General features: G+C 63.4%; 90 protein-coding genes. 20 read left to right on the top strand and 70 right to left on the bottom strand.

All coding sequences use genetic code 11. The features are described from left to right. Positions 1 to 131 precede the first annotated feature (131 nt). The 3 genes from tyrS to LN996_RS05510 form a co-directional block, all read right to left on the bottom strand. Positions 132 to 1442: a tyrosine--tRNA ligase gene (gene tyrS, locus LN996_RS05520; protein ID WP_231339231.1), complete on the bottom strand. Its 1311-nt coding sequence runs from the start codon at positions 1440 to 1442 to the stop codon at positions 132 to 134. Between the two features lie 37 nt (positions 1443 to 1479). Further along, on the bottom strand, positions 1480 to 3708 hold the full coding sequence (locus LN996_RS05515; protein WP_231339230.1) for an ATP-binding domain-containing protein: 2229 nt from the start codon (positions 3706 to 3708) through the stop codon (positions 1480 to 1482). A gap of 132 nt (positions 3709 to 3840) precedes the next feature. Beyond that, on the bottom strand, positions 3841 to 4497 hold the full coding sequence (locus LN996_RS05510; RefSeq protein WP_231339249.1) for a DNA-3-methyladenine glycosylase: 657 nt from the start codon (positions 4495 to 4497) through the stop codon (positions 3841 to 3843). A gap of 95 nt (positions 4498 to 4592) precedes the next feature. Between LN996_RS05510 and LN996_RS05505 the strand changes: the two genes are divergently transcribed. Further along, positions 4593 to 6083 carry a DNA-3-methyladenine glycosylase 2 family protein gene (locus LN996_RS05505; protein ID WP_231339224.1) on the top strand — a complete coding sequence of 497 codons (1491 nt, stop codon included), beginning with the start codon at positions 4593 to 4595 and terminating at the stop codon, positions 6081 to 6083. A gap of 139 nt (positions 6084 to 6222) precedes the next feature. Here LN996_RS05505 and LN996_RS05500 read toward each other — a convergent pair whose 3' ends face one another. The 9 genes from LN996_RS05500 to argC form a co-directional block, all read right to left on the bottom strand. Further along, complete coding sequence (locus LN996_RS05500) at positions 6223 to 6960, bottom strand: maleylpyruvate isomerase family mycothiol-dependent enzyme (protein WP_231339222.1); 738 nt, start codon at positions 6958 to 6960, stop codon at positions 6223 to 6225. An 86-nt stretch (positions 6961 to 7046) separates the two neighbouring features. Beyond that, positions 7047 to 8462 carry an argininosuccinate lyase gene (argH, locus tag LN996_RS05495; RefSeq protein WP_231339220.1) on the bottom strand — a complete coding sequence of 472 codons (1416 nt, stop codon included), beginning with the start codon at positions 8460 to 8462 and terminating at the stop codon, positions 7047 to 7049. After that, a complete protein-coding gene (locus LN996_RS05490) occupies positions 8462 to 9667 on the bottom strand; it encodes an argininosuccinate synthase (protein ID WP_159734867.1) in 1206 nt (401 codons plus the stop codon). The genes argH and LN996_RS05490 overlap by 1 nt, the downstream gene beginning before the upstream one ends. Before the next feature lie 67 nt (positions 9668 to 9734). After that, the gene (locus LN996_RS05485; protein WP_159707225.1) at positions 9735 to 10274 is read right to left on the bottom strand and encodes an arginine repressor; all 540 of its coding nucleotides are present in this window, start codon (positions 10272 to 10274) and stop codon (positions 9735 to 9737) included. Continuing rightward, positions 10274 to 11278 (bottom strand): ornithine carbamoyltransferase, encoded by a 1005-nt coding sequence (argF, locus tag LN996_RS05480; RefSeq protein ID WP_231339218.1) that lies wholly within the window; start codon positions 11276 to 11278, stop codon positions 10274 to 10276. The genes LN996_RS05485 and argF overlap by 1 nt, the downstream gene beginning before the upstream one ends. Then, positions 11275 to 12666: an acetylornithine transaminase gene (locus LN996_RS05475; protein ID WP_231339210.1), complete on the bottom strand. Its 1392-nt coding sequence runs from the start codon at positions 12664 to 12666 to the stop codon at positions 11275 to 11277. The genes argF and LN996_RS05475 overlap by 4 nt, the downstream gene beginning before the upstream one ends. Further along, positions 12663 to 13607, bottom strand: coding sequence for an acetylglutamate kinase (gene argB, locus LN996_RS05470; protein WP_231339208.1), 945 nt, complete (start codon positions 13605 to 13607; stop codon positions 12663 to 12665). The genes LN996_RS05475 and argB overlap by 4 nt, the downstream gene beginning before the upstream one ends. A 10-nt stretch (positions 13608 to 13617) precedes the next feature. Beyond that, positions 13618 to 14784 (bottom strand): bifunctional glutamate N-acetyltransferase/amino-acid acetyltransferase ArgJ, encoded by a 1167-nt coding sequence (argJ, locus tag LN996_RS05465; protein WP_231339207.1) that lies wholly within the window; start codon positions 14782 to 14784, stop codon positions 13618 to 13620. After that, on the bottom strand, positions 14781 to 15812 hold the full coding sequence (gene argC, locus LN996_RS05460; RefSeq protein WP_231339201.1) for an N-acetyl-gamma-glutamyl-phosphate reductase: 1032 nt from the start codon (positions 15810 to 15812) through the stop codon (positions 14781 to 14783). The genes argJ and argC overlap by 4 nt, the downstream gene beginning before the upstream one ends. Positions 15813 to 15979: 167 nt before the next feature. Here argC and LN996_RS05455 point away from each other — a divergent pair, with 167 nt between their 5' ends. From LN996_RS05455 to LN996_RS05440, 4 genes are all read left to right on the top strand, one after another. Beyond that, positions 15980 to 17068, top strand: a complete 1089-nt coding sequence (locus LN996_RS05455) for an acyl-CoA desaturase (RefSeq protein ID WP_231339198.1) — start codon at positions 15980 to 15982, stop codon at positions 17066 to 17068. An 86-nt stretch (positions 17069 to 17154) separates the two neighbouring features. Next, the gene (locus tag LN996_RS05450; protein WP_231339196.1) at positions 17155 to 18120 is read left to right on the top strand and encodes a quinone oxidoreductase; all 966 of its coding nucleotides are present in this window, start codon (positions 17155 to 17157) and stop codon (positions 18118 to 18120) included. A gap of 118 nt (positions 18121 to 18238) precedes the next feature. After that, positions 18239 to 22195 (top strand): Pls/PosA family non-ribosomal peptide synthetase, encoded by a 3957-nt coding sequence (locus tag LN996_RS05445; protein WP_231339195.1) that lies wholly within the window; start codon positions 18239 to 18241, stop codon positions 22193 to 22195. A gap of 12 nt (positions 22196 to 22207) precedes the next feature. Beyond that, on the top strand, positions 22208 to 23551 hold the full coding sequence (locus tag LN996_RS05440) for a M1 family metallopeptidase (RefSeq protein WP_231339194.1): 1344 nt from the start codon (positions 22208 to 22210) through the stop codon (positions 23549 to 23551). Here the strand turns inward: LN996_RS05440 and LN996_RS05435 are convergent. Beyond that, a complete protein-coding gene (locus tag LN996_RS05435) occupies positions 23548 to 24189 on the bottom strand; it encodes a 4'-phosphopantetheinyl transferase superfamily protein (protein WP_231339193.1) in 642 nt (213 codons plus the stop codon). The genes LN996_RS05440 and LN996_RS05435 overlap by 4 nt on opposite strands. A 660-nt stretch (positions 24190 to 24849) precedes the next feature. Between LN996_RS05435 and LN996_RS05430 the strand changes: the two genes are divergently transcribed. Then, the gene (locus tag LN996_RS05430; RefSeq protein ID WP_231339192.1) at positions 24850 to 25590 is read left to right on the top strand and encodes a matrixin family metalloprotease; all 741 of its coding nucleotides are present in this window, start codon (positions 24850 to 24852) and stop codon (positions 25588 to 25590) included. 87 nt (positions 25591 to 25677) lie between these two features. Beyond that, entirely contained in the window at positions 25678 to 26409 is a 732-nt protein-coding gene (locus LN996_RS05425; protein WP_231339191.1) for a hypothetical protein, read from the top strand. A 412-nt stretch (positions 26410 to 26821) separates the two neighbouring features. On the opposite strand, the gene LN996_RS05420 is transcribed toward LN996_RS05425, so the two are convergent. The 4 genes from LN996_RS05420 to LN996_RS05405 form a co-directional block, all read right to left on the bottom strand. After that, on the bottom strand, positions 26822 to 27688 hold the full coding sequence (locus LN996_RS05420; RefSeq protein ID WP_231339190.1) for a serine protease: 867 nt from the start codon (positions 27686 to 27688) through the stop codon (positions 26822 to 26824). Positions 27689 to 27871: 183 nt separating this feature from the next. Next, entirely contained in the window at positions 27872 to 30415 is a 2544-nt protein-coding gene (gene pheT, locus LN996_RS05415; protein WP_231339189.1) for a phenylalanine--tRNA ligase subunit beta, read from the bottom strand. A 2-nt stretch (positions 30416 to 30417) separates the two neighbouring features. Beyond that, positions 30418 to 31479, bottom strand: a complete 1062-nt coding sequence (pheS, locus tag LN996_RS05410) for a phenylalanine--tRNA ligase subunit alpha (RefSeq protein WP_231339188.1) — start codon at positions 31477 to 31479, stop codon at positions 30418 to 30420. A gap of 174 nt (positions 31480 to 31653) precedes the next feature. Continuing rightward, complete coding sequence (locus tag LN996_RS05405) at positions 31654 to 32583, bottom strand: hypothetical protein (RefSeq protein WP_231339187.1); 930 nt, start codon at positions 32581 to 32583, stop codon at positions 31654 to 31656. Positions 32584 to 32686: 103 nt separating this feature from the next. Between LN996_RS05405 and LN996_RS05400 the strand changes: the two genes are divergently transcribed. Beyond that, positions 32687 to 33136, top strand: a complete 450-nt coding sequence (locus LN996_RS05400; protein WP_231339186.1) for a hypothetical protein — start codon at positions 32687 to 32689, stop codon at positions 33134 to 33136. Next, positions 33133 to 33762 carry an SIMPL domain-containing protein gene (locus LN996_RS05395; RefSeq protein WP_231339185.1) on the top strand — a complete coding sequence of 210 codons (630 nt, stop codon included), beginning with the start codon at positions 33133 to 33135 and terminating at the stop codon, positions 33760 to 33762. The genes LN996_RS05400 and LN996_RS05395 overlap by 4 nt, the downstream gene beginning before the upstream one ends. Here LN996_RS05395 and pcp read toward each other — a convergent pair. Continuing rightward, positions 33759 to 34400: a pyroglutamyl-peptidase I gene (pcp, locus tag LN996_RS05390; RefSeq protein WP_231339184.1), complete on the bottom strand. Its 642-nt coding sequence runs from the start codon at positions 34398 to 34400 to the stop codon at positions 33759 to 33761. The two genes, LN996_RS05395 and pcp, sit on opposite strands and share 4 nt — an antisense overlap. Positions 34401 to 34492: 92 nt before the next feature. Here pcp and LN996_RS05385 point away from each other — a divergent pair, with 92 nt between their 5' ends. After that, positions 34493 to 35584 carry an Rv2578c family radical SAM protein gene (locus LN996_RS05385; protein ID WP_231339183.1) on the top strand — a complete coding sequence of 364 codons (1092 nt, stop codon included), beginning with the start codon at positions 34493 to 34495 and terminating at the stop codon, positions 35582 to 35584. 75 nt (positions 35585 to 35659) lie between these two features. Here LN996_RS05385 and LN996_RS05380 read toward each other — a convergent pair whose 3' ends face one another. Continuing rightward, positions 35660 to 36094: a (deoxy)nucleoside triphosphate pyrophosphohydrolase gene (locus LN996_RS05380; RefSeq protein WP_308102699.1), complete on the bottom strand. Its 435-nt coding sequence runs from the start codon at positions 36092 to 36094 to the stop codon at positions 35660 to 35662. Positions 36095 to 36230: 136 nt separating this feature from the next. Between LN996_RS05380 and LN996_RS05375 the strand changes: the two genes are divergently transcribed. Further along, positions 36231 to 37439 (top strand): MFS transporter, encoded by a 1209-nt coding sequence (locus LN996_RS05375; RefSeq protein WP_231339182.1) that lies wholly within the window; start codon positions 36231 to 36233, stop codon positions 37437 to 37439. Between the two features lie 94 nt (positions 37440 to 37533). On the opposite strand, the gene LN996_RS05370 is transcribed toward LN996_RS05375, so the two are convergent. From LN996_RS05370 to infC, 5 genes are all read right to left on the bottom strand, one after another. Continuing rightward, positions 37534 to 38460, bottom strand: a complete 927-nt coding sequence (locus LN996_RS05370) for a cation diffusion facilitator family transporter (protein WP_231339181.1) — start codon at positions 38458 to 38460, stop codon at positions 37534 to 37536. Positions 38461 to 38560: 100 nt separating this feature from the next. After that, positions 38561 to 39472 carry an RNA methyltransferase gene (locus LN996_RS05365; protein ID WP_231339180.1) on the bottom strand — a complete coding sequence of 304 codons (912 nt, stop codon included), beginning with the start codon at positions 39470 to 39472 and terminating at the stop codon, positions 38561 to 38563. Positions 39473 to 39498: 26 nt separating this feature from the next. Beyond that, positions 39499 to 40173, bottom strand: coding sequence for a 50S ribosomal protein L20 (rplT, locus tag LN996_RS05360; RefSeq protein ID WP_026547339.1), 675 nt, complete (start codon positions 40171 to 40173; stop codon positions 39499 to 39501). A 119-nt stretch (positions 40174 to 40292) separates the two neighbouring features. Beyond that, positions 40293 to 40487, bottom strand: a complete 195-nt coding sequence (gene rpmI / locus LN996_RS05355) for a 50S ribosomal protein L35 (protein WP_011774324.1) — start codon at positions 40485 to 40487, stop codon at positions 40293 to 40295. A 14-nt stretch (positions 40488 to 40501) separates the two neighbouring features. Beyond that, complete coding sequence (infC, locus tag LN996_RS05350; RefSeq protein WP_374202212.1) at positions 40502 to 41752, bottom strand: translation initiation factor IF-3; 1251 nt, start codon at positions 41750 to 41752, stop codon at positions 40502 to 40504. Positions 41753 to 42163: 411 nt separating this feature from the next. Between infC and LN996_RS05345 the strand changes: the two genes are divergently transcribed. After that, entirely contained in the window at positions 42164 to 42562 is a 399-nt protein-coding gene (locus LN996_RS05345; protein WP_231339178.1) for a DUF1844 domain-containing protein, read from the top strand. Between the two features lie 152 nt (positions 42563 to 42714). Here LN996_RS05345 and LN996_RS05340 read toward each other — a convergent pair whose 3' ends face one another. The 8 genes from LN996_RS05340 to LN996_RS05305 all read right to left on the bottom strand — a co-directional run bounded on the left by LN996_RS05340 (position 42715) and on the right by LN996_RS05305 (position 48918). Continuing rightward, positions 42715 to 44019, bottom strand: a complete 1305-nt coding sequence (locus tag LN996_RS05340; RefSeq protein WP_231339177.1) for an MFS transporter — start codon at positions 44017 to 44019, stop codon at positions 42715 to 42717. Positions 44020 to 44069: 50 nt separating this feature from the next. Continuing rightward, a complete protein-coding gene (locus LN996_RS05335) occupies positions 44070 to 44990 on the bottom strand; it encodes an SseB family protein (protein ID WP_231339176.1) in 921 nt (306 codons plus the stop codon). Continuing rightward, on the bottom strand, positions 44990 to 45733 hold the full coding sequence (gene priA, locus LN996_RS05330) for a bifunctional 1-(5-phosphoribosyl)-5-((5-phosphoribosylamino)methylideneamino)imidazole-4-carboxamide isomerase/phosphoribosylanthranilate isomerase PriA (protein ID WP_231339175.1): 744 nt from the start codon (positions 45731 to 45733) through the stop codon (positions 44990 to 44992). The genes LN996_RS05335 and priA overlap by 1 nt, the downstream gene beginning before the upstream one ends. A gap of 47 nt (positions 45734 to 45780) precedes the next feature. Continuing rightward, a complete protein-coding gene (locus tag LN996_RS05325) occupies positions 45781 to 45939 on the bottom strand; it encodes a hypothetical protein (protein WP_231339174.1) in 159 nt (52 codons plus the stop codon). Continuing rightward, positions 45940 to 46692 carry an imidazole glycerol phosphate synthase subunit HisH gene (gene hisH / locus LN996_RS05320; protein WP_231339173.1) on the bottom strand — a complete coding sequence of 251 codons (753 nt, stop codon included), beginning with the start codon at positions 46690 to 46692 and terminating at the stop codon, positions 45940 to 45942. Next, positions 46689 to 47315 (bottom strand): imidazoleglycerol-phosphate dehydratase HisB, encoded by a 627-nt coding sequence (hisB, locus tag LN996_RS05315; RefSeq protein WP_089594411.1) that lies wholly within the window; start codon positions 47313 to 47315, stop codon positions 46689 to 46691. The genes hisH and hisB overlap by 4 nt, the downstream gene beginning before the upstream one ends. A gap of 46 nt (positions 47316 to 47361) precedes the next feature. After that, positions 47362 to 48480 carry a histidinol-phosphate transaminase gene (locus tag LN996_RS05310; protein WP_231339172.1) on the bottom strand — a complete coding sequence of 373 codons (1119 nt, stop codon included), beginning with the start codon at positions 48478 to 48480 and terminating at the stop codon, positions 47362 to 47364. 78 nt (positions 48481 to 48558) lie between these two features. Continuing rightward, the gene (locus tag LN996_RS05305) at positions 48559 to 48918 is read right to left on the bottom strand and encodes a LysM peptidoglycan-binding domain-containing protein (protein WP_231339171.1); all 360 of its coding nucleotides are present in this window, start codon (positions 48916 to 48918) and stop codon (positions 48559 to 48561) included. 345 nt (positions 48919 to 49263) lie between these two features. On the opposite strand from LN996_RS05305, the gene lexA reads away from it, so the two are divergent. Beyond that, on the top strand, positions 49264 to 50007 hold the full coding sequence (lexA, locus tag LN996_RS05300) for a transcriptional repressor LexA (RefSeq protein WP_231339170.1): 744 nt from the start codon (positions 49264 to 49266) through the stop codon (positions 50005 to 50007). 87 nt (positions 50008 to 50094) lie between these two features. Here the strand turns inward: lexA and LN996_RS05295 are convergent, their stop codons facing one another. Further along, complete coding sequence (locus tag LN996_RS05295; RefSeq protein WP_231339169.1) at positions 50095 to 52155, bottom strand: ATP-dependent DNA helicase; 2061 nt, start codon at positions 52153 to 52155, stop codon at positions 50095 to 50097. After that, positions 52148 to 53710: a GTPase HflX gene (gene hflX, locus LN996_RS05290; protein ID WP_231339168.1), complete on the bottom strand. Its 1563-nt coding sequence runs from the start codon at positions 53708 to 53710 to the stop codon at positions 52148 to 52150. Before hflX ends, LN996_RS05295 begins: the two co-directional genes overlap by 8 nt. A 516-nt stretch (positions 53711 to 54226) precedes the next feature. Here hflX and LN996_RS05285 point away from each other — a divergent pair. After that, positions 54227 to 54841 (top strand): class I SAM-dependent methyltransferase, encoded by a 615-nt coding sequence (locus LN996_RS05285; RefSeq protein WP_231339167.1) that lies wholly within the window; start codon positions 54227 to 54229, stop codon positions 54839 to 54841. On the opposite strand, the gene dapF is transcribed toward LN996_RS05285, so the two are convergent. From dapF to LN996_RS05255, 6 genes are all read right to left on the bottom strand, one after another. After that, positions 54822 to 55790 (bottom strand): diaminopimelate epimerase, encoded by a 969-nt coding sequence (gene dapF / locus LN996_RS05280; protein ID WP_231339166.1) that lies wholly within the window; start codon positions 55788 to 55790, stop codon positions 54822 to 54824. The genes LN996_RS05285 and dapF overlap by 20 nt on opposite strands. 46 nt (positions 55791 to 55836) lie before the next feature. Further along, entirely contained in the window at positions 55837 to 56754 is a 918-nt protein-coding gene (gene miaA / locus LN996_RS05275) for a tRNA (adenosine(37)-N6)-dimethylallyltransferase MiaA (protein ID WP_231339165.1), read from the bottom strand. 19 nt (positions 56755 to 56773) lie between these two features. Continuing rightward, positions 56774 to 58303, bottom strand: a complete 1530-nt coding sequence (miaB, locus tag LN996_RS05270) for a tRNA (N6-isopentenyl adenosine(37)-C2)-methylthiotransferase MiaB (RefSeq protein WP_231339164.1) — start codon at positions 58301 to 58303, stop codon at positions 56774 to 56776. Continuing rightward, the gene (locus tag LN996_RS05265) at positions 58303 to 58845 is read right to left on the bottom strand and encodes a regulatory protein RecX (protein ID WP_231339163.1); all 543 of its coding nucleotides are present in this window, start codon (positions 58843 to 58845) and stop codon (positions 58303 to 58305) included. The genes miaB and LN996_RS05265 overlap by 1 nt, the downstream gene beginning before the upstream one ends. Then, complete coding sequence (gene recA, locus LN996_RS05260; RefSeq protein ID WP_090822488.1) at positions 58835 to 59875, bottom strand: recombinase RecA; 1041 nt, start codon at positions 59873 to 59875, stop codon at positions 58835 to 58837. The genes LN996_RS05265 and recA overlap by 11 nt, the downstream gene beginning before the upstream one ends. Positions 59876 to 60122: 247 nt before the next feature. Then, positions 60123 to 60320, bottom strand: a complete 198-nt coding sequence (locus LN996_RS05255) for a DUF3046 domain-containing protein (RefSeq protein WP_231339247.1) — start codon at positions 60318 to 60320, stop codon at positions 60123 to 60125. 68 nt (positions 60321 to 60388) lie between these two features. Here LN996_RS05255 and LN996_RS05250 point away from each other — a divergent pair, with 68 nt between their 5' ends. Further along, positions 60389 to 60958 (top strand): MarR family winged helix-turn-helix transcriptional regulator, encoded by a 570-nt coding sequence (locus tag LN996_RS05250; protein ID WP_231339162.1) that lies wholly within the window; start codon positions 60389 to 60391, stop codon positions 60956 to 60958. Between the two features lie 64 nt (positions 60959 to 61022). Here LN996_RS05250 and LN996_RS05245 read toward each other — a convergent pair whose 3' ends face one another. The 9 genes from LN996_RS05245 to LN996_RS05205 all read right to left on the bottom strand — a co-directional run bounded on the left by LN996_RS05245 (position 61023) and on the right by LN996_RS05205 (position 70716). After that, on the bottom strand, positions 61023 to 61457 hold the full coding sequence (locus LN996_RS05245; RefSeq protein WP_014921288.1) for a helix-turn-helix domain-containing protein: 435 nt from the start codon (positions 61455 to 61457) through the stop codon (positions 61023 to 61025). A 137-nt stretch (positions 61458 to 61594) separates the two neighbouring features. Continuing rightward, a complete protein-coding gene (locus LN996_RS05240) occupies positions 61595 to 62098 on the bottom strand; it encodes a CinA family protein (protein ID WP_231339161.1) in 504 nt (167 codons plus the stop codon). Beyond that, positions 62095 to 62697, bottom strand: coding sequence for a CDP-diacylglycerol--glycerol-3-phosphate 3-phosphatidyltransferase (gene pgsA, locus LN996_RS05235; RefSeq protein ID WP_231339160.1), 603 nt, complete (start codon positions 62695 to 62697; stop codon positions 62095 to 62097). The genes LN996_RS05240 and pgsA overlap by 4 nt, the downstream gene beginning before the upstream one ends. A 39-nt stretch (positions 62698 to 62736) precedes the next feature. Continuing rightward, positions 62737 to 65622, bottom strand: a complete 2886-nt coding sequence (locus LN996_RS05230; RefSeq protein ID WP_231339159.1) for a DNA translocase FtsK — start codon at positions 65620 to 65622, stop codon at positions 62737 to 62739. Positions 65623 to 65697: 75 nt separating this feature from the next. After that, complete coding sequence (locus LN996_RS05225; RefSeq protein WP_231339158.1) at positions 65698 to 67389, bottom strand: ribonuclease J; 1692 nt, start codon at positions 67387 to 67389, stop codon at positions 65698 to 65700. 27 nt (positions 67390 to 67416) lie between these two features. Further along, positions 67417 to 68328 (bottom strand): 4-hydroxy-tetrahydrodipicolinate synthase, encoded by a 912-nt coding sequence (gene dapA, locus LN996_RS05220; protein WP_231339157.1) that lies wholly within the window; start codon positions 68326 to 68328, stop codon positions 67417 to 67419. A 58-nt stretch (positions 68329 to 68386) separates the two neighbouring features. Continuing rightward, positions 68387 to 69286: a carbon-nitrogen hydrolase family protein gene (locus tag LN996_RS05215; protein ID WP_231339245.1), complete on the bottom strand. Its 900-nt coding sequence runs from the start codon at positions 69284 to 69286 to the stop codon at positions 68387 to 68389. An 18-nt stretch (positions 69287 to 69304) separates the two neighbouring features. After that, positions 69305 to 69670: a hypothetical protein gene (locus tag LN996_RS05210; RefSeq protein ID WP_231339156.1), complete on the bottom strand. Its 366-nt coding sequence runs from the start codon at positions 69668 to 69670 to the stop codon at positions 69305 to 69307. Positions 69671 to 69726: 56 nt separating this feature from the next. After that, the gene (locus LN996_RS05205; RefSeq protein WP_231339155.1) at positions 69727 to 70716 is read right to left on the bottom strand and encodes a GDSL-type esterase/lipase family protein; all 990 of its coding nucleotides are present in this window, start codon (positions 70714 to 70716) and stop codon (positions 69727 to 69729) included. Positions 70717 to 70771: 55 nt separating this feature from the next. On the opposite strand from LN996_RS05205, the gene LN996_RS05200 reads away from it, so the two are divergent. Continuing rightward, positions 70772 to 72007 carry a heparan-alpha-glucosaminide N-acetyltransferase domain-containing protein gene (locus tag LN996_RS05200; RefSeq protein WP_231339154.1) on the top strand — a complete coding sequence of 412 codons (1236 nt, stop codon included), beginning with the start codon at positions 70772 to 70774 and terminating at the stop codon, positions 72005 to 72007. Here the strand turns inward: LN996_RS05200 and LN996_RS05195 are convergent. The 9 genes from LN996_RS05195 to LN996_RS05155 all read right to left on the bottom strand — a co-directional run bounded on the left by LN996_RS05195 (position 71983) and on the right by LN996_RS05155 (position 79702). Then, the gene (locus LN996_RS05195) at positions 71983 to 72471 is read right to left on the bottom strand and encodes a hypothetical protein (protein WP_231339153.1); all 489 of its coding nucleotides are present in this window, start codon (positions 72469 to 72471) and stop codon (positions 71983 to 71985) included. The two genes, LN996_RS05200 and LN996_RS05195, sit on opposite strands and share 25 nt — an antisense overlap. Before the next feature lie 4 nt (positions 72472 to 72475). Further along, positions 72476 to 73234: a 4-hydroxy-tetrahydrodipicolinate reductase gene (dapB, locus tag LN996_RS05190; protein WP_231339152.1), complete on the bottom strand. Its 759-nt coding sequence runs from the start codon at positions 73232 to 73234 to the stop codon at positions 72476 to 72478. Positions 73235 to 73285: 51 nt separating this feature from the next. Further along, complete coding sequence (locus LN996_RS05185) at positions 73286 to 73741, bottom strand: molybdenum cofactor biosynthesis protein MoaE (protein ID WP_159707334.1); 456 nt, start codon at positions 73739 to 73741, stop codon at positions 73286 to 73288. Beyond that, entirely contained in the window at positions 73731 to 74234 is a 504-nt protein-coding gene (locus tag LN996_RS05180) for a MogA/MoaB family molybdenum cofactor biosynthesis protein (protein WP_231339151.1), read from the bottom strand. The genes LN996_RS05185 and LN996_RS05180 overlap by 11 nt, the downstream gene beginning before the upstream one ends. Next, positions 74231 to 74770, bottom strand: coding sequence for a cyclic pyranopterin monophosphate synthase MoaC (gene moaC / locus LN996_RS05175; RefSeq protein WP_231339150.1), 540 nt, complete (start codon positions 74768 to 74770; stop codon positions 74231 to 74233). The genes LN996_RS05180 and moaC overlap by 4 nt, the downstream gene beginning before the upstream one ends. Continuing rightward, complete coding sequence (gene glp / locus LN996_RS05170; protein ID WP_231339149.1) at positions 74758 to 75984, bottom strand: gephyrin-like molybdotransferase Glp; 1227 nt, start codon at positions 75982 to 75984, stop codon at positions 74758 to 74760. The genes moaC and glp overlap by 13 nt, the downstream gene beginning before the upstream one ends. Before the next feature lie 58 nt (positions 75985 to 76042). Continuing rightward, positions 76043 to 77554, bottom strand: a complete 1512-nt coding sequence (locus LN996_RS05165) for a molybdopterin-dependent oxidoreductase (RefSeq protein WP_231339239.1) — start codon at positions 77552 to 77554, stop codon at positions 76043 to 76045. Between the two features lie 113 nt (positions 77555 to 77667). Further along, positions 77668 to 78948: a cell wall metabolism sensor histidine kinase WalK gene (locus tag LN996_RS05160; RefSeq protein WP_231339148.1), complete on the bottom strand. Its 1281-nt coding sequence runs from the start codon at positions 78946 to 78948 to the stop codon at positions 77668 to 77670. Beyond that, positions 78935 to 79702: a response regulator transcription factor gene (locus tag LN996_RS05155; protein ID WP_231339147.1), complete on the bottom strand. Its 768-nt coding sequence runs from the start codon at positions 79700 to 79702 to the stop codon at positions 78935 to 78937. Before LN996_RS05155 ends, LN996_RS05160 begins: the two co-directional genes overlap by 14 nt. Before the next feature lie 134 nt (positions 79703 to 79836). Between LN996_RS05155 and moaA the strand changes: the two genes are divergently transcribed. Beyond that, positions 79837 to 80976, top strand: a complete 1140-nt coding sequence (gene moaA / locus LN996_RS05150; protein ID WP_231339146.1) for a GTP 3',8-cyclase MoaA — start codon at positions 79837 to 79839, stop codon at positions 80974 to 80976. 4 nt (positions 80977 to 80980) lie between these two features. Beyond that, entirely contained in the window at positions 80981 to 81247 is a 267-nt protein-coding gene (locus LN996_RS05145) for a MoaD/ThiS family protein (RefSeq protein WP_231339145.1), read from the top strand. A 3-nt stretch (positions 81248 to 81250) separates the two neighbouring features. On the opposite strand, the gene LN996_RS05140 is transcribed toward LN996_RS05145, so the two are convergent. The 8 genes from LN996_RS05140 to truB all read right to left on the bottom strand — a co-directional run bounded on the left by LN996_RS05140 (position 81251) and on the right by truB (position 88978). Further along, positions 81251 to 81712, bottom strand: coding sequence for a DUF1579 family protein (locus LN996_RS05140; protein WP_231339144.1), 462 nt, complete (start codon positions 81710 to 81712; stop codon positions 81251 to 81253). 78 nt (positions 81713 to 81790) lie between these two features. Then, complete coding sequence (locus tag LN996_RS05135; RefSeq protein ID WP_231339143.1) at positions 81791 to 83134, bottom strand: pitrilysin family protein; 1344 nt, start codon at positions 83132 to 83134, stop codon at positions 81791 to 81793. An 89-nt stretch (positions 83135 to 83223) separates the two neighbouring features. Next, complete coding sequence (locus LN996_RS05130; RefSeq protein ID WP_231339142.1) at positions 83224 to 85476, bottom strand: polyribonucleotide nucleotidyltransferase; 2253 nt, start codon at positions 85474 to 85476, stop codon at positions 83224 to 83226. A 241-nt stretch (positions 85477 to 85717) separates the two neighbouring features. Further along, a complete protein-coding gene (rpsO, locus tag LN996_RS05125) occupies positions 85718 to 85987 on the bottom strand; it encodes a 30S ribosomal protein S15 (protein ID WP_104137311.1) in 270 nt (89 codons plus the stop codon). Positions 85988 to 86147: 160 nt separating this feature from the next. Further along, the gene (locus tag LN996_RS05120; protein ID WP_231339141.1) at positions 86148 to 87131 is read right to left on the bottom strand and encodes a bifunctional riboflavin kinase/FAD synthetase; all 984 of its coding nucleotides are present in this window, start codon (positions 87129 to 87131) and stop codon (positions 86148 to 86150) included. Positions 87132 to 87219: 88 nt separating this feature from the next. After that, positions 87220 to 87654: a hypothetical protein gene (locus LN996_RS05115; RefSeq protein ID WP_231339139.1), complete on the bottom strand. Its 435-nt coding sequence runs from the start codon at positions 87652 to 87654 to the stop codon at positions 87220 to 87222. A gap of 20 nt (positions 87655 to 87674) precedes the next feature. Next, positions 87675 to 88028 carry a hypothetical protein gene (locus LN996_RS05110; RefSeq protein ID WP_231339137.1) on the bottom strand — a complete coding sequence of 118 codons (354 nt, stop codon included), beginning with the start codon at positions 88026 to 88028 and terminating at the stop codon, positions 87675 to 87677. Between the two features lie 2 nt (positions 88029 to 88030). Next, the gene (truB, locus tag LN996_RS05105; protein WP_231339135.1) at positions 88031 to 88978 is read right to left on the bottom strand and encodes a tRNA pseudouridine(55) synthase TruB; all 948 of its coding nucleotides are present in this window, start codon (positions 88976 to 88978) and stop codon (positions 88031 to 88033) included. Positions 88979 to 89012: 34 nt separating this feature from the next. On the opposite strand from truB, the gene LN996_RS05100 reads away from it, so the two are divergent. Further along, positions 89013 to 90167, top strand: coding sequence for a pyridoxal phosphate-dependent aminotransferase (locus LN996_RS05100; RefSeq protein WP_231339133.1), 1155 nt, complete (start codon positions 89013 to 89015; stop codon positions 90165 to 90167). Positions 90168 to 90193: 26 nt separating this feature from the next. On the opposite strand, the gene LN996_RS05095 is transcribed toward LN996_RS05100, so the two are convergent. The 4 genes from LN996_RS05095 to LN996_RS05080 form a co-directional block, all read right to left on the bottom strand. Next, the gene (locus LN996_RS05095) at positions 90194 to 90676 is read right to left on the bottom strand and encodes a nucleoside deaminase (RefSeq protein WP_231339131.1); all 483 of its coding nucleotides are present in this window, start codon (positions 90674 to 90676) and stop codon (positions 90194 to 90196) included. 85 nt (positions 90677 to 90761) lie between these two features. Continuing rightward, positions 90762 to 91265: a 30S ribosome-binding factor RbfA gene (gene rbfA / locus LN996_RS05090; RefSeq protein WP_231339130.1), complete on the bottom strand. Its 504-nt coding sequence runs from the start codon at positions 91263 to 91265 to the stop codon at positions 90762 to 90764. A gap of 77 nt (positions 91266 to 91342) precedes the next feature. Continuing rightward, positions 91343 to 94201, bottom strand: coding sequence for a translation initiation factor IF-2 (infB, locus tag LN996_RS05085; protein ID WP_231339129.1), 2859 nt, complete (start codon positions 94199 to 94201; stop codon positions 91343 to 91345). A gap of 152 nt (positions 94202 to 94353) precedes the next feature. After that, on the bottom strand, positions 94354 to 94608 hold the full coding sequence (locus tag LN996_RS05080; RefSeq protein WP_308102701.1) for a YlxR family protein: 255 nt from the start codon (positions 94606 to 94608) through the stop codon (positions 94354 to 94356). On the opposite strand from LN996_RS05080, the gene LN996_RS23775 reads away from it, so the two are divergent. Beyond that, complete coding sequence (locus LN996_RS23775) at positions 94528 to 94791, top strand: hypothetical protein (protein WP_308102704.1); 264 nt, start codon at positions 94528 to 94530, stop codon at positions 94789 to 94791. The genes LN996_RS05080 and LN996_RS23775 overlap by 81 nt on opposite strands. Positions 94792 to 95015 lie beyond the last annotated feature (224 nt).

The raw sequence follows: 95015 nt of genomic DNA, 5'->3' as shown, positions 1-95015 counted from the left end.
TCCCCCATCGTTGGCGCCGTTGGCGGGGCGGGTGCTTTGTTTTTTATAACACCCCCCCCCAAACATCCCCGCCCCCCCCCCCCCGCCCCCAAAAACCCGCGGGCGCCCCCCCCCTGACTACTTCAGGATTCCTAGGCCGAAACCTCAATGGTGGCCAGATTTTTCTTGCCACGTCGAAGGAGCAGGTAGCGGCCATGCAGCAGTTGATCCTGGGCAATGACGGCGTCGGGATCGGAGACCTTGGTGTTGTTCACGTACGCGCCGCCCTCCCCCACAGTCCGACGGGCAGCGGACTTGCTGTCGGACAGACCCGAGGCAACCAGGAGGTCGATGATCCCCAGTCCGTCGGTGCCGATCTTTGCCGAAGGAAGTTCCGCCGTAGCGGCTTCGAGTGTGCGTTCGTCCAGAACCGTAAGATCGCCGTTTCCGAAGAGCGCGGCTGAAGCGGCAATGACCTTCTCGGTAGCGTCGACGCCGTGGACCAGGGAAGTCACTTCGAAAGCGAGCTTCTTCTGGCCTTCACGGGCAAATGGACGTTCCGACACGGCTTGTCCAAGCGCCTCAATTTCAGCGCGCGAGAGGAACGTGAAGACCTTGAGTCGGTCCACCACGTCCGCGTCAGCAGTGTTCAGCCAGAATTGGTAGAACGTGTACGGGCTGCACATGTCCGGGTCCAGCCAGATGGCGTTGCCCTCGCTCTTACCGAACTTGGTGCCGTCGGAGTTGGTGATGAGCGGCGTACCCATGGCGTGCACGCTCTTGCCCTCCACCTTGCGGATGAGTTCAGTGCCGCTGGTGAGGTTGCCCCACTGGTCCGAGCCGCCCGTCTGCAAGGCGCAGCCGTAGTCGCGGAAGAGCTGGAGGTAGTCCATTCCCTGCAGGATCTGGTAGCTGAACTCGGTGTAGCTGATGCCTTCGTCCGAGCTCAGGCGCGAGGCGACGGCATCCTTGCGGAGCATCGTGCCCACGCGGAAGTGCTTACCGATTTCACGCAGGAAGTCGATTGCGCTCAGCGGCGCCGTCCAGTCCAGGTTGTTGACCATGCGGGCGGAATTTTCGCCGTCGAAACTAAGGAAGCGACGCACCTGGCCCTGAAGGTAGCCGACCCACTCCGCAACGGTGTCCTTAGTGTTCAAGGTGCGTTCCGCCGTCGGACGCGGGTCGCCGATGAGGCCGGTGGATCCACCCACCAGGCCCAAAGGTTTGTGACCGGCCAACTGCAGGCGGCGCATCACCAGCAACTGCACAAGGTTGCCCAGATGCAGCGAGGGCGCGGTGGGATCGAAGCCACAGTAATACGTGATCGGGTCCCCGGCGAGCAGCTTTTCCAGTTCCGTTTCATCAGTGGAAACGTGGACAAGGCCGCGCCATTTGAGCTCCTGCCAGACGTTGGCAAAGGCGGGATCGTTGTGCTGGGACTCGAGGTTGTTTACGTGTGACACGAGATCTAAGTTAGCAGGATTGCAGGGCCCGTTTTTCCTAGCGCTCGATGCCGGCAGGTACGGGCGCGGCAGCAATGAGGCGCAGCCGCTGCGTTGCCCGGGTCATGGCAACGTAGAGATCGCCCACCTTGCCATGGTCGTGGTTCAACATTGCCGCCGGTTCCAGGACCACAACGCCATCGAATTCCAAGCCCTTGGCTTCCTTGGGGCTGATCACCACGATGTCTTGCTCGTAGCTGCCGGCCCCGGCGCCGATCCGGCGGCCGTAGACCTCCCGCAGTGCCGCTGTGGCCTGGGGCAGCAACGGTCCGTCGGCGATGACAGCCAGCAGGCCGCCGTCGATCGCTTCGACTTCCTCCGGCAGGATTTCAACCAGGCGCTTCACAATGCCATCTGCCTCCACGTGGTCCACGATGGGTGACCATTTACCTTCGCGTACGGCCTTGGGCGCCGAGACAACGAGGCCGGCACGGTTGGCCATGCGGACCGCGGCCTCTGCGATCTGGGACGGCGTGCGGTAGTTGACGGTGAGTTCTTCGAGCGTCCAGCGGTCACCGAACGACGGCGCCAAGGCGCTTTGCCACGAATTAGCACCAGCGGCGGCACTGGTTTGGGCAATGTCACCCACGATGGTGAAGGACTTCAGCGGGCAGCGCCGCACCAGGAGCCGCCACTGCATGGGTGATAGTTCCTGGGCCTCGTCAACCACGATGTGGCCAAAGGCCCATGAACGGTCGCTGGTGGCACGCTCGGCCGCCGTCAGGCGTCCTTCACGTTCCTGATTCTGGTCGGCGAGCTCCTCAGCCGACACAAGAACGTCGACGCCCATTGCTTCCATGTTCGCCAAAGTCTGCTTTGCATTGGCGACGTCGCGGGCGCGATCCGCTTCCTGCTGGGCCAGTCCCCTGCCCGCAGCCGGATCCAGCTCACCCAGCAGTTCGGCAGCCTCATCCAACAGCGGGACGTCGGCTTCCGTCCACGGAGCGTCTACAGGGCGCTGCAGCAGCGCACGTTGTCCGGGCGTGAGGTGCGGCGTGCAAGCTTCAAGGATGGCCGGCTTGCTGAAGAGCTCGGAGATGAGCTTTTCCGGGGTCATCGGCATCCAGCAAAGATTAAGCATGATGCGCACGTCCCGTGCAGACCTGACATCTTCGGCCAAGTAGGCGCGATCGGCGTTGTTGCCGATGTTCGATTCCTCCACAAGGTCCGTCAGCTGTTCCGTGAGTTCTCGCAACAGGATCTTGACGAACGTCAGGCGGGCTTCGTTGTGCGGCTTGCCGGTAGCGCGGGCCTTCTCACGGGCACGGCGAACCTGACGGACGGTCAGTGTCAGCTTGCGGGAATCAACTTCGAGGATGCGGTCCTCGGCCGGTGTCCGCTGGCGGTTCGCGACGGCGTTGGCCACCACCTTGGCCATATCCAGCTTGCCCTTGAGAGCGGCGACGTCGGCGTCTTCCTCCGGTACGGCGTGGATTCCGGGCATGAGGCGCCCCAGGCTTGCCATGACCACGCCTGTTTCACCGAGCGAGGGCAGCACACGTTCGATGTAGTGCATGAAGGACGACGACGGTCCAACGAGGAGAACGCCGGCACTCTTGAGGCGATCGCGGTGGGTATACAGCAGGTAGGCCGCACGGTGCAGGGCCACAGCGGTCTTGCCGGTTCCGGGACCGCCCTGGACCACGAGCGCACCCGAGATGGAGGAACGGATGATCCGGTCCTGCTCGGATTGGATGGTTCCGACGATGTCGGACATACGACCGGTGCGCTTGGAGTTCAGCGCAGCCAGCAACGCGCCTTCGCCCTGAAGGGAGTCGTTGTCGGCGAGCATCCCGGCGTCCAGGACGTCGTCCTCAATGGCTTTGACGTCGCGTCCCTGCAGGATCAGGTGACGACGGCGGCGCACGCCTTGTCGGTCGAACGCGGTGGCCTGGTAGAAGTGGCCGGCCTCGGGCGCACGCCAGTCAACCATCAGCCGCTGGAGGTCGGCCGTGGACAGGCCTATGCGGCCGATGTACTGGGCTTCCCCGGAATCAAGGTCCAGACGGCCAAAGACCAAGCGATCGTCGACGGCGTCGAGTTGGGCCAGGCGGTCTTCGTACAGTGCCGCGAATGCGTCACGTTCTGAGACGTTCTGCATGGTTCCCACCGCGCCGGCCCTGCGCACCTGCGCCAGCTGGGCGCGCTTTTCTGCGCGCAGCTCATCGAGCCGGGCGTACAGCCCAGCTACATATTCCTGCTCGTGGACCAAATCAGCATCGTGCATCGAACCGTAACCCCTATCGCAAAAGACAGACCTACCATTCTACAGCGATTTTGGTAAACGTGCGGGGTACAAGTCATCAAGCGGACTGCGTCACATAAAGTTCGTTGCCGGCTGCGTTGCTTTCGCGGCAAATCACCCTGAGGCGGTGCGGTTTCGCGGCCGGGCCGCCTTGTACCGGGACACCGTTGGGTCGTCTTCAATCCAAAATCTCCACGGATATTCAGTGGTGCCGCCCGGCCCGGCCACCCCAACCCGTGGTCCGCTGGCCACGGCCGCCGCCGGCGTCTTGGGTAACCACAGACTGAACGGTTCCGCGAGGGCGTCGCGGCCGGTGTCCGCCGTCGTGAGTCCCAGTGCGGAGGCGAGCCTGGCAGGGCCGCTGGCGAGGTCTTTGTGCGTTTTGGAGGCCGGCCTGCGAACGGCGGCAAGCTGCTCCCCCTCCACAATTTCTCCAGCCCTCAGCAGCAGCGCAGACGGGAAGCCCTCCGGTCCGCACACGATGTTGGCACAATAGTGCATCCCATACGTGAAGTAGACGTAAAGGTAACCGGGCGGGCCGAACATAGGCGCGTTCCGGGCGGTGGGACCCCCGAATGTATGGGATCCGGGGTCGGGATGCTCCGAACCACGCGGACCCATGTAGGCCTCGACCTCGGTGAGTCTGACCGAGACCGGACCGGCATCGGAGTGGTATGTCAGGACGGAGCCCAGGATCAGCGGAGCGATGACGCGCGCGTCGCTTGTGAGGAAACTGCGTACTTCATCGGGGTGGCTGATTCCGTCTTCCATGAACGAACCCATGCCCAGACCCTAGCAAGACCCACTCCACGGCCATGTCCGATTCCCGCTAGCAGGGGTCACTGGCGGGCTGGCAGGATGAAGCCATGGACTTCTGGCAGCGCTACAGGGCAATCGACGCCCGCGACACCCGGTTCGATGGCCAGTTCTTTACGGCCGTGAGCTCCACCGGAATCTACTGCAGGCCCTCATGCCCTGCCCGGACGCCCAAAGCTGAGAACGTCACTTTTTACGAAACCTCCGCCGCTGCCCATGAAGCCGGGTATCGGGCCTGCAAGAGGTGCCTCCCCGAAGCTGTCCCCGGAACGCCCGCCTGGAACATCCGCTCGGACATCGCCGGCCGGGCAATGCGGCTGATCAACGACGGCGTCATCACCCGTGAAGGCGTTGACGGACTGGCCCACAGATTGGGCTACTCCGCACGGCAGCTCAACCGCATCCTCAGCACCGAGTTGGGTGCCGGTCCCCTCTCCTTGGCCCGTGCAAGCAGGGCACAGACGGCCAGGACCCTTTTGGTCTCCACCACCATGCTCTTGGCGGATGTAGCCTTCGCATCAGGGTTCAACAGCGTGCGGCAATTCAATGACACCATCGGCGAGGTGTTCGCGATGACCCCGACGGCGTTGCGCGCCACCGGGGTGAAATCCGGAGTTCGCCGGGGTTCTGCGGCTCCCTGCGAGTCGGCTCCCGCGGCCCTGACGCTGACCCTGCCCTACAGGGAACCGTTCGATCCGGGAATCTTCGACTTCCTGGCAGTTCGCGCGGTCCCGGGAGTCGAACTGGCAGGAACAGGGGCCGACGGCAGCCGGACCTACGCCCGGACCATCCGGCTCGCGGGGGGCAGTGCTTCGTTCTCGGTGAAGTACAGCCCCTCGGCAGTGGGTAAACCATTGCAGCTCACGGCCACGGCTGTGGACCTGCACGATCTCCCCGCGCTGCTGAGTCGGGTGCGCCGACTGTTCGACCTCGACGCCGATCCGCAGGCCATTGACGACGCATTGGCCTCAGACCCCCGGCTGGCTATCAGTGTGGAGGCCATCCCCGGAATTCGTGTCCCGGGAGCCATGGATCCCCAGGAACTGCTAATGAGGGCCATGATCGGCCAGCAGATCACCGTGGCGGCGGCGCGAACAGCACTCACGCAATTGTCCGCCGCAGGTTCCCCGGCCGGGGCCGGCGCCCCAGGCTTGGAGACTTTGTTTCCGACGGCGGTTGAGATCGCCGAGCACGGCCGGGCACTACTCAGGGGACCACAACGCAGGATCGATTCCATAGTGGCTGCGGCCGAAGCGATGGCCACAGGAGCACTGGACTTCGGTTACGGCGACGACCCTGCCGGCCTTGAACGCAAGCTGCTCCCGTTGCCCGGCATTGGGCCCTGGACAGTGGGCTACGTGGCAATGCGGGTCCTCGGCTCTCCGGATGTTTTCCTGGCCAATGATGCCGCGGTGCGAAACGGATTGAAGGTCCTGCCCGCCGGGGCCGGTCTCAGCGCGGATTTCCGGGAAGTCAGCCCGTGGCGCTCGTACGCGACCATGCACTTATGGCGGGCAGCGGCACGGCCCAAAATCTCGTAGGGGCCGCCCCTGTCACCAACCGCCCCCTTCCGGCCGTCCCTCTCTCCAAGGGGCCGTGAGAGAGGGCCGCCCCAAAAAGGGAAATCCGTGAGAGGGGGCCGCCCCAAAGAGGGAAATCCGTGAGACAGCGTCTGGGTGCTTAGCGGTTGGCGGGCAGGGCAGCCGGCCACGGGAGAAGATCCGGAAGCTCGACTCCGTCGGCAGCGGCCGTAGCCCTGAGGCTTCCCAGGCTGGGCTCGCGGCCTGCAAGCCACGCGGCGATGTCCGTGAGCATGCCCGTGATGGCAACCGAAGTGCCGCCGCTGCCGATGCTCCGCGGGGGCAGGCCGGTGGGCTGCAGGACGAACTTGCGCGACTCGGGAACGCGTGCCGCGAGGAACCCGATGAGGTGTTCGCAGAACGGTCGGCTCCAGGTCTCCGGACCGAACCCCAGGCCCAGGTCCGAGGCGTGGATCGTGAGTTCGCGCCACAAGGCGAGGCCGCCGTCGAACACTGTTCCGTCCCTGTAGGCGATGCGCGCTTGCCAATCGTCAGGTCCCAAAGCGTCAAATGCGGAAACAGCAGACCCCAACGCAGAGGTGAGGGACTCTGTGTGCTGCGCGAGGCTGTGTCCAGCGGCAAGTTCAATTGCTTTGGTACGCCCGTCCATGCCGCCGTCGTACAGTTCCACTGTCTCGCCGCGGCGCGCGTACTCAAGTTGACGGCCCATCGCGTTGGAGATTCCGGCAAGGTGGGCAAGGACGTGGCCCCGGGTCCAGCCAGGAAGCTCCGACGGTTCAGCGACGGACGAGTCGTCCAGTTTGGCGAGCAGGCGGGTGACGGTGCCGGCGGCTTTGTGAAGCTCTGCGGGCAGCGCGTCGGGGGTGATCTGAGTCATAGCGCCATGTTAACGCACAGCGGGACGGCACCTGGCAATGCTCTGCCCAAAAGGCATCGCTGCGAAATGCCGCCCCGCCTGGCGTTCTAGCTGACGTAGGAGCGCGCTTCGTCCAGTTCCGCTTCCAAGGCCGCCAGTTGGCGTTCGACGGCGGCCGGCGCCGTTCCGCCCTGCGAATTACGGCTGTTGAGCGAACCTTCCGTGCTCAGTACGCTGCGGACCTCGGGAGTCAGGTGCTCCGAGATTGCTGCGTATTCCTCGTCCGTCAGGTCCCACAACTCCACGCCTCGGCCTTCGGCCTGCTTGACCGCAGCACCGGAGAGCTCGTGGGCCTCGCGGAAGGGGACGCCCTGGCGGACAAGCCATTCCGCGATGTCCGTGGCCAGTGCGAAGCCCTGCGGGGCCAGTGATTCCATGCGCTCGGTGTTGAATTTGAGCGTGGCAATCATGCCGGACACGGCCGGAAGCAGCAACTCCAAGGTGTCGGCAGCATCGAAGACCGGTTCCTTGTCCTCCTGCAGGTCGCGGTTATACGCGAGCGGCAGGCCCTTGAGCGTCGCCAGGAGGCCTGTCAGGTTGCCGATGAGGCGCCCTGCCTTGCCACGGGCGAGCTCCGCAACGTCCGGGTTCTTCTTCTGAGGCATGATCGAGGACCCCGTGGAGTACGAATCATGCAGCGTGACGAAGGAGAATTCCTTGGTTGCCCAGAAGATGACTTCCTCGGAGATCCGGGACAGGTCCACGCCAATCATGGAACACACCCAGGCGAACTCGGCGAAGACATCGCGGGAGGCGGTGCCATCGATCGAGTTGTGGACGGCCGAGAAGAAGCCCAGGTCCGCGGCAACGGCCTCGGGGTCCAGGCCCAGGGATGACCCCGCCAACGCACCCGAACCATACGGCGAAACGCCGGCACGCTTGTCCCAGTCCTGGAGACGCTGCACGTCGCGAAGCAAAGCCCAGGCATGCGCCAAAAGATGGTGGCTCAGCAACACCGGCTGGGCATGCTGCAGGTGCGTGCGGCCGGGCATGGCTACGCCATGGTGGGCCTTGGCCTGCTCAACGAGGGCGTCGATGGTGGCAAGGACACCGCCTGCAATGATCCGGGCATGGTCACGCAGGAACATGCGGCCAAGGGTGGCCACCTGGTCGTTGCGGGAACGGCCCGCACGGAGCTTGCCGCCCAACTGGGTTCCGGCGCGCTCAATGAGGCCGCGTTCCAGCGAACCATGCACGTCCTCGTCGCTCTCGGCCGGAAGGTACGCGCCGCTGGCGACGTCCTCGTCCAGCTGGGTGAGGGCGGCGAGCATACCTTCAAGTTCGGCGTTGTCCAGCAGTCCGGCCTTGGCCAGCACGCGGGCGTGCGCCTTGGAACCGGCGATGTCATAGCGGGCAAGCCGCCAGTCAAAGTGGGTGGACTTGCTCAGTGCGGCCAGCGCATCCGCGGGACCGCCGGCAAACCGGCCGCCCCACAGTGCGCCTTCGTTTGTTGCGGACGTCATTACTCGCCTGCGACGCGCAGGTCGCGGCCGGAGGCAACCTTGGAGGACATGCCCCACAGCTCGATGAAGCCGCGTGCCATGGACTGGTCGAAGGTATCGCCGGTGTCGTAGGTGGCGAGGTCGAAGTCGTACAGCGAGGTCTCGGAGCGACGACCGTTGACGATCGCCTGGCCACCGTGGAGGACCATGCGGATGTCACCGGAAACGTACTGCTGGGTGTCCTCAATGAAGGCGTCCAAGGAGCGCTTGAGCGGGGAGAACCACTGGCCGTCGTAGACCAGCTCGGACCAGCGCTGGCCAACGGTGGCCTTGAAGCGGGCCTGCTCGCGTTCGATGGTGATGTCCTCGAGGTGCTTGTGCGCGGTAATCAGCGCCATGGCACCCGGAGCTTCGTAGATTTCACGGGACTTGATGCCGACCAGGCGGTCCTCGACGACGTCGATGCGGCCAACGCCCTGGGCGCCTGCACGGCGGTTCAGTTCCTGGATGGCCTGCAGCGGGGTGACTTTGACGCCGTCGATCGCTACCGGCACGCCGGCCTGGAAGGAAATGGTGACCTCGTCCGGTGCCGGCGGGAATTCCGGCGTAGCGGTGTAGTCGTAGATGTCCTTGGTGGGTGCGTTCCAGATGTCCTCAAGGTAGCCGGTTTCGACGGCGCGTCCCCAGACGTTCTGGTCGATCGAGTACGGGTTCTTCTTGGTGGTCTCGATCGGCAGTCCCTTTTCCTCGGCGAAGGCAATGGCCTTGTCACGGGTCAGGGCGAGGTCGCGGACGGGTGCGATGCACTTCAGGTCCGGGCCGAGGGTCTGGATGCCAACTTCGAAGCGGACCTGGTCGTTGCCCTTGCCGGTGCAGCCGTGAGCGACTGTGGTGGCGCCGAATTCGCGGGCAGCCTTGACGAGGTGCTTGACGATGACGGGACGGGAGATGGCCGAAACCAGCGGGTAGTGGCCCTGGTAGAGGGCGTTGGCCTTCAGTGTGGGCATCGCGTACTCGTTGGCGAACTCGTCGCGGGCGTCGGCCACATAAGCCTCGACGGCGCCGCAGCCAAGGGCGCGCTGGCGGATGGTCTCCAGGGACTCGCCGCCCTGTCCGACGTCGACGGCCACAGCGATGACCTCGGCACCGGTGGCTTCACCGATCCAGCCGATGGCTACGGACGTATCAAGGCCACCGGAGTAGGCCAGAACAATGCGCTCAGTCACGAGAGTGCTCCTTTGTTGTTGCTTGGTTCATTCGAATCAATGCTGGTGTGAATCAATGCTGGAAGATCTATTGGTTGGCCGGCCCGGCTTCTTCGGCCATGCGCAGAAAACGGGCCGCCAGTTCCGCCCCGCCATCGGGATCCCGGGCGACCAACAGCAAAGTGTCGTCGCCTGCGATCGTACCTAATACAGAGGGCATCACCGAGTGGTCCACGGCCAGCGCCAGGAAGTTGGCGGCTCCAGGCGGGGTGCGGAGGACAACGATGTTGCCCGACGCCTCCGCGGTGACCAGAAGTTCGCCGCAAAGCCTGGTCAACCGTGCGTCCAGGATTTCCTGCGTGACCCCGCTCTTGGCGTTGCGGTCCCCGCCCTCCCCCGGAACGGCATAAACCAACGCGCCTTCCTTGCCACGGACCCGGACTGCGCCGAGTTCCACAAGGTCGCGGGACAGGGTGGCTTGGGTGACCTGAACGCCGTCGTCCGCCAGCAGGGCTGCAAGCTCTGCCTGGGAGCGCACGGACTCACCCGTCAGGATCGCGGTGATGCGCGCCTGCCGGGCAGTCTTGGTGGCAGGGCTGGCGCCCGGCACGGACGGATTGGCGGACACTAGAACGTGCTCTCCCCAGTGCCCTCAACGGGGGAAAGCCCGTCTACGAAGGCCAGCCCGGAACGGTGCATCAGCCATGCCATGAGTGCCTTCTGGGCGTGGAGCCGGTTCTCTGCCTCATCCCACACGATTGACTGCGGGCCATCAATGACGCCGGCCGAAATCTCGTAGCCGCGGTACGCGGGAAGGCAGTGAAGCACGACCGCGTCCGGCGCAGCCTGCGCCATGGCGGCCTCGTCCACGGAGTACTCGCGGAAGAGTTGCATCCTGGCTTCCTTTTCGGATTCCTGGCCCATGGAGACCCACGTGTCGGTGGCCACGACGTCCGCACCTTTGAGGGCCGCGGCGGCATCGCTGGTGATCAGCACCGAGCCGCCGGTCTCTGCAGCGCGTTCCTGTGCAGCGGCAACAATCTCCGCGGAAGGCAGGTAGCCCTCCGGCCCGGAGATGCGAACGTGCATACCCGCAGTGACACCGGCCAACAGGTAGGAGTTGGCCATGTTGTTCGCCGCATCGCCCAAGTAAGCCATGCTCAATCCAGCCAAGGCACCCTTATGTTCCTTGACGGCCAGGAGGTCGGCCAACAGCTGGCACGGGTGGTAATCGTCGCACAAGGCATTGATCACGGGGACCTTGGAATTTTCCGCCATGGCCACCAGCCCGGAGTGCGCACCGGTCCGCCACACAATGGTGGACACCATGCGCTCCAGGACCTTGGCCGTGTCCTCCACGGATTCCTTGTGGCCGATCTGCGCTTCACCCGGGTTGATGATCAGTGCGTTGCCGCCCATGTCCGCGATGCCGGTGGCAAAGGAAACACGCGTGCGGGTGGAGGTCTTGTCAAAGATCACTGCTACGGTCTTGCGGCCGTTGCCCTCTGCGGCGAAGGGTTGCACGCTGTATGGCGCTGCCTTCATCCGGACCGCGAGTTCCAGGACCTCAGCCTGCTCGGCTGGGCTCAGGTCCGTGTCCTTGAGGAAGTGGCGGGTGGTTGACGTGCTCACTGTGCGTCCTTAGCGGTTTGGGCGGTAGCCGTGGCGATCAAGGCGGGCAGGGCTGACAGGAATCGGTCGGCCTGTTCGGTGGTCAGGATCAGCGGAGGGGCGAGGCGGATGGTCCGCGGGCCCGGACTGTTGATGATGAAGCCTGCATCCAAAGCTGCGGTCACCATGGCCGGCGCGACGTCGGCGTTCACATCGAAGCCAATCAGCAGGCCCTCGCCGCGGACTTCAGTGACAGCATCGACGGCAGACAGTCCCTCGCGCAGATGCGCTCCGAGGTTCAGCACGTTCTGCAGGACACCTTGGCTTTCGATGGCGTGCAGCGTGGCCAGCGCGGCGGCCGTAGCTACCGGGTTTCCGCCGAAGGTGGTGCCGTGCTGCCCTGCGGTGAGGAGGGCCGACGTCGTACTTCCGAAGGTGACCAGCGCACCCACGGGGAAGCCGCCGCCCAGGCCCTTGGCGAGCGTGACGGCATCGGGCACAATTCCTGCGTCTTCGCTGGCCAGCCACTTTCCGGTGCGGCCGATGCCGGTCTGGACTTCGTCGAGGATCAACAGCGCACCGGCCTTGGTGGTTGCCTCGCGAGCGGCCTGCAGGTACTCGGTGCTCAGGGGCCGGACGCCTGCTTCGCCCTGGATCGGCTCCAGGAAAACGGCTGCTGTGGAATCGTCGACGGCGGCACGCAGGGCATCGATGTCACCGAACGGAATGTGGACCACACCACCGGGCAACGGCTCGAATGGCGCACGGTATGCTTCCTTCGCCGTCAGTGCCAAGGCGCCCATGGTGCGGCCATGGAAGGCGCCCTCGAGGGCGATGATCTTGGTCCGCTTCCCGTCCGGGTTGTTCCTGCGGGCCAGCTTGAAGGCTGCCTCGTTCGCCTCGGTGCCGGAGTTGGCAAAGAAGACCTTGGAACCGGCCGGTGCATTGCTGATGGCCAGAAGTTTCTCGGCCAGTGCGATCTGCGTGGGGCTGGTGAAGAAGTTCGAAACATGCCCGAGCGTAGCCAACTGGCTGGAAATCACCGAGGTGACGAAAGGGTGGGCGTGGCCCAGGGCGTTCACTGCGATGCCGCCGAGAAGGTCCAAGTACTCCTTGCCATCGGCATCCCACACGAGGCACCCAGCACCACGGACCAGGACACGCTGCGGGGTACCAAAAACACCCATCAGCGAGGACGAGTATCGGGCCAGCCAGTCGGCGCCATTACTCACTCCAGTAATGACGGAAGCTTTGGCATCCGATGCGGCGATGGACCCCCGGGTGTGGTCGGGCACCGCGATGGGCCCACTGCCGCCGGGGTCCCCGTCCGAGCTTGCGAGGACGGGGAGCGGGTGGGGACGGGCGGGGGGTCCATCGCCGGTCGGGTTGCGGCCAACAGTTTCGCTCATGCGTTCACTTCCTCATCGGGTACTACTTGCGTGCCAATGCCCGCGGTCGTAAAGGTTTCCAGGAGCATCGAGTGCGGGAGGCGTCCGTCGACGATATGTGCGCGTTCTACGCCTTCATCGATGGCTTTGAGGCACGCAGCCATTTTGGGGATCATGCCCGATTCGAGCTTGGGCAGCATGTCGCGGAGTTCCGAGGCTGTCAGCGATGAGATCAGCGACGATTTGTCCGGCCAGTTGGCGTAGAGGCCCTCGACGTCGGTCAGGATGACCAGCTTGGTGGCACCCAATGCCGAAGCTACTGCTGCGGCCGCCGTGTCTGCGTTGACGTTCAGGACCTGCCCAGTGGTTTGGCCGGTGCCATTTCCGCCGTCCACGATCTCCGGGGCGACGGTCGAAATCACGGGGATACGACCGGCGTCGAGAATGTCCTTGATACCGGCAGGGTCGACGCCAACTACCTCGCCCACCAGGCCGAGGTCCACTTCTTCGCCGTCAACAACAGTGCCCGTCCGAACGGCGCGCAGCAGCCCGCCATCCTCACCGGACATGCCCACGGCGTAGGGACCATGTGAGTTGATCAGCCCCACCAGTTCACGGCCCACCTGGCCCGTGAGGACCATGCGGACTACGTCCATGGCCTCGGGAGTGGTGACACGGAGACCACCCTTGAACTCGGACTCGATGCCGAGCCGGCCGAGCATGGAGTTGATCTGGGGGCCACCGCCGTGGACCACCACGGGGTGGATGCCCACGTGGTGGAGGAACACGATGTCTTCGGCGAAGGCGCGACGAAGGTCATCGTTAACCATGGCGTTGCCGCCGTACTTGATCACCATGGTGGTGCCGGCAAAACGCTGGATCCAAGGCAACGCCTCGATCAGCGTGCCGGCTTTGTCCTGGGCGTCGCTCATGGACGTGGTTTCGCGGGTATGCGCAGTCATTGTCATAAGCTCAGCTCGAGTAGGCGCTGTTCTCATGCACGTAGTCGTGCGTGAGGTCGTTGGTCCAGATGGTCGCCTCGGCGTCGCCGGCCTGAAGGTCGATTTCAACCAACACTTCGCGAGGCTCCAGGTCCACCAGGTTGCGGTCATCACCGATAGCGCCGTTGCGGCAGATCTGCACACCGTTCATGGCGACGTTGAGTTGGTCCGCCTCGAACACTGCATCAGTGGTTCCCACAGCTGAGAGCACGCGGCCCCAGTTGGGATCCTTACCGAAGATGGCAGCTTTGAAGAGGTTGGACCGGGCAACACTGCGGCTGACGATTTCGGCGTCGCGTTCGCTGGCTGCGTTGAAGGTACGGATCGCAATGTCGTGGCTGGCGCCCTCGGCGTCTCCGATCAACTTGCGAGCCAGTTCAGCACAGACCTGCGTCACGGCTGCGCCCAACTGCTCGGTGGACGGCAAGGCCTCAGAGGCTCCCGATGACAGCAGCACAACGGTGTCATTGGTGGACATGCAACCGTCAGAGTCTGCGCGGTCAAAGGTGACCCGGGTGGCGTCGCGAAGGACGACGTCGAGCTCATCTGCCGGCACCTGGGCATCCGTCGTCAAGACCACCAGCATGGTTGCCAGGCCCGGAGCCAGCATGCCTGCGCCCTTGGCGATGCCACCCACGGTGAACTGTTTTCCTTCGGCGTCCAAACCTGTGAAGACTGCTTCTTTGGACACGCTGTCCGTGGTCATGATGGCGGTGGCGGCTGCCGAACCACCGTCCTCAGACAGTTCAGCGAAAGCGGCATCCACGCCCGGAAGGATCTTGTCCATCGGCAGCTGCTCGCCGATCAGGCCGGTGGAACAAACCACGACGTCGGAAGCTGAGACACCCAGCACTTCGGCCACTTTCTCAGCCGTGGCGTGCGTGTTCTGGAACCCTTGCGGCCCGGTGCAGGCGTTGGCGCCACCGGAGTTCAGGACCACTGCGTCTACACGGCCATCACTGACCACTTGGCGGGACCAATGAACCGGGGCAGCGGCTACCCGGTTGGAGGTGAAGACTGCGGCGGCGGCCTTGGACGGACCGTCGTTGACCACGAGGGCAAAATCCGGGTTGCCGGAGGCCTTGATGCCGGCCTTGATGCCTGCGGCGCGGAATCCCTTGGGTGCGGTAATGGTCACGGTGCAACTCCCTGCAGGTTCAGGCCGGCGGTTTCGTCCAGGCCGAGGGCAATGTTCATGGACTGCACGGCTCCGCCTGCGGTCCCCTTGGTGAGGTTGTCGATAGCGCAGGTCACGATCACGCGGCCCGTGTGCTGGTCGAAGGCCAACTGCATCACGGCGTGGTTGGAAGCCTGCACCGATTTGGTGGTGGGCCACTGGCCTTCTGGAAGAAGGTGCACGAACGGTTCGTCGTCGTAAGCATCTGCCCAGGCCTGGCGAAGCTCGGCTTCAGTGACGCCGTGGCCAACTTTCGCTGTGGCCGTAGTGAGGATGCCCCGGCTCATGGGAACCAGGGTAGGCGTGAAGGACACCGTCACCGGCTCGCCAGCAGCGTTGGACAGCCCTTGTTCGATTTCAGGAGTGTGGCGGTGTCCGCCACCTACGCCGTAGGGACTCATGGAACCCATGACTTCAGCCCCAATAAGGTTGACCTTGGCTGCTTTGCCGGCACCGGAGGTACCCGAGGCGGAGACAATCACGACGTCGTCCGTCAGGAGGAGGTTGTTGGCGAACCCGGGCGTCAAGGCCAGCAGGGCCGACGTCGGGTAGCAGCCGGGGACGGCGATGCGGGTGGCACCCTTGAGGGCCTCGCGCTGGCCTGGCAATTCCGGCAGGCCGTAAGGCCACGTTCCCGCGTGTGCCGAACCGTAGAACTTTTCCCACGCCGCGGCATCCTGGAGGCGGTGGTCCGCGCCGGCGTCGATGACTACCGTGCCTTCCGGCAGCTGGGCCGCGATCTCAGCGGAAGCTCCGTGCGGCAGGGCCAGGAACACGACATCGTGGCCGGACAGGTTTTCCACGGTGGTGTCTTCAAGAATCCTGCTGGCCAAACCATGGAGATGCGGCTGCAACTCCCCTAGTCTTGAACCGGCATTGCTGTGCGCAGTGATCGCACCGATGGTGACGTTCGGATGGCCCGCAAGCAAGCGCAGCACTTCTCCTCCGGCATAGCCGCTGGCACCGGAGACGGCAACAGAAATAGTCATAGCTCCACTGTACAGCAAGAATATTCATGCTGTCCGATATTTATGCATGCATTTGTGATGCGTCTCATTATTTAGACCATTGCGCGTATGCTTAGTGGAGGGTGATCCAGACCGTGCAGTCCGAACGTCGGCTGCAGCGTTGCCCGTTAGCGATACGGGGCACATTCATGTCACCCACGTCCACCGCTGAGCGCCCCAAAGCTCGCGCTATTCAACCCAATCCCGTCGTCCAAAGCTATTCAGAGCTCCTCAAGAGCGTTAAAGCCGCAGGACTCCTCGAACGCCGGAGCGGCTTCTACATCTGGGTCTTCGTGGCCCTGGCACTCCTCATGGCCGGCACTTGGCTCGGCTTCGCCTTGATCGGCGAATCCTGGTACCAACTCCTGATCGCCGCAGCTGTGGGCATTCTCTGCACACAACTGAGCTTCCTGGCGCACGAGGCCGGGCACAAGCAGATCTTCGCCTCACGCCGCGCCAACGACTGGTCAGCCCGCCTCCTGGCCACCGGCGTCGCCGGGATCAGCTACTCCTGGTGGGAGCAAAAGCATGGCGCCCACCACAACCACCCCAATGTCATTTCCAAAGACCCGGATATCCGGAACAACGCCCTGGTGTTCTACGAGGACGCGGCTGCCGAGCGCAAGGGACGCCTGGCGTTCCTCACCAAGAAGCAGGGCTGGTTCTTCTTCCCGCTCCTGACGCTGCTGGGCCTGAGCCTGCAGTTCGATTCGCTTCGCTTTGTCTTCGGCAAGCAGAAGGTACGCCACCGCTGGGTGGAGACGCCCATCCTCGTGGCAAGGCTCGCGGCTCTTCCAGTGCTCGCCTTCACCTTCCTCCCCATCGGAATGGCATTCGCGTTCCTTGGCGTGCAAATCATGGTCTATGGCTTCTACATGGGAGCCTCGTTCGCGCCCAATCACAAGGGCATGCCGGTCCTCCCCAAGGACAGCCGTGTTGACTTCCTCAACCGCCAGATCCTGACCTCGCGCAATATCTCCGGTGGCATCTTCATGGACTTCCTCCTCGGTGGGCTCAACCGTCAGGTGGAGCACCACTTGTTCCCGGACATGGCCCGCCCCCATTTGTACAAGGCCACGAAAATCGTGCGTGAATTCTGCGCCAAGCACTCAATCCCCTACACGGAAACGACGCTGATGCAGTCCTACGGGATCGTGGTCAGCTACCTCAACGAAGTGGGCCTCGCCGCCGGACGCGGCTTCGACTGCCCGGTGGCGTCGACGCACGGACGCTTCTAGGCGTTCGACACGGGAGGCCCCAACCTCCCTAGGATGGAATCTGAAACCGGGCACCGGAAACCACCGCCCCGGAGTGAGGAGCCACCATGACGCACGCCATCGTTGCACGGCAGCCCGGAGGACCTGACGTCCTTGAGTATGCATCCGTGGAACCACCAACACCTGGCCCCGGCCAGCTGCTGATCAAGGTCGCAGCTGCCGGGGTCAACTTCATTGAGACTTATCAACGCAGCGGGGCCTACAAGGTGGAATACCCCTTCACCCCGGGCGCCGAAGCAGCCGGCACCGTCGAGGCCGTTGGCGACGGGGTGGAGGACATTTCCGTTGGCGATCGGATTGCCACCGCCGAGGGGTCCCGGACCTACGCCGAGTACGCCATCGTGGACGCAAGCAAGGCACTCCCGGTTCCCGCCGGCGTCGACGATCACACAGCCGCAGCCTTGCCGCTGCAGGGAATTACAGCCCACTATCTGATGAACTCCTCCTTCCGCGTGGAGCACGGCCACACCGTTCTGCTTCACGCAGGCGCAGGTGGCGTTGGTCTGCTGTTGACGCAACTACTGAAGGCCCGCGGAGCCCGTGTGATCACCACCGTGTCCTCGGACGAAAAAGCCCATCTGTCCACCCTGGCCGGCGCCGACGAGGTACTCCGCTACGACGGATTTGCTGACAAGGTCCGCGAACTTACCGACGGTGACGGCGTCAACGTGGTGTACGACGGCGTCGGCAAGGACACCTTTGACGATTCCCTGAAGAGCCTGCGCATCCGTGGCGCCATGGTGCTCTTCGGCGCAGCCTCCGGACCGGTGCCACCCTTCGATCCCCAGCGCCTGAACGCCGCGGGTTCCCTCACTCTCACCAGGCCCACGATGGCCCATTTCGTGCAAAACACCCACGAGCGCCGCTGGCGCTCAGCGGAGATTTTCGACGCCGCCGCCAACGGCACTCTCGCTGTCAGGGTCGGAGCGACGTACCCCCTGGCAGAGGCAGCCCAGGCCCACCGGGACTTGGAAGGCCGCCTCACCACGGGCAAAGTCCTGCTGGTGCCGTAGCAGCCATGCCCGGCTCCCCAACATCCGGCGACCTTCAGGCGAACAGCAACGCAACAAAATGTGAAGTACAGGAAACGTCCGACACCTTTTGTTCACCTTTCTGCGAAAAGCTGGGCCCGTGAGCACAGAACATCCCGTGGGGGCCGGGCAGACGCCTGCCTTGACCACCCACCGCCCCCAGTTGCCGGGCGGCGCCGCAGCACCCGCCGAGCGGACCCTCGTAGACATCCTGGAAGAGACCAGCGCCTCATTCCCCGAGGCTTCGGCGTTGGATGATGGCCACAAGTCCTTGAGCTACACCGAACTGCTCAAGGCTGTCCGTAAGTTTGCGGCGACGTTGAACGCCGCAGGCCTGGGCCGCGGTGACAAAATCGGCGTCCGCATCCCGTCCGGGACCAACGAGCTCTACATTGCCATCCTGGGCATCCTCATGGCCGGGGCGGCCTATGTTCCGGTGGATGCCGACGATCCCGACGAGCGGGCGCGCCTGGTGTTCGGCGAAGCCAACGTTGGCGCTGTCATCGGTGCGGGCCTGGACGTCAAACCATTCGGTGCAGCACGGGAGCCTGTTTCCACCCCCACCAAGCCCGGGCTGGATGATGACTCCTGGATCATCTTCACTTCCGGATCTACCGGGACTCCCAAGGGCGTTGCCGTCAAACACCGCTCCTCTGCGGCATTTGTTGATGCAGAAGCCCGGATCTTCCTCCAGGCTGAACCCATCGGCCCCCAGGACCGTGTTTTGGCAGGCCTCTCGGTGGCCTTCGATGCTTCCTGCGAAGAAATGTGGCTGGCCTGGCGCCACGGTGCCTGCCTGGTCCCGGCACCACGAGCGTTGGTTCGAACCGGTATGGACCTCGGGCCTTGGTTGATCAACCACGGCATCACTGTGGTGTCCACCGTGCCCACCCTTGCTGCCCTATGGCCGGCCGAGGCATTGGAAAACGTCCGCCTGCTGATCTTCGGCGGCGAAGCATGCCCGCCCGAATTGGCCGAGCGGCTCGCCGTAGACGATCGCGAAGTGTGGAACACGTACGGACCCACGGAGGCCACTGTCGTGGCCTGCGCCGCTCCGCTGGGCGGACCCGGCCCCGTGCGGATCGGGCTGCCGCTGGACGGCTGGGACCTCGCCGTCGTCGATTCGCAAGGGGTTCCGGTCGCCGAAGGCGGGATCGGCGAATTGATCATCGGCGGTGTGGGGCTGGCCCGCTACCTCGATCCGGCCAAGGATGCCGAGAAGTACGCGTCCATGACAACCCTCGGATGGGACCGCGCCTACCGCTCGGGTGACCTGGTGCGCTTCGAAGCCGAAGGCCTGATTTTCATGGGCCGCGCCGACGAACAGGTCAAACTCGGTGGACGCCGGATCGAACTGGGCGAGGTGGATGCGGCACTGCAGTCTTTGCCTGGTGTCGCCGGCGCGGCAGCGGCCGTGCAGACCACAGCCGCCGGCAACCAGATCCTTGTTGGATACCTGGCCCCCGTTGACGGCCATGACTTGTCCATGGACGAGGCCCGCCGTCTGCTGGGCGAAAGCCTCCCGGCAGCCTTGATTCCGTTGCTGACCGTCGTGGATTCGCTCCCCACCAAGACCAGCGGAAAAGTGGACCGCCATGCCTTGCCCTGGCCATTGGCCGGTGCCGGCGCAACCGAGGCCGGGAGCGCCCCGCTGAACCTGCCCGATGACGCCCGTTGGGTGGTGGAGCAATGGGAGTCCGTGCTGGGGAGCCCTGTGAGCTCCCTCGACGCCGATTTCTTCGCTTACGGCGGCGGATCCTTGGCGGCGGCCCAACTCGTTTCTGCCCTTCGTGTCCGTTACCCCACCATCACCGTGGCGGACATCTATGCCACGCCGCGCGTCGGCGCCTTGATCGATACCGCCCGGCAATCACTCCCCGACGGCGGCGCGCCGGGTCCGGCTGCTGAGCGGACCGTCCGTCCTACCGCCTTGAAGTCGCAGATCTTCCAAGTCCTGATGGGCGTGCCCTTGCACATCCTGGTGGGCATGCGCTGGCTCACCTACCTTATGGCCGCCAACAGGCTGCTGGCAGACTTCGCCGGCTTTGCCGCCGCACCCGTCGTCTCGTGGTGGTGGATCGCCGCCTCCTGGCTGATTTTCGTCAGTCCCCTCGGCCGGATGGCGATCTCAGTGGTTGCAGCCAAGGTGCTGCTGGGCAGGATCCAACCCGGCACCTACCCGCGTTCAGGGAAGACCCATCTGCGACTGTGGCTGGCCGAACAAATACAAGACCTGTCGGGCGCCATCGGCCTGGCCAGCGCGCCTTTCGTCCCTTACTACGCACGGGCCCTCGGGGCCAAGATCGGCAAGGACGTCCACCTGCACTCGCTTCCCCCGGTCGCCGGCCTCCTGTCCTTGGGCAGCGGAGCGAACATCGAGCCCGAAGTGGACCTTTCGGGCTGGTGGGTTGACGGTGACTCCGTTCACATCGGCCAGATCCATGTGGGAGCCGGTGCAGTCGTCGGTGCTCGAAGCACGTTGATGCCGGGGGCCACCATCGGCGCGGGTGCCCACGTCGATGCAGGATCGGCAGTACTGGGCAAAGTGAAAGCAGGACACCTTGTGGCCGGCTCCCCTGCTGAGCGCCGCGGAAAAGCCAAGCACGAATGGCCGGAAACAATCACCCGGCGGCCAGTGGTTGACCGGCTCTGGTTCTCCGCCTTTGCCAGCGCTTCGGCTTTGCTGGCCCTGATCCCCTACATCTCCGCATTCGCGGGTGTCCTGGTGGTCCTGGCGTTCATCCAGGGACACGAATCCCTGGAAACTGCGCTTCCGCAGATTGCGCTGGCCGTCCCGCTTGCCGCCTTGGTGTGGTTCTTCGGCAACCTGGTACTCATCCTGGTCGTGGCCCGCCTCCTCGGTTTGGGCCTCAAGGAGGGCTACTACCGGGTTCGCAGCCGAATCGGGTGGCAGGTTTGGGCCACCGAACGCCTCCTGGACATGGCACGGGACCTGCTCTTCCCCGTCTATGCCAGTCTGTTCACACCCATGTGGCTGCGCCTCCTCGGAGCCAAGGTTGGCAAGAACGTAGAGGCCTCCACGGTGCTGCTCGTTCCCAAGATGACCACCATCGGCGACGGGGCTTTCCTGGCCGACGACACCATGGTGGCCTCCTACGAGCTCGGTGGCGGTTGGATGAAAATCGGCCCGGCCAAGATCGGAAAACGCTCTTTCCTGGGCAACTCGGGCATGACAGCGGCGGGACGCAACGTTCCCAAGAACTCCCTCGTCGCCGTGCTGTCCGCCACCCCCGCCAAGGCAAAATCCGGAACCTCGTGGCTTGGTAGCCCGCCGGTCAGGTTGCGCCGCACCGCCGTCGACGCGGACCAAACCCGGACCTTCCGGCCGCCCCTCAAACTCAAGGTTGCACGGGCTTTGTGGGAACTGTGCCGCTTGGTGCCGGTCATCCTCACCGTCACCATCGCCGTCTGGGTGATGTTGGTCCTGGACTGGATTGCGCGAGGGTGGGGCTACTGGATTGCGGCGGTGCTTGGTGGCGTGGTGATGCTGGCAGCAGGAGCAGTAGCAGCGCTCAGCGCCATTGTTGCCAAATGGGTCCTGGTGGGAACCATCCGTTCAGGCGAACACCCCCTATGGAGCTCGTTCATTTGGCGCAATGAGGTAGTGGACACCTTTATCGAGATGGTCAGCGCCCCGTGGTTCGCCCGCTCTGCCGCCGGTACTCCCGCTCTCGTGTGGTGGTTGCGCGGTCTCGGCGCCAAGATCGGCCGCGGAACGTGGTGCGAAAGCTATTGGCTGCCCGAAGCCGACCTCGTGACCCTCGGCGAGAACTCCACCGTCAACCGCGGCTGCGTAGTGCAAACGCACCTGTTCCACGACCGTGTGATGAGCCTGGACACCGTGACGCTGGGTAACGGAGCCACCATGGGTCCGCACGGCGTCATCCTCCCCGCAGCCAGCATCGGCAACGGCGGAACTGTTGGGCCGGCGTCGTTGGTCATGCGCGGTGAGACAGTCCCGGCCGGAACGTACTGGATGGGTAACCCGGTGAGCCCGTGGGTGGGCCCGTCTGCACAAGCGCCGCGCCTCAAGTAGATTGGACGGATCATGACCGTACCAATCCCCACCCCCATGACCGAAGCCGACCCCTACACGTTGGACCACGGCAGCACCAGCTACCGCGTGGACCGGTACGAGTTGGACCTCGACGTCAGGCTGGGCAGCAACAGGCTGGTCGGCAGGGCGGTCCTGCGATGCACAGCCTTGGAACCTCTGGCGGAGGTTGTCCTTGACTTGGTGGGCCTGCGGGCCAGCAAAGTTCAACTGGACGGCAAGAAGCTCCAGAAGTTCAGCCACAGGGCAGAACACCTGGTTCTCACTCCGGCGTCCCCGTTGAAGCCTGGCCAGCAGTTCTCGCTTGAGATCCGCTACGACGGCAACCCCCAGCCCCGCCGCGGCCTCTGGGGCGATGTCGGTTGGGAAGAATTGAACGACGGCGTATTGGTCGCCGGCCAGCCCAACGGCGCGGCCTCATGGTTCCCCTGCAATGACCATCCCCGCTACAAGTCCAGCTTCCTCATCTCCGTCACCACAGACGACAACTACCGTCCTGTGTGCAATGGCACGTTGGTGTCCCACTCCCGCAAGTCGAGCCGTGAGACGTGGGTTTACGAACAGGCTGAACCCATGGCCACCTACCTCGCTACGGTGCAGATCGGCCGCTACGCCAAGGTTCCCCTGCACGTGGACGACACCCATCACCGGGTGCCGCAGTTCGTCGCGGTCACCCCCGAAATGGCGGTGGATGCTCTTCAAGGCCTGCGACGCCAGCCGGATATGATGCGGACCTTCGAGGACTGCTTCGGCCCCTACCCGTTCACCGACTACACATCGGTTGTCACGGAGGACGAGTTGGAAATCCCCCTGGAAGCCCAGACCGTCTCCATCTTTGGCCGAAACCATATGCGCGACTCCTGGGATTCCCAGCGCCTGATCGCCCACGAACTGTCCCACCAGTGGTTTGGGAACTCGCTGACCGTGAGCAGCTGGAAAGATATCTGGCTCCACGAAGGTTTCGCCTGCTACGCGGAGTGGCTGTGGTCCGAAGAATCCCGGACCATGACTGTTGCTGCGCGGGCAACGGCTGCATGGAAGAGGCTCGACGCCGGGCCGCAGGATCTGCTGGTGGGCGATCCCGGCCCGGAGCTGATGTTCGATGACCGTGTCTACAAGCGCGGTGCGCTGGCCGTTCATGCGGTGCGAATGGCAGCTGGGGACGAGGCCTTCTTTGGTTTCCTTCAGCACTGGACGGCCACCAACCGGCACAGCTCGGTGTCCACGGACGCGTTCATTGAGGCCGCGGATTCGTTCATTCCAGGCTTTGATGCTGCGTCGATTCTCCGGCCATGGCTCTACGAGGCTGCGCTTCCGCCGCTGCCTTCAGCGCGCTAACCAACGGCCAGAGCGGCGACTAATCCTTCAGGCAGCTCCGCATCGGTGACATCCCGCAGGCCGGGCAGGTCCAACACGTCCAGCTCAGCCGGGTTACGCCGCAGGCCCTCGCCGGTCATCTTCAGCCATGCTTCCTTACGCGCCCAGAGCCGGGCGCGCTGCATGACTCGATCCTGCTCCGGGATGGAGACCAGGAATTCCTTCTCGGCTGCGGTCAAGGCGACGTCGTCGAAGCCGTCGAAGCCAACCCGGCTGACCACTTCAAGGTCCACACCCAGCCGCAGACCCTTCGCTGGACGTACGACGCCGGCCAGCAGCAGCCAGCCCGACGCCCGGGACGCGCTGAGCGCCAGTGGCGCGGGACCGCCGTCGAGCAGGAAACCGGGGCGGCCGTGGTCCTGGCCGGGGCCGCACTGCGGGCAGTGATAGTCCGGGACGAGCCGGGCAGGATCCACGTCGAGCAGCGAGGCGGCGAAGTGCTGCAAGGCCACGCGGCCAGCGACGAATTCTTCACGGTCCTTGGCACTGGTGAAACGGAGTGCGCGTTCCTGGGCAGGTTCCCCGAGCTTTTTGAGGTCGATGCCCGCACCAGGCACATCATCGAGCCTGCGCAGATCAATCACTGGGCTTTGCATCATGCCCCCTCTCACGGCTATGTTCCCAGCGACATGTTACAACAGCTATGGGTGGATTTTCCCCGTCAGCCAAGCTTCAAACGACTCTGCCATCTCCCCGTGTCTATGCCCAAATCGGGCTCCCTCACGAAACGTTGCAGGGCATTCTGCGACGAGGAATTCGAAATGCCGAACACGTGCGATGCCCAGCCTTCGGAACCAGCGACCCGACGACCTGCTGAACAGTCAGCAGCCTTCCGTGCTAGTCATCTCCCCTGAGCGATCGCTCATGCAGGCGCCGTCATAAATTCCCGGACATGCTCGATCGTTAGCCCTAAAGCCGGCCCTGGTCATACTCATCGCGATTTTGCTTAAGTGACATCGAACCTAGAATCGTGACGCGAGAATAGGAATGTTTCTGCACTATCTATTTTGAGTCTTAAAACACCCCTTGATTTATATGCCTTTTTGAAGTTTCCGTTTGAATCTGGACTTTATTCCTGACAAGGAGGTTCGCCCCCTGTACTCTGCAGCTAAACGAAACTAAATGGGCTGGTTGGCTCTACATTCTCAGCCTAAAAGATGAAGCGACTATCTTCCGGAGCTTGTAGCTTCGGATTGCATAAGGGATGACCCTTGTGCGCAACATGGAACAATGATGTTCTAAATGTACAGGGGGACCCGATGATGAAAAACCGCCCTACCGCTGCCAATAAAGATTCCCAATACGATCTTGGCCAAATGCACCAAATCCCGCAGAATCTCAATCAAAAGTCACGCTTAGCCCTGGATGAACTTTTCCACTTAGGCAAATTGGAATTCACCCGAAGATTTGTAAGAGCTGGAAATTCCTTGCTGGCAATTTTGGTCGTAATGATCATGATCATGCTGCCGGCCACCAGCGCCCACGCAGCAACACCAACATTCGGCCACCGCTATCAAAACGGTGTTGGCAACGTCACGGCGTGGCTCAACTACTCCTCCGGAGTCGGCAATTGGGAACACCTCATCAAAGGTGCAGCAAATAACTGGATGTATCCCGGGTGGAGTAATCCCATCTACATCAGCTTCGTCGGTAGCAATATTGGCTCCACCATGGACTTTCATCAACACAATGATGCCTACTTTGGTGGAGGTATGAACGTCTTAGCCTGGACCTCCTTTTTCTCCGCCACCGGCGGCACAATCTACCCCGAGTCGTCCAATTGGACGTATGCAGAGGTACACATAAACAACTCCGTGTATAGCTTGGCCAGCACCAGCAACGAATCAGCTCTCGGGACTACCATCCACGAAATGGGTCACGCTTTCGGACTTGCCCACTACAACAACATTCCTTTCAGCATCATGTGCCAGACAGCCTATGGACGTGTCGCCCAACGAGTGACAGGGGTAGATAACGATGCCATCAACATCCTGTACTGATTCCACTCCAGGACCAACGCTTCGCCCCTGGCGGGCCAGCAGCTCACGCCTCTCCAGCTACAGAATGCAAGGGGGAACACCTACACCATGAACAAACTAAAAGCACCCATCATGATCCTGGCAGTGCTGCTGCTAGGTAACCTGCCGGCATGCGCAGCGGGCATGCCCAACTCCACAAACACGGAGTCCGGTCAGCTCGGTCAGCAGTCGGTTCCACAAAGCTCCAACGACGCCTATGCCAATATTCCAGCCGACCAGATTCGACTTGCCGGGACCGATGTTGATTTTATTTGGGAACCAACGGACCCCCTCTACGGGTTCAACAAGTATCCTATCGTCGCGCGAATTCACGTCGAGTCAATCAGCGATGGACGTACATTCAGCCCCATCACCAATCAGTATGTGTTTCCTCAGACCGTGGGGAAAATGACTGTCCGAGAGGCCTACAAGGGCGACATTGTCCCGGGCGCGCAGGTGAACTATTCGCGGGTTGGCGGAACTGTAACTTACGACGAATACTGGAACAGTCTCAACAAGGCCCAGCAGGAAAAGATCCTGAAACTAAACGGCGGCACGAAGCCTACCGATGCAAAGTTCATCAGGGCAAAGATCACCGACGACGTCGACGTCGAGGCCGGTAAAGAGTATGTCGCCCTACTCATGCCACAAACGGGCCAGGATGGCCAATTGTCAGAATATTCAGTGCAGGGTTACCAGTACGGGCTCAGGGAGGTTAGAGGCAACGGCGCCCAAACCACCGTACTGAACAACGAAACCCATGAATGGGAGCGCCTCGACAGTTTCGTGAAACTTCCGTAGGTGAGGAGGCTGTCGAAGGCCGTTCTTCCATAAAGAGATACCCTCAGACACACAAAGGCTGGGGGTATCTCCATTGCCGTAGCCCCAACGAGCAGTCAATCCTGTCCGTGGCTACGCTGACGAATGCAGTGCCAGCGCCGCCGGCCTTGTATGCTTCACTCCGTCGTTCTCTGTTGCGGGCCAACCTTTATGGATTCCCTGTCTGGGCTTTATGCAGGGCCCTCAGGAACGGCTCCCCCAGTAACTTCCAATCCTCCTCGGACGCTTTCTCGTCGGCGATGTACTCCAGGCATTCATCCACCTCTGTAACTTTCGCCCCAGCAAGCTGCAGCCTTGGCAAACTTTGACAAGTGTTCCCCGCAGCCCTGAAGACGCTGTGGGGAACACTTGTTGGTGGGTTAACTCAACTGGGCTACTTCACCGACGTCAGGTAGTTCGCCAGCGTGGGTGTGATGCGGGTACCCGAGTTGGAGCTGCCGCCGTTGGTGTGGATGGCCATGATGGTGTTGGAGCTGTTGTAGACGGGGGCACCACTCTGGCCACCATAGGTATCCATCTTGTAGTAGACCTTCTCGGTGGTGGTGCTCTCAATGGGGCCGGTCATGGACCACATGGTGCCGAACGCTTTGTCCCCCGGGTAGCCGCGCACCGTTGTGCTGGTGCCATTCAGGCTGGCGGTGGTACCGGTGTAGTTAAGCCAGCCCGTGGTGTTGCCGATGGTGCAGTCGAGTTTGATGACGCCCCAGTCGGCGTTGGTGTTCGCCGAGTCGATCCAGCGCTGGTCCGTCAGGAGTTGTGTGGCGCCGCACGTACCGTAGGGATCGGTTGATCCATTGCGCCCCGGCGCCACTTTGACGCCCCAGGAGTAGTCAGCTGTCGATCCCGTGCCACCCTCATGCACGCAGTGCCCGGCAGTCAGCACGGTGTCATCGGAAATCAGGGCACCGGAGCAGATGTAGCCGCCGTTGAACTCAATCTGCACGATGGAGCGGTTGGGGGCAGCGGTGGTGTTAGTGATGCGGACGCGACCATCCGCACCGATGACTGAGTCCGTGGAGGCGCCGCCGTTCTTGGACGGTGCGGCAATCGTGTATCTGTCTGCCAATGCTGACGCGGCGGAACCGGACGTCTGCGACGGGTCCACTGTGTGCGATACAGGTTGGACCTCGGCGGAGGCTACTTGCGGCGTCGGCTCTGACGCTGTTGCGGCTCCACCAAGCGAGGACGTCAAAGCCATAACTGCAGCCCCGACAAGCAAAGCAACGTTCTGCTTCTTCATGGGTACCTTTCAAGGGACGGCTCTCAATGAACCGTGCGAGGGATGTGATACACATGCTTCACATGTGCATGACAAAACTGTCATACACACGTGAATAGTCTGTCAAGATGCTGGGAGCTCAATCTCAATAAAAAGAAAATCCCCGGAACCATCAGGTCCCGGGGATTTACTCGAACAGGGCGCTTAGCGCTGGACTGCTCCGAAGCGCTCAGCCGCAACAGCAACAGCTGCGGCACGGGCTTCAGAAGCCTCATCCGCCGTCAGCGTGCGGTCGTCAGCACGGAAGCGAAGGCCGAACGCCAATGACTTCTTGCCTTCGTCGATGCCGGGACCCGCGTAGACATCGAACAACGCGACGTCTTCGAGGAGTTCGCCGGCACCTTCACGCAGTGCCGAGAGGACCTGGTCTGCCGGCACGTCCTGCGGGACAACCAAGGCAACGTCCTGCGTCGCTACGGGGAATCCGGAGATGTGCTTGGCCACGATCACGTCAGCGGCAGCTTCGAACAGTGCCTCCACGTTGACCTCAAGTGCCACGGAGCGTGCCGGCATGTCGTGCGCAGCCAGGAGCTTGGGGTGAAGCTCTCCGGCGTAGCCGACGACATCGCCGTTGCGCAGCGCGAGTTGCGCTGCACGACCAGGGTGGAACGCTTGGTGGCTGCCCTGGCTGACAACCAGCTCAACACCCAGGACGTCGGCCATCAGACGGGCAACATCCAAAGCGTCTGCCCAGTCCCAGGCCCGCGGCGCGTGCGTCGCTGCGGCCGGTGAATCATGTCCGGTCAGAACAGCGGCGATGTGCAGCGGCTGGTGCGGGACGCCGTCGTACAGTGCGTCAAGAACCTCATCCGAGGGCTTCACGCCAAGCGGCGGAATGGAATCCGTGCCCAGCGTCTCGCCCGGAAGGAAGACCGAGCCGGCCTCATATAGTGCCAGGTCACGGAAACCGCGCGAGTGGTTGCGGCGGGCGACCTCGATCAGGCCCGGCAGGATGGACGTGCGGAGGAATCCTTGTTCCTCGCTGATGGGGTTAGCCAGCTTCAACGCCGGACGGGCCGCACCTTCAGCGGCCACACCGAAGGTGTCGTTGGCTGCCTTGGAGACGAACGGGTAGGACAGCACCTCGGTGAGCCCCGCATCCGCCAGAGCTTGGACGACGCGGCGCTTCTGCTGCTGGTTGCGGCTCAAGCCACGGCCCGGAGGGGCCACCGGAAGAGTCGAGGGGATGTTGTCGTAACCGACGAGGCGCGCGATTTCCTCGGACAGGTCTTCCTTGGTTTCGAGGTCATTGCGCCAGCTGGGAGCCGTGACCCTGTAACCGGCGGCGGTTTTTTCAACCACAGCGCCAAGGTCCCCAAGGGAAGTGGTGATCTGCTCTTCGGTGAAATCGATGCCGATACGGGCTGCGGCGAACTCTGCCAGCAGGTCAATGGTGACGGCGTCAGGAGCGGTTCCGACGTCGGTCCCGGCCTCATCTGCAGTGCCACCGGCGAGCTCCACCAAGAGATCCACGACGCGCTGGGCAGCAATGTTGGCTACGTGCCAGTCCACCCCGCGCTCGAAGCGCTTGGATGCCTCGGATGGCAGCTTGTGACGACGGCGCGAGCGGGCAATCGACACTTCATCGAAGTGCGCGGCTTCCACCAGGATGTTCGTGGTGGCGTCGGACACCTCAGTGTGCGCACCGCCCATCACCCCGGCGATGCCGATAGCGCCGGAGTCATCGGTGATCAGCAGGTCCTCGACGTCGAGCGTGCGCTCTTTGTCATCAAGGGTGGTGATCTTCTCCCCCGCCACTGCACGGCGTACCACGATGTCGCCCGCGAGCTTGTCGAGGTCGTAGCAGTGGTTCGGCTGGCCGAGCTCAAGCATCACGTAGTTGGAGATGTCCACGGGCAGCGAGATGGAGCGAACGCCGGCCAGGCGAAGGCGGGCTGACATCCACGGCGGCGTGGGACGTGAAGCATCCACGCCCCGGACCGTGCGGGCCACGAAACGGTCGCAGCCGGGCTTGCCGTAGATGGGGGCGTCGTCGTTGAGCTTGACGCCGTAGCCGCCGTGAAGGGAGTCCGGCGCGTTGACCTTCGACGCCGGATCCACGAACGAGGTTCCGGTGGCGTGGGCGTACTCGCGGGCTACACCGCGGATGGAGAACGCGTACCCGCGGTCTGGCGTGACGTTGATTTCGGCTGCCTGGTCATAGAGACCCAGGAGCTCCATCGCGTCAGTGCCGATCTCCGGGTCCAGGCCGATGCGGGACAGGACAAGGATGCCATCGTGGTCATCGCCGATGCCCAGTTCACGGACCGAAGCGATCATGCCCGCGGAAAGGTGACCGTAGGTCTTGCGCGCCGAGATCTGGAAGTTACCGGGCAGGACAGCTCCCGGCAGGGTGACAACCACTTTGTCGCCCTCAACAAAATTGTGGGCACCGCAGATGATGCCCTGCACGCCTGAAGGATCAATGCCCTCGCCTGTGAGCATCTGCTCCTGGCCTTCAGGGACAACGCGGACCTGGCACCAGTTGATGGTCTTGCCGTTGGTCTGCGGTTCCTTGACCAGGCTCAGAACCTGGCCCACCACAACAGGACCCGTCAATTCGTCCGTGGGACGGTGGACATCTTCTTCTTCAAAGCCAACCTTGACCAGGTCAGCCATGACGTCTTCGGCCGTTGCATCGGCCGGTACCTGCGCGAATTCACGCAGCCAGGAAAGTGGGATACGCACTGTTAGATCTCCATCCCGAAGTGCTCGCTGAAACGTACGTCGCCTTCGATCATGTCGCGCATATCGCCGACCTCGTTGCGGAACATGAGCGTGCGCTCAATACCCATACCGAAGGCAAAACCTGAATAGATGTCCGGATCGATACCGGCTGCCCGGAGGACGTTGGGGTTGACCATGCCGCAGCCGCCCCACTCGATCCAGCGCGGACCACCCTTGGCACCGGGGTGCCAGATGTCCAGTTCGGCGGAAGGCTCCGTGAACGGGAAGTAGTTGGGGCGCAGGCGGATGGAGGCTTCGTCGCCGAACATCTGCCGGGCGAAGTGCTCCAGCGTGCCGCGGAGATCCGCCATGCTCAGGTCCTTGTCGATCGCCAGTCCCTCGAACTGGTGGAAGACAGGCGTGTGCGTGGCATCGAGTTCATCGGTGCGGAACACCTTGCCCGGGCACAGCACATAGATGGGAACTTCACGTTCCAGCATGGAGCGGACCTGCACGGGCGAGGTGTGGGTACGCATGAGCAGGTGCGCCTCGGGGGGCTCCACGAAGAACGTGTCCTGCATTTCGCGGGCCGGGTGGTCCGGCTTGAAGTTCAAAGCATCGAAGTTGAACCACTCGGACTCAACTTCGGGCCCTTCGGCAATTTCCCAGCCCATGCCAACAAAGATGTCCGAAACCCGGTCCTGCAAAGTCGACAGCGGGTGGCGGGCGCCTGCACGGCGACGACGCGGCCCGGCCGTCACATCCACGGTTTCTTCCACCAGGATACGGGCGTCATTCTCGGCCTCGAGGACCTCGGTGCGGGCTGCGAGCGCCTGGTTGAGGCGGCCACGGGAGGATCCCATGAGCTTGCCGGCCGCAGCCTTGTGCTCCTTGGCGAGCCCACCGATTTCACGGTTGGCCAGGCTCAGCGGCGACTTCTCGCCGGTGTGGGCGAGGCGGACAGCCTTGAGTTCTTCGAGGGAGGATGCAGCCGAAATTGCGGCAATGGCGTCCTCGACGGCGGCGTTGATGGCGGCTTCATCCAGCGGATTCGGGATGGCAGCGCCTGGCAAAGTGTCAGTCATCTACTGTTCTTAGCTACGAGTAGGGAGCGGCCGGCAAGGCAGGCCTGCAAAACGAAAGGGCAGTGCTCGCCGCGGACGGCAGGCACTACCCTTCAGTCTAGTTGAACGGCACGGACGGGATTTAACCCACCGGAACACGTCCCGCTATGTGAAACTTTCGACGGCGGCAATCCCCTAGGCGCCCGACGGCGGTGCGGTGGGCGGCGGCGGCGACTGGCCGTCGTCGTGGTCCTGAACGGGCTGCTGGGGCGGCTGCGGCCCTTGCGCTGGCGGCGCGCCCGGCGTGTAACCCTGCCCGGCCCAATCTTGCCGGGGTGCCTGGGAGGGCGGCTGGGGGTAGGAATCCTGTTGAACTGGATGCTGGTAAGTTTCCTGCCCCGGTTGGGGTGCATTGCTCTGCTGTCCATACGGTGCTGCGCCGGCGAGCGCCGGTTGCGCGGACTTCCTGCGCAACAGCACGAACAGCAGCACTAATGCTGCTGCGATGACCAGCAAAGCCACCAGCGTCCAGATGATCCACATCGGCACGCCCGCGTTGGCTTCAGCTTTGGCCTGGACCACCGTCTCGTTAATGGAGAGCATGTCGAACGTTGCCGTGTTGCCATCGACGGTGGCGCCCTTTGCCTCCACTACCTTGCCCGGGAACGTGAACTTGACGGAGGCTTCGTCAAACATGGACTTGGCCATGCTGGAAGCCTGGGGGTCGCTGCTGTCGGCGCCGGTCACTCCGCCCATGGAGAGGACATAGAAGTCCCCTTCCTTCTTCAGCTCGAAGGGGTTCTCCGAACTGGAAGACTCAGCGAGCTTGGACGGGTCAAGGTTGGCCGCGGTGATCCGCTTGCCTTTGTATTTTTCGTCTTCGTAGTCCACCACCGTGGCACCGTCGGGGATATCCATCTGCTGGCTGCCACTGCCATTGGACTCCATGAACTCGTCGAAGGACTTCTCGCCCAGCACGGATTTCTGGATGGCGTAGACAACCTCGTAGTCCACGCTCTTTTCATTGTTGACCTTCACGGACATGTTGAGCTTGACGCAACCGGTCAGTGCAACCATCACCGCAAGCAGGACACCGACGACGCCCAAGGCGCGTTTCGCGTTCATTGATCCTCTTCCCCCATATTCATTCCCCTGCACCGGCGGGTGCCCGATCAGCGTATCCTCGCCGCCCGCGCCGTGCCATAGGCGAGGGGTCTAGCATTGCTTCATGACTCCCGCGCAACGCCTACGGCAGGTCGCAAACGTCCTGAACCTGTCCACGCTGCTGGGGCTCGGTGTCGCCACCGCCGCCCGGACTACGGTGTCCCGAGGGCCCCGCGGACTTCTGATCGCCGCCGGGTACGACTGGAAACTCCCCCACGCAGGAGCTTTCACGCTGGGGAACGTCGTCATCTACCGCGCACCCCACGGGGTAGCTGGCAGCAACGCTGTACTGCTGGGGCACGAGGAACGCCACAGCACCCAATACGCGTACTGCCTGGGCTTGCCGTTCCTTGCCCTCTATGGAGTCGCCGCTGGCTGGTCAATGCTCCGCAGCGGCAATCCGGCGTCGGGCAACTTCTTTGAGCGCCAGGCAGGGCTCGCGGCAGGCGGATACATTGACATTGACCACCATCGGCGGGACCGACCTGCCGGCAACGGAATCGAGGCCTCATGAAACGAACCATCACTGTTACCGGGACTGCGAGCGCCAAGGCTGTTCCGGACCTGGTCACGTTGATGCTCGGCGTGGAGACGCGCCGGGACACAGCAGCGAAAGCCTACGACGACGCCGGAAAGGCGGCCGGCGCTGTCGCTGCCAGTCTGCGATTGGCAGGCGTCACCGACGTCGACCTGAGGACCAGCGGCCTGAACCTGCGCGCCGATCTGGTCTGGGTGGAAGGGCAGGGCCAAAAGGTGACGGCCTATGTGGCCTCGACCACCCTGCACGTGGGAATTCGTTCGCATGCGGATGCTCCAGCGGCTATAGCGGCCGCAGTTGCGGCCGGTGGAGACGACATCAGGATCAACAGCATCGAGCAAGGCTTCGCCGATGCAACGCAGGTCACGGCCCAGGCGCAGGAAGGGGCGTGGCAGGACGCCCTTGCGCGTGCCGAACAGTACGCATCACTGGCCTCTGCGCGGTTGGGGCAGGTGAAGTCCATTTCCCAGGAGCCTGTGCATGGCACCCCCATCCCCCTGGGCGGGATGGTCAGGGCGTCCTTCTCCGCTGAAGCCCTGCCCGTTGAGGCAGGAGAGTCCTCCGTATCGGCCAGCGTCACGGTGGAATGGGAACTTCTCTAGTGGATGGCGCCGGCACTCAATTTAGCGTCAGCCTGGGTCCGTAGGGCTGTCCGGACGACGACGGCGAGACCCTCCGCCATGGATTCCAACGGCATGGATGGCGTGTCACCTTCCGTTGACACCTGCTCTGGCAGGTACGGAACATGCACGAACCCGCCGCGAACCGATGGCCGTGACGCGAGGAAATGCATCAAGGCGTAGAAGATGTGGTTGCACACGTACGTTCCGGCAGACTGCGAGACCTCGGCCTTGATTCCCGCGATCCGGAGGTCCCGCAGTGCAGCCTTAATGGGCAGTGTCGCGAAGTACGCTACCGGGCCGCCGGGGACCACTTCCTCATCAACAGGTTTCCGGCCTTTGTTGTCGGGGATCCGCGCGTCATCGATGTTGATGGCCACACGTTCCAGGGATATCCGTGAACGGCCGCCGGCCAAGCCTGCACAGATCACAAGGTCCGGGTTGAAGGTGCCTATGGCCTGGCTAAGGGTAGCGGCCGACTCACCAAAGACGCACGGCAACTCCAGGGCTTCGACGTCGAGGCCTTCGGCCCTGAGGATGTCCCGCGCACGGCGCACGGCGAGCCAGGAAGGATTGATGTCCTCATTCCCGAACGGTTCAAAGCCAGTCAGCAGGATCATGGGCCCAACCTTAGCAACGCCCGACTGCACGCTTCGGCAATCTTCCCATGGGGTCCTTGACAATCATTCGAACATACATTCGAATGGAGTTCATGAGATGGGACGCACAAGCACTTTCACCAACGCGTGGACCGGCGTCCGGAACCAGCAGCAATCCGGCTCCCGGCCCTGCCCCGGCCGTGGACGCCCTGTTGCCGCTGTCCGGGCTTGTGCGTTCCATCTCGACACCCGAATTCTCCGGAGTCACCTTCCATGAGGTCACCGCAAAGTCAGTGCTCAACAAGGTGCCTTCGGGCTCCACCATGCCTTTCGAATGGACCGTAAATCCGTACCGCGGATGCAGCCATGCCTGCGTCTACTGCTTCGCCCGCAAGAGCCACACGTACTTGGAGTTCGACGCCGGGCGGGACTTCGACTCGCAAGTGGTGGTCAAGATCAACGCAGCCGAAGTGCTCCGCAAGGAACTTGCCAAACCGTCCTGGGAACGGCATCAGGTGGCGCTGGGAACCAATACAGACCCGTACCAACGGGCCGAGGGCCGCTACGCGCTCATGCCCGGAATCATCCAGGCACTGGCCGATTCCGGCACCCCGTTCTCCATCCTGACCAAGGGGACCCTTCTGGCCCGGGACATTCCCCTGCTCAAGCACGCTGCGACCATGGTCCCTGTGGACCTCGGAATCTCGCTGGCCATGACCAATGAGGAGCTTGCCGAACTGGTCGAACCCGGCACCCCTTCTCCGAGGGCCCGGCTCAAACTCATCTCCCGGCTCCGGGATGCCGGCCTCGGCTGCGGCGTCATGGCGATGCCCATCCTGCCGTGGCTGACAGACTCGGATGAGGCCCTTGATTCGTTGTTCAGCGAACTTGCGAAAGCCGGCGCTACGGGCGTCACGGCCGGCGCACTGTACCTCAAGCCAGGGACGCGGGAGTGGTACATGCAGTGGCTGGCAACCCAGCACCCCGAACTCGTGGGCAAGTACCGCCGCCTCTACGGCCAAGGCTCCTACGTCTCCAAGGAATACAGCACCTGGCTGACCAGCCGTATCAGTCACTTCAAAGCGAAGTACGGCTACACCAGGACCTCAGGATTCAGCCACCGCAATGCCCGCCCTGCCCAGGCATCCGCAGCCACCCCTGCGGTCGGCAGTGCTCCCCTGCCTGGACAGCAGCCGCTCTTCTGAGGGCCGCGGCCGCGCAGAGTCGACCCGGACAAGACGAACCCGGACAAGACAGGGCAGCACTTGCCTGCTCCGCTCTTAGGCGGGCGCGACTACCCGTTCCAACAAAGCCCGGACAATCGGGAAGTCCGCCGGAATCCAGGGAAGCCTGAGAGCTTCATCACTGTCCAATACTGAGACCCACCGCAGTTCGTCGTGATCTTCCAACGGAGCGGGCTCGCCAGCGGTGGTTTCGGCGAACCAAACACGCATGGCTGCACGGTCGTTAAGGACCCACCCGCCCGGGTGGCCAGACTCCAACTCAGGCCCCAGCCGAACTTCTATACCCAGTTCTTCTGCGAGTTCGCGGTGCAGGGCCGCCTCCGCAGTCTCCCCGGCTTCCACCTTGCCGCCAGGGAATTCCCACATACCGGCAAATTGGGGCGGTGCTGAGCGGCGCGCAGCCAAAAGGCGAGTGGGGGCTTCAAGGGAGTCGACGACAGCAGCGCCAACGACATTTATCAATGCAGTCACCGGACCAGTCTATTGGCGCCCGGAATGATGGGCATCGTCACACTGCGACGCCAATGACGAGCCGCGGGACTAAACTTGTTATCGGATTTTTCTCCGCATTCCCCAAGCTCACAAGGCACCCTCAAGAAGCAGGCTTATGACTACCACCGTGTCCCCACCCGCCACCGCCACAACAGGAAAGCGCCACCTTGGCCTGGCCATCCTGGCATTGGCCATGGGTGGGTTTGCCATTGGTACCACCGAGTTCGCCATGATGGGGCTGCTGAAGGAAATCGAGGACGGGCTCGGCATCAGCACTCCCGAGGCCGGAAACCTCATCTCGGCCTACGCCCTCGGCGTGGTCATCGGCGCGCCGATCTTCGCCGCTTTCGGGGCGAAGCTCCCCAAGAAGCACCTTGCGTTGGGTCTCATGCTGTTCCTCTCGCTGGCCAACCTGACATCCTTCATCGCCCCCGACTACGGCTTCATGCTGCTCTCCCGCTTCGCATCGGGCCTTCCGCACGGAGCCTTCTTCGGGGTAGCAGCCGTGATCGCGGCCGGCCTTGTGGCCCCAACCAAGCGGGGTTGGGCGATCTCCATGGTGATGGCAGGACTGACCGTCTCCAACGTCATTGGCGTGCCCTTGGCCACCTGGGTTGGGCAGACATTCGGGTGGCGGCTGCTCTTCATCATTGTCGGCGCCATCGGGCTGCTGACCGTTGCCATGGTGTGGAAGTTCGTTCCCTTCCAAGCGGCCCACCCCGATGCCAGCATCCGGCGGGAACTCGGAGCGCTTAAGCGTCTTCAGGTATGGCTTGCCTTGCTGATCGGCATCATCGGATTCGGCGGGTTCTTTGCCGTCTACACCTACATCGCCCACACCATGACGTCCGTGGCGGGTATTCCCGAAAGCCTCATCCCTGCAGTGGTGGCCCTCTACGGACTCGGCATGGTGGTGGGCAACATCATCGGCGGGCGCATCGCCGACAGATCCGTCATGGGCACCATCTACTGGGTCATGCCGGGAATCGCCGTCGCCCTGGTGGTCTACGCCATAGCTGCGCATTGGGCCTGGGCGGCTTTCATCATGGCCTTCGTTGTTGGAGGAGTCGGTTCGATGCTGACCCCTGCGTTGCAAACCCGCCTCTTGGACGCTGCCCCGGGTGCCGCCTCCCTCGCGTCTTCACTGAACCACTCAGCCCTGAACATCGCCAACGCCCTCGGCGCCTTCCTGGGTGGCACTGTCATCGCCTGGGGCTGGGGTTACGTGGCTCCTGCCCTCGTGGGCGCGGTGCTGGCCATCCTGGGCCTTGGAGTGGCCCTGTTGAGCGGCCTGCTGGAACGCAAACGACCACTTGCCACCTGATAAGGACATCAGCAGCGGCTCGAACCAATTGTTAACGCAGATGGGCTCCGCGAAAGCGGAGCCCATCTGCGTTTAACTCTGTAAAGCGGTCAGCCTAAACCTGCGGGGCCTGGACCCGTTCGATGTCCGGTTCGAGGTAGATGACCCGCGCTATCGGAACAGCTACCCGGATCCTCTGCTCGGCGTCGTCGATTCCCTTGGCGATCTCCTCGCCCGTTTCGGAAGCCTCCATTGAGATCTTCGCAGCCACCAGCAGCTCCTCCGGCCCAAGGTGCAGGGTCTTGAGGTGGATGATCCGGGTGCCGTCGGCCTCCAAGGCGGTGGTGATGCTCTGGACATCCTCCTTGGTGGCGGACTCCCCCAGCAGCAACGACTTGGTTTCCAGGGCAAGAACCACAGCGATGGCAACCAGCAGGAGGCCGATCATGGCGGTGCCGAGGGCATCCCACATGCCGTCGCCGGTGATAAGAGTCATGCTGACGCCGAAGAGGGCGAACACCAGGCCGAGGAGCGCACCAAAGTCTTCCAGGAGGATCACCGGAAGTTCGGGCTGCTTGGCGTTACGGATGAACTTTACCCATGACTGCTGGCCACGGACATGGTTCGACTCGATGATCGCCGTGCGGAACGAGAAGGACTCGGCAATAATGGCGCCGACCAGGACCGCCAGGGGGACCCACCAGAAGGCACCTTCAATGCCGTGCGGGTGCTGGAACTTTTCCCAGGCCTCGTACAGCGCGAACAGGCCACCAACGCTGAAAAGCACGATCGAGACGATGAACGCGTAGATATACCGCTCGCGGCCATAGCCGAACGGGTGCTCCGGGCTGGCGGCGCGCTTGGCGCGTTTGCCGCCTACCAGCAGCAGGATCTGGTTGCCGGAGTCGGCCACCGAGTGGATGGCTTCAGCAAGCATGGACGATGACGCCGTCAGGAAGAATGCAATGAACTTCAATACAGCGATGGTCAAATTCGCGGCGAGGGCCGCCACAATCGCTTTGGTACCGCCACCTGCAGCCACGAAAGCTTCACCTCTTCGGGTTTGGGAAAGTATGGAATGGGCCAAGAAGAGTCGTCATCGTCTGATCTTGCAAGCAATACCGTACCCGGCGGCGCGCTGTTTACGCATTCCCCACTCTGGCGCCCTGCTGGGAACGGGCACTGGCGTAGAGGCACACAGTGGCCGCCGTGCCCAGATTCAGGCTCTCAGCCGCTCCGTAGACCGGAACAGCGACACGATGATCAGCAAGTGACAGTTCGGCGTCGGACAACCCCTGGGCCTCATTGCCGAACAGCCACACTGTGGGCGCCTCCAGCGCGTACTCAGAGGCCACGGAATCATTCCCGAGCCTACGGGCAGCATTCTCGTCCTGGAGCCTGTCCAGGTTGACCGTCCCATAACCGTCCGCGGCCAGAACGCCGATACCGCGCTGCCTGCAGCGCTCCACCAAGTCCTCAACGTCGGCACCAAGTACTACCGGGAGGTGGAAGAGGGACCCAGCGGTCGAACGAACTGCCTTCGGGTTGTAGATGTCTACGCTCGAGCCGGTCAAGACCACGGCATCGGCTCCGGCAGCGTCAGCTGCGCGCAGGACGGTGCCGGCGTTGCCGGGGTCCCGCACCTGGCACATGACCGCGATCAAGCGCGGAGCGGCGTCGAGCACTGACTCCAGGCTCACGTCCACAAAACTGCACACGGCCACAATCCCCTGCGGATTGACCGTGTCCGCCATGGCGGCCAGCACTTCGTCGCTGGCCAGACGGAGCGGCGTTCCCTGCGCGAGGTCGGCAAGTTCGGGAAGACGGTCAAGGCAAGCTTCGCTGGCAAAGACTTCATGCACGACGGCGGGACCACCCGCCGCGGTGCGCTCACGGTGCAGGCTCAACGCCTCGCGCACCGCCTGCGGACCCTCCGCCAGGAAGCGTCCGCGCTTTAAACGCGCCGGGCGCCCGGCAAGCTTGGCGACGTCCCTCACCCGATCAGCTCGGGGGTTGGTCATCGGAAAGTCTTGCGGGCGCCCGGTTTCGTTCATATAAAGAACTTTAGTGGCAGTTGCGACTAGTTCTTGATCTGCTGGCGGGCTTCGCCGCCGGCCGGCTCGAAACCGGCAGCCTTTGCAGCCTCAACGGTGGAGAACCAGTATTCAGCAGCGGTGGTGTTGTACCAGGTGGAACCCGGAACGTGGTACTTCTTGGACTCGGCGTTGCCCTTGATGGCGTAGCCTTCCGGAGCCTCGTCGCCATCGGCAGCAACTGCGCCGTCGATTGCCGGCTTCTCGGAAACGACAGCCTTGACAGCCGTTGCCGTAGCGGCTGCCGGAGCAACCTTTGCAGCCTTCGGAGCAGCCTCAGCCTTGGCGGCCGGAGCGGACGTGTCAGCCGGGAGTGCAGCCTTGGCAACGTTCACCAGAGCGGCGAAAGCGTTGGCGTCAGAGACAGCCAGCTCTGCCAGCATGCGGCGGTCAACCTCAACCTCAGCGGCCTTCAGGCCCTGGATCAGACGGTTGTAGGTGAGGCCGTTGGCGCGGGATGCAGCGTTGATTCGCTGGATCCAGAGGCGACGGAAGTCGCCCTTCTTCTTGCGGCGGTCGCCGTAGCTGTACACAAACGAGTGCAGCAGCTGCTCTTTGGCCTTGCGGTACAGGCGCGAACGCTGACCGCGGTAACCCTTGGCGCGTTCGAGGACAACCCGGCGCTTCTTGTGGGCGTTTACCGCCCGCTTCACACGTGCCACGTGCGTACTCCTTCAGAAATCTTTATCCCAAGCTGCTACTGCCGGGAACCCGGCCGGCCTGAGAAGGCTTTTGGTGTAGTCGGCCACTGCCGGATGGCAGCAACCAAAGAACTTGGAACTTAGACGCCGAGCATCTTCTTGATGACCTTGGCATCGCCCTTGAAGACGAGCTTGTCGCCGGCGAGGCGACGGGTCAGCCTGGAGGACTTGTGCTCCAGGTAGTGACGGCGGTTGGCCTGCTGACGCTTCAGCTTGCCGGTACCGGTCAGCTTGAAGCGCTTCTTAGCACCGCTGTGGGTCTTCATCTTCGGCATGGGAACCGATCTCCTTACGTATCCACGGACGAGTCCGCGATTCTTTCGCGCAGCCGGCCTACGAGGGCCGGCGTGCTGGTTGCTTGCCGGTGGAGGCGGGGCCTCCGCGGCGTTGAACTAGTTGGTCTTGCGTGATGCAGGCTTCGGGGGGGGGGGGGGGGGGGGGGGGGGGGGGGCGCCGGGGGGGCTCTTCCTTGGGGGGCGGGGGGCCGGCCGGGGCGCGGGGGGGCGGGGGCCCCCCCGGGCCGGGCTGCCGGCTTGGGAGCTGCCGGCTTGGCTACGGGCCTCGGAGCCGCAGGAACTGCGGGCTTCGGAGTTGCCGGAACCACAGGCTTCGGAGTCTCGGCCGGGGCAGCCTTGGCAACCGGAGCCTCAGCAGCCTTGACCGGTGCAGCCTTGGGAGCAGCCGGGACCTCAGCGGCCTTGGCCGGTGCAGCCTTGGGAGCCGGGGCTTCCTTGACTACGGGCGCTTCTTCGACAACAGGAGCTTCTTCGACGACAGGCGCCGGAGCTTCTTCTGCAACAGCAGCCTCTTCGACCGCCGCTTCCTCTTCAGCTGCCGGGGTTTCTTCAACAACCGGAGCTTCATCAGCCACGGCTGCTTCAACCTCGGGGGCCTCCACAGTTTCCTGCTTGGTCTCTTCTTCGCCAGCCAGCAGGCCGGCCGGAAGAAGGTCACCCAGGGTCTGCGTCAAGGGAGCCTGGTCACCAGTGGTGTCCACCCGTCCCGATGCCTTGGCTTCATTCTGGGCCTTGGCTTCGGCACGCTGGGCCGCACGGCGGGCTTCAGCCTTCGCTTCAGCCTTGTTCTTCAAAGGACCGATCACCATGACCATGTTGCGGCCATCGATGCGCGGGCTGGACTCGACGATGCCAACCTCGGCAACGTCTTCAGCAAACTTCTGGAGCAGGCGGATGCCCATTTCGGGACGCTGCTGCTCACGGCCGCGGAACTGGATCATGGCTTTGACCTTGTCACCGGCACCGAGGAAGCGAAGTGCGTGGCCGCGCTTGGTTTCGTAGTCGTGCTTGTCGATCTTGAGGCGGAAGCGAATTTCCTTCAGAACCGTGTTGGTCTGGTTCTTGCGGGCTTCGCGGGCCTTGACTGCGGCTTCGTACTTGTACTTGCCGAAGTCCATCAACTTGCAAACAGGAGGCTTAGCCTGCGGGGCAACTTCAACGAGATCGAGATCGGATTCGGCAGCAAGACGCAGTGCGTCCTCGATGCGGACAATTCCTACCTGTTCGCCGGCAGGGCCGACCAACCGCACCTCGGGGACGCGGATACGCTCATTGATTCTTGGCTCGCTAATGTTAAAGCTCCTGTGGTTGTGGTAATTTCACCGGCAAATAGAGAAGGCCCCCAATTGCTGGTGCAATCGAAGGCCTCAACGGTCGGCTGACTCCCCTTGCGGGAAGTACGCACTCTGCGTGGCTGTGCCACCCAAGTGTCCGACCAGGTACCCGGCAACCTCTTGTCCCGAAAGGGATCACGTCCCTGAAGGGAAACGGCTGACGCGGGTGGGAGAGAACTCCGCTTGCAAACTGAAAGACAATTCTACAGAAACAACCCGCCAAGCGCACATTGCACGCGGCGGGAGCATTACTGCTGATGTTCACTGTGATTGATCACTGTGAATAACGACTTCCAGTCGGTCTGTGACAAGCTTACCAGTATGAGCACTGAAGACAGCAATTCCCGCAACTCCTACAGCGAAGACGCCGATCCTGCCGCCGACACGGGGGTTTCCCAGCAGATCCGCGACATCGCTGAAGTTCCCGCCGTGGAAGTCATCACCACCGGCGCCGTTCACCTGATGAGTGCTGCTGCCGTCAAGGTAGGCCTGGCGGATGATCCCAACGCCGAGGACCTCAAAGACCTCGACGAAGCCCGCAAGTTGATCACGGCCCTCGCCGGCCTGGTCTCCGCTGCCGCCCCGGAAATCGGCTCCCAGCACGCCGGTCCATTGCGCGACGGCCTCCGCTCACTGCAGCTCGCCTTCCGCGAAGCCTCGCTCATTCCGGATGCACCAGGCAAGGGCCCGGGCGAAAAGTTCACCGGTCCGGTGAACTAGCGCCAACTGCCGAAAGAATCAAACGACGGGGGGGGGGGGGGCCCCCACCGCGCCCCCCCCCCCCCACCACCCCACCCCCCCCCCCCCCCCCCCCCCCCCCCCCCCCCCCCCCCCCCCCCCCCCCCCGTCGTGTTTTCCACCAGTTTGCCGAGTCAGACGCGGGCGGCCCGTCGACGCATGGACGTAAGTACCAGGCCCGCGATACAGAGGACGACGCCAGCTGAGCCGATGGCCGCGAAGCCAGCGGAAGGACCCACGGCGTCGATGAAAACACCTGCCAAGGGGGCGCCCAGCGCGACGCCGGCCGTCAGGGCCGAGCCATACCAGCCCATGGCTTCGCCTCGGCGTTCCTCGTCCACGAGGTCGGCAACCTTCTCCGACGATGCGGACAAGACGGGTGCGCACAACAGGCCCGGCAGAAGCGACAGGAAAGCCAAGGTCCAGGTATCTTGTGCGAAGCCCATGGGAATAGTCAGTGCGGCCATGCCCAACAGCAACAGCATGGGCGAAATCGAACGCTTCATGGATCCGTAGATGAGTCCGCCCACCACGGACGCGGCACACCAGAAGAAGAACACGATGCCAATTTCATTCTCGTGCCCACCACGCTCCAGCAGCCCAACGATGCTCACGTCCGACCCACTGAGCACCATGCCCGATCCCGCGGCCACCGCGAACAATGCGGCCACGGATACTGTGAACCAGGTGAAATTCCTCGCGACGCGGTCACGGAGCGCTGAACCGCGCGAGGTATTCGAGGCCATCTCCGAGGCCGCCTCCTGGACATGGGCCGGCGCGGAAGCCACCATCGCCGCTTCAGCCGCAACCAGGTCTGCCGCAGCCCGCTCAGCGGACTCTTGCGGCGTGCAGGCCACGTCACTTCGCGTGGGCGGGTTGAACCACATCAGGAACAGCCCCGCCACGGAGACCGAAATGCCCACCGCTGTCAGGCCGATCGCAGAGAAACCGCTGGTGGCAACGATCGCACCAACAGCCGGGCCAATCATGAACACAAGTTCCGTTGCGATGGAATCGAGGGCGAACGCCGAACGCCGCTGCTCCCCCTCCACCATGACACCCAACGACTGACGCACAACACTGAAGATCGGCAAGGTGAAGAGCCCGCCGACGAAGACCAGCGGCAGCAGCCACTCATACGAGACGTGCGGAACGATGGACCAGATCACGGTTTCAGAGACGACCGACGGGATCAGGGCCTTCCTCAGGCCTACCGTGTCCACTCGTCGACCACGCCATGGCGCGCCCAGGGCGATGCCGATCGTCATCACAGCTGCCGCTGCACCAGCGGCGGCGTAGCCCTGGCCCAGGGTTAGAACGATGTGCAACGTCAGGAGCACGCCCGCCGCGGAATGCGGGATGCGCGCGATCATGCCCACCACCAACAGGCGCCTGACAGGGCGGATGGACAGCATCTCTTTGTAGAGAGCGAAGTTCACTGGCAAATCCTCTTGTTCCCCCGGGGCAGACCGGGGAACCGGAACTGCCGTTAGTGCTGCCCAGGCTCCTGCGCCGCACGCTGCAATTTAACTTCAATGGAGTCAACGCCTTCAGCGAAGGAATCCATCCGAGCCCACGCCTCGTTGAGTTGGCCAACCAACGATTGCACAGCCACGGCATCCAGTCCGTCTTCGAGGAAGAGCACCACCCGCAGCTCCGGGCCAGACCCACCACCGGAGACCGTGCGGCCGTCAGCCGTCAAGGACGCAACGCCGGCGCCCGGTTGGGTCTCCAGCCGACGGACAGTCCGGAAGGCTGACACCGTGGAAGCGAGAGCAGCCTCCAGTTGATCATCAAGGTATGACGGCGTCCAGTCCCGCTGTTGGGCGAGTGCCCACATTGCCGGGCGACGAACCACGAAGGTGAAGTCCGAGCCGGGATCCAGAACCAACAACTGCGCGCCTTCGGAGACAGCTGAAAGGGCCGCACGGGCCGCGTAAACGGCCACGGGACGGGCATCGCTGTGCCACGCTTCGAGGGCTGCGGCCGAGGTGAAGACAGGCATGGCCTTACGGCCGTCGGGCGCCGTGAGTGTGACCAAAGCCATATCGGCCTGCTTGTCAGCATGCAGTCCGTCAACGCCGTCGGCTTCCTCGGCGAGCTGGGCGACAACCGGAACAAAAACCCGCGCCGTGGCGAGTGAGGCTACTACTTCGGCCTCGCCTCCGGTCCCGTTGACCAGCCCGGCAATGGCGGCGAGGTAACCGGCGTCCGCCGTCCCGTCGTCGTCCTCGAAGTTATGGATCTTTGCGTCGTCTCCCGTCAGGCTCCGGCCTGCCCACGGTTGCCCGGCAGAGTCAGTCGCTCCCCCGGCACCGGCCAACGCTGCGGCGATGTGGCCCGGCAGGTTCCGGCTGCCGGCGCCATAGTGGCCGTGGCTTCCGTGCGGGTGTCCGGCGTCGTGGGACATCAGCGGCGACCGGCAACGTCCAGGGCTTCGGGCAGGGTGAAGGCACCGGCATAAAGAGCCTTGCCCACGATCGCGCCCTCCACGCCCATTGGGACAAGTTCACGCAGGACCCGGAGATCCTCAAGGCTTGAAATTCCCCCCGAGGCCACAACAGGCTTTCCGGTCTTCTCCACCATCTGGCGCAGCAGTTCCACGTTCGGTCCCTGCAAGGTGCCGTCCTTAGTGACGTCAGTGACGACGTAGCGGGCGCAGCCGGCATCCTCAAGGCGGGCCAGGACCTCCCAGAGGTCCCCGCCTTCCTTCGTCCAGCCACGACCGGCGAGCGTAGTACCGCGGACATCAAGACCAACGGCGATCTTGTCACCGAAGCGGTCGATGGCCCTGCGGGTCCATTCGGGGTTCTCCAACGCTGCCGTGCCGAGATTCACGCGTGCAACGCCAAGGTCCAGGGCACGCTCCAGTGATTCGTCATCGCGCAAACCGCCGGACAGTTCCACCTTCACGTTCAACTGTGAGACAACCTCACTGATGAGGTCGGCATTGTTGCCACGACCGAAAGCGGCGTCAAGGTCCACCATATGAACCCATTCGGCGCCTGCGTTCTGCCAGTTCAGCGCTGCTTCCAGCGGTGTTCCATAGCTGGTTTCCGAGCCGGCTTCTCCTTGCAGGAGGCGGACTGCCTGGCCATCAACAATATCGACGGCGGGCAGGAGTTCCAGAACGGACTGGGAGGAGGTGGTCATGTGGGTCCTTGGAGTTCGAGGGTGGCGCGGTTATTCGAGTGACCGGTTCAGGTACCGGGCAGCGTCAAGAGATAGGCGGCCAGCAGGGACATGCCCGCCAGCACGTAGAAGGAGATGGAAACCCAGCGGGGCTTCTTCTGCTGATGGAAGGAAATGCCGCCACCCACCAGCACACCGGCGAGGCCCATGAGGACAACAGACCACATCTAGGCGGCACCGCTTCCGGATGCTGCCACACCTGGCGTGCCGGACTTTTTCAGCCCGTCCACCCAGTTCCGCAGCAGCCGCGCCCCGGCGTCCCCTGATTTCTCGGGGTGGAACTGCGTTGCGCACAGCGGGCCGTTTTCGACTGCAGCAATGAAGCGTGCACCGTGCTCGGACCACGTCACCTGGGGCGGGGCCATGCGGGGCTGCACAACATCGAAGTTCCATTCCTGGACACCGTAGGAGTGCACAAAATAGAAGCGCTCCTGCTCCACCCCGGCGAAAAGCTTGGAACCTTCGGGAACGTCCACGGTGTTCCAACCCATGTGCGGGACAACCGGAGCAGGCAGCAACTCCACTTTGCCTGGCCACTCTGCCATGCCTTCAGATTCAGTGCCGTGCTCAACCCCGGCCTCGAAAAGGACCTGCAAGCCGACACAGATGGCCAGCACAGGGCGCCCGCCGGCCACCCGGCGACCGATCATGCGGATCGCATCCACGGCCTTAAGTTCCTTCATGACGGTCTCGAACGCGCCCACCCCGGGAACGACGAGTCCGTCGGCGTTGAGGACGTCTTCCGGCTTGGAACTCAGCACTACGTGGGCACCGGCACGCTCAAGTGCCCGGACAGCGGACCGAACATTGCCCGAACCGTAATCGAGCACGGTGACAGTTGGCTTGCCTTCCGGCGACTCGGGCCTCACCGAAGCGATGGTGTCGGCCACCGCGCCGTCCTTGAGGACCTGGCCGCTCACAGTGCCCCCTTTGTGGAGGGGATGCCCTCGACCCGGGGGTCGGATTCCACCGCTGCACGGAGTGCCCGCGCAAAAGCCTTGAACTGTGCTTCCACAATGTGGTGCGGATCGCGGCCCGCCAGCACGTTCATGTGCAGGCAGATTCCGGCGTGCAAGGTGATGGCTTCAAAAACGTGGCGCGTCAAAGACCCAGTGAAGTGGCCACCAATGAGGTGGTATTCCTGGCCCGCGGGCTCGCCGCCGTGCACCAGGTAGGGCCGACCGGAAACATCCACGACGGCGTGGGCCAGGGCCTCATCCAAGGGAACCGTAGCTTCGCCAAAGCGGCGAATGCCGGCCTTGTTGCCCAAAGCAGTGCGCAGGACTTCGCCGAACGTAATGGCCACGTCTTCCACCGTGTGGTGGGCATCGATGTGGGTATCGCCAGTGGCCTTGACGGTCATGTCAATCAACGAGTGCTTGCACAGCGCGGTCAACATGTGGTCATAGAAAGGCACAGAGGTGCTGATGTCCGAGACACCGGACCCGTCCAGGTTGATCTCCACCAGGACGGAGGATTCACTGGTGGTGCGCTCCATGCGCGCGGTGCGGGCAGCGGACGGCGTGGCGCCGGTTTCGCTCATTGGGACGTCCTTATACACGAAGAGTGGGTTGGGTCTATGGACAAGTTTAGGCGCGCTGTGGCGGCTGGCCGTCCAGCAGCGCTTCCAGCGCCTCAAGGAAGGCCGTGGTTTCCGGCTCGGTCCCTGCGGTGACCCGCAAGTGTCCGGGAATGCCGACGTCGCGAACCAGCACACCCGCGTCAAGCAGGCCTTGCCAGATGGCGTGCGGGTTCTCGAGCCCGCCGAAGAACACATAGTTGGAGTCTGAGGCTGAAGGCTTGAGACCCATGCGCAGGAGTTCGGTCACGATGCGGTCGCGTTGGACCTTGATGTCCTCGACGTCGGCCATGAGGGCCTCGCGGTGGTTGAGGGCCGCCAGGGCAGTTGCCTGAGTAACAGCCGACAGGTGATACGGGAGGCGGACCAACCTGATGGCGTCTGTAACCTCGGGTGCTGCGGCCATATAGCCCAGCCGGGCGCCCGCGAGGGCGAAGGCCTTGCTCATGGTGCGGGAAACGATCAGGCGCTCGCGCCCGGGCAGCAAGGTCAGGGCACTTGGCGTGTTGTCGTGGGCGAACTCGTGATAGGCCTCGTCGACGATCACGATGGCCTGGCTGGCTTCCCCGGCCTCGTAAACGGCCTCAACAACTTCCAGGCCCAGGCCTGTTCCGGTGGGGTTGTTGGGCGAGCACAGGAACACAATGTTGGCTCCTGTTTCACGAACCTGCGCTGCCGCCGACGCCGCATCCAAGCCGTAATCCTCTGCCCGGACTCCGCGTACGTATTCGGTATCCGTGCCACTGGCCAGCAGGGGGTACATCGAATACGTGGGCGGGAATCCGAGTGCCTTCCGACCGGGTCCGCCGAATGCTTGGAGGATCTGCTGCAGGACCTCATTTGAACCATTGGCGGCCCAAATGTTGTCCGGGGTGAGATCGTGGCCAAGGTATTCGGCCAAGGACTCGCGCAGTTCAGTGAACTCCCGGTCCGGGTAGCGGTTCAGCCCCGTGGCCGCGGCGGCAACGGCTTCCGTGATGGCCGCCTGGACGTCCGCGGGAACGCCATGAGTGTTCTCGTTGACATTGAGCAGGATAGGAACGTCAAGCTGCGGTGCGCCATAGGGGCTCAGTCCACGCAGGTTGGTCCGGAGGGGTAGTCGGTCTAGTCGCTCAAGCTGGTCACTCACCAAGACAGTTTAAGGGGCTACCGGGACTGCCGAGTAACTGTGACGCCGCGCCACCGGATCCAGCCACGGTGGAACGCGCTAGCTTGCCGGGACGAACAAACGCTGCCCGGGCTGGATCCGGCCACCATGGAGGTCGTTGAGCTGAATGATCTCGGAGATGACATCCCTGGGATCGCGCTCCGGAGCAGCTGCGCCGGCGATACCCCACAGCGACTGCCCGGGCTGGACCGTCACGGTCACCGCGACCGGCGGCTGGAGCTGCGCCTGCGAGTCCGAGGCCTTGGCAGGGGACGTAATGAAACCGGCCAGGCTCAGCAGCGCAGCCACCAGCAGCATTGCGGGGATGCCAAAGAAGACCATCCGACCCCGGCGGGTAAGACGCAGGCGCGTCGGCGCCTGGGTAGTGCGGAAATCAGCGAACGTAGTGATTGCGGACATGAGCTGAGCCCTTCTGAGCTATTGCCTTGCGCCGGATTCCGGTACATGGCTGCCAATTCTTTGTGTTCCCCTCCCCCGATCCCGGATGTTCGAACACTCTGTTCGAACATCCGTCATCCGGTTCGGGTTTATAGAACACATATTCGAACCTTGCTATGACATTTTTAGCACTTATCAACGAACGGTGTCGAGACTCGCTAGAACAAATGTTTGATAAACGCCTGTGCCTGCCCTACGTTTGAGTGAAGAAACAGCACTGTTTCAGTGGAACAGGAGGGTCTGACATTTTTTGCAGACCCGACACCCCTGGATCGTTCCGGGGCGAATGGAAAGGCACTGGCGAACATGGCAGCGAAAGCCACAGGCGGCGGGGCACCCCTGCGGAGCCAACAGCCTCAAAAGAGTCCCAAGAGCCTGACTGTCCGGCAGAAAAAAATTCTGGAGACCATCCAACGCTCGGTGAATGACAATGGGTATCCGCCAAGCATGCGTGAGATCGGTGACACCGTCGGCCTGGCAAGTTTGTCGAGTGTCACGCATCAGCTTTCCCAGCTCGAGAAGCTCGGCTATCTGCGCAGGGACCCCAAGCGTCCCCGTGCCATGGAAGTCCTGATGCCGTTGACGTTGGATGGCGGACCAATTCCCGGCGTCGAAGCCCCTGCGACGCTGCGCAGCGCGGGTGGCCTTGCCGTCACGGAGCTGGCCAGCGCCAGCGATACTGCCATGGTTCCCCTGGTGGGCCGGATCGCTGCAGGCGGCCCCATCCTGGCTGACCAGGCAGTGGAAGACGTCTTGCCCCTTCCCAGGCAACTTGTGGGCCACGGCGAACTGTTCATGCTGAAGGTGGCAGGCGACTCAATGATTGATGCCGCCATCTGCGACGGTGACTGGGTTGTTGTGCGCCGCCAGAACGACGCCATCAACGGCGACATCGTGGCCGCACTGCTGGATGACGAGGCTACCGTCAAGACGTTCCGTCAGCGCGATGGCCACACGTGGTTGCTGCCCCAGAACACCCAATACGAGCCAATCCTTGGCGACCAAGCCACCATCATGGGCAAGGTTGTCTCTGTTCTGCGTTCCCTGTAGGTGCCCACTAGGTAGGTACCCCAAGCCTCCTGGGCGGCTTTTGCCGCACCCAGGAGGCTTTGTTGGCCCCACGAGGCATTGTTGGACCTAGGAGGCCTTGGCGGAGCCCAGGCGTTCCAGCACGCCGCGCACAACCGCCCTGTCCGTCGTCGCCCAGAACGGCGGAAGCGCAGCCCTCAGAAAACCGCCGTAGCGTTCCGTCGACAGCCGTGAGTCAAGCACGGCCACGACTCCCTTGTCTCCCGTTGAACGGATAAGGCGCCCAGCGCCTTGTGCCAAGCGGATGGCGGCATGCGTTGCTGACACGGCCATGAAGCCATTCCCGCCCGACTGGGCGACTGCCCGGGAGCGGGCAGTCATCAGGGGATCGTCGGGGCGCGGGAAGGGAATGCGGTCAATCACCACCAGGCGGCACGAACCACCCGGCACGTCGACGCCCTGCCAGAGTGACATGGTGCCAAACAGGCAAGTGTCCGGCTCATCTGCGAATTGCTTCACAAGGGCAGCCATGGTGGATTCGCCCTGGCAGAGAATGTCCATGTCAAGGCGCAGCCGCATGGCGTCGGCGGCTTCTTCGGCAGCTCGCCGCGAAGAGAAGAGACAAAGCGCTCCCCCGCCGGATGCCCGGATGAGGTCTTCGAGCTCATCGAGAGCCTCGGGCGAGGTCCCACGCCCCGGCTTGGGCAAGTGCTTCGCAACATACAGCACCCCCTGTTTGGGGTAATCAAAGGGCGATCCAACATCAATCCCGGTCCAGCTCGGGGCGCCGTCGCCGATGAGGCCCAGACCTCCAGCCGCCGGTTCGAAGGCAGAGCCAATCGCCAGCGTGGCGGAGGTGAGCACCACGGTGTGGCCCGCGAAGAGGCCTTCGCGCAGCCGTCCCGCGACGCTGAGTGGCGCGATGTTGATCAGTGCCGGTGCCGTTTCGTCAGGCTGCGAGTAACCCTGTTGGGGGTCGAAGGTGCTGTTGCGGGAAAACCAGACCACTTCCCGGTTCTCCTTGGCGGCCAGCATCCGCTCGCACAATTCAAGAATGAGCATGAGCCGTGAGCGAGCGAGCTGCCTGCCGCCGTCGACCGCGTTGGAAGAGTCGGTCTTGGAATCTGAGAGCGCCGCGCGGGTCGCATCGCGTAACTGGTCAAGGCAGTCAAGCTGTTCGTCGTTGAGCCCACTGGCCAGCAACCCGTTGGGCACCCCTGCGATGGCCATGTCCAGGCGCTCCGCCGCAGCGTTGACGGCATCCACCGTGATGGCGGTGTGCTTGCGTGCGCTTGAGGCCGCGGCATGAACCATGGCCACAGACAACTGGCCCGAGACCGCGCCGGTCACGCGATCCTGCAGCTCGTGTGCTTCGTCCACCACCACGACGTCATACTCAGGCAACACAGCCAGCCCTTCAAAGGCGCTGACGGCAAGCATGGCGTGGTTGGTGACGACGACGTCGGCCTCACCCGCGCGGGACCGCGCCAACTCACTGAAGCACTCTTCAGCCACCGGACACTTCTGCGCGCCGAGGCACTCCATGGAGGTCACAGAGACTTGCCGCCAGGCACGGTCCGTGACGCCGGGCATCAGTTCGTCACGGTCGCCGGTGGTCGTCTTTTCGGCCCACTCGCGAAGGCGGACCACTTCCTTGCCGAGCTGTGACTGCGGTCCGCCCATGGATGCCGCGAAGTGCGGCACGCTGGTGTCCTCGCCTAAGGAAAACAGCTGCCCCTCGGACGGCTCTTCGCTGGGGAACCCACCTTCCAGCTTCTGGCGGCAGACGTAGTTGGCCCTGCCCTTCACGAGCGCCACGTTGACGGGTCGTTCAAGGGCAGGGCTGATGGTCTCCAACAGCCGGGGAAGGTCCCGGCCAACAATCTGGGTTTGCAGTGCCAAGGTGGCGGTGGACACGAGCGTCGGTTTGTTGCTGTCCATGGAATGCGCGATCAACGGAATCAGGTACGCCAAAGACTTACCTGTTCCCGTTCCTGCCTGGACCAGCAGGTGCTCCCCGGTTTCAATCGCCCGGGTGACATGTTTGGCCATTTCGTGCTGGCCGGCACGGCTTTGACCGCCCATGCCGGCGACAGCACGATCCAACAGCTCGAGGGTGGCTTTCTCTCCCACCGATTCGACGGCGTCCGCCGCCACCTTCTCAACCATTGCTGACGAAAGACTCCAGTTCGGCTGCCAGGCCCTCGCGGACCATGACCACCACGCGGGTGCCGTCTTCCTCATGCTCCAGGTTCAGGATCTCCGAATCAGAACTGTGCAGCTTGCTGATCATGTCTCCCCGGTCGTAGGGAATAAGCAGCTCAAGCCGTACGCCCGGCCGCGGAATGGACTGGCTGATGTCTTCCAACAGCTCAGCGATGCCCTGGCCTGTACGAGTGGAAACCACCGCATGGCGGGGCTCCTTCTGCTTGAGGCGCTCCACGACGAAAGGATCCGCCACATCGACTTTGTTCAGGACGATGATCTCAGGAACCTTGCGGGCGTCCACTTCAGTGAAAACAGCCCGTACGGCAGCGATTTGACCTTCTGGGTCCGGGTGCGAGGCATCCACGACATGCAGGATCAGATCCGCGTCAGCAACTTCCTCCAGCGTCGACCGGAAGGCCTCAATCAGCTGCGTTGGCAGAGACCGGACGAACCCAACAGTGTCGGCCAGCGTGTAGCCAATGCCATCCGGAGTCTGGGCTTTGCGAACGGTGGGATCCAAGGTAGCGAACAGGGCGTTTTCCACCAGGACACCGGCGTCGGTCAAGCGGTTCAGGAGCGACGACTTGCCGGCGTTGGTATAACCGGCGATAGCGACAGAAGGAACAGCATTGCGACGACGGTTGGCACGCTTGGTCTCGCGGGCCGGCTTCATCGCGGCGATTTCCCGACGCAGTTTGGCCATCCGCGTGCGAATGCGACGCCGGTCCAGTTCGATCTTTGTTTCACCAGGACCACGCGAGCCCATGCCTGCGCCGGCTCCACCCACTTGGCCACCGGCCTGGCGGGACATGGAGTCGCCCCAGCCACGGAGGCGCGGGAGCAGATATTCGAGCTGTGCAAGCTCAACCTGGGCCTTGCCTTCCCGGCTCTTGGCATGCTGGGCGAAGATGTCCAGGATCAGGGTGGTCCTGTCCACGACCTTGACCTTGACAATGTCTTCAAGGCCGCGGCGCTGGGACGGTGCCAGCTCAGTGTCCACCACTACGGTGTCCGCACCGGTGGCGGCAACGATGTCCTTGAGCTCCTGGGCCTTGCCCGATCCCAGGAAGGTGCCCGGGTCCGGCTTCGTGCGGCGCTGGACCAAACCGTCAAGGACCTCGGAGCCGGCAGTTTCTGCCAGCGCAGCAAGTTCGCGAAGCGAATTCTCGGCATCGGCCAGGGTGCCTTCGGTCCACAGTCCGGCGAGGACAACGCGCTCAAGGCGCAGCTGCCGGTATTCGACCTCGGTGACGTCTTCGAGTTCAGTGGACAGACCTGCGGTGCGGCGCAGTGCGCGGCGTTCAGCCAGGTCTTCCTGGTCGCCGTCGTAAATGCTGTGTTCCTGGTCAAGCGTCGAAATCGCCTGCGCCTTGCCGAACACACCATTGGCTTCGTTGTCATCGGATGACGGCGCAGGTACATCCTTGGAAAGTATCCGGTCGATGACGGCCTGGATTTGTTCAGGACTCATGTCCTGGGCGTCGGAATCGGATCCGGAGTGCTTCTGGGTGGTCATGGTCTCCTTAGACTGTTCGGCAATTCCAGAATAGTGCTGTTTGTTGCTCAATGGGGCGCTATTCGCGCTGGGCTGACGGGCTTGGGGCAAAAGGGCCTCCTGTGCTGAACGGCCACCCGTGGCATGGGCAGCGGTTGCTGTGTTCCGGCGTGGTTGGATCCGCGCAGAGGTTCCTGGCGACCTGGAGACTGCACACTGCCCGCCTCGACCGTGCAACCGCAATGGTTGGCGGATCAGGAAGCTGACTGGATAGTGGGATCTTCAAGGAGTCCGTGACGGGAAAAAGCCAACGGATTGTGCCGGTAGGACCTGCCTGGCGGAAAGACCCGTGCTTGGCTGATGGCCAAGGCGGGCCTGCATCGCGGGCGGTGCCGTGCTCCGCCTGATGAACCAGGCGGGTTTCGGCTATTTACTCGAAGATCAAGAACATGCGTTCCACATTATCACCCGGTGTCAAACCACCCCTTGGCCGGGGCAGTTTCCCATGGCGCCGTTAGCCAACTAATCTGGCAAATTATGGAGTCTGCACACTATTTCACCGCCCAACCAGCCGGACCTTTCACCAGAAAGCCCCTCACGGTGGAACTCGCTGGAGCCACGCGCCAGTTGCAGACCTCCTCCGGCATCTTCAGCCCCGACGGCGTCGACAAAGGTACCGCGATACTCTTCTCGGAAGTTCCGCCGCCTTCGCCGCAGGGAAACCTCTTGGACATCGGCTGTGGCTGGGGTCCCATCGCCTTGACGTTGGGCTTGATGGCACCCCATGCCAAGGTGCACGCGGTGGACGTCAACGAACGGTGCGTCACGCTGACCAACGAGAACGCCGCGGCCCTGGGCTTGACCAACGTGACGGCGAGCCTCCCCGACGAGGTGGACGCCGGCGTCGAATTCGACACGATCTGGTCCAACCCGCCCATCCGAATCGGCAAAGATGAACTTCACTCGCTCTTGCTGAAGTGGATTCCCCGCCTTGCCCCAGGAGGCAATGCATGGCTGGTGGTTCAAAAGAACCTTGGCTCCGATTCCCTCCAGCGGTGGCTCGCCGGTGAACTGGACAGCACTTACACGGTTTCGCGCGAGAGTACGTCCAAGTCTTTCAGGATTATTCGGGTCAGGAAAGCGTCCCAGTAGCCACGATGACGGCAGGGCCGCTGAGCTCTACGTGCTCGCGACCGCCCGCGCCGGGGAAGAACTTAACGTCAACGACGCCGCCGGGAACCTTGACGTGCCAATCGTTCGGCGCCGTATTGCCGGCCCAGTGACGGATGGCGACCGCGGCGGCACAGGCACCGGTACCGCATGACTGGGTCTCCCCCACGCCACGCTCATGGACTCGCATGGTGATGGTGCCCACGCCCTCTTCAACCAGCGGCTCTGCAGGAACAACAAACTCGACGTTCGTTCCGTTGGCCGGCTTGGGATCAACCACCGGCGCTTTGAACAGTTGCGTGGCCGAAAGCTCGCTGATCTCCGCAAGGGCAACCACGGTATGTGGATTGCCCATGCTGACTGAGAGGCCTGGCCTTGCCACTTCCAGCCCTTCAGCGCTGACCAGGGCATCCATGGCCTTGCTGGTGGCTTCCTGCGGGAAGATGAACTCCCACGGGCCCATATCCACGGCATAGCCGTTGGCGGTGCGAACCACTTTCTTGATGCCGCCGCGTGTTCCGATGGTCAAAGTTTCGCCCGGACCCAGGTCCACCAATTTCTCGGCAATGAGGAAGTGGACAAAGACACGAACGCCGTTACCGCACATCTCCGAGAGGGAACCGTCGCCGTTTCGGTAATCCATGAACCATTCGGCGTCCGGATCCTTCTCAAGCAGGTCCCGGCCCTCAGGGAGAAAACGTGACGGGACGGCGCGGATAAGGCCGTCTCCACCAATCCCCACATGCCGATCGCACAGCTGTGCAACCTGCTCGGGAGTGATCTCGTGCGCGTCTCCGGGGTCGGCAATCAGGACGAAGTCGTTGCCCGTTCCGTGGCCCTTGGAAAACCCAAGACCGGTAAGGCTGGAAGCGGTTACGGGAGCACCGGCAGTATCGGACTGCGGGGCGGGAACTGCGACGGTTTCATCCATGGGACTAGGCTACCTTCCACGCATGTTCGGCCAGAAATTGCCCAGGCTACTGCGTGGCAGCTGCCACAGCCTTGGCCACCAAGCCGGGATCCTGCCAGTCGATCCAGGTGATGCGGGGATCTGCCCGGAACCACGTCAACTGGCGTCTGGCGAACTGCCTGGTGGCCACGATGGTTTCCTCCGCCGCAGCCGTGACGTCACTTTCGCCATCCAGAACCCTCAGGAACTGCGCGTAACCCAAAGCACGGGAGGCGGTCTTGCCCATCCGCAGTCCGGCAGCATCGAGGCGTTCAACCTCATCCAGGAGGCCGGCCTCCACCATCCGATGAACCCGCGTGGCCAGCCGCTCCCGGAGTACGTCCCTGTCCACGGCCAGGCCGATCTGCAGGGCAGGCTGGAAATACTCCCGCTGCGGCATGAACGAACTGAAGGGACGCCCAGTGAACTGGTGCACTTCCAATGCACGGATCACTCGACGGGCGTCTCCAAGGCGGGCCGCGGACACGGGATCGACGTCTTCCAGGCGGGCGCGCAGCGGTGCGAGCCCGCGCACTTCACACTCCTCTTCAAGCGCCCTTCGAATCATCGGATCAGTGCCGGGAAACTCCAGGACGTCCAAGGCTGCCCGGACATACAGTCCAGAGCCCCCCACCACGATGGCGCGTTTCCCCCGCGAGTGGATGTCCTCGATGGCAGCGCGGCATTCCTCTTGGAAGCCGGCCACGCTGGCTTCCTGTGTGACGTCCATGGTGTCCAGCAAATGGTGAGGTACGCCCTTGCGCTCCGCCACGGTGATCTTGGCCGTGCCAATATCCATGCCCCGGTAGAACTGCAAGGCATCGGCGTTGATGACTTCACCGTCCAGGGCCAACGCGAGGTTGACGCCCAGATCTGATTTGCCGGAACCGGTGGGTCCTATGACAGCAATGACAGGCTGGGGTGTTTCCTGAGGGAAATCCGACATGTGATCCGGAGGTCCGCAGCTAGGCTCGGCGAACCGGCAGCGCCGGCATGCCCAAGGACACCCCGGCCTTGCCGGAGGGCGATCCCGGGGTTGGGACCCCACAGGAATCAGCCTGGGAACGATCCCACGCATCACCAGCGCGGGAACGCCGCAAAAGATATTCCTCTGTACTGGCAGGATCCGCGACAAGGTGGAAGGCGGCTGCCTCTGTGACGGTGACTGTGACGAAGTCGCCCGGACGGGGAGCCTCAGCCCCGGCCGGCACGGAGAAGTGGACCAGTCGCTGGTCCTTGGACCGACCGGACAGCCGATGGGTTTCCCCGGCTTTTCGCCCCGATTGGGCGGTCACAAGGATTTCAACCGTACGCCCCAGCTGCTTGGCGTTCTCCTCTGCGGCGATACGGTCCTGGAGCGCAGTCAACCGTTCAAAGCGCTCTTGTACGACGGCTTTGGGGAGCTGCTCAGGCAGGTCCGCGGCCGGCGTTCCGGGACGTTTGGAGTACTGGAACGTGAAGGCCGAGGCGAAACGGGACTTCTCCACGACATCAAGGGTCGCTTGGAAATCCTCCTCTGTTTCACCGGGGAACCCGACAATGATGTCCGTGGTGATGGCTGCGTTCGGAATCCGCTCACGGACCTTGTCCAGGATCCCGAGGAACCGGCTGGACCGGTAAGAACGCCGCATGTCCTTGAGGACCTTGTCCGAACCGGACTGCAACGGCATATGCAGCTGCGGCATCACGTTGGACGTCTCAGCCATGGCATCGATAACGTCGTCGGTGAATGCGGCCGGGTGCGGGCTGGTGAAGCGGACGCGCTCCAGACCTTCGATCGCACCGCAGGCGCGCAGGAGTTTCGAGAACGCCTCACGGTCGCCGAATTCCACGCCATAGGAGTTCACGTTCTGACCCAGCAGGGTCACTTCCACAGCCCCGTCGTCCACCAGGGCCTGTATTTCGGCGAGGATCTCCCCTGGACGGCGGTCCTTTTCCTTGCCGCGGAGAGAGGGCACTATGCAGAACGTGCAGGTGTTGTTGCAACCCACGGAGATGGAAACCCACCCCGAGTAAACGGAGTCGCGCTTCGTGGGAAGGGTTGAGGGGAAGACATCCAGTGACTCGAGGATCTCAAGTTGTGCCTCGTTGTTGTGGCGGGCACGCTTCAGCAAGGCCGGCAGCGCGCCGACGTTGTGGGTTCCGAACACGGCGTCAACCCACGGCGCCTTCTTGACTATGGTTTCCCTGTCCTTTTGGGCCAGGCAACCACCGACAGCGATCTGCATGCCCGGGTTTTCCGCTTTGACCTGCCTCAGTTGGCCGAGGTTTCCGTAGAGTTTATTGTCCGCGTTTTCCCGAACAGCGCAGGTGTTGAAAACCACCACGTCAGCGGGCTCACCCTCGGCGGGCACGTAGCCCGCGTCCTCCAGGAGTCCCGCCATGCGCTCTGAATCATGGACGTTCATTTGGCAGCCGAAAGTGCGGACCTGATAGGTCCTGGGCTTATCCGAAGGAGTGGTGGCAGCTGCTGGGGAGGGAATGGTCAAACTCACTACTCAAGGGTACCGGCTTCTGCCAGCACCTCACCGACGATTCTGAAGGCCACGGACGGGGCGTAGCCCTTGCGTGCCAACATGGATGCCAGCCGGCGCGTGTATTTGTCCCGCTCCGCACGATCCGCCAGGTCGACGCCTGGCCGCAGCTTGCGCTCAACAAGCTCGCGTGCGGCCAGTTCCTCGTCTTGATCGCTGAGCTGCGACAGGGCCTCTTCGGCCGCATCCAGTTCAATACCCTTATCAGCCAACTCGCGACGAAGTGCGCCCTTGGCAAGTTTCTTGCTTTGCGAACGACTCCGGACCCACATCCTGGCGAACTCTGCATCATCGATCAGCTGGACCTCTTCGAACCGGTCCAAGACCGCTTCGGCAACATCCTGGGGAACATTTCGTTCTGCGAGTTTGCGGGCCAGCTGCAGCCGGCTCCGCGGCGCCATCGTCAATTGCCTCAGGACGATGGCACGCGCCACGGATTCGGGGTCAGGCTCGGGATCGGCGGATACGGACGAATCCGGATCCGGCCCTCTCCTAACCGTCAACGGCCTTCAGCTTCGGGGAGTCTTCCTCCGGCTTGACCCCAACGCCAAGCTTTTCCTTGATCAGGCGCTCCAGCTCCTGGGCAAGCTCAGGGTTGTCCCGCAGGAACCGCCGCGAGTTCTCCATGCCCTGGCCCAGCTGATCGCCGTCGTACGTGAACCACGAGCCGGACTTCTTGATGATGCCATGCTCGACACCCATGTCAATGATGCCGCCCTCACGGGAGATGCCCTGGCCGTAGATGATATCGAACTCGGCGATTTTGAACGGCGGAGCCATTTTGTTTTTGACGATCTTTGCCTTGGTGCGGTTACCGACGGAATCCGCACCTTCCTTCAATGTCTGGATGCGGCGAACGTCGATGCGCACGGAGGCGTAGAACTTCAGCGCCTTACCACCCGTGGTGGTTTCCGGGGATCCGAAGAAGACACCGATCTTTTCACGCAGCTGGTTGATAAAGATTGCGGTGGTCTTGGTCTGGCTCAGGCGGCCCGTGATCTTACGCAAGGCCTGGCTCATGAGACGGGCTTGGAGACCAACGTGGGAGTCGCCCATTTCGCCTTCGATTTCGGCGCGGGGAACCAATGCTGCCACGGAGTCAATGACCACGATGTCTAGCGAGCCTGAGCCCACCAGCATGTCCATGATTTCCAGCGCCTGCTCACCGGTATCCGGCTGGGAGACCAGGAGTGCGTCGGTGTCCACGCCAAGCTTGGCAGCGTAGTCCGGGTCAAGGGCGTGTTCGGCGTCAATGAAGGCCGCGATGCCACCGGCTCGCTGGGCGTTGGCTACAGCGTGCAGCGCAACAGTGGTCTTACCCGATGATTCCGGGCCATAGATTTCCACGACGCGGCCGCGAGGCAGGCCGCCAATGCCAAGGGCGACATCCAGTGCAATGGAGCCGGTAGGGATGACCTCGATAGGAGCGCGGGTGTCATCACCCAGGCGCATGATGGAGCCTTTGCCGAACTGCTTGTCGATCTGGGCAAGCGCTGCTTCGAGCGCCTTCTCACGATCCGGGGTTGCCGCCATGGTTCACACCTCTGATGCTTTCTCGCTGTGGAGTGGCCCGAAGGGCCGCTTTCCTGTCTTGTCAGACGCTATTACGCTGCACTGACATTTTTCCAAGCCGACTCCGGCTATGTGGACAACCGGGCATTCCGGATGCCCGGATAAGCGGCCTTCAGGATCAATTTTCCTCTCACAGGAGCATATCCCCATCCGAACAGATATTCGAACAACGGCCCGGCGTGTCCCCACCGCCGCGGGGGTTCCGATCTCAGCTCGAGGCCGGCTTGATGTCCCGACCCAACCTGCGCTCCGGAGGTACGTCCTGGACTTCGCATACGGCCAACCACACCTCGCGGGGGTGGAAACCGGAGGCCAGCGCCTCCACGGCAGTACGTCCACCAACGCCGGCGAGTACCAGGGAGCCAGCCAGGACACGGGAATAGCCTGCCCCGAATTCATCGTCCATCAAACGCCAAAAGTCACTTGCCCTCACGGATAGAGTCTCTCACGGAGCCGGACTCTAGAATGGTTGCCATGAGCAATCCTCTCCCGAGCACGCCCGATCAGGCCGTGCCAGGCGACGCCGTGGATGACGCCCTCCAGCAGGTGGAACACCAGCTGAGCCTGCTCTGGCGCCGCGCCCGATCGATATCCCATCAGTTGTCGCGCCAGGTCCACCCTGACATGGAACCGGCCGCCTACGGGCTGCTTACCGTCATCCGACGGGAAGGCCCCATCCGGCTTACGGACCTCGCCACGTGCATTGGCGTAGGCAAGCCGTCCGTGAGCCGCCAGATCGCCTTCCTGGAAAGCATCGGCCTCGTGTACAAGGAAGCGGACCCGCAGGACGGCAGGGCCCAGTCCATCCGCCTGACGGACAAGGGCGAGGAAAAGATGCACCAGGTCCAGGATGCCCGCAGGCAGGTCTTCCGCGAACGGCTGGGCGAATGGCCCCTGGAGGATGTTCAGACGCTTGCCGACTACATGGGCAGGCTCAACGCCATCTACGGCGACGGCGTGCTCAATGTCAAGGAACCGGAAACAGACGCCCACGACAAACCAGCAGGCGATTGCCGGTACCCTGCGCCAACCGCCCCCTCATAAAATCCAAACCACCACGGTCCCCAGCAATTGGCGGGGGACCTTCGTCGTAATTCTGGTGGAGCGGCTACCGGGCCCCGGAGAGCATTCCCTGCGGGAAGTCGTCCGTAAGGTCCAGGTCGCGACCGTAGCGCTGGGAGAATTCCTGCGGAACGGTGTCCGGTACGGCCACGCCTTCGGCAACGGCCACGCGGTCGCTGACTTCGCGGAGCATGTGGGACAACGGAACATCCAGGGCTGTGCAGATAGAAGACAGGAGCTCGGAAGAAGCCTCCTTCTGGCCGCGTTCAACTTCACTCAAGTATCCAAGTGAGACGCGGGCGCTGTGCGAAACCTCGCGGAGGGTACGGCCCTGACGCTGGCGGACATCGCGCAGTACATCACCGATCTCGTGGCGTAGTACAACCATTTTGCGCTCCTTCTGTTCGCTCTGTGCCTGATCAGCCAAGCCCACATCCTTCCAGCGGACAACGCCGTTTACGGATACGGGCTGCTTTACCATCTGTATCGCCTTGCTCCCTCGTTCATCCGGTTCGCTGGCTGGCGGACCGGGTTGGTTTCTACATCCTAGGCGCCCCGGCTCTTCCGAAGCGACACAATGACACAACTATTGGCAATCAGTTTTTGTTCCCGGCTACTTTACGAACGGTAACCAACGTCGGTCAGCGCGGCAAGAAGGCGCGCCAAGGCAGCGTCCCGGGCCTGCTCCCGGATGGACTGCCGGTCACCTGAAAACCCATATTCGAAAGCTTCGGTTCCAGAGTCGGTGGCTATCCCAACAAAGACCGTTCCCACCGCTTTGCCATCGTGGGACTCTGGACCTGCGACGCCGGTAGTGGATATCCCCACGTTGGCAGCGCAGGCTCGACGGGCGCCGTCGGCCATGGCCTTCGCAACGGCACCGTCAACGGAACCGACGACCGCAAGCAACTCCTCCGGGACACCCAGGACGCCTGCTTTGACGGAGTTTTGATACGCGACTACGCCGCCCTGAAGCATTCCTGAAGCGCCCGGCGTGCTGGCCAGTGCAGCGGCCACCATTCCAGCGGTCAGCGACTCAGCAGTGGCCACCGTCACGTTCTTCGCGATCGCGGCGCCGACGACCGCCGTCGCGGTTTCGCCCCCACCGTCACGGGACGTCACGCGCGACGTCCCGCCGCGCGGAGCTTGAGTGCCTGGATGACATATTCGACGCCGGTCCACAGAGTGATGCCAAGGGCCAGCATCATGACCCAGAAGGCGACGTCACCCAGCCAGGGGGCGATCGCCTTCAGCGGAAGGATGTACAGGAAAATTGCAACGGTCTGGACCACGGTCTTCAGTTTCCCGCCACGGGAGGCCGGCATAACGCCGTACCGGATGACAACGAACCGAAGTGCGGTAATCCCCCACTCCCGCACCAGGATGAGGATGGTCACCCACCAGGGCAGCTCCCCGAGGATGGACAACAGCACCAGGGCGGAACCAATGAGCAGCTTGTCCGCTATGGGATCGGCGATTTTGCCGAAGTTCGTGATGAGGCCACGCGCCCGGGCGATGTCGCCGTCGAGCTTGTCCGTGTAGATGGCTACCGCAAAGGCCACCACGGCGGCCCAGCGCCAGAGCCCGTACTCGCCGTTGTCCGCCAGCAGGAACCAGACGAAAAAGGGGACCAGGGCGATGCGGAGCATCGTGAGGATGTTGGGCAGGTTCCAGACATCGGAGCTGCTGGAAGTCGCGTTATCACCCTCGGCTGTAGTCACTCCTCTAGGCTACCGTCTTTGGGGCGTCCGCCTTTTGAGTTACCGCCCCGTGAGCGACCAGGCGTCTTCGCCGCCTTCATCGTCGTCATCGGGGCCGTCAGCGCCGTCGTAGTACTCAACGGCCTGCGTCCGGTTGTCCAGGTCCGCCTGGACCAAATCCTCAGCGTAACCGCCGACGGCGATGTTCGAGTTCGCGTTGTCGCTCAAGGCCGCTGTGTGGGCGTCAGGCGCAGCTGGTGACTCCTGGCCCTTCATCGCTGCCAGAACGGCCGCGAGGTCGTCGGGTTTGACCAGAACGTCGCGGGCCTTGGATCCTTCGGAGGGGCCCACGACGCCACGGGATTCGAGGAGGTCCATGAGGCGTCCGGCCTTCGCGAAGCCCACACGGAGCTTGCGCTGGAGCATCGACGTTGATCCGAACTGCGTGGTGACCACAAGCTCGGTCGCCTGCAGCAGGACCTCAAGGTCGTCTCCGATGTCGTCGTCGATCTGCTTCTTCGGGGCTTCGGCAGCGACGTCGTCCCGGTACACAGCTTGAAGCTGTCCCTTGACGTGTTCCACAACTTTATGGATCTCTGATTCCGTGACCCAGGCACCCTGGACACGCATTGCCTTCGAGGCGCCCATCGGCAGGAACAACGCGTCACCCTGGCCGATGAGCTTCTCTGCGCCCGGCTGGTCCAGCACGACGCGGGAGTCTGTCACGGACGAGGTCGCAAAGGCCATACGGGACGGCACATTCGCCTTGATCAGGCCCGTGACAACATCCACGGACGGGCGCTGGGTTGCCAGGACGAGGTGGATACCGGCGGCACGGGCAAGCTGGGTAATGCGGACGATCGAGTCTTCGACGTCGCGCGGGGCCACCATCATAAGGTCGGCGAGCTCGTCCACGATCACCAGCAGGTACGGGTAGGGCTTGATGATCCGCTTGGAGTCCACTGGCGGCACCACCTTGCCCGCACGGACTGCCTTGTTGAAATCGTCGATGTGCTTGTAACCGTAGTTGGCGAGGTCGTCGTAGCGGGCATCCATCTCACGAACCACCCATTGCAAGGCCTCCGCGGCCTTCTTGGGGTTGGTGATGATGGGCGTGATCAAGTGCGGGACACCCTCGTAGGCCGTGAGTTCCACGCGCTTGGGGTCCACCATGACCATGCGCACCTCGTCCGGGGTGGCGCGCATCAGGATGGAGGTAATCATGGAGTTCACGAAGCTCGACTTACCAGCGCCGGTGGCACCGGCCACGAGCAAGTGGGGCATCTTGGCAAGGTTGGCCACCACGTAGCCGCCCTCGACGTCCTTGCCGACTCCCATGACCATGGGGTGGTCCGTCCGGCGGGCATTCTGGCTGCGCAGAACATCGCCCAACGAGACCGTTTCGCGGTCCGTGTTGGGAATCTCGATACCGATGGCGGACTTGCCGGGAATGGGGCTCAGGATACGGACATCACTCGAGGCGACAGCGTAGGAAATGTTCTTGGACAGAGCAGTAACACGCTCCACTTTGGTGCCCGGAGACAGCTCGATCTCATAGCGGGTCACCGTAGGACCACGGCTGAAGCCAGTCACTGCGGCATCCACGTTGAACTGGGTGAGAGTGTCCGTCAGGGCGGCGACGACGGCGTCATTCGCTTCCGTGCGCTCCTTCGGAATGGAGCCGGGCGTCAGATAATCAGAGGCCGGAAGGGTGTACGTGACATCCCCGGCGAGTGACAGCTGCTCCGTGCGCTGCGGAATCGGAGCCTGCGGGAGCGGCGCGCCGGCCGGCTTCGCGGGGACCTGGGCGATAGTGGGCGCAGGTGCCATCATTTCCGGAGTGATGACAGGGATAGCCTCGGTGGGGTTGTCGATGCCGGGGGCAGCTCCAAGGCCCTGGGCAGCTCCAAGGCCTTGGGCGGCCTTGATTTTCCCGACGGCGATCTCCGCCTGGGTAGGGCGCCGTACGCCCGGCGGAACCCGCGGCGCGGACGCGCCGGTATCTTCGTCGTCGTCGACTATTGCATGCTCGAAAGCCTCGTCGCCGACGTAGCCTTCCAGGCCGGCGTCGGGTTCCTCGTCCTTGCCGAAGAGGCGCATGCGCTTCTTCTTCTTGGGCTTGGCGGTCCCGTCATTCTCGTAGAGGTAGCTCCGGTCATGGGCGTCCTTGCCGGACTCGTCCAAAAGATCAACGCCCATGAGGTGCTCATACGCGCCCCGGATCCGGGCGGGAATGGCGCCGAACGGGGTGGCAGTGACGATGAGGAAGGAGACAAATGCCAACAGGCTGTAGAGGACCACCGGAACAGCGACGTGGATTGCAGCCAAGGGCGCTGCGGCGAGGAAGCCCAGCATGCCGCCTGCCCGGCGGAGGCCGTCGAATCCATCCGCCACTGTGGGCAGGCCACCAATGACGTGGGCCAGGCCGGAACCGGCCAGGGTCATGATCATGAAGCCGATGCCTACGCGGTTATTTCCCCGGCCATCCTGGGGCTTCCGGAACAAGCGGAAGGCGCAGACAAAAAGCATGAACGGCAGAATCAGGGACATCCAGCCAAACGTTCCGTTGACCACACTGAAGACGATGTCCGGGAGCCAGCCCGTGAGGCCCCACCAGGCGAAGGTGGCGATCGTGATCCCAAGTACCAGGTTGAAAAGGGCTGCGCCGTCGCGGCGATCCGCTGGGTCGAGGTCGCTCACGTCGTAACCGATGCGCCGCACCCCGGCACCGACCACGTGGCCTATGCCCTGCCAGAAACCCGAAAGCATGCGCAATGGCAGCGGAGCCTGGGGTTCGACGGCGGCTGCTTGCTTGGCGCGGGCAGTGCTTCCCCGGCCGTTCCTGGCTGCGGCTGCGCTGCTTTTGGATGCAGCTCCGCCCCGGCCTGTGCCGCCGGATTTACTGCTGGAGCTGCCTCGTGGCGTGGAGGTAGTACGGGTCGCCATACGTGCCACGGTACCGCAAGGGGGCCTGAAATCCGCGGATTTCAGGCCCCCTTGGGAATGCATGTTGCTTGCGGGCTACGCCTCCAGGACCACCGGGATGATCATGGGGCGGCGGCGGAGCTTGCGGTTGACCCACGTGCCGATGATCCGGCGCACCACCTGCTGCAACTGATGGTTGGTGTGGTCTGCGTGATTCAGCACGGCTTCTTCCAGCGCGGCGTTGATCTTGGGAATGATCTCATCGAAGACAGAGTCGTCCTCCGCCACGCCACGGGCATGGATTTCCGGTCCGGACACGATCTTGCCGGTGGTGCGGTTGATGACCGTGATGATGGAAATGAAGCCCTCATCGCCCAGGATGCGGCGGTCCTTGAGGTCGGCGTCGGTGATTTCGCCCACGCTTGAACCGTCGACGTACACGAATCCAACCTCCACCTGCCCAACAATGTTGGCCTTGTGGTCCTTGAGGTCGATTACTGTGCCGTTGTCGCTGAGGATGATGCCATCGGACGGCACACCGGATTCCAGCGCGATGTTGCCGTTGGCGATCAGGTGGCGGGTTTCGCCATGCACAGGCATCGCGTTCAGGGGCTCGAGGATGTTGTAGCAGTACAGCAGCTCGCCAGCCGCTGCGTGTCCGGACACGTGAACCTTCGCAGTGCCCTTGTGAATCACGTCTGCGCCCAGCTTGAGGAGGCCGTTGATGATGCGGAATACGGCGTTCTCGTTGCCGGGGATCAAGCTGGAGGCCAGGATGACGGTGTCACCCTGTCCAACTACCACCCGGTGGTCGCCGTTGGCCATCCGCGAAAGGGCAGCCATGGGCTCGCCCTGGGAACCAGTGGACATGAGGACCACACGGTCGTCCGGCATGTTGTCGATGTTCTTGATGTCCACCAGGATGCCGTCCGGCACGTCGAGGTACCCCAGCTTGGCCGCGATGGCCATGTTGCGCACCATGGACCGGCCCACGAAGGCAACCTTGCGGCCGTGCTTGGCTGCGGCGTCAAGGACTTGCTGGACCCGGTGAACGTGGGAGGAGAAGGAAGCCACGATGATGCGCTTCTTGGCCTGCCCAAACAGCCGGTCCAATGTTGGACCGATTTCCCTCTCTGCCGTGGTGAAACCTGGAACATCAGCGTTGGTGGAATCGGCCATGAAAAGGTCCACGCCCTCTTCACCCAGTCGCGCGAAGTGCCGGAGGTCCGTGATGCGGCCATCCAGCGGCAACTGGTCCATCTTGAAGTCGCCAGTGTGGAGTACCGTGCCGCCCTCCGTCCGGATGAAGACTGCCAACGCATCCGGGATGGAGTGGTTGACGGCTATGAATTCGCACTCGAACGGGCCAAACTGCTCCACCTGGCCCTCAGTAACGGTCAGGGTATACGGCTTGATCCGGTGTTCCTGGAGCTTTGCTTCCACCAAGGCCAGGGTGAGCTGTGATCCGATCAGGGGAATATCGGCTTTGAGACGCAACAGGTAAGGAACGGCACCGATGTGGTCCTCGTGACCGTGTGTCAGCACGACGCCTACTACATCCTGGAGGCGGTCCTCGATGTACGAGAAATCGGGCAGGATCAGGTCGACGCCCGGCTGGGTCTCTTCGGGGAAGAGTACGCCACAGTCAACGACCAGCAATTTGCCGTCGATTTCAAAGACCGCCATGTTGCGGCCGATCTCTCCCAGGCCACCGAGCGGAACAATCCGCAGTGTGCCTTTCGGCAGTTTCGGCGGCGTAACCAGTCCGGGAAGGGCGGTTTGGGTCATATTGTGCTACTTTCCGGCGGTACCGGCCTAGACGTTGAAGTCCATTCCGGCTTCCGCCAAATCCCCGCGGATGATTTCGATCTCGGCCGCGTCCGGCTCCACGAGGGGCAAACGGACAACCGAGTTGGGCAGGACTCCCTGCCACTTGAGAATCTGTTTGGCGGCTACTGCGCCCTGGACCCGCGTCATGGTTCCACGAACCACCGGTTCCAGTTCAAAGTTGATGGTCCTCGCCGTAGCGAGGTCGCTGGCGTTCACGGCGTCGATCAGGTCACGGAAGCGACGCGTGGCCACGTGGGTAGTGACGCCCACCAGGCCGACGGCGCCCAGCGCCATCCACTGAAGGGTCAATCCGTCATCGCCGGAGTAGAAGAGCAGGTCCGTCTCAGCCATGACACGTGTCGCGGCGGCGAAATCTGCCTTGGCGTCCTTAACTGCCACGATGTTCTGGTGCTTGGCCAGGCCGATCATGGTTTCGGGAGCAATCGCAATGGAGGAACGGCCCGGGATGTCGTACACCATGACGGGCAGGTCCGTTGAGGAGGCAATCGTCTCGAAGTGCGCGCGGACGCCGGCCTGGCTTGGTTTGTTGTAGTAAGGGGTGACGATCAGGAGGCCGTCGACACCTACCTCTGCTGCGCGCTGGGACAGGTGGACGGAGTGGGCAGTGTCATTGGTGCCCGTTCCGGCAATAATGGCAGCCTTGCCGCCGACGGCTTCTTTGACCGCCCGGAACATGCCAAGGTTCTCATCGTCCGTGAGCGTTGAGGTCTCGCCAGTGGTCCCCGTGACCACGAGTCCGTCGCAACCGTCCTGGACGAGCTTCTCTGCCAGTGCGGCTGCTTGCTCATAGTCAACCTTGCCGTCCTCGGTGAACGGGGTGACCATGGCGGTCAGGAGGGTACCAAGGGCGGGACTGTGGGCGCGCGAGTCAGACATAAGAAAAACGTTACCCTGTCACGGGCTTGTTACAAGAATGGGTTCCGCGTGATGGTCCTCATGCTTCGCCGCCGGACCTGTAGGCGTGGAGGCGGGACCGGTCCAATGCCACCACGGCGACCTCCGTTCCAGTGCCGGCCGCCTGGGCCAGGGCCGCACCGTCCGGACCCCACGCCCCGCTGAGCCCACAAGAGGTACCCAACGGGGTTTGCCCGCCAAGGTTGGCCAGCAAACCGAACATCCTGTGGTCCATGGAACGGGCGCCCATATGGAGGCCGAGACGAAGTTCATCACCGCTCGAGTACAGGGCAGACACTGCATACACGTCCGCCTTCGCCTCAGCTGCGGCCCCGGCGTGGGTCGGATAAGCCGCATCGGCGCAAACAGCGAGCGCCACCCGCCACCCGTCAATATCGACAATTCCCGGGCCGCTTCCCCGCACAAACAGCTCACGCTCTGCCCCATGCAAGTGCGTCTTGAAGACGGCTTTGACGGTACCGTCCGGGCCAATGATGAGCGAAGCCAGCCGGGGAGTCTGGTCGGCGTCCCGCCAGGCTGCTCCGATAATGGCAGTGGTTTGCGTGCGGGCACAGACGTCCCGGAGGGGCTGGAGCCTCGTATCACCGTCGCTCAGCCACGGTGATGGCCGACCAGAGGGACCTGTCCCCTCCAACACGCCCAGCTCATAACCCGTCAGTGAGAGTTCGGGAAAGAGAACCAACCGCGCGCCGCGGGCATGGGCTTGCTCCACTAGCGCCACGTGGGCGGCAACGTTTGCCTCCACCGCTTCTCCCCCGACACCCGGCAGCAACGCCTCATATTGAACGACGGCGGCCCGTAATGTTGCCGCTGCCGAGGGCTCTTCGCCTGGACGGGGCTTGGTCTCAACTGGCATGGCTTCAGATGGCGAACTATCCAGGTGCTGGGCCGGCAGGTGCATGGGGGCTTGCGGGGGCATCAGGGTCACCCGGCCAGCTTATTCCGCTGCAGCCCGATTTCCATCAGGCAAGGGGATCCCGGGCGTCCGCGCAGGCTGCTCTGAGCAATACGTTGCGACGGCCCGATCCTTGAGTTGCTCTGCCCAGGCCACCAAACGCTGCGAAGCGCGGACATATTCGAACAGCTCCAGCGGCGTCAGTGAATCCACGTCAGCCTCCGATAGCCTGCGGGCCAACTCAGGCCCCGGCGGTTGCTCGGCCAGGACTGTTCCTTCACGGCGCCACTGGGTGTCTTCGGGAGGTTCTCCCGCCACGAGTTGCCTGAACAGGAAGTCGACCACGCCGGGGCTCATCGCTTTCATGGGGCCGGCAAGGCCTTCGGGTGGCTTGGGAACATCGTTCATCCTGCCATGTTATTCGAACATATATTCGAAGACAAGGCCTTGGACGCCGGGCGCGGTCAGTTGTTCGCGTTGGCGACGGCCGCCAACTGTGGACCCAACCTGCTGGCCATGAGTCGGTATCCGTCGTTGTTCGGGTGCAATGTGTCGGGCATCAGTGCGGCAGCCTCCTCCGGAGTGAACACTTCCTCGCCATTCACCAGATGGATGCGGATGTCGCCGCGTTCGCGGATTGCCCGGACCACGCCTGTAAGTGCCCTCCTGTAGTCGGCGAGCGTCCACCCGGCCGCATTGGGCATGTCCTCCCGTGGAAGGGACAAAACGGGAGAGATAACAGCGATGGGAACGCCGGGGTGTGCCCGTCGGATGTTGCTGAGGAAACCCAGGACCTGGCTGGCGAAAGTCCGTCCCGAAAATGCGGCTACGTTGTAGGTGTTGATGCCCAGGCACAAGGAAATGAAGTCAGCGGGAAGTTGGCCGATGGTGCTCTCAGCTGCTGGGTCCAGTTGGCATTCGCCGCCAAATCCGAGTGACTGCAACTGCCAGCCGTACTGTCTTGCAACCAGCGCTGGCCATGCTTCGGAGGGCCCGTCGGCCTGCCTGCATTGGGTGATGGAACTGCCATAGGCGATCCACCGTTTGCCGGTTTCCGCGGTAACCTTCACGTCCTCGCCTTTCAGCGAAACCTCCAGCACCCTCAGGAAACCGTACTGTGGCAACCACAGTTGAACAGTTGATTGCGGAGGCAGGGCACCCAGATCGAGATCGTGGCTGACGCGGCCCGCGCTGGGCACGCGGTGGCGAAGGACGCCGTTCACCAGGACGTCGAACGGGGACCCATCTTCCGGACCTTCGGCTTCTATCACCAGATGCCCGGACGTCGCCGTCCATGTCGCATATATTCCGGCGCACATCCTGGCCCGCTCTTCCAAGCCATCCGTGGCCGGGGGCATGAACAGGGCACCGTCAAGGCGCCGGAACTGGTGCCAGCCGTCGGCGTCGTGGACGATCGTGAAGGCTCCAGCCCATTGGGCGTTGACGGATTCCATGCCATAGGACTCTACCGCTGCCCCGGCTCACAGTTGGCTATGAGACCATCGCAGCATGACTTCGCAAGAGACGGCGCCTCCGCGGAAAGCAGGCGGTGGCGGCACGATCTCCTCCCGGCTCACGGGGATAGACGCCGCCCGGGGTGCAGCGTTGCTTGGCATGATGTCCACGCACCTGGTACCAACGTTCGGGCCCTCCCCGCTGTGGGAGCCGACGATCGTGGGATTGGTGTTTTCGGGGCGGTCTGCAGCACTGTTTGCCGTCCTTGCCGGCATCGGCCTGGCACTGAGTACCGGTAAGCAGGAGCCACGGAAAGGCAGCGAACTGTGGGCCGCCAGGGGTGGCGTCGCCATGCGCGCCCTGGTGATTGCCGTCGTCGGCCTCACCTTGGGAGGCCTGGACGTCAACATCGCCGTCATCCTGGTGCACTACGCCGTACTTTTCCTGTGTATTCTTCCGTTCCTTGGCCTGCGGCTAAGGGCACTGTGTTTCTGGGCGCTGGGGTGGATCCTTGTCTCCCCTGTGCTGGCGTACCTGGTCCGGCCCCTTCTGTTGGACGCCACCCCTCCGCTGCAGCTGGGCCACAACCCGAACAGCGAGGACCTGGGGACGCCCGGGCGCCTTCTCGCCGACCTGTTCTTCACGGGCTACTACCCGGTGTTCCAGTGGATCTCGTATCTCCTGATCGGACTGGTGATCGGCCGTTTGGCGCTGACAACCGCGAAGGTCCAGTTGCGGTTGTTGACCACCGGAATCGTCGTGGCCACCGCCGCGAAGCTCGTCGGATTCCTTGCCATGGAGGCTTGGGGCGGCCGGGCCGCGCTGGAGGCGCTCCCCGGAACCAGAGGCTACCCGCTGGAGAGCATGCTTCAGGTCAACCTGACCGGGCTGGAGCAGACAGGCTCCTGGTGGTGGTTGGCCACCGCGTCCCCGCATGCAGGGACCACCCTGGACCTGCTGCACAGCGGTGGCACGGCGGCCGCTGTGGTGGGTTTCTTCCTGCTGCTCGGCACCGTGGCCGAACGCATCAAGTTCAACGTCCTCTTGGTGCTCAGCGGGCCGGGTGCCATGACGCTGAGCCTCTATTCAGCCCACGTGTGGGTAGTGTCCGGATTCACCAACCAGCCGCTGCCTGCAGGGTGGACCGACGAAGGCATGTATTGGACCCAAGCGCTCTGCGCCGTCGCCATTGGCGTGTGCTTTGCCTTGCTCCGGCGCCGCGGGCCTCTGGAATGGGCGGCCCACACGGCGTCGAGGCTGGGCAGCTACCGGCCCGCTGCGGTGGGCTGAGAGCGGAAGAGCTTCACGGCGTCGCGCATTGACGCCCGGGCGCGCTTACGGTCCCCTGAGGCATCGTAGGCGCAGCTCAGCCTGAACCAGGAGCGCCAATCGTCCGGCGCGGCTTCGGCTTCGGCCCGGTACTTCTCAAACTCGGCATCCGCGGCAGCACGGACAATCCGCCCACCCGGCGTACGCGGCAAAGTGTCCTCGGGCAAGCCGCCTTCAGCTTCCAGCACCTTGGCCATCTGCTCCGTGCGGGCGCCAAAGAGGAGCTCACGGATGAGGGCCCACGCACCAACTACGGGCAGGACCAGATAGGCCGCCCCAATGCCCTTGGCCACCAGGTTGGGGTCGCCGAGCAGGAGGAACGAACGCTGCACGGAGACCACCAGGTACAGCACCAACAGCAAGGTGATGGCGCCGACCCAGATTTTGGTGCGGTTCTTCTTCAACGACGTCCAAAAATTTCCCATGGACCTAGAGCCCCAGGTCCAGGTAGCCGTCAAGGCCCACCGTGAGGCCGGGGTGCGCAGCGACCTTGCGCAGTCCAAGCAGGACGCCTGGCATGAAAGAGGCACGGTCAAAGGAATCGTGGCGCAACGTCAACTGCTCGCCGGGCCCGCCAAAGAGGACTTCCTGGTGGGCGACCAAACCGCGAAGCCGGACGCTGTGGACCCGGACACCATCCACGTCACAGCCCCTGGCGCCATCCATCGACGTTTCGGTGGCATCCGGGCTGGCCGGAACCCCGGCTTCCTGCCGCGCCGTGGCGATCAGCTGTGCGGTGCGTACTGCTGTGCCGGAGGGTGCATCCACCTTGTTGGGGTGGTGCAGCTCGATGATTTCAACGGATTCGAAGTACTGGCTGGCCTTGGCTGCGAAAGCAGATGCCAGCACGGACCCGAGGGCGAAGTTCGGGGCGATGAGGACGCCAGTGTCTTGCTTCTGCTCCAACAGGGAACGGAGGGATTCCAGCTTGTCGGCGTTCCAACCAGTGGTTCCCACGACAGCGTGGATCCCGTGCTCGACGGCGAACCGGACGTTGGTCTCGGTGGTGTCCGGAACGGTGAGGTCAACAACATACTGTGCGCCGGCGGTCAGCAGTGTTTCCAAGGAATCGCCGCGGCCCAGGGCGGCTACGAGCTTCATGTCATCGGCTGCTTCCACAGCCTTCACGGCTTCGATTCCCATGCGCCCGTGGGCGCCCAGCACTGCAACAGCAAGTTGTTCGGTCATGCCATTAACCCTACCGCCGGGCCGGAGCCCGGCAGGAACCGTTACTCCTACCTACTCGCCTGCGCCAACCCACTCGACAGTGCCGTCGGTGAAGAACTGTTCCTTCCAGATGGGAACCTGCGCTTTGACCCTGTCCACCAGCTCGGAGCACACGGCGAACGCCTGCCCGCGGTGGGCTGCTGCTACCGCGCAAACCAGCGCGGGGTCACCGATCTCCAACATGCCGATCCGGTGGGCGGCCCAAATGCGGACGGGCTGGTCGGCTTCGCCTGAATGCTCTGCCACCAATTGCGCAACGACGTCCGACATGACCTGATGCGCTGTGGGGTGGGCGCTGTAGCTGAGCCGGTCGACGGCCTTGCCGGCGTCGTGGTTCCGCACCACGCCGCTGAAGCTGACCACTGCACCGGCCGTGTCCGATTCAACCGCAGCGATGGCTTGGTCGACGGAAATGGGCTCGGCGCTGAGGACAGCGCTGACTACTTCGAAGTCTGTTTCAGTGCCCATGGCTACCTTCCAGTTGTTCGCACAGGTGCCCGATGACCGGGTCCAGGACAGCCAATCCATCCATGACGCCCTTGGGAGACCCCGGCAGGTTGATGATGAACGTCTTCCCCGCAGCTCCGGCGTGGCCACGGCTCAGCATGGCCATGGGAGTTTTCGCGGTGCCCGCGCGCCGGATCCCTTCCATGATTCCGGGTATTTCCCGGTCCAGGAGCGGAAGCGTCATCTCCGGGGTCCGGTCATCCGGGCTGAGGCCAGTACCGCCGCTCGTGATGACAACGGCAGGGTTTTGCGTCAGGAGGGCCCTGAGGGCAGCTCCCACAGGCTCGCCGTCCGGCACCACCATGGTGGGAAAAGTCTCGAAGCCGTGCTCAATGAGCCAATCGAGGATGATGGGGCCTGTCTCATCGGCGTAGATTCCGGCCGCCGCCCTGGTGGAGGCGATGACGACGCCAGCCTTCCGCGGCCCGTGTGCGTTCGGCTCGCAAGCGCTCATGCGCCGGACTCCCCGTGGGTTGCTTCCCCGGTCAGCGCCCAGTCGCCACTTTTGCCGCCGCTCTTGGCGAGCACGCGGATGTCGGTCAGCACGGCATGCTTGTCCACGGCCTTGATCATGTCGTAAACGCTCAGGGCCGCGACCGATGCTGCAGTCAACGCTTCCATTTCGACGCCGGTCACGCCCCTGGTCTTGACGGTGGCCAGGATTTCCACCGAGTCGGCGCCCAGGTCAAAATCCACTGTGACCTTGGAGATCGGCAAAGGATGGCACAACGGGATCAGCTCGGGAGTCTTCTTTGCCGCCATGATCCCTGCCACGCGTGCCACGGCGAGCGCATCGCCCTTGGGCAGCTCACCGGCGCCCAACAGGACCAGTACTTCGGGGGTGGTGCGGACGGTTGCCGTGGCGGTGGCTTCACGCGTGGTGACGGCCTTCGCGGAGACGTCCACCATCTGCGCGGTGCCGTCTTGCCTGAGGTGCGTCAGGCCGCCGGCGTGTTCTGTGGTCGCGGGAGTTTCATTCACAGCATCCATACTTCCACTTCGGCTCCTGCGGCGAGTTCCGTGACGCCGATGGGGATCTGGACCAGGGCATTGGCGCGGGCCAAGGCGTGGACCAGGTGGGACCCGGCGCCCCCTTCCATGCGGAGGACACCGTCCCCTCCCACGGTGCCGCGACGCACCTGGTGCTTGCCGTCCGGCGAGGTCAGCGGTTCGGCCAGGACTGCCTTGCGAACCAGTCGCGGCGCCGGGTGTCCCACGACCTGTGACAGCGCGGGTCGGAGGAACATTTCGAAGGAGACAAGGCAGCTGACGGGATTTCCGGGAAAACCAAGGAATGGAACGTCGTTGAATGACCCCAGACCCTGCGGTCCGCCTGGCTGCATGGCCACAGGCAGGAAGTCGACGGCGTGTCCGGACATGGCCTGGCGGACTACTTCGTAGGCACCTTTGCTCACTCCCCCGGTGGTCACGATGAGGTCAACGGGGCTGTCCGTCTTCCGGGTGTAGCGATGAAGGACAGTCAACAGGCTTGCAGGATCGTCGTCGGAAATTCCGGCACGAACCACGTCCAGGCCGGCCTGCCGCATGGAGGCTTCCAGCAGGGTTCCGTTGGAATCATAGATTTTGCCGGCGGTGAGTTCCTCCCCGGGCTCCACCACTTCATCTCCAGTGGTGACCAGGAGGACGCGCAACGACTCACGAACCTCAACGGTCGCCAGGCCCAGGGCGGCCAACAAGCCAAGTTGCGCCGGCCCCAGCAGGCTGCCGGCGGCCAGGGCCAACGCCCCCTTCTCGATGTCACTGCCAGCGTTTCGGACATAGGTACCGGGAGCGACGGCAGGGACGTCTACAACGGCATCCTTGGCTGTTGCCTCAGGAAATGAGTTCGGCGTCGCCTTTTCGATAGGCACGACGGCGTCAGCTCCGTCAGGGATCATGGCTCCGGTCATGATGGGGGCGGCAAAGCCGGCCTTCAGAGGTGCCGGCGCGGCACCTGCCGGAACGGGCGCAGCCACCCAAAGCTCCGCACCGTCGTCGGGAATGTCCTCGGACCGGACGGCAAAGCCGTCCATCTGGGAATTAGCGAACGGCGGCAGCGAAAGTGGCGCGTAGACATCGACGGCGAGCGCCTTTCCGAGCGCTTCCAGCAACGGCAGGCGACGGTGACCGTTGTTGTTGGTCGCGCCGGTCAGCAGTTCCGCCACTGCTTGACGGTGGTCTGCAACTGATCTGGGCACGGTCATCCTCCTGTGTGGAAACGCTGGCTTCCGGGAAATCTCCGGACGTACCCAGACTAGGGCCTCAGCCCACCTTCACGCTGATGGTGTGATAGCCCGTGGCGCCGTCGGGAGCCACCGCGGCCTTGTCTTCGGGCTGCGGCTGGCCCGTGGAGTCGGTAGCCCGCACTTGGATCTCGTAATCGCCTGGCGTGAGGTCGATGCCAAGCTGCCACTGGTACCAAGTATCCGTGGAAATAGCGCTGGCGAGGGTGGCCTGCTGCCATGGTCCGCGGTTGACGCGGAGCTCTACGCGGTTGATGCCCCGGTGCTGAGCCCACGCCACACCGCCGAATTGCACTTGGCCGGCTTGGACTGTCCTGCCGCTGCGGGGTACATCGATGCGGGACTGCGTCTTGATCGGGCCGTGATCGCTCCAGCCGCGGGGCGTCCAATAGGCGGTGTCGTCTGCGAAACGTGTGACTTTGAGTTCCGTGAGCCATTTGGTGGCCGAGACAAAGCCATAAAGTCCCGGCACAATCATGCGCACGGGGAAGCCGTGTTCGAGCGGGAGGGGCTCACCGTTCATTCCCACGGCCAACAGTGCGTCGCGCTCGTCGGTGAGGGCCTCCAAGGGCGTGCTTGCCGTCCAACCGTCGTTGCTGGTGGAGAGCACCATGTCGGCGCCGGCTTTGGGACCGGCCATGGCCAGAAGTTCGCGGACGGGCCACCCCAGCCAGAGGGCATTGCCGATAAGGTCGCCACCGACGTTATTGGACACGCAGGCAATGGTGATGTGACGCTCGGTCATGGGTTTGGCAAGCAGCGTGGCGAAATCCAGTTCGATCTCCCGCTCCACCATTCCAGTGACCTTCAGCTTCCAGGCAGGCGGATCGATGGCAGGCACCGTCAGGGCCGTGTCGATCCTGTAGAAATCGGCATTCGGGGTCACCAAAGGGCTGATGCCATCCACAGGGAGGGTTGCGCCTGCGGGGATGGCCTGTGGTGCTGTGGCGGGCTCGGGGAGTGTCATGGAGCCCCGGAAACCTGAAGCCACCGCCGTCGCCCTGGTCAGGACGGCGGTAACTGTCCCCGCCACGACCGCGGCGATGGATGTTCCGGCGAGCGCGTTCAGGAAGCTCCGTCTGGCCAAGGGCGCAGGATCGTGGCCCTGACCGGCCGGCGTTGTGGTGGACGGAGCCCACGTCGTCAGTCGGCGTATGAGCGTTCGCAACAGCAGCATCGTGACAACCGCCGCGACGATCGGGGCCAGCGCCGCCTGCGGGCTTGCCTGTGCACGCGTCACGACGGCGGTCAGGCCAGCCGCTCCGGCCAACCCGGCCAGTACCAGGCCCCAGCCAGCGCGGCGACGCTCCAGGACTCCCGCGAGCGCTGCCAGCAACCCTGCGACGATCCCGATGGAAGCAATCAACACGACCTTGTCCGCCGTACCGAACAGCTGCACAGCCAGGTCCTTCACAGCCGGAGGCACTGCATCGATCACGGCTCCGCCCAGAGCCGTGACCGGGGAAACCAGGGGGCTCAGGAGGCCGGCGGTCAGTTCACCTGCGGCGATCCCCGCACCTCCCGAAGCCATGCCGGCCGCAGCTGCCCACAAGCGGGGGTGGAGGTGGCCTCGTGGTGTCGGCGGTGCGGCAGGTTCGGCTGCGACCACGCGCGGGTCCGGATTGTCAACGCTGTTGGGCGTGCTCATGATGCGCCTCCTGGGCGTTCGTCATGTGAGGTCCCGGATGTGGCCGGGACGGAAGATGGCGGGTGGGTCTCCGCCGAAAGGGGCACAGCCGGATGGGACACGGCCGGACGTGATCCTGCCGGAAGTGACAGGGTAAAGCGGCAGCCGCCGTCGACGTTGTCCACGGTGACTGATCCGCCGTGTGCCTTGACGATCCCCGCAACCATGCTCAGTCCGATGCCGGCGCCGTTGTAGCTGCCCTGCAGTCCTTCGGCGGTACCGCGGGCGGGGTCTTTCTGCCAGCCTGTTTCAAACAAATGCGGGAGGTCCTCATCCGGAATGCCACCGCACTGGTCCTGCACGGCAATCACTGCGTTGCCGCCCCGTACGTTGCCGTCCCGTCCTACGCTGACGTGGACATCGGTGTCGGGCCGGCTGTAGATGACGGCGTTCAACAGGATGTTCCGCACGGCCCTGGCTAGGCTGGGTCCGTCAGCGACGGCCATGCATTCACGGTCTCCGCCGCCGTCGAGCCTGATGCCGCGTTTGGCAGCCAGCGGCGCCAGGTCAGACAAAGCATCACTGACGAGGTCATAGAGGTCCAGGGGTTCGGCGCGCATGCGGAGGCTGCCGGCCTGGATCTTGGATAGTTCCAGGAGGTCATTGACCATGGCGGTCATCTGCTCGGTCTGCCCGATAATTTTCCGGTAGTAGCCCGGGACATCCGATGCCATGCCGTCCTCAAGTGCTTCTGTCATGGCGCGCATGCTGGCCAGGGGCGTTCGGAGGTCATGCGAAATCCACGAGACAAGCTCCCGCCGGGCAGTTTCGATAGCGGCTTCCCGCTCCCGGGACTCTGCAAGGCTGCGGCTGCTGGCCTCAAGTTCCTGTGCCAGTTCGGCAAGTTCGGACGACATGGCCGGAGCCGTCCCCCGCCCCTCTCCGGCGGTGCTGGCCAAGGTTTCACCGCGACCGAGTCGCCGGGCAGCGTCCACCAGTTGGGCCGCGTCGCGGGAAACACCGGCACCGAGCATGAGTGACAACGCAACGGCTACAGCGGAGGCCATCGCCAGGATGTACCACATGACCTCAAGGTCCCTCGCTGAGATAAACATTGCGTTGAAGGCACTGACCATGCCCGCCACGAGCACCGCAACAGTTGCCACCACCACCAGGCAGATCCGGGCGAGCACCGAGGCGCGGCGAAGCAATCGCAGGAGCATCAAGGTGGTGGCGCCGATGAGCACCGCCCAGAACAGAACCCAGGCGAGGATGGTCCACAGTTCACTGCCCTCCACGGGCACGCTCCTTCGAATCCGGCTGCTCTTCGTGGGCGCCAGCGGAGGAATCGAACCGGTAACCGACGCCCCAGACCGTCTTGAGCAGCTCCGGCTTGGTGGGATTGGATTCGATCTTCTCCCGGAGGCGACGCACGTGGACTGTAACGGTGGACAGATCCCCGAAGTCCCAGCCCCATACGGCCTTGATGAGTTCTTCCCGGCTGAAGACCTGGTTGGGCCGGCGCATCAGGAACGCCAGGAGATCGAATTCGCGAACCGTCAGCGCCAGGGGAACTCCGCCATGTGTGACCGTGCGGGAGGCGGGATCGAGTGCGAGTCCTGCGGCTTCCACAGGTGGTTCGGGCGTGAACTCCCTGATGCTCCGCCGCAGCACCGACTTCACCCGGAGAACGAGTTCCCTGGGCGAGAAGGGCTTGGTGACATAATCGTCGGCTCCCATCTCCAAACCCAGGATCCGGTCGTCTTCGGTGCCCAACGCCGTCACCATGATCACCGGTACGCTCATGGTTTGGCGGAGCCGGCGACACACCTCAACGCCGTCCAGTCCGGGCAGCATGCGGTCCAGGATCACCAGGTCGGGTTGACGCGATGCAGCGACCTTGAGTGCGGTGAAGCCGTCCCCTGCCATATCCACCTGGAACCCTGCCTGAAGCAGGTAGTCGCGCACGACGGCAGCGATGGTCTCCTCGTCTTCGACCAGGAGGATCCGGCGGTTTCCTGGTTCCGCTGGTGGCGTCGTTGATGTGCTCACGCTTTCAGCATAGGTTTGCCAACGGTGACCGGCACGCGATCCGGGCGTCCGGGACGCAAGTGTATGGAATCCGTAAGAACTGTGTGACTGTTACCGGTGTCACTTATCCTGCCAGGGTGGCGTAGCCTGAATTTATGAGTGTTCAGCTGGGCATGCCGGTGCCCCCTTCGGGCGTTGCCGCAGGAAACAAGGAAACTGGCGTCGCGGTCCCGCCGCCGCGTCCCACAGGCACGCCTGCGGGTTTGTGGGACCGCTATGGCAGGCGGGCTACGGATATGCGCCTGTCCCTGACGGACAAATGCAATCTGCGCTGTACCTATTGCATGCCGGCCGAGGGACTGGAATGGCTCTCGAAAACCGCCGTGATGACCAAGGACGAAATCATTCGTATCGTCCGCATCGGCGTCAACGCCCTGGGTGTGCGGGAACTCCGTCTCACAGGCGGCGAGCCCTTGGTCCGTGCTGACCTGGTGGACATTATTTCCGGTCTTCGGAGCGACCACCCGGAACTCCCCATCTCCATGACCACCAATGGTGTGGGTCTGGATAAGAAGGCAGCGGCGCTGAAGGCAGCGGGCCTCACCCGGATCAACGTCTCGCTCGACTCCCTGCACGAGGAGACCTTCACCAAACTCACCCGCCGTCCCTTCCTGGACCGTGTCCTGGCCGGCGTCGATGCCGCTTGGGCAGCCGGCCTGGGTCCGGTCAAACTGAATGCCGTGCTGATGCGCGGGATCAACGACGCCGAATCACCGGACCTGCTGGCATGGGCATTGGGCCGCGGCTACGAGCTTCGCTTCATCGAACAGATGCCTTTGGACGCCGATCATGGGTGGACCCGGCGCAACATGATCACGGCAGCGGAGATCCGCGATCTGCTGTCCCGCGACTTCGTGTTGGGCCAGGACCCCCGCGAACGGGACGGCGCCCCGGCAGAACGCTTCGAAGTACGACGCCGGGACTCCGCTTCCGGTGAAGCCGAGGGCCCGGTCCTCGGTACAGTTGGCATCATCGCCTCGGTCACCGAGCCGTTCTGTTCGGACTGCCGCCGGACTCGCATCACTGCCGAGGGCAAGATCATGAGCTGCCTCTTCTCCCGCGAAGAGTTCGACCTCCTAGGCCTGCTTCGTGAAGGTGCCACGGACGATGAGCTTGCGGAGCGGTGGCAGGATGCCATGTGGGTCAAGCCCAAGGCCCACGGCATGGACCACACTGGTCTCGGCGCAGCGGACTTCGTCCAGCCGGACCGCAGCATGAGCGCAATCGGAGGCTGAACCCTTGCTTGTCCGTTACTTCGCTGCCGCGCGCGCGGCCGCCGGGGTGGAAGAAGAACATCATGTCCTCCCGGAAGGATCCAGCCTGGAGGCCCTGCTGGAAGCTGCCCTCGCCGTCGAGCGCCCGCTGCCTCCGGAAGGAACACCACCGCTGGACCGCATCGTGGCGCGCAGCAGCTTCCTCCGCAATGAGGTGGCCGTGCGGGACCGTTCGGCTCCGCTCGGTGCGCAGGACATCATCGATGTCCTGCCGCCTTTCGCCGGCGGCTGAGGCTCAGGCCTTCCTGAACACGCTCTTCAACAAGGGGCTGAAGTCTGCTGTCCCTTCGAGCCGGAGGTCGGCTGTGTGCACCAGGACGCCATCTTCGACGCGGAAAGTGTGCCTGGCAACGCCGTCGGCTGTTCGCCGATCCAGGGTCAACGTACCTGCGTTCCACGTTCCCCGAACGGGGCTGGCAGGCGGCCGGCCCATGCTGTCCACGTAGTACCACAGGGTGTCTCCGTGGTCCCGGTCCACCGTGAACATGCCGTGCCCCTCAAAATGCGCGCCGTCAGGTTCGCGGTGCCTGTAGCTCTGGACCACGGCGTACCCTCCGGCGGCCCTGGTGAATACCACCTCGGCGTCGGCTGTCCGGGCGCTCCCCCACGGCGAGGCCGCTATCTCCGTGATTCCCCGCCAGTGACCGATGAAGTCGTGCAGCATCTCCGCAGCTTGGCCGCTTGAGGGCAGATCCATCACGTCTCCAAAGTAGTCAGGGCAGCATCATCACCGTGTGATCATGCTGCCCTGCTGACAGTGCGGGAGTCCAGAGACTTAGAGCCCGAACGTCTCGGTTTCCTCGAACGGACCTACGACGGTGATGGTGCGGGGCGCCGCTGCGAGCTCTCGGGCCAGGTCCTGCACTTCCTGCACCGTGACGGCCTGGATCCGGGCAAGGGTCTCGTCGATGTCCTGGAATTCTCCGGACACGAGCTCGGCCCGGCCCAGCCGTGACATCCGTGAACCCGTGTCCTCGAGCGCCAGGACAATTCCACCGCTGAGCTGTCCCACTGCCTTGCGGAGTTCTTCCTCGGTAATACCATCCTTGGCCAGCTTCTCCAGCTCAACGCCCAGGAGCTCCAGCACCTGGCGGACCTTGGAAGGGGTGCAACCGGCGTACATGCCGAAGTATCCGGCATCAGCGTAGGCGGCCGTGAAGGAGTACGTGGAGTACACCAGGCCACGCTTCTCGCGGATCTCCTGGAACAGCCTGGAGGACATGCCTCCGCCCAGGACAGCGTTGAGCACGCTCATGACGAAACGGCGGTCATCCGTTGCAACGATCGTGGGGCAACCCATAATGATGTTGGCCTGTTCCACGGGCCGCTTGACCACATGCAGGCCCGACGTCCCCGTGATGACAGCCCGTTCAGTCCCACGGCGTTTAACGGGGGCCGCATCAGCATCCAGCTGCCAGCCCGCAGCCGTCAGGGCATCGAGCACAAGGTCACAGACGACGTCGTGATCCAGGCCGCCGGCGGCGGTGATGACCAGTTCCTCAGGGCGGTAGTAGCGCTGGTAGTGCGCCCAGACCGAGTCCCGTGCCACAGCTTTGATGGCGTCAGGCGTTCCACCGATGGGGCGGGCCAGCGGATGCCTGCCGAGCACAGCTTCCACAAATTTCTCGTGCGCAACGTCGGTGGGATCATCGCTGTCCATCGCGATTTCCTCAAGGATGACGTCGCGTTCCTGCTCCAGTTCAGCAGGATCGAGGACCGCGCCGGTGATCATGTCGGCAATAACGTCGATGGCCATGGGCAAGTCCGTGTCCAGGACCCTGGCGAAATAGCAGGTGCTTTCCTTCGCAGTGGCCGCATTCGATTCTCCGCCAACCTCGTCGAAAGCCGATGCGATCTCCAAGGCGGTGCGCCTCTTGGTGCCTTTGAACAACAAGTGCTCAAGGAAGTGCGTGGAACCGTGCTGGCCGTCCGCCTCGTCGCGCGAACCCACTGCCACCCAAAAACCGATGGTGGCCGAACGCTGACCGGGCATTGCCTCGGTCAGGACGCGCACGCCGCCGGGCAGGACTGAGCGCCGGACGACGGAACCGCCCTCGGCACCATGGATCAATTCGCCGCCCGGAAGGGTCTGCTCCAACGGCAAGGGTACGACAGTCATCAAGGCCTTTCAGGTTTTCGGGTTAAGGCCGGAAGGGCCGGTGGCGCTTTTTCAACCCCCCCCCCCCCGCCGGGTGTACTGCTTACAGACTACTCTGCGGACTCTTCAGCGGCCTCGGCCGGTGCGTCCTCTGAAGCTGCGCCCTCTTCCTCGGCAACAACCGGGGAGAGGGAGAGCTTTCCGCGGTCGTCGATCTTGGTGATCTCGACCTGGACCTTCTGGCCCACGGAGACAACATCATCAACGTTGTCCACGCGCTTGCCGTTGGCCAGCTTGCGGAGCTCGGAGATGTGCAGCAGGCCGTCCTTACCCGGGGTCAAGGAGACGAAGGCGCCGAAGGTGGTGGTCTTGACGACCGTACCCAGGTAGCGCTCACCGATTTCCGGTACCTGCGGGTTGGCGATGGCGTTGATGGCGGAACGTGCTGCATCGGCAGACGGACCGTTCGTAGCGCCAATGTAGACCGTGCCGTCATCTTCGATGGAGATGTCCGCACCCGTGTCTTCCTGGATCTGGTTGATCATCTTGCCCTTGGGGCCAATGACCTCGCCGATCTTGTCCACGGGGATCTTGACGGCGATGACGCGCGGAGCGAACTCGGAGAGCTCGTCCGGGGTGTCGATCGCTGCGTTGATGACCTCGAGGATGTGGAGGCGGGCTTCGCGGGCCTGCTTCAGTGCTGCTGCCAGCACGGAAGCGGGGATGCCATCGAGTTTGGTGTCCAGCTGGATGGCCGTGACGAACTCGGACGTACCGGCAACCTTGAAGTCCATGTCGCCGAAAGCGTCTTCGGCGCCGAGGATGTCGGTCAGCGCTGCGTAGCGGGTCTGACCGTCAACCTGGTCGGAAACCAGGCCCATGGCGATACCGGCAACTGCTGCCTTCAACGGCACACCGGCGTTGAGCATGGACAGCGTCGAAGCACAGACCGAGCCCATGGACGTCGAGCCGTTGGAGCTGAGGGCCTCGGATACCTGGCGGATGGCGTACGGGAACTCTTCACGCGTCGGCAGAACCGGAACCAGGGCGCGCTCTGCAAGAGCACCGTGGCCGATTTCGCGGCGCTTCGGGGAACCGACGCGGCCGGTCTCACCGGTGGAGTACGGCGGGAAGTTGTAGTTGTGCATGTAGCGCTTGCGCGTTACCGGCGACAACGAGTCGATCTGCTGCTCCATCTTGAGCATGTTCAGCGTGGTGACACCCATGATCTGGGTCTCGCCGCGCTCGAAGATGGCCGAACCGTGGACGCGGGGCAGAACCTCTACCTCGGCGGTGAGCTGGCGGATGTCCGTCAGGCCACGGCCGTCGATGCGGATCTGGTCCTTGAGGATGCGCTGGCGCACAACCTGCTTGGTGACCGAGCGGAAAGCTGCGGACAGTTCCTTCTCGCGGCCTTCGAAGGTACCGGCAAGCGCGCCCAGGACTTCGTCCTTGAGCTCGTCAGAGGCGTTGTCGCGGTCCTGCTTGTCAGCGATCTGGAAGACAGCAGCCAGCTTGTCGGCAGCAGCGGCTTCAACAGCGGCGTAAACATCGTCCTGGTAGTCCAGGAACACGGGGAACTCGACGGTGGGCTTGGCAGCGCGTGCAGCCAGGTCCGCCTGTGCTTCACAGAGTGCCTTGATGAAGGGCTTTGCAGCCTCGAGGCCCTCGGAGACGACCTCTTCGGTGGGAGCCGTGGCGCCCTGTTCCTTGATGAGGTTCCAGGAGTTGTCCGTGGCTTCGGCTTCAACCATCATGATGGCGACGTCGTCACCCGTGATGCGGCCGGCTACAACCATGTTGAAGACGGCGTTCTCAAGCTGGGAGTGCTTGGGGAAAGCAACCCACTGCGAACCATGCTCATCGGCGATGAGGGCGACGCGGACGCCACCGATCGGGCCGGAGAACGGGAGGCCGGAAAGCTGCGTGGACATCGAGGACGCGTTGATGGCGACGACGTCGTAGAGCTCATCGGGGTTGATCGCCAGGACGGTGACCACGATCTGGACCTCGTTGCGCAGGCCCTTGACGAACGCGGGGCGCAGCGGACGGTCCATGAGGCGGCACGCCAGGATGGCTTCGGTGGACGGGCGGCCTTCGCGGCGGAAGAACGAGCCCGGGATGCGGCCGGCAGCGTACATGCGCTCTTCAACGTCAACCGTCAGCGGGAAGAAGTCGAAACCTTCGCGCGGCTGCTTGCCTGCGGTGGTTGCGGAAAGCAAGGCAGTGTCTTCGTCGATGTAGACCATCGAAGCGCCGGCTGCCTGCTTGGCAAGGCGGCCGGTTTCGAAGCGAATGACGCGCTTGCCGAAACGACCGTTGTCGATAATGGCTTCGGAGAACTGGATTTCGGGACCCTCCATAGAGAGTCACCTCCGTTTCTGTTAGCGGAAGTCCGCCGCATCAACCCAGGCCTCTTCTTTTTTCCTGGCCTGTACGACACCCGGTCATCGATCGAGATCCACGGGCGTCATCACCACAGATGAGCTTCCCGGGAATCACTACCGAGGACCGCGAATGCGCGATGCGGTTGATTCCTGTTTTTAGTTGTTGGTGAAGAAGGCGGCCCGTTCCGGACAGGAGCGGGCCGCCCCTAAAGGCAGACTAGCGGCGCAGGCCGAGACGCTCGATGAGCGCACGGTAGCGGGCGATGTCGGTGTTCTTCAGGTAGGTAAGCATGCGCTTGCGACGACCAACCATGGCCAGCAGACCGCGCTGGGTGTGGAAGTCGTGCTTGTGCTCCTTCATGTGCTCAGTCAGATCCTTGATCCGCTGGGTCAGGACTGCAACCTGGACCTCGGGCGAACCGGTGTCGCCTTCAGAGGTTGCGTATTCCTTGATGATGGACTGCTTTACAGCGGCGTCAAGTGCCACGTGAACTCCTAGAGTTGTGCCGTGCCTCCCGGTGCAGCGCCTCGCTGACGGGTTGCCTTTGATGCGTTGCCGCACACAAAAACAGGTCCAGCCGCCACGGACTGCAGCCGGATCCACTGATCAGTTTACCGGCAGGTCAGCAGTGTTGTCGAAAATGGCCCTAGCGCGTGGCCAGCAACTCGTGGGCCTGGGCTACGTCCAGGCACATTTGCTCGACCAACGCCTCAGGTCCGCGGTAGGCCACCATGCCGCGCAGCCGCTGTGTGAATTCGACAGCCACGGTCTGGCCGTAGAGATCGAAATCCTCCACGTTCTCCTCCGGGCGGTCAATGACATGTGCTTCGACCTGGCGGCTCACGCCATCGAAGGTGGGGTTGGAACCAACGGAGATGGCTGCTGGCCAGCGCGTGCCGGATTGGTCGATCAACCATCCTGCGTAGATGCCGTCCGCGGGAACATAGCCAGTGGAATCCGGGGCAAGGTTTGCTGTGGGGAAACCAAGATCGCGGCCGCGGGCTGCGCCGTGCACCACTTCACCACGCATGCGGTGCGGGCGGCCCAGCACAGCTGCGGCCGTCACGACGTCGCCTTCGGCCAAGGCTTCCCGTACCCAGGTGGAGGAGCAGCGGCGGTCTGTGTCGCCGTCGTCGTGGACCGGGAAACCCCCCGCCCCGAATTCGTTGACTACCTGCACACCAAAGCCGAGCGCTTCGCCCAACTCCTGCATGGTGAGGACGTCGCCCACGTTGCCGGCACCAAAGCGGAGGTCATGGCCTACAACGACGTGTGCCGCGTGGAGCCCGTCAAGGAGGACGTCGCGGACGAACTGTAGTGGCGTCATCGCGGCCAGGTCCAGGGTGTACTTCATGACCAGCACGGCATCAACGCCGGTGTCACCAAGGGCATCAAGTTTGTCCTGCAGCCCCATGATCAGTTCCGGAGCCGCATCCGGCCTGTGGACCTGGGCAGGGTGGGGGTCGAACGTCACCGCAACCGACGGAATGTTGTGCCGTTTGGCGGTATCGGTCAGTTGCGACAGGACATGCTGGTGGCCGCGATGGACGCCGTCAAAATTCCCGAGGGTAACGACAGTAGGTCCGAAGTCCTTGGGGACTTCGGTGGGATCGTTCCAGATGTGGACCATCAACCTCGCCTTTTACTGCAGATATTCGTTCCGCCCGGCAACCTCCCGGCGCCGGAACATTCTAAGGTTACCCGGAAGGGCAGCCGGCTCAGGACGGCCGGCGCTTGTTGAGCCACAGAAGGCCAAGGACCGGAAGGATCAGCGGCACGAAGCCATAGCCCCGGCCGAACAGCGACCACACAGTGTCGTGCGGGAACGCGACGGGGTCGAAGAGGCTGATGGCCCCGACCACCAGGACGCCAATGAGCTCGGTGAGGACGGCGGCGACCGAAACCTTGAACCACGTGCGGCCCGGCTTGGCCAGCGAAACGGTGGCCACGATATACACGACGGCGGCGAACGCCGACAGGATGTGCGCCAGCGGAGCTTCGGCGAACTTGGTAGCGATCTGGTAGCCGGCGCGTGCCGTCGCCGACAGCGCGAACACGGCATACACCGCGATCAGGAGACGGCCGGGACCAGTATTCCTGGTGTCCTTCAGCTGCGGCTTCCGGTTCGCGGAGTTTGTCTCGGTTCCAGTCACGTTGTGTTCTTCCTTCAAGGTCAGTACCAGATCTGGTTCATGCGGGCGCCCATCACGATCACCGTGACGCCCACTGCCGCCAGGACGAAGTTGCTCCAGCGGGTTCGTTCGAGGATGGCCCAATAGACAGCTCCCAACGGGATCATCAGCGCCGTGATCAAGTAGCCCCAAAACTCCCATGTTTCCCCGGCGATTTGTTCGCCCATGGCAACGCGGACGATCGAACCCACCAGATACACCAGCAGGACCAGTTCAACGGCAAGCACGGAAAAGATGGTGGGGTCGTTGGGCGCTTTCTTCATGAGGCCGGCCACGACGCACATGATGGTGGACACCAATCCGATGATCAGGAGGGCGTAAAAATATCCGTCCATGCCTAGTTCGCCTGCCCGGTTCCCTCGCCGGTACTGGAACCCGGCCCAGTTCCCGGCGCAAAGACCAGCACCGGCTTGGCGAAGCTCCCAGTGTCAGCCAGCAGTGCTACCAGTTCCCCGGACGGCGCGAACGCTGCAGCGGGATTCTCGGCCGTGGCAGCGTCGGGGGTCCCTGCTCCCGGGCCGGCGGCGATGCGGCGGCCGAAGGAGATCTCCGTGGCTTCTTCCTCGCTCAGTTCCCGGTTGGGCATGAGGGCGCGGGCGGCGAGTGACATTTCCAGGACCTCGAGATCCTCCGCCAACTCCTCAAGGGTGCGGGCCTGCTCCAAGGAGTAGGGACCCACGTGGGTCCTTCGAAGTGCCGTGAGGTGTCCGCCGACAGCCAAGTCCTTGCCGAGGTCCCGGGCCAGGGCCCTGATGTACGTTCCCGAAGAGCATTCCACGGTGACGTCGACGTCAACTACCCTGCCGCCGTCGACCCTGGTGATGGAGTGGACCTCGAAGCGGTGAATGGTGACCGGGCGGGCGGCGAGCTTGACCTCTTCGCCCGAGCGGACACGGGCGTAGGAGCGTTCACCGTTGACTTTGATGGCGCTGACGCTGCTGGGCACCTGTTGGATGGGGCCTGTGAGCGCGGCAACACCGGCAGCGATGGCGTCGTCTGTGACATCCGCAGCGCTGCGGGCCTCCGTAACGTCGCCTTCGGCGTCGTCGGTGATAGTGGTTTCACCGAGCCTGATGGTGGCGGTGTACGTCTTGGACGTGCCCACGATGTAGGTCAGCAGGCGGGTCGCCTTATTAATGCCGAGCACCAGGACACCTGTGGCCATGGGATCCAGGGTCCCCGCGTGCCCCACTTTCCGGGTACCAGCCAGCCGCCGCATCCGGCCAACCACATCATGGCTGGTCCATCCCTGCGGTTTGTCAACGATTACCAGTCCAGAAAGCACGCTTACCAGTATATGGGTGGCTAGGATGGCTCCCATGCCTGAGCTTGCCCCGCACGTGCGCGACGTCCCAGTGAACCAGATCCGTGAGATCACCGAGGCCGCCTGGGCGACGCCCGGCGCGATCGTCCTCAGCATCGGGGAACCGGGGTTTGCCCTCCCCCGCCATGTCCTGGACGCCGGCATTGCCTGCCTTGACCGTGATGAGACCAACTACACACCGAACGCCGGGATTCCGGCGCTCCGTGAAGCCTTCGCAGCCCGTTTCCGCGAACAGCAACGTGTTCAGATCGGGGCGGAGCGCGTCTATGTGGTGGACGGAGCCCAGCAAGGCCTGCACTTCGCCATGAGCCTCCTGCTCTCCCCCGGAGATGAGATCCTCATTCCCAACCCCGGCTACCCCACCTTTGCCATGACGAGCCGCCTCCTCCACGCGGTACCTGTGCAGTATCCGCTGTACCCTCAAAACGACTTCCAGCCGCATATCGAGGACATCGAGGCACTCATCACGCCCCGGACCAAGGTCTTGATGCTGAACTCGCCCTCCAACCCCTTGGGGGCAGTCATCAGCGAAGATGCCACCCGCCAACTGGTGGACCTGGCTGTGCGGCATGATCTTTGGATCATTTCGGACGAGTGCTACGAAGCCTTCACCTTCGACGTCCCGCATATCAGTCCGGCCCGCTTCGACAGCGATGTTCCCGGCGAAGCCCGCGTGTTCACGTCCATGACCTTGTCCAAAACGTATGGGCTCACGGGCCTGCGTATCGGGGCATTGGTTTGCCCGCCGGGCCTGGAACAAAAGATGAACAATGTCATGGAGGCGATCGTTTCCTGCGTCGCCTCACCGTCGCAGTACGCTGCGCTGGCTGCGCTGACCGGACCCCAGGACTACGTTTCCAACGCGCGCGAACACTACCGCAGCAACCGGGACGCGGCTTCGGCCGTGCTGTCGGAGAAGGGTATCCGCTATCTGGGTGCACAAGGAGCGTTCTATTTGTGGGCCGATGTGTCGCACGTCAGTGATGGGGATGTCCGCACCTGGGTGCGCAAATTCCTGGCGGATTCCGGGGTGTCGTTCGCGCCGGGAACTGCGTTCGGGTCCATCGGCGAGGGTTGGATCAGGATCGCCCTTTGCGGTGGGCAGCAAGACCTGCTCGACGGCGTCAGGCGCCTGCCAGCGACCGTTTAGCACCGCGGCGGTACTGGTCATTCGGACTAGTAGGCGGTCCGGCGGGAGTGGTTCAGCCAGGCTTCGAACGGGTCACCGGATGCGGCCACCTCCGCCTGCTCTACCGGAAGCAGCTCAGGCCTGGTACCGGCGAAGTATTCGTAGAACACGGCGTCATCAAAGCCCGCCCGGGCAGCACCATGCCTGTCCGCTGCGAAGTAGACGTGACCGATCCTGGCCCACAGGGTAGCCGACAAACACAGTGGGCAGGGCTCGCAACTGGCATAGAGCACGGCACCGCTGAGGTCGAACTTCTGCATTGCGGCCGCTGCCCGACGAATCGCCACCACTTCGGCATGGGCGGTGGGGTCGTGGTCACGTGTCACCCGGTTCACTCCCTCATGGACAGTTCCGTCCGGGGTGACCACGACGGCGCCGAAAGGACCGCCGCCGTCGGAAACGTTCTGCACCGCCAGGCGGATAGCCCGGTTCAGGTATTCATCACGCTGCTGAGCACTGTGCGCCGACATGCTCTGATCCTAACGAGTTTGAGTACAGCTCATGCCCCTAAAACGCTGTCTTAGGGGCATGAGCTGTACAAAAAACCCTGAGGTTCTAGCGGTTGGCGTCTTCGTCGAGTTCGTTGTCGCCGGAGAGGTCTGTGTCCTCTTCGTCGAAGTCGTCCTCGTCGATGTCTTCAGGGGCGTCGCCCTTGTAGGGGTCTGCTTCGCCTGCATGCTTGGCGCTGGCAGCCAAAGCGGCTACCTCGGCGTCGCGACGCTTGGCTTCACGCAGCAACTCCTCAAGGTTCGAGGCGTTGACCGGAATCTGGTCGGCAACGAACTCGAGGGTCGGGGTGAGCCGGACCGTGATGTTGCGGCCAACTTCCTGCCGCAGCACACCCTTGGCCTTTTCCAAGGCACGGGCGGCATCAGCGTGGGCTACCTCGTCACCGAAGACGGTGTAGTAGATGGTGGCGTGCTGAAGGTCGTTGGTGACGCGGGCGTCGGTCACCGTGATGGACTCGACACGAGGATCCTTCACGCGACGTCCGAGGGCTTCTGCGACGACGACCTTAATCCGCTGTGCCAGCTTCGCAGCGCGTGCGGGATCAGCCATGACTTCCTCCTGGAAAGTAGAAACGGGGACGGAACGGGTCCGCCGGGGCAACCCGACGGACCCGTTCCAAACGGAACCTAGACGCGCGGCTTTTCGCGCATCTCGAAGGTCTCGATGATGTCGCCTTCGTTGATGTCGTTGAAGGAGCCAAGACCAATACCACACTCGAAGTCGGTACGGACTTCGGTTGCGTCATCCTTGAAGCGCTTGAGCGTCTCAACGGTGAGGTTGTCACCGATGACCTTGCCGTCGCGGCTGACACGTGCCTTCGTGTTACGGCGGATGATGCCCGTGCGGACGATCGAGCCTGCGATGTTGCCGAACTTGGAGGAACGGAAGACTTCGCGGACCTCGGCAGTACCGAGCTGGACCTCTTCGTATTCCGGCTTGAGCATGCCCTTGAGAGCCATCTCAATGTCATCGATTGCTGCGTAGATGACCGAGTAGAAGCGCATATCCACGCCTTCGCGGTCAGCCAGTTCAGCAACGCGCTCTGCCGGCTTGACGTTGAAGCCGATGATGATGGCGTTGTCCACCGTTGCGAGGTTGACGTCGTTCTGCGTGATGGCACCCACACCGCGGTGGATGACACGGAGCTGAACGTCGTCGTCTCCGACGTCGATCTTGAGCAAGGCGTCTTCGAGGGCTTCCACGGCACCGGACACGTCACCCTTGAGGATGAGGTTGAGGGTGTCGATCTTGCCTTCTGCAACGGCCTGGTCGAAGTCTTCCAGGCTGATGCGCTTGCGGCGCTTGGCCAGTGCGGCGTTGCGGTCGGCAGCTTCACGCTTCTCGGCGATCTGGCGGGCCGTACGCTCGTCAGGAGTCACCAGGAAGGTGTCACCTGCACGCGGCACGTTGGACAGGCCGAGGACCTGGACCGGGCGGGACGGCAGCGCGACATCAAGTGCCTCGCCGTTCTCGTCGAACATGGCGCGGACGCGGCCGTGAGCCGTACCGGCCACGATCGTGTCGCCCACGGCCAAGGTACCGGACTGCACCAGGACGGTGGCAACAGCACCGCGGCCCTTGTCGAGGTTCGCTTCGATGGCAATGCCTCGAGCGTCCTTGTCCGGGTTGGCACGCAGATCCAAGGCGGCATCGGCCGTCAGCAGGACAGCGTCGATCAGTTCGTCGATATTGAGGTTCTGGCGTGCAGAGACCTCAACGAACATGGTGTCGCCACCGTATTCTTCGGGAACCAGGCCGTACTCGGTCAGCTGGCCCTTGACCTTGTCAGGGTTGGCGCCTTCCTTGTCGATCTTGTTCACCGCGACGACGATCGGCACATTTGCTGCCTGCGCGTGGTTGAGTGCTTCCACCGTCTGCGGCATAACGCCGTCGTCGGCTGCGACAACCAGGATCGCGATATCGGTGACCTTGGCACCACGTGCACGCATGGCCGTGAAGGCCTCGTGACCGGGGGTGTCAATGAAGGTGATGTCGCGGGCCGTGCCCTCGTGGACGTGGCTGATCTGGTAAGCACCGATGTGCTGGGTGATTCCACCGTGCTCGCCGGCCACAACGTTCGAGTTGCGGATGGCGTCCAACAGGCGGGTCTTACCGTGGTCAACGTGACCCATGACGGTGACAACCGGCGCACGGGCTTCGAGGACGTCGTCGCCTTCGGCGTCGAGTTCGTCCTGGATGTTGATGTCGAACTGGTCCAGCAGCTCGCGCTCTTCGTCCTCAGGGGAAACAACCTGGAGCTTGTAGCCAAGTTCGGCACCAAGCAGGCCAAAGGTGTCTTCGTCGAGGGACTGCGTAGCCGTGGCCATCTCACCGAGGTGGAACAGCACGGTCACGAGCGACGCGGGGTTCGCATCGATCTTCTCGGCAAAGTCCGTGATGGACGAGCCACGACGCAGACGGATGATGGTCTCGCCATCACCGCGGGGTACTGATACGCCGCCCAGCGACGGAGCACTCATCTGCTCCAGTTCCTGGCGCTTTGCACGCTTCGACTTGCGCTGCTTGCCGCGACCGGCACCGCCCTTGCCGAAGGCACCCTGGGTGCCACCGCGACCGCGGCCACCCTTGCCGAAGCCACCGCCGGCGGGAGCGCCGCCACCGGTACCTGTACCAGGTGCGCCACCCGGACGACCGGGTCCGCCACCGGGACGGCCTGCGCCACCCGGACGGCCTGCGCCACCGGGAGCCGGACGCTCAGTGCGGTTGGGCATCATGCCCGGAGTAGGACGGTTTCCGCCACCGGGACCACCGGCGGGACGCGGAGCACCCGGACGGGGTGCACCGGGACGCGGAGCACCCGGACGGGGACCACCGGTGCCCGCTGCGGGACGGGGACCGCCCGTGCCGGCCGCGGGACGGGGACCGCCGGGGCGTTCGCCGTCGTTGCGGCGCTCACCACGGGGCATACCCTGCGACGGAGCAAACGGGTTGTTGCCCGGACGCGGCGGACGATCGCCATCGCCACCACGGCCGCGGGGCATGCCCTGGGACGTAGCAAACGGGTTGTTGCCCGGACGGGGACCGCCCGGACGCGGAGCCTGGCCACCCTGACGTGCCGGAGCCGGAGTCTCTGCCTTGGGAGCAGGACGGGCGCCGGGCTTGGCAGAGACCGGGGTGGACGCGGCGGGAGCCGCGGGTGCTGCCGGAGCCGGTGCCGCGGGAGCAGGAGCTGCCGGAGCAGCCGCTGCAGGCGCCGGGGCCGGAGCCTTGGGTGCTGCAGGTCCGGGAGCCGGAGCGGCCGGACGTGATGCTACGGGGCGGGTTGCCGCCGGAGCAGCTGCGGGAGCGGCGGCCTTTGCGGCACCGGCACCCGGATAGGCGTCGCGAAGCTTCTTCACGACGGGGGCCTCAATGGTGGAAGAGGCGGAGCGAACGAATTCGCCCAATTCCTGCAGTTTTGTTACTGCATCTTTGGAAGTAATACCGAGCTCTTTAGCGAGCTCATGTACGCGGACCTTGGCCACATTTCTCCTGTCTCGGTCCGCACCGAGCCAGGCACGAACCGTCTACTTCTTACTGCGGGCCCTTGTCGCAATCGCGACAGAAAGGCCCATTGCAGAGCGCAACAAAGTTGTCATCGTTACGCACTCATCGCTGGGAACTCATCGGGTTTCCATCAGTTTTCTGACCCGCTTTCAGGTTTGGACGGTTTTCCCGTGGCGGCCTGGGCCTCCACAAGTGGCGTGCCCGGCATCAGATATCTTTCAACGGCGCCCGTTTCGGCAGCGCCTGCAAGGGCCCTTCCGAAAGCGCGCCGCTTGATCGCCAATGCCAAGCACTTTTCGCTGGGGTGCAGCCACGCACCCCTGCCGGCCATCCGGCGTCGTTCATCCACCAGGACAGCGGACGAACCGCCGCCTTGGGCGACCAGCCGGACAAGCTCGGACCGGGAGCCTTGCTTCCGGCATCCGATACACGTGCGAACAGGCCCCTGGCCGTGTTCCAGCAGTTCAGCCACGACGTGTCCAACCTGCCTTACGCTTCTGGCGCCCGACGGGCCCCGGTCCTGCAAACGCAGCTGAGGCACGCCAAAGCGCGCGGATACCGGACGTAAGCCCGGTTCCATCTAGTCTAGCCCCCCGGCCCCGCACTCCCGAAACCAGGTACGCCGCAAGCGCGGCGCGGAACCGGGGGGGGGGGGGGCCCGGGGGGGGGGGTTTTGGGGGGTTCCCCGCCGCCCGGGGGCCCCCCACAACTCGAAGGGTGCTTTAGGCGGTTCGTCCGACGTCGACGAATGACAAGCCGGTGGTGGGCAGGGGCTGGAAGCCGTTGAGCTTC

Source organism: Arthrobacter sp. AK01 (assembly GCF_021109375.1).
Taxonomy (GTDB): Bacteria; Actinomycetota; Actinomycetes; order Actinomycetales; family Micrococcaceae; genus Arthrobacter.
This window is presented reverse-complemented; position numbering and strand designations above follow the sequence as displayed.

What these genes read in the sequence shown, in the direction of transcription:
- LN996_RS05515 (WP_231339230.1), bottom strand. Translation starts at nt 3,708, where the DNA reads ATGCACGATGCTGATTTGGTCCACGAGCAGGAATATGTAGCTGGGCTG.
- LN996_RS05510 (WP_231339249.1), bottom strand. Translation starts at nt 4,497, where the DNA reads ATGGAAGACGGAATCAGCCACCCCGATGAAGTACGCAGTTTCCTCACA.
- LN996_RS05505 (WP_231339224.1), top strand. Translation starts at nt 4,593, where the DNA reads ATGGACTTCTGGCAGCGCTACAGGGCAATCGACGCCCGCGACACCCGG.
- LN996_RS05500 (WP_231339222.1), bottom strand. Translation starts at nt 6,960, where the DNA reads ATGACTCAGATCACCCCCGACGCGCTGCCCGCAGAGCTTCACAAAGCC.
- argH (WP_231339220.1), bottom strand. Translation starts at nt 8,462, where the DNA reads ATGACGTCCGCAACAAACGAAGGCGCACTGTGGGGCGGCCGGTTTGCC.
- LN996_RS05475 (WP_231339210.1), bottom strand. Translation starts at nt 12,666, where the DNA reads ATGAGCGAAACTGTTGGCCGCAACCCGACCGGCGATGGACCCCCCGCC.
- argB (WP_231339208.1), bottom strand. Translation starts at nt 13,607, where the DNA reads ATGACTGCGCATACCCGCGAAACCACGTCCATGAGCGACGCCCAGGAC.
- argC (WP_231339201.1), bottom strand. Translation starts at nt 15,812, where the DNA reads ATGACTATTTCTGTTGCCGTCTCCGGTGCCAGCGGCTATGCCGGAGGA.
- LN996_RS05455 (WP_231339198.1), top strand. Translation starts at nt 15,980, where the DNA reads ATGTCACCCACGTCCACCGCTGAGCGCCCCAAAGCTCGCGCTATTCAA.
- LN996_RS05450 (WP_231339196.1), top strand. Translation starts at nt 17,155, where the DNA reads ATGACGCACGCCATCGTTGCACGGCAGCCCGGAGGACCTGACGTCCTT.
- LN996_RS05440 (WP_231339194.1), top strand. Translation starts at nt 22,208, where the DNA reads ATGACCGTACCAATCCCCACCCCCATGACCGAAGCCGACCCCTACACG.
- LN996_RS05435 (WP_231339193.1), bottom strand. Translation starts at nt 24,189, where the DNA reads ATGATGCAAAGCCCAGTGATTGATCTGCGCAGGCTCGATGATGTGCCT.
- LN996_RS05430 (WP_231339192.1), top strand. Translation starts at nt 24,850, where the DNA reads ATGATGAAAAACCGCCCTACCGCTGCCAATAAAGATTCCCAATACGAT.
- LN996_RS05425 (WP_231339191.1), top strand. Translation starts at nt 25,678, where the DNA reads ATGAACAAACTAAAAGCACCCATCATGATCCTGGCAGTGCTGCTGCTA.
- LN996_RS05420 (WP_231339190.1), bottom strand. Translation starts at nt 27,688, where the DNA reads ATGAAGAAGCAGAACGTTGCTTTGCTTGTCGGGGCTGCAGTTATGGCT.
- pheS (WP_231339188.1), bottom strand. Translation starts at nt 31,479, where the DNA reads ATGACTGACACTTTGCCAGGCGCTGCCATCCCGAATCCGCTGGATGAA.
- LN996_RS05405 (WP_231339187.1), bottom strand. Translation starts at nt 32,583, where the DNA reads ATGAACGCGAAACGCGCCTTGGGCGTCGTCGGTGTCCTGCTTGCGGTG.
- LN996_RS05400 (WP_231339186.1), top strand. Translation starts at nt 32,687, where the DNA reads ATGACTCCCGCGCAACGCCTACGGCAGGTCGCAAACGTCCTGAACCTG.
- LN996_RS05395 (WP_231339185.1), top strand. Translation starts at nt 33,133, where the DNA reads ATGAAACGAACCATCACTGTTACCGGGACTGCGAGCGCCAAGGCTGTT.
- pcp (WP_231339184.1), bottom strand. Translation starts at nt 34,400, where the DNA reads ATGATCCTGCTGACTGGCTTTGAACCGTTCGGGAATGAGGACATCAAT.
- LN996_RS05385 (WP_231339183.1), top strand. Translation starts at nt 34,493, where the DNA reads ATGAGATGGGACGCACAAGCACTTTCACCAACGCGTGGACCGGCGTCC.
- LN996_RS05375 (WP_231339182.1), top strand. Translation starts at nt 36,231, where the DNA reads ATGACTACCACCGTGTCCCCACCCGCCACCGCCACAACAGGAAAGCGC.
- LN996_RS05365 (WP_231339180.1), bottom strand. Translation starts at nt 39,472, where the DNA reads ATGAACGAAACCGGGCGCCCGCAAGACTTTCCGATGACCAACCCCCGA.
- rpmI (WP_011774324.1), bottom strand. Translation starts at nt 40,487, where the DNA reads ATGCCGAAGATGAAGACCCACAGCGGTGCTAAGAAGCGCTTCAAGCTG.
- LN996_RS05345 (WP_231339178.1), top strand. Translation starts at nt 42,164, where the DNA reads ATGAGCACTGAAGACAGCAATTCCCGCAACTCCTACAGCGAAGACGCC.
- LN996_RS05335 (WP_231339176.1), bottom strand. Translation starts at nt 44,990, where the DNA reads ATGTCCCACGACGCCGGACACCCGCACGGAAGCCACGGCCACTATGGC.
- priA (WP_231339175.1), bottom strand. Translation starts at nt 45,733, where the DNA reads ATGACCACCTCCTCCCAGTCCGTTCTGGAACTCCTGCCCGCCGTCGAT.
- LN996_RS05325 (WP_231339174.1), bottom strand. Translation starts at nt 45,939, where the DNA reads ATGTGGTCTGTTGTCCTCATGGGCCTCGCCGGTGTGCTGGTGGGTGGC.
- hisB (WP_089594411.1), bottom strand. Translation starts at nt 47,315, where the DNA reads ATGAGCGAAACCGGCGCCACGCCGTCCGCTGCCCGCACCGCGCGCATG.
- LN996_RS05305 (WP_231339171.1), bottom strand. Translation starts at nt 48,918, where the DNA reads ATGTCCGCAATCACTACGTTCGCTGATTTCCGCACTACCCAGGCGCCG.
- lexA (WP_231339170.1), top strand. Translation starts at nt 49,264, where the DNA reads ATGGCAGCGAAAGCCACAGGCGGCGGGGCACCCCTGCGGAGCCAACAG.
- LN996_RS05295 (WP_231339169.1), bottom strand. Translation starts at nt 52,155, where the DNA reads ATGGTTGAGAAGGTGGCGGCGGACGCCGTCGAATCGGTGGGAGAGAAA.
- hflX (WP_231339168.1), bottom strand. Translation starts at nt 53,710, where the DNA reads ATGACCACCCAGAAGCACTCCGGATCCGATTCCGACGCCCAGGACATG.
- LN996_RS05285 (WP_231339167.1), top strand. Translation starts at nt 54,227, where the DNA reads ATGGAGTCTGCACACTATTTCACCGCCCAACCAGCCGGACCTTTCACC.
- dapF (WP_231339166.1), bottom strand. Translation starts at nt 55,790, where the DNA reads ATGGATGAAACCGTCGCAGTTCCCGCCCCGCAGTCCGATACTGCCGGT.
- miaA (WP_231339165.1), bottom strand. Translation starts at nt 56,754, where the DNA reads ATGTCGGATTTCCCTCAGGAAACACCCCAGCCTGTCATTGCTGTCATA.
- recA (WP_090822488.1), bottom strand. Translation starts at nt 59,875, where the DNA reads ATGGCGGCAACCCCGGATCGTGAGAAGGCGCTCGAAGCAGCGCTTGCC.
- LN996_RS05255 (WP_231339247.1), bottom strand. Translation starts at nt 60,320, where the DNA reads ATGGACGATGAATTCGGGGCAGGCTATTCCCGTGTCCTGGCTGGCTCC.
- LN996_RS05250 (WP_231339162.1), top strand. Translation starts at nt 60,389, where the DNA reads ATGAGCAATCCTCTCCCGAGCACGCCCGATCAGGCCGTGCCAGGCGAC.
- LN996_RS05245 (WP_014921288.1), bottom strand. Translation starts at nt 61,457, where the DNA reads ATGGTAAAGCAGCCCGTATCCGTAAACGGCGTTGTCCGCTGGAAGGAT.
- LN996_RS05230 (WP_231339159.1), bottom strand. Translation starts at nt 65,622, where the DNA reads ATGGCGACCCGTACTACCTCCACGCCACGAGGCAGCTCCAGCAGTAAA.
- LN996_RS05225 (WP_231339158.1), bottom strand. Translation starts at nt 67,389, where the DNA reads ATGACCCAAACCGCCCTTCCCGGACTGGTTACGCCGCCGAAACTGCCG.
- dapA (WP_231339157.1), bottom strand. Translation starts at nt 68,328, where the DNA reads ATGTCTGACTCGCGCGCCCACAGTCCCGCCCTTGGTACCCTCCTGACC.
- LN996_RS05215 (WP_231339245.1), bottom strand. Translation starts at nt 69,286, where the DNA reads ATGCCCCCGCAAGCCCCCATGCACCTGCCGGCCCAGCACCTGGATAGT.
- LN996_RS05210 (WP_231339156.1), bottom strand. Translation starts at nt 69,670, where the DNA reads ATGAACGATGTTCCCAAGCCACCCGAAGGCCTTGCCGGCCCCATGAAA.
- LN996_RS05205 (WP_231339155.1), bottom strand. Translation starts at nt 70,716, where the DNA reads ATGGAATCCGTCAACGCCCAATGGGCTGGAGCCTTCACGATCGTCCAC.
- LN996_RS05200 (WP_231339154.1), top strand. Translation starts at nt 70,772, where the DNA reads ATGACTTCGCAAGAGACGGCGCCTCCGCGGAAAGCAGGCGGTGGCGGC.
- LN996_RS05195 (WP_231339153.1), bottom strand. Translation starts at nt 72,471, where the DNA reads ATGGGAAATTTTTGGACGTCGTTGAAGAAGAACCGCACCAAAATCTGG.
- dapB (WP_231339152.1), bottom strand. Translation starts at nt 73,234, where the DNA reads ATGACCGAACAACTTGCTGTTGCAGTGCTGGGCGCCCACGGGCGCATG.
- LN996_RS05185 (WP_159707334.1), bottom strand. Translation starts at nt 73,741, where the DNA reads ATGGGCACTGAAACAGACTTCGAAGTAGTCAGCGCTGTCCTCAGCGCC.
- LN996_RS05180 (WP_231339151.1), bottom strand. Translation starts at nt 74,234, where the DNA reads ATGAGCGCTTGCGAGCCGAACGCACACGGGCCGCGGAAGGCTGGCGTC.
- moaC (WP_231339150.1), bottom strand. Translation starts at nt 74,770, where the DNA reads ATGGATGCTGTGAATGAAACTCCCGCGACCACAGAACACGCCGGCGGC.
- glp (WP_231339149.1), bottom strand. Translation starts at nt 75,984, where the DNA reads ATGACCGTGCCCAGATCAGTTGCAGACCACCGTCAAGCAGTGGCGGAA.
- LN996_RS05165 (WP_231339239.1), bottom strand. Translation starts at nt 77,554, where the DNA reads ATGGCTTCGGGAGGTGCGGGGATCGCCGCAGGTGAACTGACCGCCGGC.
- moaA (WP_231339146.1), top strand. Translation starts at nt 79,837, where the DNA reads ATGAGTGTTCAGCTGGGCATGCCGGTGCCCCCTTCGGGCGTTGCCGCA.
- LN996_RS05140 (WP_231339144.1), bottom strand. Translation starts at nt 81,712, where the DNA reads ATGGATCTGCCCTCAAGCGGCCAAGCTGCGGAGATGCTGCACGACTTC.
- LN996_RS05135 (WP_231339143.1), bottom strand. Translation starts at nt 83,134, where the DNA reads ATGACTGTCGTACCCTTGCCGTTGGAGCAGACCCTTCCGGGCGGCGAA.
- LN996_RS05130 (WP_231339142.1), bottom strand. Translation starts at nt 85,476, where the DNA reads ATGGAGGGTCCCGAAATCCAGTTCTCCGAAGCCATTATCGACAACGGT.
- LN996_RS05120 (WP_231339141.1), bottom strand. Translation starts at nt 87,131, where the DNA reads ATGGTCCACATCTGGAACGATCCCACCGAAGTCCCCAAGGACTTCGGA.
- LN996_RS05110 (WP_231339137.1), bottom strand. Translation starts at nt 88,028, where the DNA reads ATGGACGGATATTTTTACGCCCTCCTGATCATCGGATTGGTGTCCACC.
- LN996_RS05100 (WP_231339133.1), top strand. Translation starts at nt 89,013, where the DNA reads ATGCCTGAGCTTGCCCCGCACGTGCGCGACGTCCCAGTGAACCAGATC.
- LN996_RS05095 (WP_231339131.1), bottom strand. Translation starts at nt 90,676, where the DNA reads ATGTCGGCGCACAGTGCTCAGCAGCGTGATGAATACCTGAACCGGGCT.
- rbfA (WP_231339130.1), bottom strand. Translation starts at nt 91,265, where the DNA reads ATGGCTGATCCCGCACGCGCTGCGAAGCTGGCACAGCGGATTAAGGTC.